This window comes from Microvirga ossetica (genome assembly GCF_002741015.1).
Taxonomy (GTDB): domain Bacteria; phylum Pseudomonadota; class Alphaproteobacteria; order Rhizobiales; family Beijerinckiaceae; genus Microvirga; species Microvirga ossetica.
Genome location: NZ_CP016616.1, coordinates 2970915 through 3085506, shown reverse-complemented (window position 1 = coordinate 3085506; position 114592 = coordinate 2970915). Strand labels below are relative to the sequence as shown.

Annotated in this window: 102 protein-coding genes, 2 tRNA genes and 2 pseudogenes (2 of these 106 only partly in view); 28 read left to right on the top strand and 78 right to left on the bottom strand. The window is 64.2% G+C overall.

Translation table 11 applies throughout. The annotated features are described in order from the left end of the window. Positions 1 to 1022, top strand: partial view of an HlyC/CorC family transporter gene (locus BB934_RS14610; RefSeq protein ID WP_099510274.1) — the 3' portion only. Its footprint begins 277 nt before the window's first position; the window shows 1022 of its 1299 coding nt (coding positions 278–1299); the start codon falls outside the window, past its left edge; its stop codon occupies positions 1020 to 1022. Positions 1023 to 1211: 189 nt separating this feature from the next. Here BB934_RS14610 and BB934_RS14605 read toward each other — a convergent pair whose 3' ends face one another. From BB934_RS14605 to BB934_RS14580, 6 genes are all read right to left on the bottom strand, one after another. Next, complete coding sequence (locus tag BB934_RS14605; RefSeq protein WP_099510273.1) at positions 1212 to 2081, bottom strand: alpha/beta fold hydrolase; 870 nt, start codon at positions 2079 to 2081, stop codon at positions 1212 to 1214. After that, positions 2078 to 3871, bottom strand: coding sequence for a glucan ABC transporter ATP-binding protein/ permease (locus BB934_RS14600; RefSeq protein WP_099510272.1), 1794 nt, complete (start codon positions 3869 to 3871; stop codon positions 2078 to 2080). Before BB934_RS14600 ends, BB934_RS14605 begins: the two co-directional genes overlap by 4 nt. A 107-nt stretch (positions 3872 to 3978) precedes the next feature. Continuing rightward, on the bottom strand, positions 3979 to 5943 hold the full coding sequence (locus BB934_RS14595) for an ABC transporter ATP-binding protein/permease (RefSeq protein ID WP_099510271.1): 1965 nt from the start codon (positions 5941 to 5943) through the stop codon (positions 3979 to 3981). Positions 5944 to 6036: 93 nt separating this feature from the next. Further along, positions 6037 to 6534 carry a CAP domain-containing protein gene (locus BB934_RS14590; RefSeq protein WP_099510270.1) on the bottom strand — a complete coding sequence of 166 codons (498 nt, stop codon included), beginning with the start codon at positions 6532 to 6534 and terminating at the stop codon, positions 6037 to 6039. Beyond that, positions 6531 to 9047 carry a DUF3772 domain-containing protein gene (locus tag BB934_RS14585; RefSeq protein WP_099510269.1) on the bottom strand — a complete coding sequence of 839 codons (2517 nt, stop codon included), beginning with the start codon at positions 9045 to 9047 and terminating at the stop codon, positions 6531 to 6533. The genes BB934_RS14590 and BB934_RS14585 overlap by 4 nt, the downstream gene beginning before the upstream one ends. A gap of 226 nt (positions 9048 to 9273) precedes the next feature. Continuing rightward, positions 9274 to 9561, bottom strand: a complete 288-nt coding sequence (locus tag BB934_RS14580; RefSeq protein WP_099510268.1) for a hypothetical protein — start codon at positions 9559 to 9561, stop codon at positions 9274 to 9276. A 326-nt stretch (positions 9562 to 9887) separates the two neighbouring features. Between BB934_RS14580 and BB934_RS14575 the strand changes: the two genes are divergently transcribed. Next, complete coding sequence (locus tag BB934_RS14575) at positions 9888 to 12638, top strand: glycoside hydrolase family 2 protein (RefSeq protein ID WP_099510267.1); 2751 nt, start codon at positions 9888 to 9890, stop codon at positions 12636 to 12638. An 84-nt stretch (positions 12639 to 12722) separates the two neighbouring features. Here BB934_RS14575 and glf read toward each other — a convergent pair whose 3' ends face one another. From glf to BB934_RS14540, 7 genes are all read right to left on the bottom strand, one after another. Continuing rightward, positions 12723 to 13877 (bottom strand): UDP-galactopyranose mutase, encoded by a 1155-nt coding sequence (glf, locus tag BB934_RS14570; RefSeq protein ID WP_099510266.1) that lies wholly within the window; start codon positions 13875 to 13877, stop codon positions 12723 to 12725. A 5-nt stretch (positions 13878 to 13882) separates the two neighbouring features. Then, entirely contained in the window at positions 13883 to 14995 is a 1113-nt protein-coding gene (locus tag BB934_RS14565; RefSeq protein WP_237049976.1) for a glycosyltransferase, read from the bottom strand. A gap of 301 nt (positions 14996 to 15296) precedes the next feature. Continuing rightward, positions 15297 to 15608, bottom strand: a complete 312-nt coding sequence (locus BB934_RS14560) for a polyhydroxyalkanoic acid system family protein (protein WP_099510264.1) — start codon at positions 15606 to 15608, stop codon at positions 15297 to 15299. A 69-nt stretch (positions 15609 to 15677) separates the two neighbouring features. Next, the gene (locus BB934_RS14555) at positions 15678 to 15983 is read right to left on the bottom strand and encodes a hypothetical protein (RefSeq protein WP_099510263.1); all 306 of its coding nucleotides are present in this window, start codon (positions 15981 to 15983) and stop codon (positions 15678 to 15680) included. An 88-nt stretch (positions 15984 to 16071) separates the two neighbouring features. Next, on the bottom strand, positions 16072 to 16428 hold the full coding sequence (locus BB934_RS14550; protein ID WP_099510262.1) for a hypothetical protein: 357 nt from the start codon (positions 16426 to 16428) through the stop codon (positions 16072 to 16074). A gap of 58 nt (positions 16429 to 16486) precedes the next feature. Next, positions 16487 to 16906, bottom strand: coding sequence for a septal ring lytic transglycosylase RlpA family protein (locus BB934_RS14545; RefSeq protein ID WP_099510261.1), 420 nt, complete (start codon positions 16904 to 16906; stop codon positions 16487 to 16489). 449 nt (positions 16907 to 17355) lie between these two features. Further along, positions 17356 to 18777 (bottom strand): MATE family efflux transporter, encoded by a 1422-nt coding sequence (locus BB934_RS14540; RefSeq protein WP_099510260.1) that lies wholly within the window; start codon positions 18775 to 18777, stop codon positions 17356 to 17358. 253 nt (positions 18778 to 19030) lie between these two features. Here BB934_RS14540 and BB934_RS14535 point away from each other — a divergent pair, with 253 nt between their 5' ends. Continuing rightward, complete coding sequence (locus BB934_RS14535; protein ID WP_157934177.1) at positions 19031 to 20008, top strand: amidoligase family protein; 978 nt, start codon at positions 19031 to 19033, stop codon at positions 20006 to 20008. Beyond that, a complete protein-coding gene (locus tag BB934_RS14530) occupies positions 20005 to 20754 on the top strand; it encodes a gamma-glutamyl-gamma-aminobutyrate hydrolase family protein (RefSeq protein WP_099510258.1) in 750 nt (249 codons plus the stop codon). Before BB934_RS14535 ends, BB934_RS14530 begins: the two co-directional genes overlap by 4 nt. On the opposite strand, the gene BB934_RS14525 is transcribed toward BB934_RS14530, so the two are convergent. Together BB934_RS14525 and BB934_RS14520 are read right to left on the bottom strand one after the other, a co-directional pair. Beyond that, entirely contained in the window at positions 20717 to 21487 is a 771-nt protein-coding gene (locus BB934_RS14525) for an alpha/beta fold hydrolase (RefSeq protein WP_099510257.1), read from the bottom strand. The genes BB934_RS14530 and BB934_RS14525 overlap by 38 nt on opposite strands. A gap of 24 nt (positions 21488 to 21511) precedes the next feature. Continuing rightward, positions 21512 to 23032 carry a response regulator gene (locus BB934_RS14520; RefSeq protein ID WP_099510256.1) on the bottom strand — a complete coding sequence of 507 codons (1521 nt, stop codon included), beginning with the start codon at positions 23030 to 23032 and terminating at the stop codon, positions 21512 to 21514. Between the two features lie 141 nt (positions 23033 to 23173). On the opposite strand from BB934_RS14520, the gene BB934_RS14515 reads away from it, so the two are divergent. The 4 genes and pseudogenes from BB934_RS14515 to BB934_RS14500 all read left to right on the top strand — a co-directional run bounded on the left by BB934_RS14515 (position 23174) and on the right by BB934_RS14500 (position 28336). Beyond that, positions 23174 to 25417: a glycoside hydrolase family 3 N-terminal domain-containing protein gene (locus tag BB934_RS14515; protein ID WP_099510255.1), complete on the top strand. Its 2244-nt coding sequence runs from the start codon at positions 23174 to 23176 to the stop codon at positions 25415 to 25417. Between the two features lie 61 nt (positions 25418 to 25478). Next, positions 25479 to 26270 carry a YoaK family protein gene (locus BB934_RS14510; protein WP_099510254.1) on the top strand — a complete coding sequence of 264 codons (792 nt, stop codon included), beginning with the start codon at positions 25479 to 25481 and terminating at the stop codon, positions 26268 to 26270. 42 nt (positions 26271 to 26312) lie between these two features. Continuing rightward, on the top strand, positions 26313 to 27413 hold the full coding sequence (locus BB934_RS14505; protein WP_099510253.1) for an AI-2E family transporter: 1101 nt from the start codon (positions 26313 to 26315) through the stop codon (positions 27411 to 27413). Positions 27414 to 27496: 83 nt separating this feature from the next. Continuing rightward, a pseudogene (locus BB934_RS14500) lies at positions 27497 to 28336 on the top strand (DUF1206 domain-containing protein). Positions 28337 to 28358: 22 nt separating this feature from the next. Here the strand turns inward: BB934_RS14500 and BB934_RS14495 are convergent. Beyond that, positions 28359 to 28435: transfer RNA gene (locus BB934_RS14495), tRNA-Arg, on the bottom strand. 140 nt (positions 28436 to 28575) lie between these two features. Between BB934_RS14495 and BB934_RS14490 the strand changes: the two genes are divergently transcribed. The 3 genes from BB934_RS14490 to BB934_RS14480 all read left to right on the top strand — a co-directional run bounded on the left by BB934_RS14490 (position 28576) and on the right by BB934_RS14480 (position 31188). Beyond that, a complete protein-coding gene (locus BB934_RS14490) occupies positions 28576 to 28788 on the top strand; it encodes a sugar phosphorylase (RefSeq protein WP_099512869.1) in 213 nt (70 codons plus the stop codon). A 51-nt stretch (positions 28789 to 28839) separates the two neighbouring features. Beyond that, positions 28840 to 29646, top strand: a complete 807-nt coding sequence (locus tag BB934_RS14485) for a thermonuclease family protein (RefSeq protein ID WP_099510252.1) — start codon at positions 28840 to 28842, stop codon at positions 29644 to 29646. A 141-nt stretch (positions 29647 to 29787) separates the two neighbouring features. Next, complete coding sequence (locus BB934_RS14480) at positions 29788 to 31188, top strand: M48 family metalloprotease (protein ID WP_099510251.1); 1401 nt, start codon at positions 29788 to 29790, stop codon at positions 31186 to 31188. A 61-nt stretch (positions 31189 to 31249) separates the two neighbouring features. Here BB934_RS14480 and BB934_RS14475 read toward each other — a convergent pair whose 3' ends face one another. The 6 genes from BB934_RS14475 to BB934_RS14450 all read right to left on the bottom strand — a co-directional run bounded on the left by BB934_RS14475 (position 31250) and on the right by BB934_RS14450 (position 38370). Continuing rightward, positions 31250 to 32122: an RNA polymerase factor sigma-32 gene (locus BB934_RS14475; RefSeq protein ID WP_099510250.1), complete on the bottom strand. Its 873-nt coding sequence runs from the start codon at positions 32120 to 32122 to the stop codon at positions 31250 to 31252. A 165-nt stretch (positions 32123 to 32287) separates the two neighbouring features. Beyond that, entirely contained in the window at positions 32288 to 32872 is a 585-nt protein-coding gene (locus BB934_RS14470) for a CarD family transcriptional regulator (RefSeq protein WP_099510249.1), read from the bottom strand. Between the two features lie 382 nt (positions 32873 to 33254). Further along, complete coding sequence (gene fdxA, locus BB934_RS14465) at positions 33255 to 33593, bottom strand: ferredoxin FdxA (RefSeq protein ID WP_099510248.1); 339 nt, start codon at positions 33591 to 33593, stop codon at positions 33255 to 33257. A 164-nt stretch (positions 33594 to 33757) separates the two neighbouring features. Continuing rightward, complete coding sequence (locus BB934_RS14460) at positions 33758 to 34060, bottom strand: RNA-binding S4 domain-containing protein (protein WP_099510247.1); 303 nt, start codon at positions 34058 to 34060, stop codon at positions 33758 to 33760. 13 nt (positions 34061 to 34073) lie between these two features. After that, on the bottom strand, positions 34074 to 37316 hold the full coding sequence (locus BB934_RS14455; RefSeq protein ID WP_099510246.1) for a helicase-related protein: 3243 nt from the start codon (positions 37314 to 37316) through the stop codon (positions 34074 to 34076). A 193-nt stretch (positions 37317 to 37509) separates the two neighbouring features. Continuing rightward, positions 37510 to 38370 (bottom strand): DUF3108 domain-containing protein, encoded by an 861-nt coding sequence (locus BB934_RS14450; RefSeq protein ID WP_099510245.1) that lies wholly within the window; start codon positions 38368 to 38370, stop codon positions 37510 to 37512. A gap of 236 nt (positions 38371 to 38606) precedes the next feature. Here BB934_RS14450 and rpmB point away from each other — a divergent pair, with 236 nt between their 5' ends. After that, a complete protein-coding gene (gene rpmB, locus BB934_RS14445) occupies positions 38607 to 38897 on the top strand; it encodes a 50S ribosomal protein L28 (protein ID WP_009493402.1) in 291 nt (96 codons plus the stop codon). Positions 38898 to 38992: 95 nt separating this feature from the next. Beyond that, a complete protein-coding gene (locus tag BB934_RS14440; RefSeq protein ID WP_099510244.1) occupies positions 38993 to 39616 on the top strand; it encodes a queuosine precursor transporter in 624 nt (207 codons plus the stop codon). Between the two features lie 9 nt (positions 39617 to 39625). Here BB934_RS14440 and BB934_RS14435 read toward each other — a convergent pair whose 3' ends face one another. From BB934_RS14435 to BB934_RS14395, 9 genes are all read right to left on the bottom strand, one after another. After that, complete coding sequence (locus tag BB934_RS14435; protein WP_099510243.1) at positions 39626 to 40567, bottom strand: D-alanyl-D-alanine carboxypeptidase family protein; 942 nt, start codon at positions 40565 to 40567, stop codon at positions 39626 to 39628. Between the two features lie 137 nt (positions 40568 to 40704). Further along, a complete protein-coding gene (locus tag BB934_RS14430) occupies positions 40705 to 41454 on the bottom strand; it encodes a proteasome-type protease (protein ID WP_099512867.1) in 750 nt (249 codons plus the stop codon). A gap of 53 nt (positions 41455 to 41507) precedes the next feature. Further along, positions 41508 to 42326, bottom strand: a complete 819-nt coding sequence (locus BB934_RS14425) for a transglutaminase family protein (RefSeq protein WP_099510242.1) — start codon at positions 42324 to 42326, stop codon at positions 41508 to 41510. 3 nt (positions 42327 to 42329) lie between these two features. Next, entirely contained in the window at positions 42330 to 43274 is a 945-nt protein-coding gene (locus BB934_RS14420) for an alpha-E domain-containing protein (protein WP_099510241.1), read from the bottom strand. Positions 43275 to 43290: 16 nt separating this feature from the next. Further along, positions 43291 to 44688, bottom strand: a complete 1398-nt coding sequence (locus BB934_RS14415) for a circularly permuted type 2 ATP-grasp protein (protein WP_099512865.1) — start codon at positions 44686 to 44688, stop codon at positions 43291 to 43293. A 204-nt stretch (positions 44689 to 44892) separates the two neighbouring features. Further along, positions 44893 to 45894 carry an esterase-like activity of phytase family protein gene (locus BB934_RS14410; protein ID WP_099510240.1) on the bottom strand — a complete coding sequence of 334 codons (1002 nt, stop codon included), beginning with the start codon at positions 45892 to 45894 and terminating at the stop codon, positions 44893 to 44895. Further along, complete coding sequence (gene cobT, locus BB934_RS14405; protein ID WP_099510239.1) at positions 45891 to 47789, bottom strand: cobaltochelatase subunit CobT; 1899 nt, start codon at positions 47787 to 47789, stop codon at positions 45891 to 45893. The genes BB934_RS14410 and cobT overlap by 4 nt, the downstream gene beginning before the upstream one ends. Positions 47790 to 47950: 161 nt before the next feature. After that, positions 47951 to 48940, bottom strand: coding sequence for a cobaltochelatase subunit CobS (gene cobS, locus BB934_RS14400; protein ID WP_099510238.1), 990 nt, complete (start codon positions 48938 to 48940; stop codon positions 47951 to 47953). A gap of 114 nt (positions 48941 to 49054) precedes the next feature. After that, positions 49055 to 49684, bottom strand: a complete 630-nt coding sequence (locus BB934_RS14395) for a J domain-containing protein (RefSeq protein WP_099510237.1) — start codon at positions 49682 to 49684, stop codon at positions 49055 to 49057. A gap of 90 nt (positions 49685 to 49774) precedes the next feature. On the opposite strand from BB934_RS14395, the gene BB934_RS14390 reads away from it, so the two are divergent. After that, complete coding sequence (locus BB934_RS14390; protein ID WP_099512862.1) at positions 49775 to 50041, top strand: BolA family protein; 267 nt, start codon at positions 49775 to 49777, stop codon at positions 50039 to 50041. A gap of 133 nt (positions 50042 to 50174) precedes the next feature. Here the strand turns inward: BB934_RS14390 and BB934_RS14385 are convergent, their stop codons facing one another. Beyond that, the gene (locus BB934_RS14385; RefSeq protein WP_099510236.1) at positions 50175 to 51341 is read right to left on the bottom strand and encodes an acetyl-CoA acetyltransferase; all 1167 of its coding nucleotides are present in this window, start codon (positions 51339 to 51341) and stop codon (positions 50175 to 50177) included. A 160-nt stretch (positions 51342 to 51501) separates the two neighbouring features. Here BB934_RS14385 and BB934_RS14380 point away from each other — a divergent pair, with 160 nt between their 5' ends. Next, complete coding sequence (locus tag BB934_RS14380) at positions 51502 to 52080, top strand: LOG family protein (RefSeq protein WP_099512860.1); 579 nt, start codon at positions 51502 to 51504, stop codon at positions 52078 to 52080. A 10-nt stretch (positions 52081 to 52090) separates the two neighbouring features. Here BB934_RS14380 and BB934_RS14375 read toward each other — a convergent pair whose 3' ends face one another. The 5 genes from BB934_RS14375 to BB934_RS14360 form a co-directional block, all read right to left on the bottom strand. Further along, positions 52091 to 52510, bottom strand: a complete 420-nt coding sequence (locus tag BB934_RS14375) for a 2OG-Fe(II) oxygenase (RefSeq protein ID WP_237049975.1) — start codon at positions 52508 to 52510, stop codon at positions 52091 to 52093. Positions 52511 to 53004: 494 nt separating this feature from the next. Beyond that, positions 53005 to 55023: a hypothetical protein gene (locus BB934_RS47090; RefSeq protein WP_157934176.1), complete on the bottom strand. Its 2019-nt coding sequence runs from the start codon at positions 55021 to 55023 to the stop codon at positions 53005 to 53007. A gap of 32 nt (positions 55024 to 55055) precedes the next feature. Beyond that, positions 55056 to 56120: a TniB family NTP-binding protein gene (locus BB934_RS14370; RefSeq protein WP_099510235.1), complete on the bottom strand. Its 1065-nt coding sequence runs from the start codon at positions 56118 to 56120 to the stop codon at positions 55056 to 55058. Between the two features lie 9 nt (positions 56121 to 56129). After that, complete coding sequence (locus BB934_RS14365) at positions 56130 to 56894, bottom strand: hypothetical protein (RefSeq protein WP_157934175.1); 765 nt, start codon at positions 56892 to 56894, stop codon at positions 56130 to 56132. A gap of 265 nt (positions 56895 to 57159) precedes the next feature. Next, complete coding sequence (locus BB934_RS14360; protein ID WP_099510233.1) at positions 57160 to 57630, bottom strand: hypothetical protein; 471 nt, start codon at positions 57628 to 57630, stop codon at positions 57160 to 57162. A 14-nt stretch (positions 57631 to 57644) separates the two neighbouring features. Here BB934_RS14360 and BB934_RS14355 point away from each other — a divergent pair. Continuing rightward, a pseudogene (locus tag BB934_RS14355) lies at positions 57645 to 58496 on the top strand (ISNCY family transposase); the annotation flags it as partial. 337 nt (positions 58497 to 58833) lie between these two features. Here the strand turns inward: BB934_RS14355 and BB934_RS14350 are convergent. After that, complete coding sequence (locus BB934_RS14350; RefSeq protein ID WP_099508970.1) at positions 58834 to 60288, bottom strand: IS4 family transposase; 1455 nt, start codon at positions 60286 to 60288, stop codon at positions 58834 to 58836. Positions 60289 to 60501: 213 nt separating this feature from the next. Here BB934_RS14350 and BB934_RS14345 point away from each other — a divergent pair, with 213 nt between their 5' ends. Then, positions 60502 to 61728, top strand: a complete 1227-nt coding sequence (locus BB934_RS14345; RefSeq protein WP_099510232.1) for an IS701 family transposase — start codon at positions 60502 to 60504, stop codon at positions 61726 to 61728. Here BB934_RS14345 and BB934_RS14340 read toward each other — a convergent pair. From BB934_RS14340 to BB934_RS14315, 4 genes are all read right to left on the bottom strand, one after another. Further along, complete coding sequence (locus tag BB934_RS14340; RefSeq protein ID WP_099510231.1) at positions 61678 to 62124, bottom strand: hypothetical protein; 447 nt, start codon at positions 62122 to 62124, stop codon at positions 61678 to 61680. The two genes, BB934_RS14345 and BB934_RS14340, sit on opposite strands and share 51 nt — an antisense overlap. Before the next feature lie 198 nt (positions 62125 to 62322). Continuing rightward, positions 62323 to 63435, bottom strand: a complete 1113-nt coding sequence (locus tag BB934_RS14335) for a DUF805 domain-containing protein (RefSeq protein WP_099510230.1) — start codon at positions 63433 to 63435, stop codon at positions 62323 to 62325. Positions 63436 to 64028: 593 nt separating this feature from the next. Then, positions 64029 to 65312: a group II intron reverse transcriptase/maturase gene (ltrA, locus tag BB934_RS14325; RefSeq protein ID WP_237049974.1), complete on the bottom strand. Its 1284-nt coding sequence runs from the start codon at positions 65310 to 65312 to the stop codon at positions 64029 to 64031. Positions 65313 to 66023: 711 nt separating this feature from the next. Then, complete coding sequence (locus tag BB934_RS14315) at positions 66024 to 66590, bottom strand: TetR/AcrR family transcriptional regulator (protein WP_099510227.1); 567 nt, start codon at positions 66588 to 66590, stop codon at positions 66024 to 66026. 329 nt (positions 66591 to 66919) lie between these two features. Here BB934_RS14315 and BB934_RS50915 point away from each other — a divergent pair, with 329 nt between their 5' ends. Continuing rightward, on the top strand, positions 66920 to 67186 hold the full coding sequence (locus BB934_RS50915; protein WP_418294755.1) for a helix-turn-helix domain-containing protein: 267 nt from the start codon (positions 66920 to 66922) through the stop codon (positions 67184 to 67186). Positions 67187 to 67497: 311 nt separating this feature from the next. Here BB934_RS50915 and BB934_RS47080 read toward each other — a convergent pair whose 3' ends face one another. From BB934_RS47080 to BB934_RS14305, 3 genes are all read right to left on the bottom strand, one after another. Then, positions 67498 to 67662, bottom strand: coding sequence for a hypothetical protein (locus BB934_RS47080; protein ID WP_157934173.1), 165 nt, complete (start codon positions 67660 to 67662; stop codon positions 67498 to 67500). 69 nt (positions 67663 to 67731) lie between these two features. After that, on the bottom strand, positions 67732 to 68229 hold the full coding sequence (locus BB934_RS14310; RefSeq protein WP_157934172.1) for a redoxin domain-containing protein: 498 nt from the start codon (positions 68227 to 68229) through the stop codon (positions 67732 to 67734). A 72-nt stretch (positions 68230 to 68301) separates the two neighbouring features. Next, entirely contained in the window at positions 68302 to 69204 is a 903-nt protein-coding gene (locus BB934_RS14305; RefSeq protein ID WP_099510225.1) for an EamA family transporter, read from the bottom strand. A gap of 188 nt (positions 69205 to 69392) precedes the next feature. On the opposite strand from BB934_RS14305, the gene BB934_RS14300 reads away from it, so the two are divergent. The 3 genes from BB934_RS14300 (at position 69393) to BB934_RS14290 (ending at position 72996) form a co-directional block, all read left to right on the top strand. Continuing rightward, positions 69393 to 70817: a D-alanyl-D-alanine carboxypeptidase family protein gene (locus BB934_RS14300; RefSeq protein ID WP_099510224.1), complete on the top strand. Its 1425-nt coding sequence runs from the start codon at positions 69393 to 69395 to the stop codon at positions 70815 to 70817. Between the two features lie 132 nt (positions 70818 to 70949). Then, complete coding sequence (locus BB934_RS14295; RefSeq protein WP_099510223.1) at positions 70950 to 71855, top strand: DMT family transporter; 906 nt, start codon at positions 70950 to 70952, stop codon at positions 71853 to 71855. Between the two features lie 4 nt (positions 71856 to 71859). Continuing rightward, on the top strand, positions 71860 to 72996 hold the full coding sequence (locus tag BB934_RS14290; protein ID WP_099510222.1) for a CobW family GTP-binding protein: 1137 nt from the start codon (positions 71860 to 71862) through the stop codon (positions 72994 to 72996). 280 nt (positions 72997 to 73276) lie between these two features. Here BB934_RS14290 and BB934_RS14285 read toward each other — a convergent pair whose 3' ends face one another. The 3 genes from BB934_RS14285 to BB934_RS14275 form a co-directional block, all read right to left on the bottom strand. Beyond that, positions 73277 to 74044, bottom strand: coding sequence for an ABC transporter permease (locus tag BB934_RS14285; protein WP_099510221.1), 768 nt, complete (start codon positions 74042 to 74044; stop codon positions 73277 to 73279). 8 nt (positions 74045 to 74052) lie between these two features. Next, complete coding sequence (locus tag BB934_RS14280; protein WP_418294692.1) at positions 74053 to 74844, bottom strand: ABC transporter ATP-binding protein; 792 nt, start codon at positions 74842 to 74844, stop codon at positions 74053 to 74055. Between the two features lie 157 nt (positions 74845 to 75001). Beyond that, positions 75002 to 76039 carry an ABC transporter substrate-binding protein gene (locus BB934_RS14275; protein WP_237049973.1) on the bottom strand — a complete coding sequence of 346 codons (1038 nt, stop codon included), beginning with the start codon at positions 76037 to 76039 and terminating at the stop codon, positions 75002 to 75004. A gap of 302 nt (positions 76040 to 76341) precedes the next feature. On the opposite strand from BB934_RS14275, the gene BB934_RS14270 reads away from it, so the two are divergent. Continuing rightward, positions 76342 to 77352, top strand: coding sequence for a TerC family protein (locus tag BB934_RS14270; RefSeq protein ID WP_099510219.1), 1011 nt, complete (start codon positions 76342 to 76344; stop codon positions 77350 to 77352). A gap of 215 nt (positions 77353 to 77567) precedes the next feature. On the opposite strand, the gene BB934_RS14265 is transcribed toward BB934_RS14270, so the two are convergent. Then, positions 77568 to 78029, bottom strand: coding sequence for an Lrp/AsnC ligand binding domain-containing protein (locus BB934_RS14265; RefSeq protein ID WP_099510218.1), 462 nt, complete (start codon positions 78027 to 78029; stop codon positions 77568 to 77570). Positions 78030 to 78143: 114 nt separating this feature from the next. Here BB934_RS14265 and putA point away from each other — a divergent pair, with 114 nt between their 5' ends. Beyond that, positions 78144 to 81242: a bifunctional proline dehydrogenase/L-glutamate gamma-semialdehyde dehydrogenase PutA gene (gene putA / locus BB934_RS14260; protein ID WP_099510217.1), complete on the top strand. Its 3099-nt coding sequence runs from the start codon at positions 78144 to 78146 to the stop codon at positions 81240 to 81242. A 108-nt stretch (positions 81243 to 81350) separates the two neighbouring features. On the opposite strand, the gene BB934_RS14255 is transcribed toward putA, so the two are convergent. From BB934_RS14255 to BB934_RS14220, 8 genes are all read right to left on the bottom strand, one after another. Next, positions 81351 to 81920 carry a 2'-5' RNA ligase family protein gene (locus tag BB934_RS14255; protein WP_099510216.1) on the bottom strand — a complete coding sequence of 190 codons (570 nt, stop codon included), beginning with the start codon at positions 81918 to 81920 and terminating at the stop codon, positions 81351 to 81353. A 58-nt stretch (positions 81921 to 81978) separates the two neighbouring features. Beyond that, complete coding sequence (locus BB934_RS14250; protein WP_099510215.1) at positions 81979 to 82380, bottom strand: F0F1 ATP synthase subunit epsilon; 402 nt, start codon at positions 82378 to 82380, stop codon at positions 81979 to 81981. A 114-nt stretch (positions 82381 to 82494) separates the two neighbouring features. Further along, positions 82495 to 83937, bottom strand: a complete 1443-nt coding sequence (gene atpD / locus BB934_RS14245) for a F0F1 ATP synthase subunit beta (RefSeq protein ID WP_099510214.1) — start codon at positions 83935 to 83937, stop codon at positions 82495 to 82497. A gap of 22 nt (positions 83938 to 83959) precedes the next feature. Further along, positions 83960 to 84832 (bottom strand): F0F1 ATP synthase subunit gamma, encoded by an 873-nt coding sequence (locus BB934_RS14240; RefSeq protein WP_099510213.1) that lies wholly within the window; start codon positions 84830 to 84832, stop codon positions 83960 to 83962. Positions 84833 to 84887: 55 nt separating this feature from the next. Then, positions 84888 to 86417, bottom strand: a complete 1530-nt coding sequence (gene atpA, locus BB934_RS14235) for a F0F1 ATP synthase subunit alpha (protein WP_099510212.1) — start codon at positions 86415 to 86417, stop codon at positions 84888 to 84890. Further along, positions 86417 to 86989 carry a F0F1 ATP synthase subunit delta gene (locus BB934_RS14230; protein ID WP_099510211.1) on the bottom strand — a complete coding sequence of 191 codons (573 nt, stop codon included), beginning with the start codon at positions 86987 to 86989 and terminating at the stop codon, positions 86417 to 86419. The genes atpA and BB934_RS14230 overlap by 1 nt, the downstream gene beginning before the upstream one ends. Positions 86990 to 87198: 209 nt before the next feature. Then, positions 87199 to 87759, bottom strand: a complete 561-nt coding sequence (locus tag BB934_RS14225) for a histidine phosphatase family protein (RefSeq protein ID WP_099510210.1) — start codon at positions 87757 to 87759, stop codon at positions 87199 to 87201. 31 nt (positions 87760 to 87790) lie between these two features. Continuing rightward, positions 87791 to 89953: a primosomal protein N' gene (locus BB934_RS14220; protein ID WP_099510209.1), complete on the bottom strand. Its 2163-nt coding sequence runs from the start codon at positions 89951 to 89953 to the stop codon at positions 87791 to 87793. Positions 89954 to 90008: 55 nt separating this feature from the next. On the opposite strand from BB934_RS14220, the gene BB934_RS14215 reads away from it, so the two are divergent. After that, positions 90009 to 90983 (top strand): tyrosine recombinase XerC, encoded by a 975-nt coding sequence (locus tag BB934_RS14215; protein ID WP_237049971.1) that lies wholly within the window; start codon positions 90009 to 90011, stop codon positions 90981 to 90983. 28 nt (positions 90984 to 91011) lie between these two features. Here the strand turns inward: BB934_RS14215 and BB934_RS47075 are convergent, their stop codons facing one another. From BB934_RS47075 to zapE, 11 genes are all read right to left on the bottom strand, one after another. Further along, positions 91012 to 91266: a hypothetical protein gene (locus BB934_RS47075; protein ID WP_157934171.1), complete on the bottom strand. Its 255-nt coding sequence runs from the start codon at positions 91264 to 91266 to the stop codon at positions 91012 to 91014. 91 nt (positions 91267 to 91357) lie between these two features. Then, complete coding sequence (locus tag BB934_RS14210) at positions 91358 to 91981, bottom strand: thymidine kinase (protein WP_099510207.1); 624 nt, start codon at positions 91979 to 91981, stop codon at positions 91358 to 91360. Positions 91982 to 91990: 9 nt separating this feature from the next. After that, positions 91991 to 93391, bottom strand: coding sequence for a dihydrolipoyl dehydrogenase (lpdA, locus tag BB934_RS14205; RefSeq protein WP_099510206.1), 1401 nt, complete (start codon positions 93389 to 93391; stop codon positions 91991 to 91993). A gap of 119 nt (positions 93392 to 93510) precedes the next feature. Continuing rightward, on the bottom strand, positions 93511 to 94749 hold the full coding sequence (gene odhB, locus BB934_RS14200; protein ID WP_099510205.1) for a 2-oxoglutarate dehydrogenase complex dihydrolipoyllysine-residue succinyltransferase: 1239 nt from the start codon (positions 94747 to 94749) through the stop codon (positions 93511 to 93513). A gap of 26 nt (positions 94750 to 94775) precedes the next feature. Next, on the bottom strand, positions 94776 to 95096 hold the full coding sequence (locus BB934_RS14195; RefSeq protein WP_099510204.1) for a YciI family protein: 321 nt from the start codon (positions 95094 to 95096) through the stop codon (positions 94776 to 94778). Between the two features lie 13 nt (positions 95097 to 95109). Continuing rightward, positions 95110 to 98070 carry a 2-oxoglutarate dehydrogenase E1 component gene (locus BB934_RS14190; RefSeq protein ID WP_099510203.1) on the bottom strand — a complete coding sequence of 987 codons (2961 nt, stop codon included), beginning with the start codon at positions 98068 to 98070 and terminating at the stop codon, positions 95110 to 95112. 58 nt (positions 98071 to 98128) lie between these two features. Then, positions 98129 to 99016 carry a succinate--CoA ligase subunit alpha gene (gene sucD, locus BB934_RS14185; RefSeq protein ID WP_099510202.1) on the bottom strand — a complete coding sequence of 296 codons (888 nt, stop codon included), beginning with the start codon at positions 99014 to 99016 and terminating at the stop codon, positions 98129 to 98131. A 12-nt stretch (positions 99017 to 99028) separates the two neighbouring features. After that, complete coding sequence (gene sucC, locus BB934_RS14180; RefSeq protein WP_099510201.1) at positions 99029 to 100228, bottom strand: ADP-forming succinate--CoA ligase subunit beta; 1200 nt, start codon at positions 100226 to 100228, stop codon at positions 99029 to 99031. Positions 100229 to 100332: 104 nt separating this feature from the next. Continuing rightward, positions 100333 to 101295, bottom strand: a complete 963-nt coding sequence (mdh, locus tag BB934_RS14175; protein ID WP_099510200.1) for a malate dehydrogenase — start codon at positions 101293 to 101295, stop codon at positions 100333 to 100335. A 221-nt stretch (positions 101296 to 101516) separates the two neighbouring features. After that, positions 101517 to 102146: a TetR/AcrR family transcriptional regulator gene (locus BB934_RS14170; protein ID WP_099510199.1), complete on the bottom strand. Its 630-nt coding sequence runs from the start codon at positions 102144 to 102146 to the stop codon at positions 101517 to 101519. Beyond that, the gene (gene zapE / locus BB934_RS14165) at positions 102143 to 103336 is read right to left on the bottom strand and encodes a cell division protein ZapE (protein ID WP_237049970.1); all 1194 of its coding nucleotides are present in this window, start codon (positions 103334 to 103336) and stop codon (positions 102143 to 102145) included. The genes BB934_RS14170 and zapE overlap by 4 nt, the downstream gene beginning before the upstream one ends. Before the next feature lie 363 nt (positions 103337 to 103699). On the opposite strand from zapE, the gene BB934_RS14160 reads away from it, so the two are divergent. Beyond that, positions 103700 to 105154 carry an IS4 family transposase gene (locus tag BB934_RS14160; protein ID WP_099508970.1) on the top strand — a complete coding sequence of 485 codons (1455 nt, stop codon included), beginning with the start codon at positions 103700 to 103702 and terminating at the stop codon, positions 105152 to 105154. A gap of 130 nt (positions 105155 to 105284) precedes the next feature. Here BB934_RS14160 and BB934_RS14155 read toward each other — a convergent pair whose 3' ends face one another. The 5 genes from BB934_RS14155 to sdhC form a co-directional block, all read right to left on the bottom strand. Then, complete coding sequence (locus BB934_RS14155) at positions 105285 to 105872, bottom strand: AprI/Inh family metalloprotease inhibitor (protein WP_099510198.1); 588 nt, start codon at positions 105870 to 105872, stop codon at positions 105285 to 105287. A gap of 171 nt (positions 105873 to 106043) precedes the next feature. After that, positions 106044 to 106826, bottom strand: a complete 783-nt coding sequence (locus BB934_RS14150; protein WP_099510197.1) for a succinate dehydrogenase iron-sulfur subunit — start codon at positions 106824 to 106826, stop codon at positions 106044 to 106046. Positions 106827 to 106840: 14 nt separating this feature from the next. Then, on the bottom strand, positions 106841 to 108664 hold the full coding sequence (sdhA, locus tag BB934_RS14145) for a succinate dehydrogenase flavoprotein subunit (RefSeq protein WP_099510196.1): 1824 nt from the start codon (positions 108662 to 108664) through the stop codon (positions 106841 to 106843). An 11-nt stretch (positions 108665 to 108675) separates the two neighbouring features. Further along, positions 108676 to 109095 (bottom strand): succinate dehydrogenase, hydrophobic membrane anchor protein, encoded by a 420-nt coding sequence (sdhD, locus tag BB934_RS14140; protein WP_099510195.1) that lies wholly within the window; start codon positions 109093 to 109095, stop codon positions 108676 to 108678. 12 nt (positions 109096 to 109107) lie between these two features. Then, positions 109108 to 109503 carry a succinate dehydrogenase, cytochrome b556 subunit gene (gene sdhC, locus BB934_RS14135; RefSeq protein ID WP_099510194.1) on the bottom strand — a complete coding sequence of 132 codons (396 nt, stop codon included), beginning with the start codon at positions 109501 to 109503 and terminating at the stop codon, positions 109108 to 109110. A gap of 203 nt (positions 109504 to 109706) precedes the next feature. On the opposite strand from sdhC, the gene BB934_RS14130 reads away from it, so the two are divergent. Together BB934_RS14130 and BB934_RS14125 are read left to right on the top strand one after the other, a co-directional pair. Beyond that, positions 109707 to 110594 carry a LysR substrate-binding domain-containing protein gene (locus BB934_RS14130; RefSeq protein ID WP_099510193.1) on the top strand — a complete coding sequence of 296 codons (888 nt, stop codon included), beginning with the start codon at positions 109707 to 109709 and terminating at the stop codon, positions 110592 to 110594. A gap of 128 nt (positions 110595 to 110722) precedes the next feature. After that, positions 110723 to 111397, top strand: coding sequence for a hypothetical protein (locus tag BB934_RS14125; RefSeq protein WP_162299165.1), 675 nt, complete (start codon positions 110723 to 110725; stop codon positions 111395 to 111397). A 274-nt stretch (positions 111398 to 111671) separates the two neighbouring features. On the opposite strand, the gene folD is transcribed toward BB934_RS14125, so the two are convergent. The 3 genes from folD to BB934_RS14110 are packed head-to-tail and all read right to left on the bottom strand — an operon-like array spanning position 111672 to position 113201. Further along, the gene (gene folD / locus BB934_RS14120; RefSeq protein ID WP_099510192.1) at positions 111672 to 112583 is read right to left on the bottom strand and encodes a bifunctional methylenetetrahydrofolate dehydrogenase/methenyltetrahydrofolate cyclohydrolase FolD; all 912 of its coding nucleotides are present in this window, start codon (positions 112581 to 112583) and stop codon (positions 111672 to 111674) included. Beyond that, positions 112580 to 112906 carry a DUF167 family protein gene (locus BB934_RS14115; protein ID WP_099510191.1) on the bottom strand — a complete coding sequence of 109 codons (327 nt, stop codon included), beginning with the start codon at positions 112904 to 112906 and terminating at the stop codon, positions 112580 to 112582. The genes folD and BB934_RS14115 overlap by 4 nt, the downstream gene beginning before the upstream one ends. A 4-nt stretch (positions 112907 to 112910) precedes the next feature. After that, the gene (locus BB934_RS14110; protein ID WP_099510190.1) at positions 112911 to 113201 is read right to left on the bottom strand and encodes a YggT family protein; all 291 of its coding nucleotides are present in this window, start codon (positions 113199 to 113201) and stop codon (positions 112911 to 112913) included. A 182-nt stretch (positions 113202 to 113383) separates the two neighbouring features. On the opposite strand from BB934_RS14110, the gene BB934_RS14105 reads away from it, so the two are divergent. Then, positions 113384 to 113459: transfer RNA gene (locus BB934_RS14105), tRNA-Ala, on the top strand. Positions 113460 to 113736: 277 nt separating this feature from the next. On the opposite strand, the gene BB934_RS14095 is transcribed toward BB934_RS14105, so the two are convergent. Beyond that, positions 113737 to 114555 carry an IS630 family transposase gene (locus BB934_RS14095; protein WP_157934170.1) on the bottom strand — a complete coding sequence of 273 codons (819 nt, stop codon included), beginning with the start codon at positions 114553 to 114555 and terminating at the stop codon, positions 113737 to 113739. After that, positions 114516 to 114592 carry the 3' end of a helix-turn-helix domain-containing protein gene (locus tag BB934_RS50910; protein ID WP_418294754.1) on the bottom strand. 136 nt of this gene lie beyond the right edge of the window, so the window shows 77 of its 213 coding nt (coding positions 137–213); its start codon lies off the right edge, out of view; it ends in the stop codon at positions 114516 to 114518. The genes BB934_RS14095 and BB934_RS50910 overlap by 40 nt, the downstream gene beginning before the upstream one ends.

Sequence of the window (114592 nt, the reverse complement as noted above, 5' to 3'; positions counted from 1 at the left end):
GGCAAGAGGGCGCGATCTACGCCACGGTGATCATGTCGGTCCTAGTGATCGTCTTCGCCGAGGTGCTGCCGAAGACCGTCGCCATTTCCTCCCCTGAGACCGCATCGCTCTTTCTCTCGCGGCCCATGTCGTGGGCCGTGTCGCTCTTGGGTCCGCTTGCCATCGCCATCGAGCGCATCGTGAAGCTCATGCTGCTGCCCTTCGGCATCCGCATCGGCGAGAACACGCCGATCCTCTCGGCCTCCGAAGAAATTCGCGGACAGGTTGCCCTGCTGCACAAGGAGGGCGGCGTCGCGAAGGTGGAGCGTGACATGCTCGGCGGGCTCCTCGATCTCGAGGACCTCACGGTCTCGGAGGTGATGGTCCACCGCACCAAGATGCGCACGATCAACGCGGATCTCTCGTCGGAAGAGATCGTGCGCGAGGTTCTCTCCTCGCCCTATACGCGCCTGCCGCTCTGGCGCGAAAGCCAGGAGAACATCGTCGGCGTTCTTCACGCCAAGGACCTGCTGCGCGCGCTCGATGCGGTTGGCGGCGATGCTGGAAAGCTCAAGGTCGAGGCGATCGCGCTCGAAACCTGGTTCGTGCCCGACACCACGTCGCTCAAGGACCAGCTGAAGGCGTTCCTCGCCAAGAAGACGCACTTCGCCCTCGTCGTCGACGAATACGGCGAGGTGATGGGGCTCGTCACCCTCGAGGACATCCTCGAGGAGATCGTCGGCGACATCAAGGACGAGCACGACCTCTCGGTCCAGGGCGTGCGGCCGCAGCCCAACGGCTCGGTGAACGTGGACGGTTCCGTGCCGATCCGCGACCTCAACCGCGCCATGGACTGGAACCTGCCGGACGACGAGGCCACCACCATCGCGGGCCTCGTGATCCACAAGGCGCAGACCATTCCCGACACGGGCCAGATCTTCACCTTCGACGGCTACCGCTTCCAGGTGCTGCGCAAATCACGCAACCGCATCATGGCGCTCAGGATCACGCCGCTCACGCAGGTGCGCGCCAGGGCGGAGTGAGATTCGTGTCTTCAACGATGCACCATTCGACTCTTCCCTGAGCCCTCATCCTGAGGAGGCCGTCAGGCCGTCTCGAAGGACGAGGGCGCCTCCAGTGCGCGCTGGATCCTCCTTCGAGACGCAGCTTCGCTGCTCCTCAGGATGAGGTGGTGTTTTGTGAGCCAGCCTCTGAAGGCGGAGACTTGTCGACTAGAGATTCAGAAAGCCCACCAGCGCCGCGTTGACCCTATCCGGCTCCTCGTGCTGAACCCAATGGGTGGCGTCGTCGATCCAGACCACATTGCCCGACCGGCATAGCGCGAGGCTCGCCTCCGCGAGGCCCTTCTCCAGGAAGCGGTCGCGGGCGCCCCAGATCACGAGCGTCGGAGGAGAGATTCCGGGATCGTTCATGTCGGGCTTGAACGGCAGGGCGCGATACCAGTTCAGCATCGCCGTGAGCGCTCCGGGCTGAGACCAGGCCTGCTCGTAACCGGCGATATCCTGCTCCGAGAACGTGCCGGGGCGGCTCGTGCGCAGGAGCGCATCCTTGAGGCTGCGATAATTGTCGGCCGAGAGCACGGCCTCGGGCAGGCGCGGGATCTGGAAGAACCCGACATAGAGGCTTTTGACCATCTGGCTCGGATGCAGGCGCATGTAGGTTCCGGCAATGGCCGGATGGGGCGCGTTGAGGATGGCGAGCTTCGCGACGCGCTCCGGATAACGCGAGGCGGTCCACCAGGCCACCAGCCCGCCCCAGTCGTGGCCCACGAGGGAAAAGGCCGTCCGCCCGACGGCATCGGCCAACCCGATCACGTCCTTCGCCAGGATGTCGAGATCGTAGGCGCGCCGGCCCTGCGGTTTGTCGCTGAGATTGTAGCCGCGCTGGTCCGGCGCGATCACGCGGAAGCCGGCGTCGACCAGCGGTGCGATCTGATAGCGCCATCCCCACCAGAATTCCGGAAAGCCGTGCAGCAGGATGACGAGCGGCCCGTCCTCCGGCCCCGCCTCGATCATATGGAGCGTGACCCCTCCAACCCGGCGCCGAACACCCGGCTGCTGCGGATCGAAGGCGAGGCTCATGCGTGTGCCGAGACCCGGACGCGCTTCGGAGGCTCTTCGGCTGCCATGAACTGCGCCTTGGCCAGCTCCGCGAAGCGGCCGCCCCGCGCCACGAGCTCGTCGAAGGTGCCGCTCTCGATCACCCGCCCATGGTCGAAGACGAGGATGCGGTTGGCGTTGCGGATGGTGGCGAGGCGGTGGGCGATGACGAAGGTCGTGCGTCCCTTCATCACCTCGTCGAGCGCCATCTGCAGCTTGCGCTCGGTGGCGGCGTCGAGAGCGCTCGTCGCCTCGTCGAGGATCAGGATCGGCGGGTTCTTCAACAGCGCGCGGGCTATCGACAGGCGCTGGCGCTCGCCCCCGGAGAGCGAGCGGCCGCGTTCGCCGATCACCGTGTCGAGCCCTTCCGCCTGCCGGTTGATGAACTCGATGGCCTGGGCGCGCTCCAGCGCCTCGATCATCTCCGCATCGGTCGCGTCGGGCCGCCCGACCTGCAGGTTCTCGCGGATGGTGCGGGCGAACAGCATCGGCTCCTGGAACACCACCCCGATGTTGCGCCGCAGGGATGCGAGGGTCATGTCGCGGATGTCGAGACCGTCGATGCGGATGGCGCCCGATTGCGGATCGAAGGCCCGGTGCAGAAGGCCCAGGGTGGTCGACTTCCCGGAGCCTGTAGCCCCGACCAGAGCGACATTCTCGCCCGCAAGGACCGTGAAGGAAACGTCCTGCACCGCCGAGCGCTTGCCGTCATAGGAGAAGCTTACGTTGTCGAAGGCCACTTCGCCCGCATAGCGCTCGATGTGCCGCGCATTCGGGCGGTCGTGCACGACCGGCGCGGTGTCCAGGATCTCGAAGAACTCCTGCAGCTTCGGCCCCTGCATGAAAAGCTGGTTGATGAAGCTCACCGCCTGCTCCAGCCGCGCGATCAGCATGGTCGCGATGCTCATGAACATGACGATCTCGCCGATGGTGGCGAGCCCGTTCAAATGCAGCCAGGTGCCGAGCAGGAAGATGGCCGTGACCGTGATCGTGGCCGAGGCGCGGGATGCGACGGAGGCGAGCGCCCACCAGGACAGAACGGGGTTCTGCGCCTGGAGCAGTTGCTGGATGATCATGCGCAGCGAGCGGGTCTCGGCTTCGACGCGGGTGAAGGACTGGATGACCGGCACATTGCCCAGCGCATCGGAGGCGTGCTCGGCCAGGCTCGAGTGGTAGCGCTCGACGGAGCCCTGCAGGGTTTCGGTCTTGCGCAGCACGACGGCCGTAAGAATCGAGAAGATTCCGACGAGCCCGACGAGCAGCAGCCCGAGACGCCAGTTCAGGAAGACAGTGAGCGGAAGCAGGACGACGAGAGCGATGAGCGCCGCGAAATGCTCGCGGAAGAAACCGAGCCAGAGCCAGGACATGGCGCCCGAGCCCTCCAGCATCACCTTCAGCACGCGGCCCGAATGGGTGGAGGTGTGGAAGGCGAGCGGCAGTTCGAGCACGTGCTCGAAGTAATTGGCCACCACGGCAAGGCGCCGGCGATGGGCGAGACGGTCCGCATGCAGCGCGACGAGGGCGCCTGCGCCGATGGAGAACAGGCCGAAGGCGACCCAGGCGACAATGAGGGGCATCAGCACGCCGAAGGTCACGGGCGAAGTACCCGGCACCTGGCCCCGGGTGAGCACGTCGATGATGCGCCCGAACAGGATCGGCTCCGCGAAAGCGGAAATGGCGAGCGCCACATTGGCCAGCGCGAGCACCGCGCCGATGCGCATATCGGACCCGAGCTGTCCGAGAACGCGGATGTAAAGCCCGACTAGCCTCATGCGGATCACCCTGCGGGAGGGCGGGCTCCCCCTCGGAAGCTCCGCTGCCGATGGAGAGTTGCGCCTTTCGCGTCGTTTGAAAAGCCTCGATGGACTGTTTGCACCGATCAGCCCTCCTGCGCACGCGTCTGCAGCTTGCGGCGGAAGCGCCCGATCCACCGCGGCCCCAATTTCGGTTTGGAGCGCGCCCTCTGCGCCGACGGCCGCGCCAGAAGGATCGCGCCCTCCTCGGTCTTGCGGATATGCAGCGTGCGGGTGTGGAACTCCTCGAGGCCGGGCCGATGGCCGATGGACAAGACGCTCGCTCCTTTCAGCTCGTCGTCGAAGAGTGCCAGCATGGAGGTCTGGTTTTCCTCGTCGAGGGCGGAGGTCGCCTCGTCCATGAACACCCATTTCGGCTTGTGCAGCAGCACCCGGGCGAAGGCCACCCGCTGCTGCTGGCCCAGCGACAGGCTCCGGTCCCAGCGCTCGTGCTTGTCGAGCATGGGGACGAATTCGCCGAGGCCGCAGCGTTCAAGCGCCTCCTTGACCTTGCCGTCCTCGAAGGTTTCGGGCGAAGCCGGATAGCTGATCGCGCCGCGCAGGGTTCCGAGCGGCAGGTAGGGACGCTGCGGCAGGAACATCATCTCCTCGGGCTTGGGCACGCGGATCTTGCCGGAGCCCCAGGGCCAGAGGCTGGAGATGGCGCGAAAGAGCGTGCTCTTGCCGGCTCCCGATTCGCCCATGATCAGCACGCGCTCGCCGGGTTTGATCTCCGCCGTCGCATCCTCGATGAGGATGCTGCCGTCGCTGAGCGCGATCGAGACGCCCTCGAAGCTGAGCCAGCCTTGCGGGTGCGGGGCGATATCGATCCGCCGGCTCTCGGCCGCGACCTCGTCGAGGTCGAGGGCGGTCTGCCGGAAGGTGGCGACGCGCAGGACCGCCGAGCGCCAATCGGCGATCTTCGGGAAATTGTCGACGAAATAGCGCAGGGCCGACTGCACCTGATTGAAGGCGCCGACCACCATCATCATCTCGCCGAAGGAAAGACGGCCGGAAAAATAATCCGGCGCCGCCGCCAGGATCGGCACGACGATGGCAAGCCAGCCATAGCCCGACGTGATCCAGGTGAGCCGCGCAAGGCCGCCGGAGAGGCGCCGCGAGGCCTTGAGCACCGCCTCGACGAATTCGTCGAGGTTACGCCGCTCGTCCGGCTCGCCGTTGTAGAGGGCGACGCTCTCGGCGCTCTCATTGACCCGCACCAGCGCGAAGCGAAGCTCGGCCTCGCGCGCATAACGGATGGTGTTGAGGCGGATCAGCGGGCGCCCCACGAGCCAGGTGAGCCCCGAGCCGATGCCGGCATAGCCCACTGCGACCCAGACCATGTAGCCGGGGACCGTGATCTCGCGGCCGCTGAGCGTAAAGCTGACCGGTCCGGACAGGGCCCAGAGGACGCCGATGAAGCTGATGAGCAGCAGGAAGGCCTGGAGCATGCCGACCCCGAGCTCCGTCGAGAGCTCGGAGAAGAGGCGGCAATCCTCCTGCATCCGCTGGTCGGGCTGGGCGCCGTTCTCTCCCATGAAGCCGAGCTGGTAGGCCCGGTTCGGCTTGAGCCAGAGATCGAGCAGCACCTGGGTCAGGCGCTGGCGCAGGCGGATCTTGAGGCGCTCCTGCAGCCAAGTCTGCGCCACCACGAGGGCGAGCAGCACCACGATGATGACGAGAAAGACGATCAGTTGCTGCATGAAAGAGGCGGTGTCGCGCTTCTCGACCGCGTCGAAGAAGGCGCCGTTCCACTCGTTGAGCCGCACCTGGCCGAACATATTGCAGATCAGGATGACCAGGATGGCAGCCCCCAGCCGCAGCATCGGCCATCCCTTGCGGCTCCTGAACATGTCGCGGAAGAGCAGGAACAGCTCCTGCCCGATGCTCGGTCTCACCTCGTGGGGCTGCGGGGCCTCAGCCTGATGGGCGGCGGCCGTGCTGGCCTCTTTCGCCACGGTGCTGTTTTGGCCAGGACCGACCTCCTGGTCACTGCCGATCGCCGGCGGTGGAGGCAACTGCTTGCCCAATTTGGGATCGAAGTCCGGCATGTGTCGAGACGCGCACTGGTTTAGCTTGAGAGTTCCTCAAGCTAAAGCGCGCGACCGCGACTTATGTTCCAGAATGCGCCCGTTCCGGGCCGATCAGCGCCTGTCGGCGGCGACCGCCAGAACCCAGTAGACTTTGTACTTGGAATTCGGCGCATAGGCCGTCGCGATTCCGATCCGGGTGGCCTTGGCATCGAGCAGCACCCGGTTGTGCTGCGGGCTCTCGCGCCAGCCCGAGAACGCCTCGGCGAGGGTGTGATAGCCGGCGGAGATGTTCGCGGCCGGCGCCGAAAAGCCCGTCCTGGCGAGGCGGATCTTGAAGGCATCCGCCGAGCTCGGCTTGTCGGCGCGGGCCATGGCATCGGCCTCGGCCTGCGCGGCGGCCTGGAGGTCGGAATCGAGGGTCAGGCGGCCAAGGCCGTTATTGCCGCGGTAGGCGCCGATCATGTCGCGGGCCATGGCCTCATCCACCTGGGCCGATGGATCGGCCATGGAGACGTAGAAACTCGGTTTCTGGCTGCTTTGCGGGCGGGATTCGTTCTGGCAGGCAGACAGGGCAAGGGCGGAGAGACCGATGACGATGAGACGCTTCATGCGGGTGTCTTATCCTTGAGAAGGGTTAAGGTTTCCTCCTCCTTCTCCTCGGCCTTCGGCGCCTCGTCCGCAGGCTCCTCCGGTTCGGGGGCCGGTGCCGGCGCGGGAGCGCCGATGCCTGCCTTCCGCAGGCCGCGGAAGATCTCGAAATAGATGTCGCTCGAGACCCGGCCCGCCGCGTCGATGTCGTCGACGAAGCAGACGACATCGAAATCGATGGTGTTCTCCGTCACCTTCTTGAACAGGACCCGCGGCGCGGGCTCGCTCATGACTTCGCGATGGGCGAGCGCCGCCTTGCGCATGATCTCAGCCACCTGGTCTGGATCGGAGGCGCGAGGCACCGGGATCGAGACCAGCACGCGCCCGACGCGGTCGTTGCGCACGCGGTTGCGCACGATGCCGGAGATCAGGTTCGAGTTCGGCACGATGATCGTCGAGCGGTCGAAGGCCTGGATCTCCGTCGAACGTACGTTGATGCGGCGCACATAGCCCTCGCCGTCGCCCACGACGACGAGATCGCCGACGCGGATCGGGCGCTCCCAGAGGAGGATGAGGCCCGAGATGAAGTTGTTGACGATGGATTGCAGGCCGAAACCGATACCGACCGACAGGGCACCGGCGACGATGGTCACCCGCTCTAGGCTTAAGCCCAGATAGCTGATGGCGAGCATGCCTGCGGTGATAATGCCGACATAGCCCGCCGCCGTGCTGATCGAATTGCGCAGGCCCGCGTCGAGCTCGGTGGCCGGCAGGAAGGTGTTGGTGAGCCAGCGCTGGATCATCCGCGTCACGGCGAAAGCTGCAGCGAACAGCAGGGCCGCGAAGAGGATCGACGACAGGGAGATGGTGACGTCGCCGACATTGAACCCGAAGAACATGGCCCGCAAGGAGCCTGTGACATCGGTCGATTCGATGCCCCACGGCGCCAGCACCAGCAGGACGCCGACGACGATGAGAGCCAATCTCGCGATGCCGCTGCCCAGAACGCCGATCTGCTCGAGGGAGCGGCGGCGCAGGCCCGTATTGGCCTGGAGCGCCGTCGCAAGCTTGGTCTGGCCACGCAGGGAGCCGCCGATGAACTCGTCGGCAAGTGCAACGCCCAGGACCAGCAGGGCGACGATGATGGAGATCCAGACGGCCTGATCGATCAGGAAGGAGGCCAGCGCCACATAGCCGCCCAGCACGCTGCCGACGATGAGGGCGACGAGGAACCAGCCGAAGCTTCTCAAGGGGCCGCCGATATCCACGTCCTGCGCGACGTAGGGCCCGAGGCAGGCCTCGTCCTGGTTCTCCCGGGCGGCGAAGCGGCGCAGGAGCTCGGCGAAGACGAGGGCGACCGCCAGGGCGAAGATCGCCCGGGTGATCACGGTGATGGGCAGGGCGGCGGCGATGGCCGTGTTGAACGCCTCGATCACCTTGCCGATGACCATGATCGTGGCCAGGGTGACGGAGAAGCTCATGATCCGCGTGGCGGAGGCATCCCTGACCGGGATCAGCCGCCAGGAGGTGTGGTCCGGCGCCAGGATCGCGTCGATCAGGGCGCGCACGAAGGCGATGAAGGCAAGGCCGCTCAGAAGAGCACGGACGACCTGTTCCAGCCGCGGCTGAACGATATCGGCGGAATCGAAGGCTACCCAGACGATCCAGCTGCCGGCGATGGCCGGGCCCGCGCCGAGGGCGAGCACGCCGAGCGCGGCCAGAAGGCGGCTGCGCCGTGCGGGATCGGCAATGGCGGGATCGCGCTTGACGAGGCGCGGCGCGATCGAGCGCCGCCCGACATAAAGGGCGATCGCCACGCCGATGGCGAGACCGAGAAGAAGCAGGACGCCGAGCGAAGTGCTGCGTTGAAGCTGCTCCAGGGCATCGCCCAGGACGATCCCCAGAGCCCGCAACTCCCGCGGAACGGCCGACACCACATTCATCCAGAGACTGGGGCTGAGGATGCCGTCGCTCTGCTCGAACAGGGAGCGCGTGAAACCGGCCCGGCGCAGGTCGCCGATCTGGGTGTTCAGCTGCTCGGCCTGCACGAGCAGGGCGCGTCCGAGCCGCTGGGTCTCGTCGAGTTCCGCGACTGCCGCCTCGCGCTCGGCACGGTCCTTGGCAACGTCGGCGCTTTCCTCGGGCTGGCCTTTCTCCGGCTTCGGTCCGAGCTGGCTCAGGCGCTGCCTGCTGGCCTCGAGCTTGGGAGCCTGCTCATCGATCACGGTGCGGATCTCCGTGAGGATCGGCTCGATCTGCAGGCGGATGTTCTGCAGGTCCGCATCCGGCATCGTGCGTCCCTGGATCGCCGCTTCCTTCTGGTCGAGATCCACCTTGAACCCGTCGAGCTTGGCACGGGCCGCCTTCGTTTCGGCGGAAACCGCGGCCGGAGCGGGCACGGCCGCGGCAGGGGCAGGAGCTTGGGTCTGAGCCTGAGGCTGGGTATTGGGTGCGGACGGAGCCTGCTGGGCATAGGAAACCCCGCCGGCGGCAACGCTCAACAGGATCGCGGCGGCCCGCAAGAGCCGCTTCATGCCAATACTCGTCATCCAACCTACCTTATTGCATTCCCCGGCATCGGAACGATCCGACGCCTCCGTACATAAGCGCATCGCCGAAGCGACATGTCCCCACGATGCGCGAACGCGGCGATTCTTTTGCGAATCAATACGGCGAAAAGTCGCCGCCCGGCGCAAGAAACGCAACAAAAAGCCGGGGGAGGCTTGTGACCTCCCCCGGCTTTACGCATGGGAATTGTCGTTATGGCTTCGGCGCTTCGCCGGCGGAAGGCTGCGCGCCGGGCGCGGGATAGGCCGGGTTCGCCGGGGACGTCCGGTTCGTGGGATTGGCGCTGGAGCCGGAGGTCGAGCCCGTCACATTGGCGCGGGCGGCATCGGTGCCCGGATCGTCGGGCGAGGTCGACCCGACCCAGAACATGTAGCCGGTGATCGCGACACCCGCGAGCAGAAGAGCACCGATCAGGACGCCCAGGACCGGGCGTCCTGGAGGTGCCTGTCGGGCGCGGTCGTCAGGAATCTGTTGAGCCATCTCCAGCCTTTCGAAAAGGGTTTATCGGGCGAGCAACAAGGCTCGGCATTATCGGTGGCAACGCCAGATCGTCGACGCGGTTCCTGACAAGTCCCTCGCACGAACGACGCGAGACGCCCAGGTTGCCCGCCCGGGATCAAATGACGGCGTTTTCCGTTGTCCGAAACAGGCCGCCGATCGCTGTCGGAGACGAGGGGCTGAGGGTTCGCGCAAGCTTTACTGGCACGAGGTGTCGCAGGATGGGAAAGGGATCCCGCTTGCTCGCCTCAAGCCATGTTTTCGCCGTTTTCGGAACCCTTGGGTAATCTCTGATTCAAGGAGAGAGCATGCAGGACAATCGCATCACCCTGGATGGGACCTGGGAGTTCCTGCACGTGGCCGACGACCGTCTGTCGGGGCCGGCGGAGGTTCGCCAGATCACGGTGCCCAGTCCTTGGCAGGCGCAGTTCTCCGACCTGCGCATGCGGGCCGGCATCGGCATCTACCGCAGGACGATCGAGATCGACGAGGCGTGGATGCACGACAGCGTCTGGATCCGCTTCGGCGCCGTCTTTCACAATACGAAGGTTTTCGTCAACGGCGAGCTCGTCGGCCATAACGAGGGCGGCTTCCTGCCCTTCTCGTTCGATGTGACCCCGCACCTGGTGCCTGGCTCGAACGAGATCAAGGTTCGCGTCGACAGCCCCACCGACAACCCGGCCGAATTTCCGGATTCGCCCTTTGCCGAAATCCCCTTCGGCAAGCAGAGCTGGTACGGCCCGCTCTCCGGCATCTGGCAGTCGGTCTATCTCGAGCGCCGCATCCCGGATCACATGAACCGCGTGCGCCTCGTTCCCAACCTGACCACCGGGCGCGTGACCTCGGGCGTGTTCTTCGCGCGGCCGCTGACGGACGCGACGCAGATCCGCATCCAGGTGACCGATCCTTCGGGCGATGCGGTGCTCGACGAGATGCACGAGACGCAGGTCGGCGTCACCTCCATGCCCTTCGAGTTCACCCTCGACGACGTGCGCGCCTGGTCGCCCGATCATCCCAACCTCTACCGCATCCGCCTGGAGCTGATCCGAGGCGGCGAGGTGAAGGATGAGATCGGCGATCATTTCGGCTTCCGCTCCATCGAGACGCGCAACGGCAAGTTCTATCTCAACGGCGAGCCGCTCTACCTGCGCTCGGCCCTCGATCAGGATTACTACCCGGGCACGATCTGCACCGTGCCGTCGGTGGAGTTCTTAGAGGATCAATTCCGCAAGGCGAAGGAGCTCGGCCTCAATTGCCTGCGCTGCCACATCAAGGCGGCCGATCCGCGCTACTACGAGGTGGCGGACAGGCTCGGCATGCTGATCTGGACGGAGCTGCCCAACGGCGGCATGGCGACCGACCGCTCGCGCGGGCGCAAGGAGAAGCTCCTGAAGGGCATCGTCGATCGCGACGCGAACCATCCCTCGATCGTCATCTGGACGATCATCAACGAGAACTGGGGCGTCGACCTCGTTAACGATGCGGATCACCGCGACTGGCTCAAGCGCACCTTCGCGTGGCTGAAGGCCTACGATCCGACACGCCTCGTGGTCGACAACTCGCCGCTGGCGCCGAGCTTCCACGTGGAATCCGACATTGCAGATTATCACTTCTATGCCGCCTATCCCGATCACCGGGCCCAGTGGGACCAGTTCGTGGATGAATTGTCCGACCGCGCCTCGTGGCTCTACTCGCCCTATGGCGATGCGGTGATCACCGGCCGCGAGCCGCTGATGTGCTCGGAATTCGGCAATTGGGGCCTGCCCTATCCGAAGGACCTGCGCGACGAGAAGGGCGAGGAGCCCTGGTGGTTCGAGACCGGCCACGACTGGGGCGAGGGCGTGATGTATGCCCACGGCGTCGAGAACCGCTTCTCGGACTGGAGCCTCGACCGCGTCTTCGGCGATCTGCGCCGCTTCGTCATCGCCGCGCAATGGCAGCAGTTCCGCGCTCTCAAATATGAGATCGAGTCCATGCGCCGCAAGCCGAACCTCGCCGGCTACGTCATCACCGAACTGCACGATTGCCATTGGGAATCGAACGGCCTGCTCGACATGCGCCGCAATCCGCGCGTGTTCCACGAGCTCTTCCATATCGTCAACTCGGACACGGTGATCGTGCCGAAATGGGAGCGCGCCTCCTATTGGTGCGGCGAGACAGCGGCGTTGCAGCTCTCCCTCGCCCACGGCGCAGGACCGGTTCTCGACGACTGCAAGCTCGAAGTCTCGCTCGGCGGCGAGAGCCAGGTTATCGCCCTGCCCCGTCTCGAAGCGCCGGACGTGCTCGATCTCGGCCGCATCGAGTTGCAAATCCCGGAGATGGAGGAACCCTCCCTGCGGCGCATCGGCTTCGATCTGCGCCGCCCGGACGGCACACTGATCGCGCATAACCATCACGACATCGCCATCCACCCGAAGCGCAGCCGGCCCGTTCATGCCCGCGAGCTGATGTGGTCGCCGGACGAGGACATCCGCGAGCGCTTCCGCGCGCTCGGCTACACCATCGCCCGCGCCTTCGAGGAATCGACCCTCATCGTCTCCCGCACGCACAACAAGGCGATTGCCGACCATGTGCGCGCCGGCGCCAAGCTGCTGCTGCTGCCGGAGAGCGACATGAGCCTCTACCCGTTCTTCCCGCATTGGCAGGCGGTGCGGGTGCAGGCACGCAGCGGCACGCTCTGGTCGGGCGATTGGGCCTCCTCCTTCGGCTGGCTGCGGCGCTCGGGCCACTTCGCCCGCTTCCCCTCCGGCCCCCTGCTCGACGAGACCATGGACCGGGTGCTGCCGGAGCAGGTGATCGTGAACTGCAACCTGCTCGACTTCCAGGCTCGCGTCTTCTCCGGTCTCGTGGTCGGCTGGATCCACAAGCCGGTGGCGCTCGGCGTCGAGCGCTCCTATGGACGCGGCCGCATGGTCGCCTCGACCCTGCGGCTGCTGCGGGACGAACCCCTGGCGGATCCGACCGCGACCATGCTCACCGATGCGCTGGTCGAGCTTGCCATCGAGTCGCGCGCCGCGCGCCTGGAAGAAGCGGTGCGGGCTGCGGAGGCGGCAGCTTAAGGTCTTCGCAGGTCATCGAACGAGAAGCGGCGCGGAGATTTCCGCGCCGCTTTTTTCATGCCGATCGCGCGACGAGGATATCCGTCACGAGGTCCGCGCAACCGATGGCGACATGACCTTGACGGCCGACGTATCCGCGTCGACCGGCAGCGACTCGTTGATGCGCCGGAAGGTGGCGAGCGCCTGACCGACGATCTGGTCCATGTTGTAGTAGCGGTAGGTGGCGAGGCGCCCCACGAACCACACATCGGGCGTCGCGAGCGCCAGGCGCTCGTATTTCTTGAACAGCTCCTGATTTTCCGCCTTTGGGATTGGATAATAGGGATCGCCTTCGGCGGAAGGGTATTCGTAGGTGAGCGCCGTCTTGGCGTGTTCCTGACCTGTCAGATACTTGTATTCCGTGATGCGGGTATAGTCCTGCGTCTGCGGGTAGTTGACCACGCCGACCGGCTGATGCCAGGCCTTGTCGAGCGTCACATGCTTGAAGCGCAGCGAGCGGTAGGGCAGCCGGCCGAACTGGAAATTGAAATACTCGTCGATGGGGCCGGTATAGATGACGCGGCGGTGGGGAACGTGTCTCTTCACGTCCTCATAATCCGTCTGCGTCATGATGTGGATGTTCGGATGGCTCACCATCTTCTCGAACATCCGGGTGTAGCCGTGCTTCGGCATGAGCTGGAACTCGTCCGTGAAGTAGCGGTCGTCCCGGTTCGTGCGGGTTGGCACGCGCGAGGTCACCGATTTGTCGAGCTCGGAAGGATCGAGTCCCCATTGCTTGCGGGTATAACCGCGGAAGAATTTTTCGTAGAGCTCGCGGCCGACGACGGACACCACCACGTCCTCCGATGTCCTGATCTCGCCGGTCTTTTCCGCCCGCTCGGCAAACCAATCCTGCAGCTCTTCCGAGGTGAGGTTCAGCCCATAGAGCTTGTTGACCGTGTCGAGATTGATCGGGATCGGCACGAGCATGCCGTCCACCTCCGCCAGCACGCGGTGCTCGTAGGGACGCCAATCGGTGAAGCGCGAGAGATGCTCGACGATCTGTTTTGAGTTGGTGTGGAAGATATGCGGACCGTACTGATGGATCAGCAGCCCGTCGTCGTCATAACGGTCGTAGGCGTTGCCGCCGATATGGTTGCGGCGATCGATGAGAAGAACACGCTCGTTGCGTTCGCTCGCAAGACGCTCCGCCAGAACGCTGCCCGCGAAGCCGGCACCGACAATAAGCCAATCGTACATCCCGGTCACTCCGCAGGCGTCGTGGCATAAACGGGAAGGGAGGGCACTGGACGCTCAGACGCGGACTCGCCGGTCGTTTCGAGCATCAGCCTGTGCATCGATGCCCATGTCTTGTCCCATGAACCCGAGGCGAGATGACGGTCGACCTTGGCGAGCCAGGGCTCCTTCGGTCGTGCGCGAATGGCCTCGACCTTGGCAACGACCTCGGCTGCATCTTTTGCGATCTCGACCAGCCCCTTCTCTCCATAAGGCCGCACCACGTCGGTGATCGGCGTCGAGACGACCGGCACGCCGGCGGCGAGGAATTCGGGCGTCTTCGTCGGGCTGATGAACTTCGTCGACTCGTTCAGGGCGAAGTTCATGAAGCCGACATCCCAGCCGGCCAGGTAATGCGGCAGCTCATTGTAGGATTTTCCGCCGAGCCAATGAATGTTGGACCGCTGCGGCAGGGAGGCGGGATCGATCTTCACCACCGGACCGATCATGACGAAATGCCAGTCGGGGCGCAGGTCGGCGACGCTCGCCAGAAGGTCGATGTCCATGCGCTCGTCGATCACGCCGAAAAAGCCGAGGCGCATATGCGGGATCTTCTCCTGGTCCACGGGATCGGCTTGGATGGAGCGGGCCTGGGAGAAGTGCTGAAAATCGATGGAGGACGGAAAGCCGTGAACGCTGCGGTGACGGTGACGCTTGGCCTCGTACAGGCTCATGCCGCCGGTGAAGACGAGATCGCAGCGTGCGAACAGCGCGTTCTCGAGATCGATCAATTGCTGCGACGCGCCGCGGAACAGCGAAAGCTCATCCATATTGTCGTAGATGCACAGATCGCATTCGAGATCGCTCGTGAACGCCATCGCCATCGGCGTATAATACCAGAACACGCGCGAGCCCGTCGCTTCGCGTCCGATCATGCCTTCGATCAGATCGTGCTGCTCGGCAATGACATCCTCGTGCGCAAGACCTTCCGGCAGAATCGGAACCGCGACTGTCACGCCCTGCGGCCGCTCGCTCGCATCCATATGCGGGCTCACGCCCGGCTTGAATATCGGTTCTTCGACGATCAGAACGTCGTAATGCTTGACGGCCCGGCTGAGGAGATGCTGAGGGCGTTGCCACACGAAATCCCAGCGAAGATGGGAAAAACATACCAGCAGAGGCTTTGCGGAAGTGGTCTTGAAAGGCGAACGAAAGGCATAGGACTGCGTCGTCAAACGCTCATGCATAGCGCCATCCTCAGTATTAAGATGTGTCGTCACGATCGGACGGGGAGACACGGCCGGAGTGAATAAAAGCGATGTCTATACGTGAAGTGCACCGGCAAAACGGTCCCGGTCGCAATCGATATATTAACGCACTCACATTGATTTTGTTCCATGTGCGTTCATCTTCATGAACGAGCGTTCACCGGAACATTCGACATCATTTCTTTTCCAGCAAGAGCGTTCCCTGCTTCTGAATGAAGGTCTTTGCCTTCTCCGCAATCATGGCGAGGATCCATGGCAGCTGCACTTCGACGCGCACGTGATCCTGCATCACTTCGAGATGACCGTTGACGTTCTGGCCCATCGCGCCGACGCGGAAATCCATCCGATTCGCGCTCCAGCTCTCGTCGATGGAAGCGACCTTGTCGCCGAACTGCGATTTCAGGCTCGTCATGCCACCCTGCAGCCGCCGCTGTGCTTCGGCTTGGCCGAGATTATGAGGAATGGAAACGACGAGAGGCTTGGCCATCGAAATTCTCCGCTTTTGACCGACAAGCGAAGCGGGGCCGCTCCGGTTCCGATGTGCTGCCTGCAATCGCTACAGCATCTCCACGCGGATCGCACGGACGACGATGGTTTCCTGATCGAAGCGGCGCTCCAGCTCCGCGCGGTATCGCTCCCACCAGGCATGATCGATCTCGCGCGCCATGACCTCGAACACCACGATATCGTCATGCGTCGTATGGCCGCCTTCCCGCCACATCCCTTCCGCCGGCGCGCGCGTGAAGCTGGTGATGCCGCCGAATCGCTCGGACAGCTCCGTGCGAATCCGTCCATACGACGCGCCGTCGAATCGACGGCCCTTGTTGTCGGCAAGCGGCAGCAGAATCTGAACCAGATGCATCACCATCCCCTGGAAGCGCCATGGGCCGATATGGGGCCGATGCGAGAAGATAGTTCAGACCTCTGGGAAGACGAGCCCCTCCGGCGCGTTACGCCTGCAGGGCGGCGAACAGCTCCCGATCCGTCTCAGGAATGCGGTCTTCGATCCGGTAGCGGCCGGAGGGCTTGGAGATGCGCCAGGGGCGAGCGGTGCAGGCGTGGAACGCCTCGGATGGCCGAAGACGGCGCAAGGTGCCGTCCGCCTGCATCTCGTCGATCACGACGAAGCCGAAGATGGTGAGCCTTGTCGCCATGACCTTGGTTGCGCGGTCGTGCGCCTCGATCGGCAGAAAGCCCGCCGCATAGACCGCGTCCATCAACGAGCGTTGATCGCGGCGAGGATTGGCCGACGAACGCGCGCCCGGAAAGCGGACGACATTCGTCGCCTGAGACGATTTCGATTCCATTTACGCAACCCTTGGTCCCGAATCGGACCAAGAATCGCCGCAAGGAATTAAGAAGCGCCTAATCCAGCCGATGCAGGGAGACGTAGGCCGTGCCCGCGTTCGTCAGGCCAAGCGCCTGGGCCGGACCCTTGGCGAGATCGATGATTCGCCGATGGGCGAAGGGACCGCGGTCGTTCACCCGGACGACTACCGAGCGGCCATTGGTTTCGTTGGTGACCTTGAGCCGCGTGCCGAACGGCAGGGAGCGGTGGGCCGCCGTCATGTCGTAGGAATTGAAGCGCTCGCCGCTGGCGGTCTTGCGCCCGTGGAAGCCGGGTCCGTACCAGGATGCAGTGCCGCGCTGGAACGCGTTGCCCGCCTCGATATTCGGCTGTGAGATCGACCCCGTGATCGAGGGATCGTTGGATGCGGTTGTATTGCAGGCCGCGACAAAAAGTAGTGGCATCATCGCAGATGCCCGGGTGAGGATATTCTTCAAGGACGGTCTCCCCTGCCGTTGTGCTTGTAAGTCAAGCTGAACTTTAAAAAGGCGAGAATAAGGCGCAGGGGATCTTTCTACGCTCACTCATCCTTTGGAGCAGTGGAACTATTGGCTGAACTAGCCTCTAGAAAACTTTGTGCGTTGCGCTATAGCCTGATAATGTTTCCATTCCGCAAGGTAAATTGTTCACATTTCCGTGATCGCGCATCGTCAGGCCTAGCCGAACGGCCAAGCCGGTCTAGTTCAGACCTCCATCCCTTTTCACGGCAGCTTAAGCGTCTTCGCAGGGCGCCATCCTCGGCGCAGACCGGACGGCCGAGCCACGCTCACGGCGCGGCGGAAACGGCGGCTGCCCCCTATCCGAGGATCCGGCTGAGGCGGAGAGGCAGAGTGGTCACCCACGAGGGCGCGCGTGTCGCGCTGGTCGACCCGGCGCGGATCGTGGCTTAAGCGGCAAACGCTTCCTGAACATCCCGCGGCACGGCGGTGACCAGCCCCAGCCGGTCGCGGCGCAGCCAGCGCCACTGCATCAGCGAGGCCACCACCGCCAGGGCGCTGGCGAGGCCGATCCAGATGCCGACGCCGCGCAGGCTCGTGCCGAAGGCGAGGATGGCGCCGAGCGGCAGCCCGATCCCCCAATAGCCGAAGGCCGCATAGAGCATGGGAACGCGGGTATCCTGCAATCCGCGCAGCATTCCGGCCCCGACGGCCTGCGCGCCGTCCGCCAGCTGGAAGATGGCGGCGAGCAACAGGAACGAGCGCGCCAGATCGACGACGAGCGCGTTCTTGGGATCGTTCACGTCGAGGAAGGCGCCGATCAGCAGGTGGGGCGCGAACAGCATGAGCGATGCCGTCACCGCCATGAAGCCGACGCCCAGCGCAAAGGAGGTCCAGCCGGCGCGGGTAACCCCGTCCGGATCCTGCGCGCCATAGGCCCGCCCCACGCGCACCGTCACGGCCTGCCCGATTCCGAGGGGAACGGAGAAGCAGAAGGAGGCGATCTGCAGGGCGATCGCATGGGCCGCCAGCTCGTTCTCGCCAATGCGGCCCATCAGCATGGCGGCCGCATTGAAGATCGTCACCTCGAAGGTCAGCGTCAGGCCGATGGGCAGGCCGATCTGCCACAGGGTGCGATAGCGCGGCCAGTCGGCCCGCCAGAAGCGTCCGAAGATATGATAGCGCTTGAACCTCGGGTGGACGACGATCACCAGGGCGAGCGCTGCGAACATGAAGGTGCTCGAGATCACCGTGCCGAGGCCTGCTCCGATCAGCCCCAAGGCCGGCAGGCCGAAGGAACCGAACATCAGGGCATAGGCCGCCGCGAAATTGACCGGGATGGCGAGCAGGCCGATGAACAGGGCCCAGCCGGGCCGCTCCAGTGCCGCCAGGAAGGAGCGCAGCACCAGGAAGAGCAGGAACGGCAGGATGCTCCACTGGAGCGCACGCACATACTCGCCGGCATTATGGGCAAGCCCGGGTGCCTGCCCGATGGCGAGCAGCAGCTTTTCGCCGTTCCATGTCACGATCCAGATCGGAATGGCGACGGTGACCGAAGCCCAAAGGCCCTGGCGGACGGTGCGGCGGACCTCGCGGACGGAATGGCGCTTGCGGCCCAGCTCCTCGGCGATCATCGGCGAGGTCGCGTTGACGAGGCCGATGCCGAAGATCAGGAAGGCGAAATAGACATTCGTGCCGAGCGCGCCCGCCGCCAGAGCCTCCGACCCCATCCAGCCCATGAGAATGACGTCGGACGTGATCAGGGCGGTCTGCGCAAGGGTTGCGAGCACCAGCGGCCAGCCGAGGGACAAGGTGGCGCGCAGTTCCGCCAGCCAGGCGGCTCTTTGATAGGTCGAATCTCTCGCAATCATGATGGCGCGCTTTTAGCGCATCGTGCGGAAAAGTGGACCCCGGTTTTCCGCCAAACGATGCGCCAGGCAGGAAGAAGCATCGGATGGACCCCAAAAGTGGCTTCCACTTTTGGGTCCGATGCTCCAGCCAACCTGCCGTCGGAAAGCCACACCTTGGCCCGGCGCGGAGGACCGGCGGCGTTCGAAGGAACCTGAGCCGAAGCGCGCCCGTTCCCTATCGCTCGCGTTTCCGTGTGGATTTTTGGAGTTCCCGATGGCGCAGACGGCGCTCTCGACCGACATCGATTTCGACCTGCCCCCGATCCTGCACAACGCGCGGGGCGAAATGCGCACGGTCGGCGTCGAAATCGAGTTCGTCGGCCCTTCTGCCGAGAAGGCTGTGCAGGCCCTGCAGGAAGCCCTCGGCGGCCGGCTGATCGAGGAGGATCCCCATGCCTTCACGCTCAAGGAATCGGTCATCGGCGACCTGACGGTGGAGCTCGACAGCCGGATCCTGCATCCGGGCAAGCAGAGCGGAACCCGAAGCGGGGTCCTGCCCAAGATCGCCGCCCTCTTCGGCTTCGCCGCGCGCTATCTCGTCCCGTGCGAACTCGTCACCGCACCGATTCCGCTCGACCGGCTGCAGGAGATCAACCGCATCCTGACGATCCTGCGCGGGGTCGGCGCCAAGGGGACGCAGGACGCGCTTGTCTACGCCTTCGGCCTGCATTTCAATCCGGAAGCCCCGCGGCTGGATGCAGCCACTGTCACGGCTTTCATGAAGAGCTTCGCGCTGCTCAATTCATGGCTCCGGCGCGAGGCCTCGCCGGATGCAACGCGCAACCTCCTCGGTTTCGCCGATCCCTTTCCCACCGAATACGTGCGCAGGATCGCATCGCCAAATTATTGGCCGGACATAGCTGCCTTCATCGACGACTATCTCGCCTTCAATCCGACCCGGAACCGCGATCTCGATCTTCTGCCGCTGCTGCATTACTTCGACGAGACGCGCGTGCGCGCAGTGCTTCCGAACGAGAAGATCAACGGGCGGCCCACCTTTCACTACCGCCTGCCCGATGCCCGCCTGAGCGATCCCGGCTGGAGCATCGCGCCGGACTGGAATCGGTGGGTCTGCGTGGAGCGCCTCGCCGCCGACCGCGAGCGGCTCGACGCCTTCGGCGCGGCCTTCCTGTCCTTCGAAGGCGAGGACAAGAGCTGGGCCAACGTAGCGGAGCAGGTCCTACGATCATGACGCGCCCCCTCATCGGCGTCACCACGTCCCGGCGCGGCGGTTGGCGCAGCTACCTGATGCACCGGCTGGCGCTCGCCCGCGCCGGCGCGCGCTCGGTCCGTATCATGCCCGGGGATCCGATGCCGTCAGAGCCGCTGCAGGGCCTCGTCATCGGCGGCGGCGACGATATCGGCGCAGAGATCTACGGCGGGCAGGTTCTGCCCGACGTGCGCATCGATCCCGAGCGCGACAAGATGGAGCTGGGCCTGCTCAAGGCGGCCATTCCCGCAAGCCTTCCCGTGCTCGGCATCTGCCGCGGCTCGCAGATGATCAACGTGGCGCTCGGCGGCACGCTTCACACCGATATCTACGAAGTCTATGTGCAGGCGCCGAAGATGCGCACGGTCCTGCCGCGCAAGACGGTGTCCGTCGAATCCGGGTCGCGCCTCGATCGTATCCTGCGCTGCAATCCCTGCTTGGTGAATGCGCTTCATCACCAGTCGGTCGACCGGCTCGGGCGAAACCTGAGGATCGCTGCGCGTGACGAGAGCGGCATCGTGCAGGCGATCGAGAGCGAGACAGCTCCGTTCCTGCTCGGCGTGCAATGGCATCCCGAGCTTCTGGTCTGGAAGAAACCGCATCAGCGGCTGTTCGCGGCGCTTGCCGATGCAGCTCGGAACGCCGTGATTTCACTCTCTGCCGCAGTGCTGGCAGGAGATGTTGAACGCGTTAACGACCTGCCGCCTTCAGGATCAGCGCGGCGATGATCTCAGGCTGCGAGATGAGGGAGAGATGGCTCGCCTTCACCTCGATCGTTTCCGCGCCCATCCGCTTGGCCATGAAGCGCTGCAGGTCGGGATTGATCGTCCGATCCTGGGTGGAGACCGCATAAAAGCTCGGCTTCGACCGCCAGGCCGCCTGCTTCGTCCTGCCGGCCAGCAGCGCCTTGTGAAACGGCTCCTGCACGGCGTAGAGCACCTTCGCTCGCGCCTCCGGCAGGTCGCCCGCGAAATCGCGCAGGAACGCGGCCTCGCTGAGCCGGCCCTCATCGCCGTCATAGACGATGCCTGCCGTCGCAGGCGGCGTCGGATACTGCATGGCGAGAGCCGCGTAATCCTCGCCGGCATCGGGCGCCCGCGCCGCCACATAGACGAGCGCCGATATCTTTGGATCAACGCCCGCTTCCGTGACGATCATGCCTGCGAAGGAATGTCCGACCAGGACGGTCGGCCCTTCCTGCCGTGCCAGCACACGCTGGGTTGCCGCAACGGCCTCATCGAGCGTCGTCAAAGGGTTTTGAATGGATGTGACGTTGAGCCCGACCGCCTGCAGGCGCGGAATAACTTCAGTCCAGCACGATCCATCGGCGAACAGCCCGTGCACGAGCACCACGTTCCTGGCTGCCGGAACAGGATCGGCGGCCAGGGCTTGGCCCCACCGGAGCGGTGCAGCGGCGCCAACAGCCGCGAGCAGGCCGAGGAAGATCCGGCGATCCATCATTGAGGACTCCCGGGTGTGGAAGCTTCAGCGCACACGCCTCGATGCGCGCGGGAACAGGGGGATGACCTTGTTGTCGTCCTCGTTGCGCACGCTCAGATGCCGCTGGATCGCCGCATGCAGATCGCGGCTCAGGATCGGCTTCTGCAGGAGCGGAAATTCGCTGTCCTCGCCGGCGACGACGGGATTGCCCGTGATCAGCAGCACCGGCAGGCTCGGGAAGGTCTGACGCACCTCGCGCGCCAGCATGACGCCGTTCATCGTGCCGGGCATGGCCACATCCGCCAGGACGAGGGAAGGCCTGCGCATGCTCAGGCTTTTTACGGCCTGTGCGGCATCGGTCGCGATGCTGGTCACGTAGCCGAATTCCTCGAGTGTCGATTGCAGGGCGAGCGCCACTTCGAGCTCGTCGTCCACCACCAGGATTTCCGTGTGGTTGGGCACGCTCTCCTCCGCCGGATCGTCCTCGCTCACGGCGCCGGCCGGCAGCAGGGTGGCGGCGTCGGCCCGCGGCAGATAGAGAACGATGGCGGTACCTGCTCCGTCCCGGCGTACTTCCGAGGCGCCGCCCAGGCCCTGCAGGAAATGCAGGCTCTGGCGCAGGGACAACCAAGACGACAGGTCCAGGTCGCGCAGGGCGAAGCTCGGCTCCAGCTCGATCGATGAAGCCGTCTGCCGCTCCTCGTCCGGCCCGGCGCTGCGGATCGTGAGCTGAACGAACTCTCCCTCCCGCGTCAGGTCCGGAAGCGAGCCCTTCTCGACCTGCACGTTGCGGGCCTCGAGCGTGATGGTGCCGCCCTGCGGCAGGGCATCGCGAACATGGGCGCTCAAGGTTACGATGGCGGTCTGGACGTCATCGGGATTGGCCTCGATGGACCAGAGATCGTCTGCGAGCGACAGGCGCAGCTCGACCGTGTCGCGCAGGAGCGACCGGCTCATCAGGTCGGCCACCGAGCCCACCTGTTCCGAGATGTTCACGTATTGCAGCTTGGATTCGCCCTGCCGGGCGAAAGCTGTCGATTGCGCGATGAGCTTGGCAGCCTGATCGGCAGCGACAAGCGCCGACAGCAGCTTGCGCTGCAGGATCGGCTGATCCTTCAGCTGGCGCGCCGCCGCATCGATATTGGCGCCGATCACCATCAGCTTGTTGTTGAGGTCGTGGGTGATGCCGTCGCGCAGGCGATCGACGGCCTGTGCCTTCTGCATGCGGCGCAGGGCCTCGTCCTCGTCCGGCGCGGGCGTTTCCTCGAAAGCGGAAAACTCGCCGAAAGGCGGCAATTCGGCGACAGGCAGGTCGAAGGAGGCGACCGTCACCTCGTCGAACACCGAGAAATCGTCGGACGGGCTGTCGTCACGCTCCCGAAGAGCCTGCCTGATCTGCCGCCCGATCAGCAGCGGAGCCCCGGCGGCGAGCAAAAGGAACAGCCCTGTCGTGGCTGCAACGAGAGCGGAGCTTCTGACATAGGCAGACACCGCCAACCCGAAACCCGACATGATCAGGGCGCAGGACAGGGTCAGGAGGGTCAGCTTCAGCGAGACGGGCAGCAAAGGAATCCGCTTTTCGAAAATATGAATTGACCTGGCGCCCCCCAGACGCCACTTGCAACGCCTATCTTGGCTAACGCAATCCGGACGGCAAGCGAGCACGGCCTCGCAATAAAGTGTTAGTGCCCGATAAAGGAGATAATTGTGCGGCTTTCTGATGTCCCTGGCTTGACGCAACTGACCCTTGCCTTGGCTATGACGGCCACATTTCTCCCGATGGCGGGAGCCCAGGAAGCGATCGAACGCCGTGTGAACGAGCTCCTCGCCCAGATGACCCTGGAGGAGAAGGTCGGCCAGCTGAACCTTGTCTCCCATGGCCCGCCGCTGCGCTGGGAGGACATCTCGGAGGGCAAGGCCGGCGCTCTCCTCAACTTCAACAGCGCGCCGGACGTGGCCCGCGCCCAGGCCCTTGCACGCCAGAGCCGTCTCAAGATCCCGCCGCTCTTCGGGCTCGACGTGCTGCACGGCTTCCGCACGCAGTTCCCGCTTCCCTTGGGAGAGGCCGCCGCCTTCAGCCCGCGCATCTCGCGGTTCGCCTCGGAATGGGCCGCCAAGGAAGCGGCCTATGTGGGCGTGAACTGGACCTTCGCGCCGATGGCGGATCTTTCGCGCGACAGCCGCTGGGGCCGCATCGTCGAAGGTTTCGGCGAGGATCCCACGCTGGGGGCTGCTCTCACCGCGGCCCGCGTCGAAGGTTTCCGCAAGGGAGGCCTGGCTGCTGCGGCGAAGCATTTCGCGGGCTATGGCGCGCCCCAGGGCGGACGCGACTACGACACCACCTACATTCCCCGCGCGGAAATGTACGACACCTATCTGCCGCCCTTCCGCGCCGCCGTGGAGGCCGGCACGGCGAGCTTCATGGCCGCCTTCAACGCGCTCAACGGCGAGCCCTCGACGGCCAATCCCTGGCTTTTGACCGATGTGCTGCGCAAGCAATGGGGCTTCGACGGCTTCGTCACCTCCGACTGGGTCGGCATCGGCGAACTCATCAACCACGGCATTGCGGCGGACGGCGCCGAGGCCGCGCGCAAGGCGATCCTCGCCGGCGTCGACATGGACATGATGGGCCTGCTCTACATCAAGCACCTACCCGACGAGGTGCGCGCCGGCCGGGTGCCGGAAAGCGTGATCGACGAGTCGGTCCGCCGCGTGCTGCGCACCAAGTTCCGCATGGGCCTGTTCGACCGTCCGGACATCGATACGTCCCATCTCGACAGCGCCTTCCCGTCGCCGGAATCGCGCCAAGCCGCCCGCGAGGTGGCGCGCGAGACCTTCGTGCTGCTGCAGAACCGCGGCGACGTGCTGCCGATCCCGTCGAGCGTCCGCTCCGTTGCAGTGGTCGGCCCCCTCGCCGATGCGCCCCACGACCAGATGGGCCCGCACGCGGCGCGCGGGCACAAGGAGGACAGCGTCTCGATCCTCGAAGGCATCCGTCGCCGTGCCGAAGGAGCCGGCATTGCCGTGCATCATGCTCCTGCCTGCGACCTGTTCTGCCGCAACACGGAGGGCCTGCAGGCGGCCGTTGACGCGGCGAAGCGATCGGATTTCGTGATCGCCGTCTTCGGCGAGCCGCAGGAACTCTCCGGCGAGGCTGCGTCCCGCGCCCATATGGAGCTCAACGGCAAGCAGATCGAGGTGCTGGAAGCGCTCGCCGGGACCGGCAAGCCGGTCGCCCTCGTGATCGTGGGCGGCCGTCCGCAGGTGCTGGGGCCGGTGGCCGAGAGCTTCCCGTCGATCCTGATGACCTGGTATCCGGGCACGGAGGCGGGCCCCGCGGTGGCCGACGTGCTGTTCGGCGACGTGAGCCCAAGCGGCAAGCTGCCCGTCACCTGGCCGCGCGCCACGGGCCAGATGCCGATCTACTACAACCGCTTGCCCACCGGCCGGCCGACCCTGCCGAACAACCGCTTCACCCTGCATTACATCGACGAGGCGATCACGCCGCTCTACCCGTTCGGCTGGGGCCTGAGCTACACCCAGTTCGCCTATTCCGACACGGCGATCGCCCAGAAGCAGATCGGCGAAGGTGAGACGCTGGAGGTCTCGGTGACCGTGAAGAACACCGGTGCGCGCGACGGCCAGGAGGTGGTGCAGCTCTATACCCGCGATCCGGTGGCGAGCCGCAGCCGCCCCTTGCGCGAATTGAAGGCCTTCGAGAAGATCGCCCTCAAGCCCGGCGAGGCGAAGCGGGTGACCCTGCAGGTGCCGGTCGAATCGCTCGGCTTCCATCTCGACGACGGCACCTATCTCGTCGAGGCCGGCACGATCCAGGTCTTCGTCGGCGGCAACTCGCTCGCCGAACCCATTGGCGATGCCGAGATCGTCAAGACGTTCCGCATTCCGCCCATGGAGCGGCGCGCTTCTGCCGCGATCGGCATCGTGGAGTAGCCGGAGATCGCGCGGCCCTAGGCCTTGGCTGAGTCGAGGGATCGGCCCTAGACTGGTCGCGATGAACGGGCCGCCGACAATCCGACAGCAGCACAGCCTCACCACCCGCTCCGTCCGGTCGGTGAAGGGCATCGCCGCCTCCGAGCGCTCCGATGCGGCCGACACGCTGCTCGGCCTGGTGCTGACCTTCGTGGCCGGCGCGATCAATGCTGGCGGCTTCCTCGCTGTCGGCCATTACACCTCGCACATGTCCGGGATTCTCTCGTCCATGGCCGACAATCTGGCTCTGGGAGCGCTCGGCGTTGTGGGACTTGGCTTTGCGGCCTTTCTGCCCTTCGTCCTCGGTGCCGCCTGCTCCGCCATCCTGATCAACTGGGGCCGCCGCCACAGCCTGCACAGCCGCTTCGCCATGCCCCTGGCGCTCGAGGCGCTGCTGCTCCTCGGCTTCGGCATCCTCGGCTGGCTCGCCCAGCCCTCGCCGGGCTTCGTCGCGGTCGCGGTGCCACTCCTGTGCTTCATCATGGGTTTGCAGAACGCCACCGTCACCAAGATCTCCGGCGCGCGCATGCGCACCACCCACGTGACCGGCATCGTCACCGATATCGGGATCGAGCTCGGCAAGCTCGCCTATTGGAACCGGGACAAGAGCAAGGCGGATCGCGTCCTCGCGGACCGCGGCAAGCTGCGGCTCCTCGTCCTGCTGCTGTGTTCTTTCTTCATCGGCGGCGTCATCGGCGCCATCGGGTTCGACCGGATCGGCCTGCTCTTCTCGCTGCCTTTCGCGGCGTTGCTGCTTCTGCTCTCGGTGCCTCCGCTCGTGGAGGACCTGCTCTCGCGGTCGCACCCCGGCTGACCGGCATTGGCGGGCGCGATCGCGGGTCTAGATTCCTCGACTATGCAAGAGCGCGTCGAAGCTCCTCCCCCGCCACCATCGGACAGCGCGCCCAACGCGCGAAAGCGCCGGACGACGCGCTTCGTCGGCGCGGCGCTCCTTCTGGCGCTGACGCTGTGGATGATCCAATCCTATCTCATCACCCTCGGCTGGGCGGTGATCATCGCCATCAGCGTCTGGCCGCTCTATCGCCGGGTACAGGCCCGCTTCGGGGGATCGCGCATCGCGGCGCCGCTGCTCGTGACGGCCTGTCTTGCCATCCTCCTCCTCGTTCCCATCGCCCTCGCGCTCACCGAGATCGGCCGCGAGGGTCAGTTCGCGCTGCAATGGCTGACGAACCTTCAGCAGAACGGCCTGCCGGCGCCCGACTGGGTTCATCGTCTGCCGCTCGTCGGCGATCAACTCGCGGCTTGGTGGCAAGCCCATCTGGGACGGCCGCAATCCGCAGGAGAACTCCTGAGCGGCATCGACGGCGAGACCGTGACCGGATGGTCGAAAACCCTGGGCGGGGCGCTGATCTCGCATCTGCTGCACGCCTTCCTGACCTTCCTGACCCTCTTCATCCTGCTGCGCAGCGGCGACGAGATCGGCCATCACGTCCTGGCCGTCATCGACCGCTGGTTCGGGCATCCGGGCGAGCGCTTGGCGGAAAGCATGGCTGCCGCCGTGCGCGGCACGGTGAACGGCACCATCCTCGTGGCCGTCGGCGAGGGCATTCTCATCGGCATCGGCTACCTGGTCGCCGGCGTTCCCAACGCCGCCCTGTTCGCGATCCTCACCGCCGCCTTCGCGATGCTGCCCCTGGGCGCCTGGATCGCCTTCGGCACCGCCGCCGTGGCGCTGGTCCTGACCGGCGGGCCGATCCTCGCGGCCGCCGCCATCGTGGGATGGGGTGCCGCGGTCATGCTGATCGGCGATAATCTCGTGCAGCCGGCTCTGATCGGCGGAGCGGTTCGCCTGCCCTTCCTGTGGACCCTGCTCGGCATTCTCGGCGGCCTTGAGACCTTCGGCCTGATCGGCCTTTTCCTCGGTCCGGTCCTGATGGCGGCCCTGCTCACGATCTGGCGCCAGCAGAGCGCATCCGTTCCAGGCCGACCGCCCTGATCCGTGCCCGGCCGGACCGTTCGGTCAGGGAACATCCGAGAAGGCTTGGCGGTTCACCAGCAACACAAAGGAGCCGCAATCCCATGCCCGATCCCGTCCGCAATCCCGTCGAGACCTTTGCCCGATTGGGCTACGGCGCGCGGGGCGTGGTCTATTGCCTCGTCGGGGCGCTTGCCCTCCTCGCCGCCATCGGATCCGGCGGACGGACGGAGGGCAGCCGCGGCGCGCTCCAGACCGTGCTCGCGCAGCCCTTCGGCCAGTTCTGGCTGATCCTGATCGCGCTCGGCCTGTTCGGCTTCTGCGCCTGGCGGATTCTGGAGGCCCTGACCGATGCCGACCGTCGCGGCTCCGACATGAAGGGCTGGGGCGTGCGTGGCGCGCATCTGATCGGCGGGTTCATCTATGCCGGCCTTGCGCTCTCGGCCCTCAACCTCGCCCTCGGACGCGGCTCGGGCGGCAGCGAGGACCGGGCGGCCCAGGACTGGACGGCCTAGCTCATGAGCCAGCCCTTCGGCCAATGGCTTGTGGGCCTCGTCGGCCTCGCGGTCGCAGGAGCGGGCCTTGCCTTTCTCGTCAAGGCGTGGCGCGGCAACGTGGCGGAACGGCTGTCGCTGCCTGCCGACAAGCGGACATGGATCTGCAGCCTTGGCCGCGCGGGCTTTGCCGCCCGCGGCGTGGTCTTCCTCCTGATCGGCGGCTTCCTGGGCCTTGCCGCCCTTCACGCCTCCTCGTCGGAGGCACACGGCCTTGGCGGCGCGCTTCAGGCGCTGCAGCAGCAGCCCTATGGCTGGGTGCTCCTGGCCCTCACGGCGCTCGGCCTCCTCGCCTTCGGCCTCTTCGGCCTCGTCCAGGCCCGCTACCGCCACATCGACGCCCCCGACCTCGACGACGCCAAGGCTGCCGTCGCGCGGATGGGGAGATAGGCACAGGATATTTGGAAAAGACTGGCGATCCCGGGAAGACTCGAACTTCCGACCTTCGGTTTAGGAAACCGCTGCTCTGTCCTGCTGAGCTACGGGACCGCTTGAGAGGCGGGATTTAGCACGGTCGGGTGGGGCATTCCAGAGGCTTGTCGGCTTACGATCTCGCAGGGGCATCCGAAGGAGCGACCACGGAACCCGCCTTCCTCGGACCGGTTGGTGAAGGCAACCGGAGGCCGATCATGGCGCAGACGCTTCGCGATTTTCTCAGGCAGGTTCAGAATCTTCCTCCCGACACCCTGCTTTGTGTGGCCGAGGTGGACGAGGCCTTCGCCGCGCATGTGGAAGAGGTCGAAATCGTCGAGAACGCGAAGGAGCAGGACCGCAAGGCGCAAGGCACCGAGGCGGTCGAACTCGGCAACGGCAGCCAGACGGTCGTGGTGATCCGCTGGTAGGAAACCTCTGAAGCGTAGCCGTTTTCTCCGGACCGGATATGATTCCGTCTCATGACGGGAACCACCCTGCGCATTGTTCTGGCTGCGAGCCTCTGGGCGATCTCATCTCCGGCCCTGGCGCAGCGCGCGCAGGGCGAACCGGGTTGTCTCGCACTGACGCAGCCCGACCGGCTGCAGGACCTGACGCCCGAGGGCGATCTCAACCTCGCCTCCGGCCGTTTGGCCAAGCTGTCGGGAATCCGCTTGCCGGACGAGCCGCCGCATCGGGATATGGCCCTCTCCTGGCTGCGCGCGCGAATCGACCGGTCGCTTCGCGTGGAGGCGTCATCGGGAACGCCCGATCGGTGGAACCGGGTTTCCGTACGCATCCGGCTGTCGGAGGAGCCGGCGGCACCCGATTGGAGCCGGACGCTGGTCGAAGCGGGCCTCGCCATCGTCGACCCGGGCATCGACGAGGTTTTCTGCCAGCCGGAATTGCTGCCCCTCGAGGCTTTTGCCCGCGAACGACGCCTTGGTGTTTGGGCGGATGACCGCTATAAGCCCCTGGATGTCAGTCAGCCGGAGCGCCTGCGCGACCGGGCCGGTCGTTTCGTGCTGGTCGAAGGTCGCATCAGAAGCATCGGCGAGCGCACGCAACGCACCTATTTGAACTTCGGGGGGCTCTGGGCAGAAGACTTCACGATCATCATTCCTCGGAAGACCTGGAAACGGATGTCGGATCGCGGCATGGGCGCCGAGGCGCTCAAGGGACGGCGGATCAGGGCCCGAGGCATTTTGCAGCCTTGGCAAGGGACGGCTTTCTCCATTGTCATACCGGAAATGATTGAGCGTCTTGAGGGTGACCGCCTGCCACGATGAACGAGCATGAGCACAACACGTCGAACAGCTAGCGCATCGTGCGGAAAAGTGGACCCGGTTTTCCGCGCTCAGCGATGCGCCAGCGTAAAGAGCAAGCATCGGATAGATCCCAAAAGTGGTGTCCACTTTTGGGCCCGATGCATGAGCCCCATCCTCGGCAGCATCGTGCTTGCGGCTTGTCTCGCCGGCTGCACGAGCTTCGGCGGCGATGTCTCGCTCCCCGCCAATGCGCCGCGGGTCCTCGGCCCGGACCGGGACCGCGACCATGTCCGTCTGGTGCGGGCTTTCGGCGGCGAAGGCCGCGCGCCGCAGCTCCAGCAGATGCTGACCGACGTGACGAACCGGCTGGTCATGGCCACCGACCGGCCGGACGAGACCTTCCAGGTGACGATCCTCAACTCGCCGGTGGTCAATGCCTTCGCCCTTCCCAACGGCCGCCTCTACGTGACGCGCGGGCTCCTGGCGCTCGCCAACGATACGTCCGAGGTGGCGGCGGTTCTCTCGCACGAGATCGCCCACGTCACGCTTCGCCATGCCTCGCAGCGCAGCGAGCTGCAGGCCCGCTCCGACCTGATCGAGCGCGTGGCCGAGAACGTGCTGAACGATGCCGAGGAGGCCGCCGTGGCGCAAAGCCAGGCGCGGTCCGCGCTGGCGAGCTTCTCGCGGGCGCAGGAGCTCGAGGCGGACCAGATGGGCGTGAAGGTTCTGGCCCGTGCGGGCTTCGACCCCTACGGCGCCCCCCGCTTCCTGACGGCCCTCGGCCGCTCGGGCACGAGCTCGGACGGCTCGACGACGGAACGGAATGCCTCGCATCCGCGCACCGACGACCGTGTGGCGCGGGCGTTGCAGGCTGCGCGGCGCTCCGGGATACAGGGAACCGGGGAGACGGGGCGCCTCGTCTACATGACGGACCTCGACGGGCTCGCCTATGGCGACGATCCGGCCGACGGCGTGGTGAAGGGCCGCCGCTTCATCCATTCGCGCCTTGGCGTTGCCTTCGAGGCGCCCGAGAGCTTTACCCTGGAGAACACATCCCAGGCCGTGCTCGGAGCCTCCAGCGACGGCGAGCGGCGCCTTCTCTTCGATGCCGCAGACACGCCGGACGGGCAGAGCCTCGAGGATGTGCTGCGCTCGACCTGGACCGACACCATCGAGCCCGGGTCGCTGACCACCACCACCGTGAACGGCCTGCCCATGGTCACGGCCCTGTCCAACGGCAAGGAATGGACCTTCCGCCTCTCTGCCATCCGGATCGGCAACACCACCTATCGCCTGATCATGGCCACCCGCGGCAACAAGTCGGATCTGGAAGGGATCTTCCAGCAGACTCTCAACAGCGTCCGGCAGGTTCAGCCGGACGAAGCGCGGCGGATCCGGCCGCTCAAGCTGCAGATCGTCACCGCCCAGCGCGGCGATACCCCGCAAACCCTCGCCGCCCGGATGCCGGTGGATCGTCCCCTGGAGCGCTTCCTCCTGCTGAACGGGCTCGATCGCAACGCATCCCTGGCCGTGGGCGAGCGCTACAAGATCGTCGTGGAATAAAGCGAAACGGCGGAGCGGTTGACCGCTCCGCCGATGAAACCCGTGTCGGGATACCGAGGTCTCAGACGAAGGCGCCGGATGCCTGGGGGTACCGTTCCACCAGGGCGCGCTTGAGCTTTTCCAAAGCCCGGTTCTCGATCTGACGGACGCGCTCCTTCGAGATCCCGAGCCTGTCGCCCAGGAATTCCAGGGTCACCTGCTCGTCGTCGAGGCGGCGCGCGCGCAGGATGCGCAATTCCCGCTCGTTGAGCACTTCGAGGGCCTGCTGCAGCCAGCGCACGCGGCGTTCGGTGTCGATCACGTCGGTAACGCTCTCGTCCGGCAACGGGCTGTTGTCGACGAGGAACTCGACGCGTTCGGCGGAATTCGACGAATCGGCGTCGAGGACCGGCGCATTGAGGGAGGTGTCGGGCGCGGAGAGGCGGGCATCCATCAGGGCCACATCCGCCTTCGACACGCCGATCGCCTCGGCGATCTTCGCATGCACTTCCGACGAGATGCGCTCCTCGCCGCCACGGGTCAGGCGGGCGCGCAGGCGGCGCAGATTGAAGAAAAGCGCTTTCTGGGCGGAACTCGTTCCACCGCGAACGATTGACCAATTGCGAAGGATGTAATCTTGCACGGAGGCACGGATCCACCAGGTCGCATAGGTCGAGAAGCGCACTTCCCGTTCAGGCTCAAACCGGGCGGCGGCTTCGAGAAGGCCCACATGGCCCTCCTGGACGAGGTCGGCCATGGGAAGGCCGTAATGGCGGAAGCGGGCTGCCAGCGCGATGACGAGGCGCATATGGGCAGCGGTCAGTTGATGAAGCGCCGCCTCGTCGCGGTTGTCCTTCCACCGCACGGCAAGCAGGTGCTCCTCTTCTCTTTCGAGAAAAGGCGCATTCATGGCAGCGCGGACGAACCGGCGGCGAACCCCTGAGATTTCTCCCATTGTGTGCTCTCCCTTGGCAGAGACACAACGAGCGAGGCCGGAAAAAGTTCACCTCTAACAGCCAAGTTCTGCAAAATAGATTTGGGCTGCCGAAAAACAAGGCATCGGACACAAAAAAGCCCGGCTGGCGCCGGGCTTTTGAACGATTGGGAGTGACGCCTGGGATTAGGCGGCCTCTTCCTGAAGGTCGTCACCCTCGCCCTCGGCTTCCGCCTCGGCGCCCTTGGCGCGGCGCGGCGACTTGGCGAGGCTCTGCTCGATCAGCTTCAGGGCCTCCGTATCCGTGATCTTGTTCACCGCAGCGATCTCGCGCACGACGCGGTCGAGAGCGGATTCATAGAGCTGGCGCTCGCTGTAGGACTGCTCGGGCTGGGCCTCGGAGCGGTAGAGGTCGCGCACGACTTCCGTGACGGAGATCAGGTCGCCGGAATTGATCTTGGCCTCGTATTCCTGCGCGCGACGCGACCACATGGTGCGCTTCACGCGGGCACGACCCGTCAGCACGTCCAGAGCCTTTTGAATCAGAGCCGGTTCGGCAAGCTTGCGCATGCCGACGCTGGTCGCCTTGCCGGTGGGCACCCGAAGGACCATCTTGTCCTTGTCGAAGGAGACCACGTAAAGCTCCAGTTTGAACCCCGCGATTTCCTGCTCTTCGATGGCCGTGATGCGGCCGACACCGTGAGCGGGATAAACGATCGCTTCACCGGACTTGAACCCAAGTCTCTGGGCGGACTTCTTAGCGGTTGTCATGCGAGAGAGGCCTCCTTGCATGGTCCTCGCTTGATGCGAGGAAACTGTGGTTCCGCCGGGCAGGGTTCCCGGGAGAACGAGGATACAATTTGAGTGTTACGGAACTTGACTATTCCGCTCTTCTCCCTGATGTAAGCCAGCGCTTAAACACGCTCATGCCCTTGACCCAGGCAGCGACGCTCCCTTAAGTCAAAGGACGCGAATCTTTGCTTCATTATGTGAACCGCCGGTCTGCGAGGACGGTGCACGGCTTGAGCGCAAGCGACGGCATTTGCGGACCCTATCACAGTCCGGCCGAAAAAGCAAAAATATTTCAACGCACAGCGTAAAGGGAGCCCGGTCTCGCCGAAGCCTGGACCTTGGTCTCCCGCGCCCTGAGACCTTAGTCTCCCTCGCCGGGATTGGACGAGAAGTGGGCCTCGAATTTGCCCGCGACGCCGTCGAATTCCTTCGCGTCGGCGGGCGCATCCTTCTTGATGGTGATGTTCGGCCAGCTCTTGGCCATATCGGCATTGAGCTTGAGCCATTGCTCGAGGCCCGGCTCGGCATCGGGCTTGATCGCCTCGGCGGGGCATTCCGGCTCGCAGACACCGCAATCGATGCATTCGTCGGGATGGATGACGAGCATGTTCTCGCCCTCGTAGAAACAGTCGACCGGGCACACCTCGACGCAGTCCATGTATTTGCACTTGATGCAATTTTCAGTGACGACGTAGGTCATGAACGGTCCTTCGCGGGTCTCTTCTCGGTATAGGGTGCTAGCATCGGACCCAAAAGTGGACCCACTTTTGGGGTCATTTCCGATGCTCCTTCTCTTGGCTGGCGCATCGTTCGGCGCGGAAAATCGGATCCCACTTTTCCGCACGATGCGCTAGCGCCGCCGCTCTAGCCGTTGTCGCGGTCGCTGACAAGCGCCGCGTTGTCCCGGTTGAGATCGGCGTAGAGCTGCCTTGCTTCCGTTGCAGGACCCCGGCGCTCGCCGAGGCCCTCGATCCGGACCACGAGGGTCGTCCGGGCCAAGGCGACGGTGACCACGTCGCCGATCGCGACCGCCTTGGCGGCGTTGTCGGTGCGCTGGCCGTTGAGCCGGACGAAGCCGCTCGTGACGAGCTTGGCGGCCAGCGTCCGGGTCTTCGCAAAGCGCGCGAACCACAGCCACTTGTCGAGCCGCTGCCGGTCCTCGCGCATCGGCGTCACAGCCTCACTTCTTGCTGTCCTCGAGCTGGGCCTTGAGGGCCAGCAGCTTGGCGAAGGGCGAATTCGGATCCGGCTGCTTCTCGCGGCGCTCATGCCCGCCGTCACGGCGGTTGTCCGAGCGATTGTCTTGGCGCTTGTCGGGACGCGGGCCGCGACGGTCGTCGCGACGCTCTTCACCGCGACCCGGACCGCGCGGCGGACGGTTCTGCGGACGGCCGCCCTCCCCTTGCGCCTCACGGCGCTCCGGACGCGGACGGCGCTCGCCGGCGGGCTGCTCGCCCTGGTTGCCTTGGTTGGCCCCATGGCGGGGGCGACGGTCTCCACGATCGGGCCGCTCGCCGCGCTCCGCAGATCGCTCGCCGCGCTCATGACGACCACCGCGGGCATCGCGGCCATGGCGGGCCTGCCCGCCCTCGTGATGGCGCCGGCCTTGGCACCAAACCTCGATCGCTTCGGGCTCGGCAGGGGTCTCAGCAGCGGGGGTCTCAGCGACAGCGGTCTCGGCAGCAGGCGTCTCGGTGGCGGATGCCTCGGCGGTCGCCTCGGAGGGAGCCAGAGCCTGACCTTCGGGCGAAGACAGGGCCTCCGAAGCGCTCGTCTCCAGCTCCTGCTCGGACACCGATGCCTCGGGAGCCTCGACGGCCACGGCGCCGACCTCCTCGGTCGCAACGCTGGCCTCCGACGTTTCAGCCGGTGCTTCCTCCGCCGAAGCGGCAGTCTCACCCTCGGCCGGAGCGGCCTGAGGCTCGACCGGCTTCGGTGCCTCCACCAACGGCACGGTGATGGCGGGGCCGGGCCGGCGGTCCATCACGTAACCGAGGGATTTCAAGATGGTGGCGAAATCCTCGCCGGCGCAGCCGACGAGAGAGGTCATGGCGACCGTCGGAACGAAGCCCTCGCCATCGGCGGCACCGGCCGGCGGCTCGCCGGGGGTGATGCCCGGACGATAGGCGATGGCGGGACGGATCAGGTCGGCCAGGCGCTCCAGGATGTCGACGCGCACGGCCCGGCCGCCGAGAACGCGGAAGCCGGCGGCACGGTAGAGCCCGTGGCCGATTTCCGGATCGACCGGAATCGAGGTACGGCCGGATTGGGCAAGATGGGCGATCTCGTCGATGCCCTTCTGCTCGAGGCCGCCGTTCTGCAGCGCCCAGAGCTGGGTCGCCAGCACCCGGGGCGCCGGCTTCAGCAGGGCCGGCAGGTAAAGGTGATAGGCGCCGAAGCGGATTCCGGCCTTGCGCAGGGACGCGCGGGCATCCTGGTCGAGGCTGCGCACGTCGTTGAGCACCTTCGCGCGCTCGAGCACGCCCAGCGCCTCGCCGATCTGGAAGCCGATGCCGCGGGCAAGGCCCGTCAGCTCAACGCTGCTTTCCAGCTGCAGCAGGGGGCCGAGGAGGCGCACGATATAGGCCTTCAGCCAGGCCCGCAGGCGGATGTCGACCTTCTCGCGGGCAGGACCCGTCAGATGCTCGTCCGAGAGGATGCGCACCCGCGGCTCGAACAGCTTGTCGCCCGGCTCCAGCTTCGCCACCGGATCGCCCATCCAGCGCACCGTGCCGTCGTTCGACAGGACGAGCAGGGTATCGGGGGTTTCGGCGAACCTGTCCGCCCGCGCCTCGATCTCGCCGGCCAACGCCTTGCTGGCGGCGTTGCGCAGGGTCTTGGCCTCCGTGGTGTCGGCCTGGGGATCGGGCACGAAATGGAAGCCGTGCAGGTGACCGATGTGCTGACCCTCGACGGTGACGTCGCCGGTGGTCGTAATTTCCGCTTCGAGCATCTTGTTCTCTCTCAAGCGCCGCATGAGAACGCTCGTCCTCCGGTCGATGAACCTTTGGGCGAGACGTTCATGGAGCGCATCCGATAGCTTGTCCTCTACCTGACGCGCAACATCCTGCCAATGCTCTGGATCCTTCAACCAGTCGGGACGATTGGCGACGAAGGACCAGGTCCGGACCTGGGCGATGCGGTTGGAGAGGGTATCGATATCCCCGTCGGTCCGGTCCATGGCGGACAGATGGCGGGAGAACCAATCGGCCGGAATGGCCCCGTCCTTCATCAGGAAACGATAGAGCTGGCCGACCAGATCCGCATGGGTCTGCGGGGAAACCTTCCGATAATCCGGCACTTGGCAGATCTGCCAGAGGCGCTCGACGGCAAATTGCGAGCGGGCCATGGCCTGAATGTCGTCTTCCCGCACCAGGACCTCGAGGGCCGCCACGTCCTCGCCCGTCGGCGCGCGCACGAGACCGTGCTCCCGCGGCTGGGCGCCAAGCGAATCGCGCAGGCGGGCGAGCGAAGAGAATTCGAGATCCGGGTTGCGCCATTGCAGAATGCGCACCGGATCGAAGACGTGATTCTCGAGGGCCTCGACGGTTTCCGCGTCGAAAGGCGGGCAGCGCGCCGTGGAGCCGAAGGTGCCGTCGCGCATGTAGCGCCCGGCCCGGCCGGCGATCTGGGCCAGCTCCGGGTTGTTCAGCTTGCGGAACTGGAACCCGTCGAATTTCTTGTCGGACGCGAAGGCCACATGGTCCACGTCGAGATTGAGACCCATGCCGATGGCGTCGGTGGCGATCAGGTAATCCACATCGCCGTTCTGGAAGAGCTCGACCTGCGCGTTGCGGGTGCGGGGCGAGAGGGCGCCGAGCACCACCGCCGCGCCGCCGCTCTGGCGGCGGATCAGCTCGGCGATGCCGTAGACCTCCTCGGCCGAGAAGGCGACGATGGCCGAGCGGCGCGGCAGGCGCGACACCTTCTTCTCGCCCGCGAAGGACAATTTGGACAGGCGCGGCCGCGTGACCACGTGGATGCCGGGGATCAGGGCTTCGATCAGCGGCCGCATGGTGGCGGAACCGATGAGCAGCGTCTCCTCGCGCCCGCGCTGGTTCAGGAGGCGGTCGGTGAACACGTGGCCGCGGTCGAGGTCGCTGGAGAGCTGGATCTCGTCCACGGCCACGAAGGCGAGATCGAGGTCGCGCGGCATCGCCTCGACGGTGGAGATCCAGTAGCGCGGCCGGTCCGGCTTGATCTTCTCCTCGCCCGTGATCAGGGCGACGTTGTGATACCCGGCCTTCTCGACCACGCGATTGTAGACCTCGCGGGCGAGCAGGCGCAGGGGCAGGCCGATCATACCGCTGTCATGGCCGAGCATGCGTTCGATGGCGAGATGGGTCTTGCCGGTATTGGTGGGGCCGAGCACGGCGGTCACGCCGCGCGAGCGCGCCTGCGGGGGAAGGGAACGACGGGCCATGCCTGGATGACGGGTAATGCTTAAAAGGTCCCGGATAGAGGGCCGAGAGGCTGCAGGACCGAAACCGGTGCGGCAGACTTCTCTTCAAAGCAGCTCGAAGCCTCATCGACCGGCTGCGGTCAGCCCTTTATATGGTGCGAGCGGCCGCTTTCGCTACCGGAAACGGCACGAATCTCCCAGGGTTTTCCAGGATCTACTGAACGGCTCCGGCCTGGATCGCCTCGTCGGCCCTGACGGCCTTGCGGGTCGGCACGGCGGCCTTGCCATCGCCTTCGAGCGACCAGGCCGAGGCCTGCATCTCGCCTACCCCGATCATCGTGCGCACCGAGACCTTGAGCGGGAAGAGCAGGCGCGGGCCTTCGACGGGCGCAAGCCACACGGACATGTCCCGGTTCTCCTGCATGAACTTGGTGGCCGGTCGCTCGCTCCGGTGGCCGGAGATCGGCACGTAGCGGGCGTTGCAGACGAGAACGGGTCCGGAATAGCCTGGCACCTCGACCTTCTTCGTCTCCCCGTAGGAAAGGACCACGTTCAGGCGCGAGGCGCCGTCGAAGACGGGAATGGTCCGGTCGCAATTGGCCGGATCGGTCAGGCTTTTTGCGTCGAGCGCCGGCATCAGGAGCGCGCTCATGGGATCGACGACGCCGCGCTTGTCGGCGGCCTTGACCGGGACCCGGTCCGGCTTCGGCTCGAGGGGCGGGTCGATTTCGACCTTGGCCACGCGACCCGATCTCAGGCCCATGCGGACGCTGCGCTGGTTGTCGGAGGTCTTCGACAGGACCGCGAAAGCGATCGATTGAGGCGTCGAACCGGCGAGAGTCCCGGAGGCACTGGCCTCGCCTTTTCCGCCCGTGAGGATCATGGCGAGCCCGGTCAGCTTCGCCTTTCCTTCCATCTCGTATTTCGAGCCGGCGAAGGAGGAGGACAGATCCGCCTTTCCCAGCGGCAGGCCGGCTAGGGAAATGTCATAGCTCACCCTCAGGGTCTCGGCTTGCGCAAGCGAGCCGATCCCGGCAAAGGCCAAGGTCACGAAAGCTGAGGCGATGAGGCGCATAGGGCTTTTCCGATAGTCTATTCCGTTGCATCGCACGAGATTCAGAATAAATCATGACCGCGCTTCTGCAAAAAAACGTGATGCAGGGTCGCACTATTCTTGACGGGCGCCCCGTTTCTGGCCTATAGGCTCGCACCTTCCAAGGACTTCTGGTGTCCGGCCCCCGCGGGATCTGCGATCGAGCAAACCCGCGAAATTTCAGGTCGCGACCCTCTTAGACGAATAGGATTGAACCCATGTCGCGCCGTTGCGAACTGACCGGCAAGGCCGTGCTGAGTGGCCATCTTGTAAGCCACTCCAACCGCAAGACGAAGCGGAAGTTCCTGCCGAACCTCTGCAATGTCACGCTCCAGTCTGATACCCTGCAGCGCTCCGTGCGCCTGCGGGTCTCCGCCAATGCGCTCCGCTCGGTCGAGCACCGCGGCGGCCTCGACGCCTTCCTGGCCAAGGCCAAGGCCGGCGAGCTCTCCACCACCGCCCTGGCGGTGAAGCGCGAGATCGAGAAGAAGCTCGCCGCTGCGAGCTGATCTCGGATCGCCACGAATTTGCATTACGGGCGGCCCTGGTGCCGCCCGTTTTGCTTTGTGTTAAGGCTTGAGCATTGGCCTGGAAGAGACTGCACATGACCCAACTCGACCGCCGCGACTTCCTCATTGCGCTGACCGCAATGACCCTTGTCGTCCTCTCGTCGAATATCCTGGTCCAGTATCCCTTCCAGCATCTGGGCTTGGGCGATTACCTGACCTGGGGCGCCTTCAGCTATCCCTTCTCCTTCCTGGTGACCGACCTGTCGAACCGCCGATTCGGCACGCAAGGCGCACGCCGGGTGGTCTATGTCGGCTTCGTGCTCGCCGTCGCGCTCTCCGTGATCCTGGCGACGCCGCGCATCGCCATCGCCTCGGGCGCGGCCTTCCTCGTGGCCCAGCTTCTCGACATCAGCATCTTCGCCCGCCTGCGCGACCGCGCCTGGTGGATGCCGCCCTTCATCTCCTCAGTGATCTCGTCGGGCCTCGATACGGCGATCTTCTTCTCGTTCGCCTTCTATTGCGGCGCCCTGCCCGGCCTCGGCCTCACGATCAGCGACGTGCTGGGACAGGCCGGCATCGCGGATGAATGCATCGCCCTGCCTTGGGTCAACCTCGCCGTCGCGGATTACCTGGTGAAGCTCGCCCTCGCCGCCATCTCCATCGCCCCCTACGGAGCGATCCTGACGCTCATGCGTCCGCGGTTGCAACGGACCGCCTGAAGACGACCCTCAGTCGCGCGGCTGCGGAACCTCCGCACGCTTGGCGTCACCGCCGGCGACGGTCGCTCTCGCGATGGCCGGGCCCTGTCGGCCGCACTTGAGGCGGCGCAGGTCGGCACCCGGCAGAGGCGCATCGGCCTTCAAAATGCGGAGATTGCCGATCGGAGCCGCAGTTCCGGAAAGACCGGCATCGAGAAGCTCGCGGGTGGTCCGGGTCCGCGCCGCCGCGTTGGGAGATCCGAGAACCACGGCGATGACACGCCGGCCTCCCTGGACGGCCGAGGTGGCCGCGTTGAAGCCGGATGCACACACATATCCGGTCTTGGTCGCCTCGAGGGCGGCATAATCCTCGATGAGCTTGTTGGTATTCTTCAGTGTCCGGCCATTGATCGTGATCGACGGCGTCCTGAAGAGATCGCCATAGCCAGAGTGATAGCCCAGCACGGCCAGCATGAGGACGGCCATGTCCCTGGCGTTGGTCACCTGGCGCTCGTCGTGCAGGCCGTTGGCGTTGACGAAGCGCGTCCCGCTCATCCCGAGGCGCCTGGCCTCCGCGTTCATGGCCGCGACGAACGACGCCTCGCTGCCGCCGACGGCTTCCGCGATCGCGACCGCCACATCGTTGGCGCTCTTGACCATCATCACGGTCAAGGCGTCCTCCAGCCGGAGAGAGGTGCCCTGCGGCACGCCCAGCTTGGTCGGCGCCTGCGCCACCGCCCGCGCGCTCATGACGACGGACGTGTCCATGGAAAGCCTGCCGGCCTCGACTGCCAGGAGGGTGAGATGCGCCGTCATCAGCTTGGTGAGCGAGGCCGGGTGCCAGGACCGGGTGGCCTCCTGGGCCTCAAGGATATTGCCGGAGGACGCATCCACCAGCAGCATGGGCGAGGCACCGGCGGAGGTGCCCGTCAGGAAAAGGCCGGCGGCCAGCAGGATCGGGGGCGCCTTCATGAGCCGATGCTTGACCGAACCGCGGCCTTTCGCAAGCGGCCTATAGCGAACTACTCCGAAATTTCCGGAATGGGGCTCGGCAGCGTCGAACAGTGCTCTAGCATCGGATTGGATTCCAAGTGGAATCCAATCCGATGCTAGAGAGCATCCTCCACATAAGGTGGGTGCGGAATGGCCTGGTGCGCCGCGCGCAGGGCCGCCGACCAGCGTTCGCGCAGGTCGCGAAAGTAAGGCTCGTCCTCCTGGATCCGGTACGTGACCCCGGCCTTCAGGGCATCGCGCTTGGCCACGACGATGTCGATCGGTAGGCCGACGCCGAGATTGGATTTCAGGGTCGAATCCATGGAAATCAGCCCGAGCTTCAGGGCTTCCACGAGGCTGGTGCCGTGGGAGATCGCCCGGTCGAGGATCGGCTTGCCGTATTTCGGCTCCCCGATCTGCAGGAAGGGGGTGTCGAGGGTCGCCTCGATGGCGTTGCCGGCGGAATAGATCTGATAGAGCCGCATCGGCGCCGGCCCGATCTGCCCGCCGAGCAGCATGGTGACCTCGAAGGACATCTGGCGCTTTTCCATCTCGACCCCGTCGGTGGCATAGACGTGGCGGATGGCGCGGCCGACGAGCTGGGCCGCCTTGAACATGCTGGTGACCGTGAGAAGCGTCTCGAGCTCGCCGGTTTCCGGATTCTCGATTCCCTCGGCCAGCAGCGACAGGACGGACTGGCTACAAGAAAGGTTACCGGCGGTGGCCAAGGTGACGATGCGCTCGCCCGGCGTCTCGAACAGGTGCAGCTTGCGGAAGGTCGCGATGTTGTCGACGCCCGCATTGGTGCGCGTGTCGGCGACCATGACCAGACCGTCGCGCACAAGGATGCCGACACAATACGTCATGGGAGTTCCTCCAGGGGCCTTCTGGTCGAGTTGCTGCGTTGTCGAGGCCATTCTCACGCCTGTGCTTGACGGGCGCCTTCGATCCTCAAACGAACGTCGAGCGCTTCACGGGTGATTCCGTAATAGCTTCCTCGAACCGGGGCCGCATCAAGATAATCGAGCCCGATGGCCAATCTGACGTAGTGTTCCGTGGCGGAAACAGCATTGGTGGGGTCGAAGCTGACCCAGCCGAGATCCGGGATATAGGCCTCGACCCAGGCGTGCCCCGCCTCCTGCTCGACCTCTCCCGGCTTGTGCAGATAGCCCGACACGTAGCGGGCGGGGATTTTCAGGAAGCGGGCTGCGCCCAGGAAGATATGGGTGAAGTCCTGGCAGACCCCGTGGCCCGCCGCAAAGGCATCCGCTCCCACGGTCGTGGAGCTTGTCGCTTGGGTATCGAAGCGCAAGCGCTCCGGGATCGCGTTCAGAAGCGCGTGAACTTGATCGAGGGAATTGGTGAAGCGGCCTGCCGTTGCCTCGGCGAATTCGCGGATGGCGGCGTCCGGCCGGGTCAGGGGCGTTTCCCGCAGATAGAAGATGTCCGGGAAGCGCTCGACCCCGCCCCGGACGAGCCCGGCCGTGTCTGTGGTCTCGATCTCGCCCGCGACCTGCAGGGTGATCTGGCTTACGGGTCCCGAGACCGATAGGCTGTGGATAATGTTGCCGTACCAGTCCTCCCGGCGCATCAGCCGGGCGTCGCCGTCCATATCGATGTTCCAGGACAGGACCGTCTGGCCGTCATGGCCCCGCGGCGTGAGCCGCAGGAGCTGGATCGCGGACTTGGCCGGTTCGCTGTAGTGATAGACCGTCTCGTGGGTGATGCGGATGCGCATGGGTCAGCACAGATACTGGTTCGTGATGGCCTGCCCGAGCCGGTTGTTCTCAGCGAGGAACTCCTGCAGGAATTCGTGCAGTCCGTCCTGGAAGATATCTTCGATATTCCGGTTCGTCAGGCGGGCATGGGTTGCTCTCGCCTGGCGCTGGGCTCCGCCCGATGTGCCATAGCGATGGGAGATGTCGTCGAGGTGGCGCGAGAGCGCCGCGTAGCACGCAGCAAGCGAGCGCGGCATCTCCTCGCGCAGGATCAAGAGATCCGCCACGAGCCAGGGCCTCAGGTTCTGGTGATAGACCCACTGATAGCTCACCAGCGCCGAGACGGAGCGGAGAATGGCGGCCCATTGATAATAATCGATGCCGCCGCCCACCGCCGCGTCCTGCGGCAGGAGCACGTGGTATTTCACATCGAGCACACGCGCCGTGTTGTCGGCGCGCTCGATATAGAGGCCGAGACGCGAGAACCAGTAGGCGTCGTTGCGCAGCATGGTGCGCAGGGCCGAGCCGTCGTAGCGGAGCGAGGCCTCCTTCACGAGGTTCAGGAAGCGCGGAAGATCCTCCACCTTGATCGATCTTGCCTTGTAGCGGCGCAGATCGAGCCAGGCGGAGTTGATGGCCTCCCACATCTCGGAGGTCAGCGCAGATCGCACGGAACGGGCATTGTGGCGGGCGGTATCGAAGCAGTTCTGAATGCTCGAAGGATTCGCCTCCGAGAAGGCCAGGAACTCGATCACGCTCTCAGGGGTGGATTCCCCATAAACGGCGCGGAACTGATCGACGCCGCCTGCGGTGATGAGGGCCGATTCCCACTCGTTGGTCTCGACGCCATTGTAGGAAATCGGCATCGACGCCATGCGGTAGGCGACATCGAGAATGCGCGCCGTATTCTCGGCCCGTTCCACATAGCGGGAGAGCCAGTAGAGACTGTCCGCATCACGACTCAGCACGAAAAAACGCTCCTGCTCATTCGCTCAACACCCAGGTATCCTTGGTCCCGCCGCCCTGGCTCGAATTCACCACAAGCGAGCCTTCCGTCAGCGCCACGCGGGTGAGCCCGCCCGGCACGAGCCGGACCCCATCGCGTCCGGTCAGGACGAAGGGACGCAGATCCACATGCCGGGGCGCGAGCCCCTTCTTCGTGAAGATCGGGCTCGTCGACAGGGCGAGCGTCGGCTGCGCGATGTAATTGTCCGGCGCCGCCAGGATTCGGGCCTTGAAATGCTCGCATGCCTCTGTCGTCGCATGCGGGCCCACGAGCATGCCGTAGCCGCCCGAGCCATTGACCTCCTTCACGACGAGCTCGTGCAGATTGTCGACGACATAGGAGAGAGATTCCCGCTCGCGGCAGCGCCAGGTCGGCACGTTCTTCAGGATCGGCTCCTCGCCCATGTAGAAGCGCACGATATCCGGCACGTAAGAGTACATGGCCTTGTCGTCGGCAACGCCGGTGCCCGGCGCATTGGCGATGGCGACGTTGCCGGCGCGATAGGCCGCGATCAGCCCCGGCACGCCGAGCGCGGAATCGGGTCGGAAGACCAAGGGATCGAGAAAGTCGTCGTCGATGCGGCTGTAGATCACATCCACGCGCTTCGGCCCCTCGGTCGTGCGCATATAGACCATGTCGTCGCGCACGAAGAGATCGCGCCCTTCGACCAGTTCCACACCCATGCGGTCGGCAAGGAAGCTGTGCTCGTAATAGGCGGAGTTCAGGGAGCCGGGCGTGAGCAGAACGACGGTCGGATCCCAGGGGCTGCTCGCCGGCGCAACGGATTTGAGAGTGCCGAGCAATTCGTCGACATAGTTCTCGATCGGCCGGATGCGCTGCATGCCCACAAGCTCGGGGAAGAGGCGCATCATCACCTCCCGATTCTCCAGCATGTAGGAGACCCCGGAGGGCGTGCGCAGGTTGTCCTCGAGCACGTAGAAATCTTCGTCGTCGACCCGGACGATGTCGATGCCCGCCACCTGCACATAGATATCGCTGTTCAAGGACAGCCCGTGCATCTGCGGGCGGTAATAGGGATTGAGATAAACGAGTTCCGGCGGAATGATCCCGGCGCGCAGGATGTCCCGCGCCCCATAGATGTCCTTGAGGAACATGTTGAGCGCCTTGACGCGCTGCTCGAGACCGCGCGACAGGCGGGCCCATTCCTGGCCGGACAGAATGCGCGGGATGATGTCGAAGGGGATCAGCCGCTCTTCGGCCTCCGTATTGCCGTAGACTGCAAAGGTGATGCCGACCCGGCGGAAGAAGAGTTCCGCCTCCTCGCGGCGATGTTCCAGCAATTGCGGCGGAGCCGATTTCAGCCAGTCCTGCAGGATGCGGTACGCGTCCCTGCTGTGGCCGTCATGGCCGCTCATCTCGTCGAAGATCGCCTGTTCCGCCACCGGGTCTCCTCAATCCCTCGATGCGAACACCCGGTGCAACGATTGGCATCGGGCCCGCATGACAAGAGCTTAGTTGCCTAAAACCTAGGGCTTCAAGCGAGACGAAGGAATAGCGGCAGGCAAAGAATGATGAGAAAAGGGGCACTTGCCCACCGGGCAGGCAGCGCTCCTCACGACTCAGCCCAGGAGCGAGAATTCGAGCAACAGGGTTCTCTGCAGCGAGCTGAAATTGTCGTCCGAAATCAGGGAGAGGACGATTTCACCACCCTCGCGGTGGATTGCGAGCCCTTCCATGTTGTCGACCTGATGCGAGGATTCGCTCTCGTACAGGATGTCGCCGTCGACCCGGGCGCCCGGCCTGAACGCTGCAGCCTCGACCCGGCGGAGGCGGCAACCTAAGCCGAAGAGGGAGAAGCGCCGCTCCAGGAGCACGGCATCGCCGTCGGGCAGGAACGCCAGGTCGGTGACGTCATAGCCGCCGGATGTGGCGACCTGGAAAGCGCCCTGCCGCGGCCCCGTGAGAATGAAGCCCGTCCCGCCCTCGGCAATCCCGACGAGCGCGCCGCCCAGGAGCGAGCGCTGCGGCGCGATGCCGAGCGCTTCGAGGCCGCCATTGCTCGGAAGATCCCTGACCTCCTGCGGAACGGGAATCGGCGTGCCGCGCACGATGCTGCCGGTGGCCGTGCGCTCGAACCGGATCACCGCATGGTTGCGCTCGGCGCCGACGAAGGCGGCGTTGCCGGCGAGCGCGAAGCTCTCCGTATCGTAATAGCGCGAGCGCCGCATCGGGACGCCGTTGGCCAGGATGAGTGGAGAAAGCACCGATCCCGACAGGCCCGAGAGCCGGCCGTCCGAGGTCTCGACCCGCGCCTTCAGCACCTGCGCATTGTCGGCGAGTGCGATGATCTCCGCCCCGTTCGCCGACCGCCAGAGGCCAGAAAACCCGCCGAAGGCCGAGACCGTCGAGCGCAGGTCGATCCCGGAACGGAACATCAGGGCGCCGAAACGGGAGCGGTCCGGATCGGCAGTGGACAGGCGGGCGATGGGCCGGGCCTCCACGTCGATCGCCGTCGCGCCCCGGAAGGCCTGCGGGCGCTGCGCCAGGGCAACACCCGTGCAGGCCATTGTCGCGGCGGCAGCACCGCCGCCGATCAGGAATCTGCGCCGGGAAAGCCTCAAGCGACGGCCCTGCGGCGGGGTGCGCCGCGGGAAGGCGGCGCCGCGTTCTCCTCGAAGAGTTCGGCAAGCTTCTCGGTCATGACGCCGCCAAGTTCCTCCGCATCGACGATGGTGACGGCGCGGCGGTAATAGCGCGTCACGTCATGGCCGATGCCGATGGCGATGAGCTCGACCGGCGAGCGGGTCTCGATCTCTTCGATGATGTAGCGCAGGTGCCTCTCGAGGTAGTTGCCGGGATTGACCGACAGGGTCGAATCGTCCACCGGCGCGCCATCGGAGATCACCATCAGGATGCGCCGCTGCTCGGGCCGGCCGAGCAGGCGCTTGTGCGCCCAGTCGAGGGCCTCGCCGTCGATGTTCTCCTTGAGCAGGCCCTCGCGCATCATCAGGCCCAGGTTCTTGCGCGCGCGCCGCCACGGCGCGTCCGCCGACTTGTAGATGATATGGCGCAGGTCGTTGAGGCGGCCGGGATTGGCGGGCTTGCCGTTCTGCAGCCACATCTCGCGCGCCTGCCCGCCCTTCCAGGCGCGGGTGGTGAAACCGAGGATCTCGACCTTGACGCCGCAGCGCTCGAGCGTGCGGGCAAGGATATCGGCGCAGGTGGCCGCCACCGTGATCGGACGGCCGCGCATGGAGCCGGAATTGTCGAGGAGCAGCGTCACCACCGTATCGCGGAAATTGGTGTCCTGCTCCTGCTTGAAGCTGAGAGGCTGGAACGGGTCCATGACGATGCGCGGCAGGCGCGCGGGATCGAGGGTGCCCTCTTCGAGGTCGAACTCCCAGGACCGGTTCTGCTGCGCCATCAGCCGGCGCTGCAGGCGGTTGGCGAGGCGGCCGACCACACCCTGGAGATGGGCGAGCTGCTTGTCGAGATAGGCGCGAAGCCGCGTCAGCTCGTCCGCATCGCAGAGATCCTCCGCATGGATGGTCTCGTCGAATTTCTGGGTATAGGGCTTGTAATCGGGACCGCGATGCTCGTTGGAGCGCGACGGCGGGCGCCAGGATTCGCCGGCATCCTCCGAATCCGCTTCCTCGGATTCCTCGGGCATCTCGCCGGACGGGCCGTCGGCCTCTTCCGTCGCGCCGTCCTGCATCTCGTCGCTGGAATCTTCGCTGATCTCGACCTCGGCGCGGTCGCCCTGCGATTCCTGCTCCGATTCGCCCTCCCCCTGCTGCTCCTGCTCCTCGGATTCGTTCTCGTCCTCGTCCTCCTCGTCCTCGGAATCGAGGGCGGCCTCGTCGGCCATGTCGAGGGAGGAGAGGAGCTCGCGGATGTTGCGGGCGAAGCTGCGCTGGTTCTCGATGTTCTTGAGCAGGCCGTCGAGATCGCGGCCCGCACGGTCCTCGATGAAACCGCGCCAGAGATCGACGATCTTGGCCGCCGATGCGGGCGGCTTCGCGCCGGTCAGGCGCTCGCGCACCATGAGGGCGAGCGCGTCCTCGAGAGGCGCATCCGCCCGGTCGGTGATCTCCTCGTATTTGCCGCCGCGATGATAGCGGTCCTCCAGCATGGCCGAGATGTTGGAGGAGATGCCGGCCATGCGCCGGGAACCGATCGATTCGACGCGCGACTGCTCGACCGCATCGAACACGGCGCGGGCCGCCTGGCCCTCGGGGGCGAGCTTGCGATGAAGCGCCGTATCGTGGCAGGCGAGGCGAAGTGCCATGGAATCGGCATTGCCGCGCAGCACCGCCACGTCCTGCGGGGTCAGCCGCCGCGGCGGCTCCGGCAGGCGGGCCTTGTCCTGGCCCATGAGCACCGGACGGTCGGAGGCGAAGGCGACCTCGAGATCGGGCTTGCGCGCGATCGCCTTCATGGTGCCGGCGATAGAGCGCTTCAGCGGCTCCGCCGGCGCTTCCTTCTTGTCACCTGGCTTGCGGTTCGAGATGGACATCTCGCCTCTCCTGTCATTCCCACTTTGTCATCCCCGCGAAGGCGGGGATCCATAACCAAGACAGAATGAGGATGGTTGCTGCGTACCCACCTGATCCTGAAACGTTGGCGGTTATGGATTCCGGGCCCGGCTTTCGCCGCCCCGGAATGACAGGGTTAATTTTACGACAGCACCATGTTCACGGCGCTCTCCGGCAGTTCCTTGCCGAAGGAGCGCTGGTAGAACTCGGCCACGAGGGCGCGCTCCAGCTCGTCGCACTTGTTGAGGAAGGTGACGCGGAAGGCGAAGCCCGTATCGCCGAAGATCTCGGCGTTCTCGGCCCAGGTGATCACCGTGCGCGGGCTCATGACGGTCGAGAGGTCACCGTTCATGAAGGCGGAGCGGGTGAGATCGGCCACGCGCACCATCTTGTTGACGATGTCGCGCCCTTCCGAATTCTCCTGGTAGTGCTTGGCCTTGGAGAGGACGATGTCCACCTCCTTGTCGTGCGGCAGGTAGTTCAGGGTAGTGACGATGGACCAGCGATCCATCTGGCCCTGGTTGATCTGCTGCGTACCGTGATAGAGGCCCGAGGTGTCGCCCAAGCCCACCGTGTTGGCGGTGGCGAACAGGCGGAAGGCCGGGTGAGGCCGGATCACGCGCTTCTGGTCGAGCAGGGTGAGCTTGCCCGATTGCTCCAGCACGCGCTGGATCACGAACATCACGTCAGGACGGCCGGCATCGTATTCGTCGAACACCAGGGCGACATTGTTCTGCAGGGCCCAGGGCAGAATGCCGTCCTGGAAGGCGGTGACCTGCTTGCCCTCCTGGAGCACGATGGCGTCCTTGCCGACGAGGTCGATGCGGGAGACGTGGCTGTCCAGGTTCACGCGCACGCAGGGCCAGTTCAGGCGGGCAGCCACCTGCTCGATATGGGTCGACTTGCCGGTGCCGTGATAGCCGGTGATCATCACGCGGCGGTTGCGGGCGAAGCCTGCGAGGATGGCGAGCGTCGTATCCCGGTCGAAGAGATAATCGGGGTCGAGATCGGGCACATGCCCCTCGGCCTGCGAGAAGGCGGGAACGTCCAGATCCGAGTCGATGCCGAAGACCTGTCGCACGGACACCTTCATGTCAGGCAGAAGGGTCGCTGTCTCGGTATGTGCCGTCATAGGGGCCTCTCGGTCTCTTCGTGTGTCGTGAAGGTGTCACGGGCTTCTTAACCCCCATGACGGAATGGCGCAATTTCCTAATGAGCGTATCGGCTCTGCCTTATCGGTATCGCTTCAGCAGAGCCCGGCGCTTTTAAGGGTGTCGTGCGCCTTGATGATGTCGCGCAGGCGCTCCTCGAAGGAGCGGTCGCCGCCATTGGCGTCCGGGTGGAACCGTTTCACCAGGGACTTGTACTGGGCCTTGATGGCCGGCCCGTCGGCCATCTCGTCGAGGCCGAGGATGTCGAGGGCCCGGCGCACGGCGCCCGTATAGCGGGGCCGCTTCGGCTCGGGCTTGGCCCGGCTCGTCCGGGCCTGGGTGAAATCCTCGCCGCGCAGGACCCCGAGAGGGTCGAAATAACCCCAGTCCCGAGGCTCCGCTTTGGCGCTCGGCCCCTCGCTCTGCCCGGAGGCGTTCATGCCCATGGTCCAGGTCGGGCGATGGCCGACGACGGAATCTTTCTGGAAGGCCGCAACGGCGGAATCCGACATGCCGGCGAAGTAGTTGTAGGAGGCGTTGTATTCGCGCACGTGCTGGAGACAGAACTGCCAGTACTGCCCTTCCCGATCCCGCCCTTTCGGCGCACGATATTCTCCCGCAGCCTTGCAGGTGGGATGCTCGCACACGGGACCCTTGGCCTCCTGCGGTTCGTCGCAGGTGGGCTTGATCCGGATGCGGTCGAAAAGAGGCGAGTTGAGATCCATGATTCAGCGATTATGAGTGGCTTGAGGCCCTGAGCCAAGGCCCGAGCGCTTTTGGCCGCACATCCGTTCAAAAAGGTTTTACAAATCAGCATGACCCTTCAGCATTGGATCACACAGGTTTTGCAGGAGAGCCTGCAACCGACCGAACTGACCGTCACCGACGAATCGGAGCAGCATCACGGCCATGCTGGATGGCGGGAGGGCGGTGAAACGCACTTCCGTCTTTATATCGTATCCGAAGCCTTCTCAGGCAAGAGCCGCGTCGAGCGTCACCGACTCGTGAACGCAACCCTGAAAGGCGCCTTCGACCGAGGGCTGCACGCCTTGGCGATTCAGGCCAAGGCGCCGGGGGAGTAACCAAGGGATTTAGGAGGCGAGCCGGTTATGGCGTCATGGCCGGGCTCGTCCCGGCCATCCCGATTATGAAAAGCGCGGCGCTCCACCTTATAGAGATCACCGGCACAAGGCCGGTGATGACGTGGGGGGTTCCTCACTTGATCCGCTCGAGCACGCTCACATAGTTCGCCACCGCCGCGCCGCCCATGTTGAAGATGCCGCCGAGAACCGGGTTCCTGACCTGGATGCCGCCGGCCTCCTCGCAGAGCTGCATCGCGGAAAGCGCATGCATGGAGACGCCGGTGGCGCCGATGGGATGGCCCTTCGCCTTGAGGCCGCCGGAGGGGTTCACCGGCAGCCTGCCGTCGCGATTCGTCCAACCTTCCTTGACCGCCGTCGCGCCCTGCCCGCGCGGGGTCAGGCCCATGGCTTCGTATTCGATGAGCTCAGCGATGGTGAAGCAGTCGTGGGTCTCGATGAAGGAGAGATCCGTCAGCTGAATGCCGGCCTGCGAGAGGGCGCGCTGCCAGGCTTCCGCGCAGCCTTCGAACTGGACGATGTCGCGCTTCGACATCGGCAGGAAATCCTGCGCATGGGCCGTTGCGCGGAAGGCTACCGCCCGCTTCATGCGCAAAGCCGTCTCGGTGTCCGCCAGAACCAGCGCCGCGGCGCCGTCGGAGACGAGCGAGCAATCGGTACGCTTGAGCGGACCGGCCACATAGGGATTCTTCTCGCTCTCGGCGCGGCAGAAATCGAAGCCGAGATCCTTGCGCATCTGAGCGTAAGGGTTGTCGACGCCGTTCTTGTGGTTCTTCGCGGCGATCATGGCGAGCGCGTCGGACTGGTCGCCATAGCGCTGGAAATAGGTGCCCGCGATCTTGCCGAACACGCCGGCAAAGCCGCCCGGCGTATCGCCGTCCTCCGGCAGATAGGAGGCCTTGAGCAGGATGTTGCCGATCTCAGGTCCCGGCGTCCTCGTCATCTGCTCGACGCCGACCACGAGAACGGTCTTGGCGCGCTTCGCCTCGATGGTCTTGATCGCCTGATGCACGGCGGCCGAGCCGGTCGCGCAGGCATTCTCGACCCGGGTCGCCGGCTTGAAGCGGAACTTGTCGCTCGCCTGGAACACGAGGGAAGCGGTGAAATCCTGGGCGGAGAAGCCGCCGTTGAAATGGCCGAGGACCACCTCGTCCACATCCTCAGGTCCGATTCCGGCATGCTCCAGCGCCTCGTTGGCGACGCGGACGATCAGGCTCTCGACGCTCTCGGCATCGAGCTTGCCGAAGGGGGTGTGGGCCCAGCCGACGATGCAGGCAGTCATGGGAGTCTCCTCGGGAATTGTGCTGTTGAGAGACAAGGTGGCCCTCTTTGCGCCGTTCATCAAGCCGGGGGAATGTGGCTCAGCTATGCTTCCGGAGCTTGAGCCGGGCTTCATCCTGTCGTTCATCGTTGGATGCGGCGAATCACTAAAGAGCAAAACCATGCGACTGTGCGTCTTCTGCGGCTCCAGTGCCGGTCAGGGTCCCATCTATCTCGCCACGGCCCGTGCGCTTGGAGAAACCTTGGCGGCACAGGGGATCGACCTGGTCTATGGCGGCGCCTCCGTCGGCCTCATGGGCGCGGTGGCCGATGCGGCCCTGGCGAAGGGTGGCCACGTGATCGGGGTGATGCCGCAGGCGCTGGTCGACAAGGAAATCGCCCATCGGGACTTGAGCGATCTGCGGGTGGTGGGATCGATGCACGAGCGCAAGGCGCTGATGGCGGAACTGGCCGACGGCTTCATTGCCCTGCCCGGCGGCTTGGGCACCTTCGAAGAGCTGTTCGAGGTCTGGACCTGGGCCCAACTCGGCTATCACCGCAAACCCTGCGCCCTGCTCAATGCCGACGGCTTCTACGACAAGCTCACGGATTTCCTCGATGACGTGGTCGAGCGCGGCTTCATGAAGCCGATCCACCGCGCCATGCTGATCGTCGAGAACGAGCCCGCGGCGCTGATCGACGCGATTCGGGCTTACGAGCCGCCCAAGGTCGACAAATGGATCAAGGCGGGCGAGCGGTGAGCCGCGAGGCTCAAGCCCTGTATGCGCCCACGCCCTCGCCGAGATTGGAATTGTTCGCCTCGCGCACCTTCGCCGCCTCCTCGTCATAGAGGAAGGGCAGGAAGGCGAAGCGGCGCCCCTCCGTGACCTTGGACACCGCGTGGAGAAGCGGGCAGGAGAACACCACGGCCCCACCGGCCGGAGCCTTGTAGCTGCGGGGGCCGTATTCCGGGAAGCTGACCTCGCCGCCCGCGAATTCGCTGTTGAGGTTGATCGATACCGCGAAGCGGCGATGGGCCGTGCCGCTCGTCGTGTTGTCGCGATGGGCGCGGAAATGCCCGCCGTCTTCCGCTGCGTAACAGGAGACGATGTAGCGCTCCATGCGCGAGGGCTTGAAGAAATGCACCCGCTCGATTTCCGGATTGATGCGGCGGATGATGCGGTGCTGCACCTGCCTGATCAGGCTTGCATCGGTGATCGTATAATGCTTGCGCCTCTTGTTGTGGGCTTGCGGAATAATTGCGTCGCCTTTCCTAAAAACCTCTTTGCTTTACAGAGACTTATTTTCTTGCAAGTTGCGCAATTGTGAGTCTCGCTTGCTTAAAAGTTGCGTCGTTTATGTAGGTAAGGCGCAATAGCTGCACCGATTGCCCCCGAGTGACATAGGTTTCTTCCACAGCTTATCAAGCTTTGGTTGAGAGTTGCAGATACACTAACTTATAGTTGGGTTGATGTTCGTTTGGCGTTACAGGCCGGCTACCTGATATCCATTAGGTATGGCTCATCGACCCAGCCGGAATATTGCCGAGCTAAACTCAGCTGCGTCGACTGTCGTACGAGGGATCGCTCAACATAACCGCACATTGGCTGGATTCCGGCTACACTTCGTGGGTTATCGAAATGAATAGTCTCAATTTCCGCTTAGAGAGTTCGATAGCGAATCCGCTATTGGCCCTTTTGGGACCGTTTAATGATCCTCAGACGACACACTAAATCGCGCATTTCACTATATTTTGCTTCGAATTCGCTCCGACACATCAAATATGTTCTGTGACGTGGGAGAGTGACAGCGGCGCTCAGTCCTACCAACCGTATGTACTTCCAGACATCCCTAGCCCCCAAACCGAACCGCGCACGTATTTCTGCTGCAGTAATATATTTCTTTGATATGTATTCGAAATCTTCGAGGCGAATCTCCGCATATGTTCGCGGCAAAACAATCTCTACATTCAATTTTGTTAAAAGTTCCCGGAGCGCAGAATCTTTCATCCGCATGCATGTTGCGGCATATCTAACGAGAATATGAGCCTCGTTCGTAGCATGTGCTTTCAAGAGAAAATTCCGCGCCTCGGCCATATCGATGCGGAATCGGCGATGGATACTATTCCGCGATCGATCTACACCTAGGACCGATATTTTCCCCTCTGCCATTGCTGTCAATATAATGAAAAGTCGATTGTCGACACGACAACCACGTGTCGCGTAAGCTAGGCAAACTCCAGTATTGCCAGTGCTTTGTGACTGGCAAGCTTCGATCCGAGCTAAAAATTCGTCGATGCTGCTCTTACTAAGATATGGACAGGCGTGGAACACGCTCCGAGGACCTTCTACATAAGATAAGAAACCGGCCCCAACTAATTGTTTTAGACATTGAGCTGTAATACCGTAAGTCGTTCGTGCGTCTTCTATTGATATCATGTCGTACTGTTGCTTTATGATCTCCTCAAGTGGTCTCTCATTATATAAAACTGGAAGACCTGGACGGCCTTCTCGCGCTATCAAGTCCGGATATTCTCGAAGCCTGTTCAATGCTGGCTTGCTTACGTTGTACCGCATCGAAGCCGTCCGGCAGGTAATTGTGCCTGGCGCTGAGACCCGAATCTGTCGCTTATTATTTCTGCTGAGAGGTAAATCAGGCCGTAGGTCGAAATAGTGTCGCAACTCACAATGGAAGATTTTCCGTACTCTCTTGGTGAAACCCTTTCCAGGTCGGTGGCGTAGAAGCGGTCCAAGATGCTTTTTGAATCCATGCTCCCCAGGGCGCATGGACGCAAACGAACCACAATGATCTGCGAGGTCATAAAACGACCTCGGCCATCCGAGTAGCACATCCAATCCGCTTGCCAGTTCTCGCGCCGTCCACGAGTCGAAGTTGCCGAGAACAATCGAGGTGTACCTTTTTCTAATCTGATCACTGTGCGGATCTGAAGAAATAAGGCCGAAGAAGACGGACAGGTCTAGAAGCTCCGCACCTGAAAGATTGGCCAACTCAGACGGGAGCCTAGCTTTTGCAGCTGCCCAAGTACTCTCACTCGGCGAATAGATCTCCGCGAAAAACTGTAGCTTACAAACATCCTCAGCATCCACATGCGTTGACGCAGCGTCACGCATGTCGAAACAGCAACTTGGGTTGCCACACCTCGTAAGCGATGTCACATCCCACTTGAGTGGTCGTCCGCACGGGCAGTAATCAACATAGAGCTCGCCGGTTTCCAAGCAGCACGGTATCGCTTGAATATCCCAAATTGCTCGATGATAGGGCTTGATATTCCATGCGGCAGGAGCGAAGCGCCGGGCGCGTCCAGCGGAGACAAAGCGCCTCGGCACACAGTCATGGAAGAACTTGACCCAATTGACCTTGTCACCCTTTCTACTAACGGGCAGATGCAGCCTGTGCTCAATATCCGTCGTTGTGACTCCAAGCAGCGTGGCGAGCGGTGCGGGATCGAACTTGACGAATGGGACCTTAGAAAATCTTCTGGTCTGGGTTGGTAGTCCTGCCATTCCCAACACCAACCCTATCCTTCCTCGACCATTATCAAGGCCAGCTCGCGCAATCCCGCCAAGAAAGCTTTCGTCGGATTCGAAGTCTGCCCTTACCGCAAAGTTTCGCGGCGGCAACTCTGACAGAACATCGAACTCTTCGTCACCACCGATTGTGTCAAACAAATCGTCCTCTTCCATCTGGCAGACCCTCGTTAAACCAAATCCACTCATCAAATCCGTGCTGAGCGAGACGTTAGATTAAGTTTACTACGCCGCTCCTCCTCATAACGTTCAAGAACAATCTCGAATGACTCGTCATCAAGCCAAATTTCGGTACTCCTTGGGATATTTCCCCGGAACGGATTTGTTCCTGCACGTTTCATCAACAACGATAGCCGATCAAACACACGCTCGAAGTGATGGAGGTGTATTCTTGAATCACCATTCAATATCGCTAACTTTGAGGTCGCGTGAATTAGCTTCGCCTCGAAACCTGGCCAGCCCTGACTGGCAAGTAGGATGCGAGTAGCGAACTCCTTATTTGCGAGATTGCTGCACTCGCGGAGTGCACCACAGGCCACAATCTCCTTATCCCAATTCGCAAGATAGCCACGGTTGTCTTCAAAATCCTTTGGGTCATCGGCATGAAATGACCGCATTTCAAAAACCGGATCATCCAACCGCCCGGGCAGCTGATCATTTAAAACGAACAGGCGCATGACTCGCTCTGTTCCCGCGAGCACAAAAGCGCAGCCGAGATCATTGATTTGCTGCTTTATCCAGTCCCCCGACTCATGATTAACTTTATCATTCTCTCGATTGATCAGGTGCTGCAATTCGTCGAATATAATGACCCTAATTTTCTGCCTAGCAACGAGTTCATAAATGCGACGAAGCCTCTCTTTCTCGGTGCCTTGCGTCGGATCAGGATCCCCAAGCGCTGTGAGCATCGCGGCAGCAAGATCATTTACTAGAGGTTTCGCAGGGGTTGGAACAAATAGCACTGGGCGAATAATGCTTCGACCTTCTCTGATTGGCGGGTTCAAGGCGACGAAGAGCTTTAGAATTGTCGTCTTTCCAGCTCGTGTAGGTGCGGCCAAAAGAAGAGCGGTCTGTTCTGCTGAGCCACCGCTGGACGCCATCAAAAACTCCAACTGGTCAAGCACTTCGTCAACGCGCGTGTTCATTATAATTAGCGCCTTGATCCGTCTGTGCTTCTCAGCCTGATCAATGATGACCTTACTTCGCTCAGCGCGATGCGCCCGTAGTGCATCTACATTCAACCCGGCCAACATCCCGATCTCCTATGTTCGTGACAGATGCGGTGCACTATATTTCGATAAAAGGAGGTCAATATCGTCATCAGGCTGCTCGGCTTGTGACACCGATGACGTGTCGTGTCTCACTATGTCGTCTGTTGGTGTGGCAACCTTCTTCTTGCGAGGTAACTTCGGTGGATGCCGGCCAAACCCATTCATCGTCTTGGTCGGCTCATCGACGATTGGCTGCAGCTCGTCTGCGTTCGAGTCCGGCAAGCGACCTTCATGCGAGTTCTTGTAGAGTGCGTCAGGATCAGTATCCTCCGCATTTACAAAATCTAACTTCAACCAATCAGCCTCCGTGTCGACAACGCGGTTTAGAGCAACCAATCCCACATTGCCTTTGCCGCCAATATTCAATCTACGGGCGATCGTCGAATTGGTTGATACCTTGTTTTTTCGATTGAGAAGGCTTGCCATTAACGTGTCGCGAATCTCCTTCTTCGCGATTAGCCAACGCTCTCGATCAGCAAGATCGTAATTGCAGCAGCGCATATACTTGACGAGGTTTTGATGCTCCCAAAGCGAAAGACCTTCGATCAACTCGGGGGCAAGGCACGGCAACTGAACTCTCCGCCCCTCTGGGGTGTCTATGATCACCGACTTCAGGTTAGACGGATCGACTGTGATGATCACTTTGATTTTAGTCTTTCCGACGCCGTCAAGGACATCAAAGACTCTCTGCCCGTGGGAGAATCGCAAATACTGGAAATGCACCCCTGCGCTCGTCAGTGTGCGACTGAATTTCATCCCGAGGACGCTAAGATCGCTCGCCTTTCGCGGCATACTAGGGTGGTTTTGTCGAATCCCGCTCTCGTAGATTTCTCCGGGCCTCCCTGTGATGCCTTTGTGCGTCTTGCGTGGATAAACTTCGATGGCCCATTTGTGGAATAGGAAGTTAAATTGACTGTGCGATATTTCAGCCTCAGCGACGGGATTGCGGTCTTGCTTTGTAAGCTTCCTTGCATCGCCTTTAGTTGCACCGGGGAGCAGCTCTAAGCTCGACTTTGGCCAATCAGGCGGCTTGGCAGAGCGCGTAAACCAAGCCTCGTTGAAGGGCGTGTGAGGGTTTCGACATTTTGTGTCGGTAGCGTGATGTGAATAAACCCATCTCGCTCCAGATCTGACGCCGCACGGCCGCCAGGGCATCCGCGAAAGTCGGATGAGACTTGCGATACCAGCTGTCGATCCAAACAGCGGTTCGGGAGCGCTGACCGAGTTGCGCGGCCAGCAGAGTCACGATTGAGAACAGTCCGAGCAAGCAGGGCGTGGTGCGGGCGACGGCCTGATCCGACCATTGCCGCTGGGTCTCTACGCCCAGATGTGCACGCGCCTCCTGGAAGGTGACCTCGATCTGCCAGCGCAGGATGAACCAGCGGATGATCTGCAGCGGATCGCGCGTGGGATCGGTGCACAGCAGGGCTTGGGGCGAGAACCGACCGAGAGGATCACGCAGCACGACCCAGCGGATCGGCACGATGGGCATTCCGCCATGGCGCCACCGAGCACTACTGGTTCGAGGATCGCGGCCCACCCTGCACGCTTCTGGTCTACATTGACGATGCCACCAGCCGGCTGATGCACCTGAAGTTCGTCGAGACCGAGTCGACCTTTGATTATTTCCGATCGACCCGGGAGTACCTGGAGGCCTACGGCAAGCCGGTGGCGTTCTACTCCGACAAGCATGCCGTCTTCCGCGTCAACGGCAAAGGAGCGGTGGGCGGTGACGGCATGACCCAGTTCGGGCGAGCCCTGCATCAGCTCAACATCGACATCATCTGCGCCAATGCTCCGCAAGCCAAAGGCCGCGTCGAGCGCGCCAACGGCACCTTGCAGGACCGCCTGGTCAAGGAGATGCGCCTGGCTGGGATCTCGACCCTTGAGGCGGGCAATGCCTTCCTGCCGGCATTCATGGCGGACTTCAACCGCCGCTTTGCCAAGGCGCCCTACAGCGACAAGGACCTGCATCGCCCGCTCAGCGAGGACGATGAGCTGGATGACGTGTTCGCCTGGCGGGAGGAGCGGACGGTCTCGCGCAATCTGACCCTGCAGTACGACCAGGTGCTGTTCATTCTCGAGCCGAACGCGATCACGCTGTCCCTCGCCCGCCAGCGGGTGACCGTCTACGACTATCCGGATGGGCGCTTTGCCATCAAGCACAAGGGCCTGGAGCTGCCCTACAGGCCCTTTGACCGCCGTCAGCAGGTGGATCAGGCGGCGGTCGTCGAGAACAAGCGGCTGGGCCCGGTTCTGGCCTATATCGCCGAGCGGCAGAAGGAGCTCGACATGAGCCGGAGCAACAGCGCCCCGCGGCGGCGCGGCCAAGGCAAGAGCCTGTTCAAGGTGGGTTGAGCTCTCAGCAGTCACTCCCCGGAGGTGACATCTCTAATGAGGACAATCAGAGACTTGTCTAACGAGTTCTGACATTGTGTGAGCCGCCGCTCACACCTTAGCTCGACTTTGGCCATTTCTGGCGGGTGATGTGGGAGCGCAGGGCGGCGAAGCGAACGATGCGGTAGACTGGCAGCGTTTCCGCCAAGAGACACCACCATGCCGGACCTGCCCGCCCGCTTCGCCGCGATCATTGTAGCGTTTGCCCCGCTCTTTCGCCACCGAACCTGGCGTCATGCCGAGGTCCTGCTCGTCGGAGCCATCCTGGCACCCGGTAAGCGCACCGTGACCCTTTCAATTACCCATAGATTTGCGCCCCAATCCTAGCGCCGAGTTCGATATCCATCAGGCGGGATAGTCCTCTCCACATGACGGTGTTTCCTGGCGGAGGATCATGGCCACGGGCAAGGTAGCCGCCCATGCGGGCGATCTTAGTTAAATAGTAGGCGAGCGTCTTGCTCCGCAGCAGCACCTGGCCCTTGTCTCGCACCAGCTCGTCGAGCAGGTCCATTTCCAAGTCCGTCAAGGCCAGCCGCGGCGGCACGTCCGGAACAACACGATTGAGCATCGTCATCCAGAAGATCCGCCAGCTCAGGATGCAGTAGATGCTGAGCAGGTTCACCAGGCGCTCGGCCGTTCTCAGCTTGGTCTCCTCCGCTCGGCACCCGGACTTGAGGATCTTGTGGAACAGCTCGACCTTCCAGCGCATGGCGTACCAGTCGAGCATCTGGATCGCGTCCGCGCGGGATCGTACCGGCAGATCCGTGATCAGCTTCCAGTCGATCCGCGCCCGGTCTTTGGGTGGATGACGCTCCTGTGCGTGGATCACCGTCAGGCTCAGGGCTGGATAGCGCTTCTGCTTGCCGATCGGAGGCAGGATGTGGATCCGGCGGTATTTGAGCTCTACGGTGGCAAGGCTCACATCGCCTTTCGGGCTGCGAACTTCGACCTGATGCCGTCCTTTGACCTTCACCTCTGCCATCTCGTCCGCGATGGTGTGCTGGCCATCGCCCGCCAACCGATCCACGCAGGTTCGGACCAGGAAGTGCGTGCTCAGAGCCTGAGCCGTGCAGAAGAACTCGTCGATGTCGTTCTCCCGGTCGCCGATATGGATGCAGCGCTCAGGAGCACCGAACAGCGCCACGGACTGCCTCATGCACTCCAGCCAGCGGATACTCTCCTTCTGATCGATGGGCACCCGGGTCGGGTTGATCTTGCGTTTGAGCGTCCGGGCGCCCTTGAACTGAGGCCTCGTCCAAAACTTGATCGCCGAAAGCCCCAGCGGCAGCCCATCCGCGGTCACAGCCAGGCAAGAGTGCATGAGCAGCCCGCAGACCGTGTGCATCCTGGAGCGACCTTCCTTGTCCCGGCCGCTGTTGACCCGGCGGGTCGCACCAATCCGTTCAGGCTGTGCTCTTTCGTAGGACAGTTCGGTTGTGTCCTGAATGACCAAGATAGGGCCACCGAAGGCGGCAAAGCGGGTTCGGGTGGCTTGGAAATGGCCCTGAAGGATCTCATGGTCGGAAACTTTGGGATTGGACAGGAAGCGGTAGGCCGCTTTGGTGTTAGCCCAATCCTGGCAGGCCAGCGGAAGGCTGCCGCCAATGGCACCGGCCATGTGGGTCAGGAGCTTGCGCAGGCGCTGGCCGAGACGATTGTCCCGAAAGCGGCACCCAGCGAGTTCCTGATCGACCCAGGAAATAACATTGGCTGCCTCTCCCAGAGGATGCGTCGGAAGAGACGTCTTTGTCATGGCCCAGCTCCCGCGCCGCCTCGTGGGAGCGAATAGGAGGCCGTCCGGCGTATGCCCGGCGCGCAGAGATCAGCGAGATCACGGGAAAGCCGAGACAGAGCCCTGTCCATGGGACACCTCTCACAGATGAGGAGATGCTCACCAAGGAATCACGCTTGGTGCTGGTCAGGCAAGCACTGCTGCTAAGTCAGAAATGTGGGTAATTGAAAGACCGTGACCAGCATCTTGCGTATCACCGGCCTCAGTCGCGAGCGCCACTTCGTCAACTATCATCGCGTGCTCAGTCGGGCTCGCTGGAGCACACGCGAGGCGGCCCGGCTGTTGCTGGGCCTGCTGATCCAGGCCTTTGCCCCAACCGGTCCGGTGATCCTCGGCCTGGATGACACCATTGAGCGCCGCCGCGGCAAGCGCATCAAAGCCAAGGGCATCTACCGCGATCCGGTGCGCTCCTCCGATGCTCATTTCGTCAAGGCCTCGGGCCTGCGGTGGATCAACCTCATGCTCCTGGCTCCCATTCCATGGGCAGCTCGCACCTGGGCCCTGCCGTTCCTCACTGCCCTGGCACCCTCCGAGCGGTATTGCCGTGAGCGGGGGCAGCGGCACAAAAAGCTGACCGACTGGGCGCGTCAGATGATGCTGCAGGTCAGGCGGTGGTTGCCTGAGCGCGAATTGGTGCTGGTGGCCGATATGGGCTTTGCCGCCCTGGAACTGCTGGCAGCGCTGTCTCGCCGCGGCGTGATCTGTATTACCCGGCTTCGCCTGGATGCCGCCCTCTACGAGCCGGCTTCACGGCGCCGGCCGGGGACGAAGGGCCGTCCGCGCACCAAAGGAGCTCGGTTGCCGAACCTTTCCGATGTGTTGCTCCGGACGAGCACGCGCTGGCGCCGCGTCACGGTGCCTGGCTGGTATGGCGAAGGAGATCGCGTGGTCGAGTTCTGCTCGGCCACGGCCGTGTGGCGCCATGGCGGAATGCCCATCGTGCCGATCCGCTGGGTCGTGCTGCGTGATCCTCTCGGTCGGTTCTCGCCCCAAGCCCTGCTGTGCACCGATCCCACGCGCGATCCGCTGCAGATCATCCGCTGGTTCATCCTGCGCTGGCAGATCGAGGTCACCTTCCAGGAGGCGCGTGCACATCTGGGCGTAGAGACCCAGCGGCAATGGTCGGATCAGGCCGTCGCCCGCACCACGCCCTGCTTGCTCGGACTGTTCTCAATCGTGACTCTGCTGGCCGCGCAACTCGGTCAGCGCTCCCGAACCGCTGTTTGGATCGACAGCTGGTATCGCAAGTCTCATCCGACTTTCGCGGATGCCCTGGCGGCCGTGCGGCGTCAGATCTGGAGCGAGATGGGTTTATTCACATCACGCTACCGACACAAAATGTCGAAACCCTCACACGCCCTTCAACGAGGCTTGGTTTACGCGCTCTGCCAAGCCGCCTGATTGGCCAAAGTCGAGCTTAGGGACAGTGATAATTAAGCCCCGAACGATTTCTTTCCCTTCAACCGTGATCTTGCAGACCGCGTCGAGCCTCTGGCCGGGCCAGTCTCGTTTTGCCATGAATTGGGCGGTTCGGGCGCTTTCTTCCTTCGTAGGCGGGTAGCACCATGACCATGCATCTTCGAGATAGAAGGGAACTTCCATAGGCGCCCCAAGATAGCGGCGTGTCTCTTTCTCTTCGGGCACATTAACCAAGATGCCGCGAAGCCCGTTTTTGTAAGAAAGGGAAAAGGCACCTTCTGGCATTTCCGGCCGGGTGAGATAGCCCGCCATGTAGGAGTCATAGGCAGTATATCCCCCGAATGCGAGGATCACGATCAACACTATCCATTTCAACATGCTTTGTCTCGGCCCCTTGCCAGATGCGCTTTATAATCAATAACGGGTCTCAGATTGAAGGTCGGATGGGCGCATTAATTGCAGCCGCCGCGCTCCTAGAGGCTCAGAGCAGTTCCCTGAAACATCTTTGCCACTCGAGCCCGATCAGCAGCGGTCTAACAATGGCCCGCTGTTCTTCCTCTTCGGGCGTCATCTCATCTATCCTCGGATCGTGATCTCGACCTTGTCCACTAGAACGCCAAAGGTAGAGGCCAATTCCTCCTTAGCCCGTTGGATCGTCATTGGCTTGGGCTGGGGCTGGGCGTTTTCCACGGCCATGATCATTAGTTGCGGCGGACGCTCGGGCGGAGGGTTCTCCACAGCCATGGTCATTGATGGAGGCTGAGGCGGCTCGTTCTCTACGACGATGGACATTGGTTGAGGTTGGGCCTGGGGCTGAGGGTTATCGCGAGCCATGGTCATTGGTTGGAGCTGAGCGTTCTCTCCCGCCGTGGTCACAGTTGGCGTGATCTGTGGGTTTGAATACGGCGTCGCACGAGCAGCCTGTGCGTCAGCCCCTGGGATGAAAAAGAGGGCAATCGTGGGAGCCACAGTTACATAAAAGCCGATCACCCAAAGGGTAAGGTAAGGCCAGCCGATGTCCCGAAAGCGCTTGATGGTGGCAGCTAACATTACCCACGCAGTAAATGTGCCGGAAATCAGCACAATGGTAAGCGCCACTTCCCATCTCAGACTACTGAAGATGACCGCCCAAGTCACGAAACTCTGCCAAATCGAGGCGATGAGCCACACGGCCGCGTATTCGACACGGACGAACTTGCCGTATGGCGACAGCATGAACGACATTGTTGACGGGCGTTTCGCTGTGCTGTCAGAGAGCCGGCGCGGAGGGCTGTCTCCGGCCGTGGTCACAGATTGAGGGCTCTCGAAGGCCATGGTGAGCACAGGCGGGGCATTCCGCTGTTTCAAATACGCCGCGAGAGGTGTGACTTTGGCGTCAGCCCCCGGAATGAAGAAAAGAACGATGTTGGACACGGGCATCGTAATGATCGCGATGATGGCCCAGAGGATGAGCTCAGGCGAGGCGATGTCTCGGATCCGTTTGATGGTGGCGGCCGCGATTACCCACCATCCAATAAGGGCGATAATCCCCGCCAAGAGCCACGACACGTCAATGCCGATATTCCCGGAGCCGAGCGACAATATTAGAGGGAGCGGACTTACGAAAGTCACACAGAGACAGGCGATGATGCACACGCCCGCGTATTCGACACGTTCGAGCTTGCCGTAGGGCGATAGGAGGAACGGCATCGTTGAGGGGGCCTTTCGCTGCGGGTTGGGCGAGCGTCCACGCAGGATTGATTAGGACTTCCGTCCCGTCAGTTCTTGCTCGCCGACGCCAAAAAGTTGTTTTCCGCGCGGTCAAGGGATAGCTGCCCGCCCGCGCTGCCCCTCTGTCGCTGCCCCACGCGCGACGTGCGAGGCTCGGCAGTAAAGCGTGAGTATTCGCGGGTGCGGTCGCGGGTACCGCGGTCGCCCCAGTACTGCATAGGTTGCGCAGCGTTCCATAAGGCGCGGCGAAGACTTTCCGAAACCTTCAAATCGCTTTCCATACTGGGCCTTCTGCGAAATTTCGCCTCCTGTACCCAGAACGTCCCCAATTGGCACTTCTCGGAAGAACGCCGAACGTCCGCTCAAGCGTGGAGCAGCAGATTTTCCCAGGGCGCCCGCAATTTCCTGGGATGGTAGAGTCGAGGTGTGGCGCGGTGGCTGTGGGAGCGGCCTATCTGTTTCCGCCGCTTTCGCCTGGCGGTGCCTCATTAGCCGAGCCGTTGCTCCGTTTCCACACCCCGCTCATCGAACCGGACATGCAGATCTCCCGCATCCGGCTCTCGGACAAGACCTCACGCCTTCACCCACGGCACGTCGTGCCCAAGCCGGCTCAGGCGGACGAGCCCGAAGTGCCCGTAAAGATGCGAGAGGGGATAAGCCCCGCCCTTGCGTCGCCTGACCTTATGCTTGGAGCGCAACCACCGGCGCAACCGCACCGCTGTATAGGTGTCGAGCGCCCGGTACGCCGGGTTGACGGTGCCTACTGAGAAGTAGTTCGCCCATCCGCGCAGCGTGCGGTTCAACTTGCCCACCAGCACTGTGGTCTCTTGCCATGTTCCCGCTCGGGCGGTCAGCGCATGGATCTTCTCGACCGCGCGCCGGATGCTCTTCTTCGAGGGCCGTTGCGCCAGGCGGGCCTGGCCGGTTCTCGCCGAATACATCCGTCCGAACGTGTACCCCAGGAAGTCGAACTCGCCTTCCGGCACCTTGCAGATGCGTGTCTTCTCCTCGTTCACCGTCAGCTTCAGCTTGCCCATGATCTCGCGCAGCCGGTGCAAGGCCTCTTCGGCTTTGCCCTTCCTGCACAGGATCACGAGGTCGTCCGCATAGGTCACGATGCGACTGCCGAGGCTGTGCTCCAGCCCGAGCTTCTTCCATCCCAGCACAAACCGGCGCATGTACAGATTGGCCAGCAAGGGTGAGAGGGGTGAGCCCTGCGGGATGCCGCGCCGTTGATCGCGCGCCTCCGTTGTCCGTGTCGTCCGTCCTCGTGTGTCGGTCTCTTCCACGGGGCAGTCCAGCCACCCTCTGATCAAGTGCAGCACGCGCCGATCCACGATCCGGCGCGCCACTGACGTTATCAGCTCGGCATGGGGAATGCTCCCGAAGTAGTCCGCGAGGTCGGCGTCCACGACGTCCGGATGGCCTCGAAACAGCAGCTCTTCCACCTCGATCACCGCCTGCTGGGCATTACGCCCGGTCCGATAGGCATAGAGTTCCGGTGGAAGGTCGGCCTCGAAGATCGGGTCCAGCACCAGCATCGCTGCCGTCATGCAGACTCGATCCCGCACGGTCGAGATGCCCAGCGGCCTGAGTTTGCCGTTGGCCTTCGGAATGAACACGCGTCTGATCGGGTCCGGTCGGTAAGTCTCCTGCCTGAGCGCAAGCGCCAGTTCACCCAGCCACCGCTCGACCCCATATGCCTCGATGTCCGCAAAGTCCTGACCGTCGCCACCCGGTGCGCCCTTGTTCGAGCGGCACTGGGCATAGGCATGCGCCAGGATGTCCTCGCGGCTGATCTTGTCGTACAGGGCGTAAAAGCGATAACCGGCCTCTGCCTTCGCTTTCGCGTGCAACGCCGTCTGCAGTTTCTGAACACTCTTCGGAGTTGATAGGTTGCCCAATCTCCAGGTCCCTCACCACGTCGTGCGTCTGTCTTGAACTGAGGCCCCTTTCCTCCACCGGCATTACCCGGCTTCCAAGGTCCTACGAGCCTCTCCGCCACCCCAGGGCGCCCGGTCTGTCCCTCGCGGGCCTCCGGTTGGTCATCCCTGACCACGTCCTGGGGCTTCCCGTGTTGCGTGCGCTTTCCTTGTGTCCATGCTGCCGCCACTACCCCGGTGCAGCGCCTGGGCGTACTCTTTGCTCATTCACCCAGCCGTATCAGCCTTCCCCGAAAGGGTTGTCGGGTCGGCCTGCACATCGTCCTTTTCGAGGCTTGCTCAGCGTTCACTCACGTTGCGGCCTGCACACTCGCGCGGTCACCAATTCGTGACCCGCTATCCGAAGGCTTCAGCCATTTCGTTACCTCCATGACTGCTCCGGTTGCTTCCGGCTGGAGCTTTTGCCGGGTGGGACTTGCACCCACTGGAAAGCGCCGCCTTGTCACGGCGCACACCCGGTCCAGACCTTCCGAGCGAAAGCTCATGAATGGGCCACCTCAAGCAACTCGCAGGCCGGGTGCGCGCCTCGTCCACCTTGCCTGACGTGCCTAAGCCGGTCCAACAACCCGCGGCGGATGCTGTCTCCATCACGACAGATTCCCCCGGGTGTTGCGCCTAAGGGCTCTACTCAGCGATGCCCTGGCGTAAGAGGCGGTTGACTGCTTCGACGACCCGCTGGTGCTCCTCCTCCGAGAAGGGATTGAGGTCGTGCATTTCCAGGCTGTTCAGGCCCTCAATGGCCAGCCAACCCAACAGCGCCGCGTCGAGATCATCCGACGTGGCTTTCAGGTTCTCCAGGGTCGCCTTGATGACCTCGCGCACGGGATCGAGCAGGCGCGGGTTCTCGGCCGAAGCGGCCAGCATGCCACTGGCAACCTCCCTCGTCTTGCCCTTGCGCAGTTTGAGCAGCGCCGCCGTGCACAGACGTGCTTCCAGGTTCCGCCCGGGCTCGGCTTCGGCTCGGAGCGCCTCTCGCTCCGCCGAAACCTCGTCGACGAGGCGCTGGACCATGGCCTGAAGCAGCGCCTCCTTGGTGGAAAAGTTGTAGAGTAGCCCACCCTTGCTGAGACCTGACCGTTCGGCGACGGCATCCAGTGTCAGCCGTCCCGAACCGATCCCGCTCACAAGCTCCGCAGCCGCATCGAGAATCCTTTCGCGGGAACTCTTTCGGCCTTGACCACGTCCCAACATTCACCACTCTTGTCCGGGGATGATCGCTCTTATCCGGAACATGTGCGGGAATGGGCTCTCAATTTTCCAACGCATTGTGCACTGGGATAAACTCACGCTTTGCCTCTGCCACCTCGCCCATTAACACCAAGTCAGATGATTTTTGCGGTTAGGAGAGCTGCTTTTTGCGGGCCTCCATCGCGACTAAAATGGCGTAAAGTGAAACAATCGCGTTTAATTCCGACTTACAGATTGTGCCTGGAGCGGCAAAAAATTAGACTGTTTTGAAGACTTTGAGATTTTCCCGACATAGAAGCGTCTTTGTGATTTACGACCTTCCGCCAGGCCAAATGATTGATGGTGTCGCATGTCGGGGTGCGAGGGCTATGCTCGGTCTGTCGCAAAATGAGCTCTGTGAAATTGCAGGTTGCGCCCGGAAACTCCTGAACGATTTTGAGAATGATATCCGTATGCCGAGCGAAGATAAGCGTATAGAAATCAGACGCGCCCTTGAGGATGCTGGTGCAAGGTTCTTTTTTTCCGGGAACGGGATCGCGGTCGGAGTTCGGCCGGGTGCTGCCTCGGGTAAATCGCCACGGGCAAAGGCTTTTGCATAGGAACCAGATGGTCGGATCGCATTCAGGCGCAGTCGGCTCACGCTCTGTCACTGCTAGGGGCGCACTCGATATGTGAGTGAAAGTGAAGCTTCTACTGAATATTAGATTCATATTTTAACTATAAAATTAGCAATAAGCTTTCTTCAGTAATCAGATGTCTATAGTCGCTGCGTATAACGCATCTGCAATACTCTTAAATAAATGCTTGTAAACTCATTTCATATTGTATGATCTCACAATCGAGGTGACGCTGCCCACCGGAGCGATATTGAGATTGCATGTCATCACTTTCTTCTTAACCAAAGACAGACTCAGTTAATCCGCTTTCGGCGCAAATTTTCTGCAATTTCACACTTGTGGTTCGGATCGTGCGCAGCGACGGTCTTGCCGTTGATCTCGCGCATGAAGCCGGATTCTTCGCCGCCATGCTGCTCGTAGAGACCGATCAGGTGGCGGCAGAACTCGGGCTCGAACACATCCGGAATGACGAGGACCGGAGCCGGGATCTCGAAGCCGGCGAACTGGGCGACGGGCGGCAGTTCCCGTCAATAGGCCATCACCTTGTCGCGGTCGCTGCCGTCCTCCTCGAAGGGGAAGATGGCGCGAACGCGCAAGGTCGGGTTGAGCACCATCCAGAAGCGGCGGATCGGAACCGGGCCGCCGCCCGGCAGGACATTGCGCGGCAGAGCGCCGTAGAGACGCCCGACCGTACCGTCGAAATCCCAGAAATGGCGGATGCCCGGCACGATCTGCTTCGCACGCATCTCGGACTGGTCCGACGGATCGACGCTTACGCCGAAAAGAGCGAGCTTGTCGTCGTCGAAGAGGGAACGGTGCTCCTCCTGGAAGGACGCCAGGGTCGCGCGGCCGACCTCATCCGATCCCATGCCGTAGAAGCACAGGACGATGTAGCGCCCGGCGATCGTATCGAAGCTGAAATTCGGATTGCTGGTCGAATTCTGCTTGAACCAGGGAACCGGGTCGCCGACCTGGAGGACGCGGTAGGCGGGCTGGACATCGGCGGCGGTGCTGGCATCGGTCATGAAAACGGTTCCGTCGGGCATACGCTGAATATGTAACGTTGTTCGTTACCATGCGCGTGCCGCAGCGACAAGCTAACGTTGCGCCAGAAGCAGCAATGCAACGCCTCCGAGGATCAGCAACATCCCGGCCAGCTCGCGCCGGGTCGTCGCCTGCGCAAGAAACCGATGGGACACCGCCTGTGCCATCAGCACCTCGACCAGAGCCAGAGTGCGCACATTGGCCGCGGTCGTCAGGGCGAAGCCGATGAACCAGAACTGCGAGGCCAGCGCCCCGAGAAATCCGGCCCCCAGCGAGGGGCGCCAGGCTGCAAAGCTCGCCAATAGGGCTTTCCGGTCGAAGGCGCCGAGCCAGACCAGGAGGATCGCAGCCTGCAGGCCCAGGGCCCAGACGAGGGTCGTGGAGGCCCTCATCACCGAGGAGCCCTCGTCGAGGGACAGGATCGCCCCGCGGAACCCAATCGCCGCGACGGCAAAGAAGGCGCCGGAAGCGAGACCGAAAAGAACCGGTCTCGTGCCGGAGGCCGTCAGGCTCGTGCCCGGCTTCACGGACATGACCAGCACGCCCGAGGTCGCGACCGCGATCGCCAGCGCCATGGCTGGCGTCAGGTGGTCGCCCAGAAGCAGCAGCCCGAACAGCGCCACCTGCACCGGCTCGGTCTTGGTATAGGCCGTCACCACCGAGAAGGCGCGCTCGCGCATGGCCGAGAGCATCAGCGCGGTCGCCATGATCTGCGTGACGGCGCCGGTCAGGACATAGGCCAGGAAGGTCGCATTGGGAGCAGGAACTCGCTCGCCGGTGGCAAGGGCCATCCCGGCGAGAGCGAGCAGCGCGAAGGGAAAGCCGTAGAGGAACCGGACCTGGGTCGCGCCGACAGTGCCGATGGTTTCGGTCAGCCGACGCTGCGTGGCGTTGCGGCCCGTCTGCGCCGCCGCCGCGGCCAAGGTCACCGGGATCCAGATTAGGGATGTTGTCATGTCGATCTTCAAACCGCGCGGCTCTTGCCACTCTCTTGCCATGGATTTTGTTAAGAAGGGCGGTACAAACAAGCAAGAACCCGCCCAACCTAGCCAAGGCCAGGGTTTGGGACTAGAAATAGCCCAGCTGACAGGCCGGGCCTTCGAGATCTCTCCGCCCGTCGAACGAAGCCAAGGAGTCGTTCCGCATGAACGTTAGCCGAGCCCTCCGCGTGACAGCCTTTGCCCTTGCCGCCCTGACGGGCGGCTCGGCGCTGGCCGCCGGCGGCCCCGCTCTTGTCGTCGAACTCGAGTCCGGCCGCGTCCTGCATGCGGAGCGGGCGACCGACCCCTGGTTTCCGGCCTCGATCACCAAGCTGATGACGGCCTATGTCGCCCTCGACAAGGTGCGCTCGGGCCAGCTGTCGATGGAGTCTCTCCTGACGGTGACCGACAGCGCAGCGGCCCTGCCGCCCTCCAAGATGGGCTTCAAGCCTGGAACGGAGATCCGGCTCGACAACGCGCTCAAGATCATGATGGTCAAGTCGGCCAATGACGTGGCCGCGACCATCGCCGAGAATATCGGCGGCTCGATCGACGGCTTCGCGGAGCTGATGAACGCCCATGCCAGCCGCCTCGGCATGGTCAGCAGCCGCTTCGCCAACCCGCACGGCCTGCCCGACGACCGCAACCAGACCTCGGCCCGCGACATGGCCGTTCTCGCCCGCGCTCTGCTGCGGGAATTCCCCCAATACAGCGACCTGTTCGACATCGGCGCGGTGCAGTTCGGCCGCCGCATCATGCGCAACACCAACGGGCTCATCGGGCGCTATCCCGGCGCCGACGGAATGAAGACCGGCTTCATCTGCTCCTCCGGCTTCAATGTGGTGGCGAGCGCCACCCGCAATGGCCGCCACCTCATCACGGTGGTGCTCGGCGCGCCCTCCGCCAACGAGCGCACCATCAAGGCGGCGGAGCTGTTCGATCGCGGCTTCGGCAGCAAGGTGAACTTCACCAATCCGGAACTCGCGGCCCTGCCGGCCTCGGCCAATGCCACTCCTCCGGACATGCGCCCCGTCATCTGCGACCGGCGCGGACCGATGCCGCAGGAAGAGGATGCCCCGGCCGTTGCCGAAACCGACAGCAACATCCCGAACCTCTTCTCCTCCGAGGTCATGGCCTTTGCCGGCGCTTCCGCCGAAAAGCCCCTGCGCACCGTGCTCGGCCCCCGGGCAGCAGTTCAGCCGGAGCGCGTCTGGATCGGCCTGAACCCGCCCTCCGAGGCCGAGATCGCCGCCCAGGCGGCGGCCGAGGCTGCCGCCGAGCAGGCCCGCAAGGCCAAGACCAAGAAGGCGACCGCATCGAAGAAGGACAAGGCACCTGACAAGGACACCGAGGCGAAGGCCTCGGACGATGAAACGGCGGACGACAAGAAGCCTGCGAAGACCGCTGCCAAGACCAAGGACCAGCCCCGCGCCAGCGTCGCGGTCAAGCCGGTGACGGGCAGCGCCAAGCCTGCTGCCAAGCCTGCCTCGAAGCCTGCGGCGGAGACGAAATCCAAGGCGCCGGCCGACAAGCCCAAGCCTCCGCAGAAGGCCGATGCCTCGACCAAGCCGAAATCGGTCGCCAACTAAGCCTGCAAGTCGTCGTTTCTCCAAAACGCCCGGTCATCGACCGGGCGTTTTGCTTGAACCCGTTTTGCTTGAACCCTTGCAATTCACCTCCATCCGGGCGAACGGTTCGACCCCCACCACGCCGATCCCATCATGCCCCAAAGCACCCCCGCCAACGGTCTCCTCTTCGCCCTCGTCTCGGCCAGCCTCTACGGCATGAACATCGTCTATGCCCGCATGGCCTCCTTTGCGGGAGCCAGCGGCTCGGCCATCGTGGTCTACCGGGTCTTTCTGATGCTCGTGCTCGTCGGCATCGTCGTCGCCGTCACCCGAAGCTCCCTGAAGGCGGCACGGGACGAGCGCGGCACCCTCCTTCTGCTCGGGATCTCCACCACCTTCGTCAGCGTCTGCTATCTCTCGTCGGTCGCCTATATCCCGGTGACCGTGGCCGCCGTGGTCTTCTACACGTTTCCGATCCTGATCGTGCTGGCGAGCCCGTTCGTGGAAGGCACGAAGCTCACCCGTGCCCTGCTCGGCGTCGTGGCGCTTGCCTCTCTCGGCGTCGTCCTTGTAGTCGGGCCGGCTTTTGGCGATCTCGACTGGCGAGGCCTGGCGCTCGCCTTCGGCGCAAGCATCGCGACGGCGACCCAGTTCTTTGCCGCCGCGCGCTGCCGCAAGACCGGCGTGATGGCCAAGATCTTCTGGATCCACGTGCTCGTCCTGCCGACCGCCGCGCTGATCGGATGGGCGGCAGGGGAGCTCGCACCGCCCTCGGTTCTTCTCGCCGCACCCTTCGCCGTCGCCGTGACCATCGGCGGCTACGTCCTCGGCTTCCTGCTGCAGTTCCTGGCGCTCGGGCGCATCACGGCGGTCGCGGCCGGGATCGTCTACTGCACCGAGCCCGTGGTGGCCGCGATCTCGTCGGCCCTGATCCTGGAAGAAACCCTGTCTCCGCTGCAGATCGCAGGCGGAACCCTTGTGCTGGCGGCCATCGTGGCCAACGTTCTCTTGGAACAGCGTCGCCTGAAGGATGCACCCCTGGTGCCGATTGCGGATTGAACCCATGACTGCCATGACACCTCCCGCCCCCATCCCGCTCACCATTCTCACCGGCTTTCTGGGAGCGGGCAAAACCACCCTACTGAACCGGCTCCTGAAGGATCCCGCGCTGCAGGACACGGTGGTGATCGTCAACGAATTCGGCGAGATCGGCCTCGATCACCTGCTGATGGAAAAAGTCGACGAGGGCATGGTCCTGCTCTCGGCCGGCTGTCTGTGCTGCACGGTGCGCGGCGATCTGATCGCGACGCTCGAGGACTTGCTGCGCAAGCGCGACAACGACCGCATCCTGCCGTTCAGGCGCGTGATCATCGAGACCACCGGTCTCGCCGATCCGGCGCCGATCCTGCATGCGGTGCTCTACCATCCGTATCTGTCGATGCGTTACGCGGTCGAAGGCGTGGTGACGGTGATCGATGCGGTCAACGGCGCCGCCACGCTCGATGCACATCGCGAAGCAGTGAAGCAGGCGGCCGTCGCCGAGCGGATCGTCGTCGCCAAGACCGATCTCGTCGCGGACCAAGCAAGCCTTGCGCTCCTGCGCGAGAGATTGCACCGGCTCAACCCCGGTGCAGAGTTGCTGGAAGCGGATGCACCGGCTGACTCCATCATCGCGGGCGGTCTCTTCGGCCTCGACGGCAAGATCGCCGATGTCGCCGCATGGCTGAAGACCGAGGCCGTCGAGGAAGCGGAGCGCGAAAGCCACGCCCATCAGGACGGACACCATCATCACCATCACGGCCACGATCATCACCATCACGACGTGAACCGGCACGACGACAAGATCCGCGCCTTCTGCCTCACGAGCGAAACCCCGATCCGTCAGGGCACGCTCGACATGTTCCTGGATCTCCTGCGCTCGTCGCAGGGCGCGAAGCTCTTGCGCGTGAAGGGCCTCGTCGCCCTGGCGGAAGATCCGGAGCATCCGGTCGTGATCCACGGCGTCCAGCACGTGATCCACGTGCCCGCGGTGCTGGCACGCTGGCCGAGCGAGGATCGCCGCAGCCGCATCGTATTCATCGTCGACGATCTCGAGCGCGACATTGTGGAAAAGCTCTGGAACGCCTTCCTCGGCAAGCCCGCCATCGATCAGCCCGACGCGGCGGCGCTGTCGGATAACCCGCTGTCGCTGCGGCGGTAAGTGGGCCCTTCTTCCCTCCCCCTTGCGGGGAGGTATCGAGGGTGGGGGTCGGAAAGTAGAAATGCTGCACTGGGATGAGTACCAGCGATGCTCCCCCTACCACGTCATCACCGGCCTTGTGCCGGTGGTCTCGATTGGAAAAGCATAGCGCTTCATAGAGTCGGGATGGCCGAGACAAACCCGGCCATGACGGGATGCTCTCACCCGGTCGCACCCCCCCGCCCCCGCCCCTCCCCGCAAGGGGGAGGGGAAAAGGTAGCGCCTGCTATAACCCGATGCTCTAAGCCGCCATCTGCGAGCGCTGCGCCCATCCCGTCATGGAGCGCTCCACATAGGCCGTGATCGCGTACATGAAGACGCCGAGCACGGCGAGCACCACGAGGGCGGCCCAGACGAGCGGCACCTCGAAAGCCGCGGAGGCGCGGGTGAGGAGGTTGCCTATGCCCACGTTCGACGCGTTCTGCTCGCCGATGACGGAGCCCACATAGGCGAGCGTGATCGCCACTTTCAGCGAGCCGAAGAAATACGGCATCGCGCGCGGCACGCCGACCTTGAACACGATGTCGCGCTTCGAGGCGCCCAGCGCCCGCAGCACGTCCTCCATCTCCGGCTCGACGGTGGCGATGCCGGTCGCGACATTGACGACGATGGGGAAGAACGAGATCAGGAAGGCGGTCATCACCGGCGGCACCCAGCCGACGCCGAACCAGAACACGAGGATCGGCACCACGGCCACTTTCGGGATCGAGTTGAAGCCCACGAGCAGCGGATAGGTGCCGGCATTGATCAGCCGCGACGAGCCGAGCACCATGCCGAGCAAAAGGCCGAAACCGACCGCGAGGCCGAAGCCTGCCAGGGTCATCCAGAGCGTGAAGAATGCGTGGTAGGCGAGCTGGGTGCGGTATTCCCACACGGCGAGCATGATCGTGGAGGGCGCCGGCAGGATAAAGCTCGAGACGTTGAGCCCTCGGCAGATCGCTTCCCAGAGCAAGAAGAATCCGATGGTGAAGACCCAGGGTGCGAGGGCGAGCTGATTCTTGGTTTTCATCGGGTCTCTCAAGCCGCCTTGCGCGCCTGCGCGATGTGGCCGCGCAATTCATGGACGAGAGCCGAGAATTCCGGCGTGTAGGTGATCTCGAGATCGCGCGGCCGCGGGAACTCCACCTCCCGCTTCGCGACGATCCGGCCGGGACGCGCGCTCATGCAGAAGATGCGGTCCGACAGGAAGGCTGCTTCGCGCAGGTCATGGGTGACGAGGATGATCGTGACCTTCTGCGCGGCGTGCAGGTCGCGCATCACGCACCACAGTTCCTCGCGGGTGAAGCTGTCGAGCGCGCCGAAGGGCTCGTCGAGCATCAGGAGCTTGGGTTCGTGGATGAGCGCGCGGCAGAGCGAGGCGCGCTGCTGCATGCCGCCCGAGAGCTGCCAGGGAAACTTGTCGCCCTGCTCCTTCAGGCCCACTTGCGCCAGCAGGCTCTCGGCCTTGGCCACATACTCGGCCTTGTGCCGGCGCAGGCGGGAGCGGTGCGGCTCGACGATCTCGAGCGGCAGGAGGATGTTGTCGAGGGTGGTGCGCCAGGGCAGCATGGTCGGGTTCTGGAACGCCATTCCGGCGAGCTTGACGGGCGCTCCCACCTGCTTGCCGTCGACGATCACGGTGCCTTCGCGGGGAAACTGCAGGCCGGTGGCAAGCTTCATCAGGGTGGACTTGCCGCAGCCCGAGGGCCCGACGATGGCGGCGAACTCGCCCTCGTTCACCTTCAGGTTCAGGTTCCGGACGGCGGGCAGGCCATCCTCGGCCCGTGCATAGACATGGGTGACGTCGTGAATGTCGACGAAAGCAGACAACGGGCGCTCCGTAGTGTCATCCTCCCCTTGAGGGGGAGGATCGGCTCGAAGAGCCGAGGTGAGGTGGCAGCGCGACATTCTTCAATGTTGGCGCCTCTCACCCCACCCCGCTCGCGATGCTCGCGACCCTCCCCCTCAAGGGGAGGGTGAAGAACAATCAGTTCACCTTGCGCTGGTCGGCGGCAGGGAGGAACTGCTCCGTGAACACGGCGTCCACCTCGGGTTTCGCCTTGTAGGTGAAGGTCAGGCCGATCTGGTCGAGGGCCTTGGCAAAGCGGGTCTTGTCGATGCCGCCGAAACCGTTCTCCTTCACCCACGGCGTGATCATGTTCTGCTCCAGCACCATCTTGAGGCGCTCGAGCTCCACGTCCTTCTTGGCGACGTCATTGCGCTTGATCACCGAATCGACCGCGCTCGACGGGTCCTTCACCGTGTCCTGCACGCCCTTCATGATCGCGCGCAAAAGGCCCTTCACGGCCTCCGGCTTCTCCTGCGCGAATTTCTGCGAGACGATGATGGTGTTGCCGTAGAGATCGACGCCGTAATCGCTCATCAGCATCACGACGATGTCGTCCGCCGGTACGCCACGGGATTTCAGGTTGATGTAGGAGGACATGGAGAAGCCGAAGACCCCATCGACCTCTCCCTGCGCCAGCATCGGCTCGCGCACGGGGAAGCCCACGTTCTCGAATTTCATCGTCGAATCGTCGATCTTGTTCACGGCCTTGAAGATCGGCCATTGCGCATAGGCGCCGTCGGCGGCCGGGGCGCCGAACTTCTTGCCCTGCAGGCTCGATATCTCCTTGGAGATGCCCCGGCTCTTGCGGCCGATGAGCGCGAAGGGCGGACGGTCATAGATCACCATCACCGCCTTGATGTCCGTGCCCGGGTTCTCGTCACGGAAGCGCACGAGGGAGTTCACGTCGCCGAAGCCGACATCGTAGGTGCCGGACGCGACGCGCGAGATCGGCTCGCGGGAGCCCGCCGCCGGATCGATCGTCACGTCCAGTCCCTCGGCCTTGAAGTAGCCCTTGTCGATGGCGACAGCGAAGGGGGCTGCCGGCCCCTCCCAGCGCCAGTCGAGCGAAAACCGCACCGGGGTCTGGGCCTGGGCAGCGGCGGAGCCGAGGAATACGGCAGCACCTGCCAGCATCCCCGTGATCCACGTCGCCTTCGTCGAACGATGCGCAAACATAACCGTCACCTCTGATCTTTTATCGTCGCGGGTTTGGTGACGCTCATTTCGGCCACCTGCCCTGTTCTTGACCATGCAATCAGATAGGCGCCCGGGGTCAAGTCTCTTGCCCGGGCAACCCTGCCTCCAGAACCGGCAGATGACGTAAAATTGAGCAAGAATCCGCTGCGGGGGTTCCCTTGATCTTTGAAGGGAGGGTTCCCACGTTGGACCCATCGGCGCCCGGGCCCCTCTGGCAGGATGCAGCATGCGACTGTGATGTCGGAGCCGATGCTTGAACAGAAGCAAACAAAGGTCCGGTTATGCCAGAATTCCTGCTCATGGAATGGCTGGGTAAGCCCGTCTGGATGTGGACGGCTTTCCTCAGCCTTGTCGTTTTTCTCCTCGCCTTCGATCTCGGTGTCCTGAACAGAAAGGACAAAGAGCTCGGCGTGAAGGAGAGTCTCCTGTTATCCGCCTTCTACATCGGCATCGCGACGATCTTCGGCGCCTATATCTGGTGGTCGTTCGAGACCGGCCTCCTGGTGACCGAGGACGGTACCCATGCGGGCATCTCGTACTTCACGGGCTTCTTCATCGAGAAGTCCCTGTCGATCGACAACGTCTTCGTGATCTCGCTGATCTTCAGCTATTTCGCCATCCCGCGGAAATACCAGTACCGCGCCCTCGTCTGGGGCATCGTCGGCGTTATCATCCTGCGCGGCATCATGATCGCGGTGGGCGCTGCGCTGGTGCAGGAATACGCCTGGATGCTCTATCTCTTCGGCGCCTTCCTCATCGCGACCGGCATCAAGATGCTGCTCGTGCCCGAGAGCGAACCGAATATCGACAAGAACGCGATGGTCCGCTTCCTGCGCAAGCATATGCGGGTGACGAACAGCCTTCACGATCAGCGCTTCTTCGTGCGCGAGCCCGATGCGAAAACGGGCAGGATCGTCACCTGGGCGACGCCGCTTTTCCTCGCCCTCGTGGTGATCAACGTCGCTGATTTGATCTTCGCGGTCGACTCGGTGCCGGCGATCTTCGCCATCACCACGGACACCTTCGTGGTCTACACGGCGAACATCATGGCGATCCTCGGCCTGCGCGCGCTCTACTTCGCGCTCGCCGCCATGGTGCACCGGTTCCACTACCTGAAATACGCGCTCGCGCTGGTGCTCGCCTTCATCGGCGGCAAGATCTTCTGGAACCAGCTCGTGGGCAAGCTCGACCCCACCATCTCGCTCGGCGTGACCTTCGCACTGATCGCAGGCGGCGTCGTCTACTCGCTCTGGAAGACGAAGGACGAGGAAGAAGAGACGGTCGCCGGGTAAAAACACAGTGGGAGAGCCACGCCCTCCCGCTCTACTCGCCTCTCACTGTCATTCCGGGGCCGCGTAGCAGAGCCCGGAATCCATAAACACGACGTCTTCAGAAAGAATGCTGTCCCTTCGCTGGGACCTCTCCGGTAGCGTCAGCGGTTATGGATTCCGGGCGCGCCTGCGGCGCCCCGGAATGACACGGTGATGGGTCTATCTCATCGCTTGTCTCACACCGGCAGCATCCCGTCGCTCTTCACCTCCTCCATCACCGCATAGGTGCGTGTCTCCTTCACGCCCGGGAGCGCGAGGAGGATCTCGCCGAGGAAGCGGCGATAGGCGGCCATGTCGGCGACGCGGGTCTTGACCAGATAATCGAAGCCGCCTGCCACCATGTGGCATTCGAGAACCTCCGGCGCGCGCTTCACGGCGGCGGCGAATTTCTCGAACACGTCCGGCGTCGTCTTGTCGAGGGAGACCTCCACGAAGACCAGAAGCTCGAGGCCGAGCCGGTGCGGATCGAGCCTCGCCCCGTAGCCGGCGATCACCCCCTCCCGCTGCAGGCGCTTGACCCGCTCGCCGGTGGAGGTGGGCGACAGACCCACCTTTTCTGCCAGCTCCACAGTGGCGATGCGGCCATCGGCCTGGAGCGCCTTGAGGATCTTGCGATCGATCCGGTCCAAATCCGTCATTTTCACGGCCTTATGGCTTATTCACCGCTCTTCCTAAGGCAAAGCAGCTAATTTTGCCATCGAAGCACGGCCCGCTCCTTCCTATATTTCCGGAAACATCCAGAGGATTTTCCGATGCGCCCTGCCCCTAGCACCGCTCTGCCCTTCAACCCGCCCTATGCCGAGGACGACAAGGCCCTTGCGGCCCGGCTCCTCGCCGGCGCGCGGCTCTCGCCGGAGCGGGAAAAGCGCGTGGACGCGCAGGCCACCCGCCTGATCGAGGCGATCCGTGCCAAGGGCGGCGGACTCGGCGGCGTCGAGGAAATGCTGCGGGAATACGCGCTCTCCACCAAGGAAGGCCTCGCCCTCATGGTGCTGGCCGAAGCCCTGCTGCGGGTGCCGGATGCCGCCACCTCCGACCGCCTGATCGAGGACAAGCTCGGCCAGGCCGATTTCGCCGGCCATGAAGCCAAGTCCGACGCCTTCCTGGTCTCGGCCTCGGCCTGGGCCCTCGGCATCACGGCGCGCATCATCCAGCCCGGCGAAACGCCGGAGAGCATTCTGGGCCAGCTCACCAAGCGCCTCGGCCTTCCCGCCGTGCGCACGGCGACCCGCCAGGCCATGCGGGTGATGGGCAATCACTTCGTGCTCGGCCAGACCATCGAGGAGGCCCTGAAGCGCGCTGGCTCGTCCAAGGGCCGCGTCTATCGCTATTCCTTCGACATGCTCGGCGAAGGCGCCCGCACCGCCGAGGATGCGCGCCGCTATTTCGAGTCCTACGCCTCCGCCATCGACGCCATCGGCCGCTCCGCCGGCAACGAGCCGCTGCCGAATCGCCCCGGCATCTCGGTGAAGCTCTCGGCGCTGCATCCGCGCTACGAGGCCACGAGCCGCGAGCGGGTGATGCGCGAACTCGTGCCGCTGACGATCGCGCTGGCGCGACAGGCGAAATCCTACGACCTCAATTTCACAATCGATGCGGAGGAGGCCGACCGGCTCGAACTGTCGCTCGAGGTGATCGAGGCGGTGCTCGCCGATCCGTCGCTCGCCGACTGGAAAGGTTTCGGGCTTGCCATCCAATCCTATCAGAAGCGCGCCGGCTCTGTGATCGATGCCGTCGCCGCCATGGCGGAGCGCTATGACCGCCAGCTCATGGTGCGCCTCGTGAAGGGCGCCTATTGGGACACCGAGGTGAAGCGCGCCCAGGAGCGCGGCCTCGACGATTATCCGGTCTTCACCCGCAAGGCGATGACGGACCTGCATTACATGGCCTGCGCCGAGAAGATGCTGTCCCTGCGCCCGCGCATCTACCCGCAATTCGCCACGCACAACGCGCTCACCGTCGCTTCCATCATCGAGCGCGCGGGCGGCACGGAAGGCTACGAGTTCCAGCGCCTGCACGGCATGGGCGAGGCGCTCTATGCGCGGCTTCTGGAGGACAATCCGGGTCTCGCCTGCCGCGCCTATGCGCCGGTCGGCGGCCACCGCGATCTTCTGGCCTATCTCGTGCGCCGCCTTTTGGAAAACGGCGCCAACTCCTCCTTCGTCTCGGTGGCGGCGGATACCAACGTGCCGGTCGAGGCCCTGCTGAAGCGCCCGGCCGACATCATCGTGTCGGCCGACAAGGCACGTCATTCCAAGGTGCCGCTGCCGCGCGATCTCTATGGGCCTGAGCGCCCGAACTCGAAAGGCGTCGAGTTCGGCCACCAGGCCTCGCTCGAGGCGCTGCTGGCCGAAATCAAGAAGAGTGCGCAGCAAAGCTACAAGGCCGAGCCGCTGATTGACGGCAAGGCGGGCTCCGGCACGTCGCGCCCGCTCGTCAGCCCCATCGACAACAGCACCATCGCGGGTCAGGTGACGGAGGCTTCGCCCGAGGTCGCCGACCGTGCGATGACTGCGGCACAGGCCGGCTTCGCCAAGTGGAGCCGCACGGATGCAAACGCCCGCGCCAAGGCGCTGCAGCGGGCTGCCGACTTGCTGGAGGAGCGGCGCGGCGCCTTGCTTCACCTGCTGCAGGTCGAAGCCGGCAAGACCCTCGACGATGCACTCTCCGAGGTGCGCGAGGCGGTCGATTTCCTGCGCTACTACGCCGTTCAGGGCCGCAGCCTATTCGGCGCAGGTGAGGCCATGCCGGGGCCGACCGGCGAGAGCAACGTGCTGCGCCTGCGCGGACGCGGCGTGTTCGTCGCGATCTCACCCTGGAACTTCCCGCTCGCCATCTTCCTCGGGCAGGTCAGCGCGGCATTGATGGCCGGCAATGCGGTCGTCGCCAAGCCCGCCGAGCAGACGCCGCTGATCGCCGATCTTGCCGTGCGCATCCTGCACGAGGCCGGCGTGCCGAAGACGGCGCTTCACCTCGTGCCCGGCGATGGACGCGTGGGCGCGCGCCTCGTCGAGCACAAGGATGTGGCCGGCGTGGTCTTCACCGGCTCGACGGAGGTTGCGCGCATCATTAACCGCACGCTTGCCAACAAGGATGCCGCTATCGTCCCGCTGATCGCGGAGACCGGCGGCATCAACGCGATGATCGTCGATGCGACCGCTCTCCCTGAGCAGGTGGCCGACGACGTCGTGATGTCCGCCTTCCGCTCCGCCGGCCAGCGCTGCTCCGCCCTGCGCCTGCTCTGCGTACAGGACGATGTGGCCGACCGCATGATCGAGATGATTGCCGGCAATGCGCGCGAGCTGAAGATCGCCGATCCGCGTGAAATCTCGACCCAGATCGGTCCGGTGATCGACCGCGAGGCGAAGGACAAGCTCGACGCGCATATCGCGGCGATGACGCGCCAGGCGAAGGTGCATTATGCCGGCGAGGCGCCGGCCGATGGCACTTATGTGGCGCCGCATATCTTCGAGCTGAAGAAGCCGCATGATCTCGCGCAGGAGGTGTTCGGCCCGGTGCTGCACGTGGTGCGCTACAAGGCCGGTCGCCTGGGCGACGTGCTGCAGGCCATCGAGGGCACCGGCTACGGCCTGACGCTCGGCGTTCATTCGCGCATCGATGCCACGGTGGAGCGCGTGGTCGAGGCTCTCTCGGTCGGCAACGTCTACGTCAACCGCAACATGATCGGCGCGGTCGTCGGCGTGCAGCCCTTCGGCGGTCACGGACTTTCAGGCACCGGCCCCAAGGCCGGCGGCCCGCATTACCTCCTGCGCTTTGCCACCGAACAGACGGTGACGATCAACACGGCGGCCGCCGGCGGCAATGCGAACCTGATCGCGATGGGGGAATGAGGCAGCGGCAACTCCCTCTCCCGTGTGGGAGAGGGTTGGGGTGAGGGAAGGCCGTTACCGGACATGGTTCTGCAGATGTCGCCTTCGAAGGCGGAGAGGGATGGCGCCTTATTCTGGAATCGCCCGCCCTCGCCCCTGCCCCTCTCCCACACGGGAGAGGGGAGAAGACGCGCCTAGTGTAAAGGTCTGCACCTTCTCCCACGGTCCGCCGCGATACCACCACAGCTCGAGCCCGACAGCCTCAACCTGAAACGGCTCGAAGCCGTCGCCCAGCTCGTCCAGCAGCGCCCGCGCCGCCGCTGGATCGACCTTGTTCTGCACTGTCACATGCGGCCGATAATTCTGGCGGTCCTGAGGTTTGAGCCAGTCGTTCCATTGCCGCGCGAGCTTCCGACGCATCTCTGTCAGCTCGGTGGATTCGAGCGTATAGGCCACGCCGCGTCCGAGCGAGCGCAGTCCCGTCACGTCGAGGGTAAAAGATTGCCGACGTGAGGCGCAGGCCCCAATGTCATGCTCGATGGATGCGAGATGCTCGCCCGGCAGGGCGTGAAACAGCGTGAGATGAGCCGGAATGAAGTTCCGCTCGGGCGGAAAATAGCGCCGTCTCTGCGCGCCGAAGAAGGCGAAGGAGCGTTCGTCCAGTTCAAGCGTGAGGATGAGCGGCGCGGGCTTGTCCATGAAACGAAAAACCCGGCTCAGGGCCGGGTTGTTTCAGGTCGCGAGCTGTAAAAATGTTCTAGAAGTTCAGCGCCGCCTTGGCTTCGCGCAGCTGCGCGATGGCCGATTCCGCGGCATGCTTGGCCGCCGGTTCGTTGGTGGCGTCGTAATGCATCTCGGCGGTCAGGATCTCCTGGTCGAGGATGTCCTGGGTCAGCTCTTCCTCAGGGAGGGCGCGCTCGGCCAGCACCGTGAGGCCGTTCGGGTTCACGTCGGCGAAGCCGCCGCGCACGAGAACGCGGCGTCCGTTGCCGGGAGTGCTGGTGACGACGAGGAACCCGGTCTTGAGGGTGGTCATCACCGGCGAATGGCCGGCCAGAACCGTCATGTCGCCTTCGGTGGCCGGCAGGACGACCGCGTCGACCTCTCCGGAAAACAGCACACGCTCGGGAGAGACGAGTTCGAAAGTGAAGGTAGCCATCTGAGCTCCTCGTCATCCCATCCACTGGTGCGGCTGGGAATCGTTTGGGAGATACGCTTGGACAAGATCATCCCGGAGCGTGCAGGCACGGCTCCGGGATGTTGCTTAACGTGATTAAGCCGCTTCGGCCGCGAGACGCTGGGCCTTCTCGACCGCCTCGTCGATGCTGCCGACCATGTAGAAGGCAGCCTCAGGCAGGTGATCGTACTGGCCGTCCACGAGACCCTTGAAGCCCTTGATGGTGTCTTCGAGAGCGACGAGCTTGCCCGGCGAGCCGGTGAAGACTTCGGCCACGAAGAAGGGCTGCGACAGGAAACGCTCGATCTTGCGGGCGCGGGCCACGGTGAGCTTGTCCTCTTCGGAGAGCTCGTCCATGCCCAGGATCGCGATGATGTCCTGAAGCGACTTGTAGCGCTGCAGGATCTGCTGCACGGAGCGCGCCACGTTGTAATGCTCCTCGCCGAGGATCGCGGCGGAGAGCATGCGCGAGGTCGAGTCGAGCGGATCCACCGCCGGGTAGATGCCCTTCTCGGCGATCGAACGCGACAGCACGGTCGTGGCGTCGAGGTGGGCGAAGGAGGTGGCCGGAGCCGGATCGGTCAAGTCGTCGGCGGGCACGTAGATCGCCTGCACCGAGGTGATCGAGCCCTTGTTGGTGGTGGTGATGCGCTCCTGCAGCATGCCCATGTCGGTCGCGAGCGTCGGCTGATAGCCCACTGCCGAAGGAATACGGCCGAGAAGCGCCGACACTTCGGAGCCGGCCTGCGTGAAGCGGAAGATGTTGTCCACGAAGAACAGCACGTCCTGGCCCTGATCGCGGAAGTTTTCGGCGACGGTGAGGCCGGTGAGCGCGACGCGGGCGCGGGCACCCGGGGGTTCGTTCATCTGGCCGTAGACGAGCGCGCACTTGGAGCCTTCGCCGCCGCCATGCTTGTTCACGCCCGACTCGATCATCTCGTGATAGAGGTCGTTGCCCTCGCGGGTGCGCTCGCCGACGCCGGCGAACACGGAATAGCCGCCGTGGGCCTTCGCGACGTTGTTGATGAGCTCCATGATGAGCACGGTCTTTCCGACGCCCGCGCCGCCGAAGAGGCCGATCTTGCCGCCCTTGGCGTAGGGAGCGAGCAGGTCGACGACCTTGATGCCGGTGACGAGGATCTGGGCCTCGGTGGCCTGCTCGGCATAGGACGGAGCAGGCTGGTGGATGGCGCGGAAGCCTTCCGACGGGATGGGACCGGCTTCGTCCACCGGCTCGCCGATGACGTTCATGATGCGGCCGAGCGTTCCGGCGCCGACCGGCACCGAGATCGGAGCACCGGTGTCGGTGACCGGCTGGCCGCGCACGAGGCCCTCGGAGGTGTCCATGGCAATGCAGCGCACGGTGCTTTCGCCGAGCTGCTGGGCCACTTCGAGCACGAGGCGGTTGCCGCCGTTCGTGGTCTCGAGAGCGTTCAGGATCTCCGGCAGGTGACCCTCGAACTGCACGTCGACGACGGCGCCGATGACCTGGGTGATGCGTCCGGTCGCAATGCCGGGGGTAGTGGCAGTATTGGCCATAGGTGGCTCCTCTCGGATGTCGTCAGAGCGCCTCGGCGCCCGAGATGATTTCGATCAGTTCCTTGGTGATCATCGCCTGACGCGACCGGTTATAGGTCATCGTCTGCTTCTTGATCATTTCGCCCGCATTGCGGGTCGCATTGTCCATGGCGCTCATGCGGGCGCCCTGTTCGGAGGCAGCGTTCTCGAGCAGCGCCCGGAAGATCTGCATGGTCAGGCTCCGCGGCAGGAGCGTCGTCAGGATTTCGCCTTCATCGGGCTCGTACTCGTAGACCGCGTCGGGGGCGCCGGCGCTGGCCTCGATCTGGGCCGGGATGATCTGCTGCGCCGTCGGGATCTGGGCGATCACCGAGCGGAAGCGCGAGTAGAACAGCGTCGCCACGTCGAACTCGCCCGCCTCGAAACGGGCAAGGATCTTCTGAGCGATCATGTCGCCCTGCTCGAATCCGAGCTGGCGCACGGAACGCAGGTCGATGAGCTCGATGATCTGCTCGGCAAACTGGCGACGCAGGATGTCGTAGCCCTTCTTGCCGACGCAGATGATCTTGATGGTCTTGCCCTCGGCGAGCAGCCGGTTGGCATGGTCGCGGGCGAGACGCGAGATCGACGAGTTGAACGCGCCGCACAGGCCGCGCTCCGCGGTGCAGACGATCAGCAGGTGAACGCGGTCGGAACCGGTGCCGGCCAGAAGACGCGGCGTTTCGGGCCCGACGGTGATGCCGGAAGCGAGGTTGCCGAGCACCACGGCCATGCGTTCCGCATAGGGACGCGCGGCTTCCGCCGCGCTCTGCGCGCGGCGCAGCTTCGCGGCGGCCACCATCTGCATGGCCTTGGTGATCTTCTGCGTCGCCTTGACCGAGGCGATGCGGTTACGAAGGTCTTTTAAGCTCGGCATCGAGCGTCCCTACCCTCTCCGGAAATCCGGCTGGATCTAACGAGAACGGAAGTCCTTACGAGAAAGACTTGGCGTAGTTCTGGACGACGTCCTTGAGCTTCGCTTCCGAGTCGCTCGACAGGTCCTTCGAAGCGCGGATGGCATCGAGGAGATCGGCGTGCTTGCCGCGCAGCAGCGAGAGCAGACCGTCCTCGAACGAGCGCACCCGGTTGAGCGGAAGCGCATCGAGGTAGCCGTTCACGCCGGCATAGATCACGGCGACCTGCTCTTCCATCTTCAGCGGCGAGAATTGCGGCTGCTTCAGGAGCTCGGTCAGGCGCGAACCGCGGTTCAGCAGGCGCTGCGTGGTGGCGTCGAGGTCGGAGCCGAACTGCGCGAAGGCCGCCATCTCGCGGTACTGCGCCAGCTCGCCCTTGATCTTGCCCGCGACCTTCTTCATCGCCTTCGTCTGGGCCGAGGAGCCCACGCGCGACACCGACAGGCCGACGTTCACCGCCGGGCGGATGCCCTGGTAGAACAGGTCCGTCTCGAGGAAGATCTGGCCGTCGGTGATCGAGATCACGTTGGTCGGGATGTAGGCCGACACGTCGTTGGCCTGCGTCTCGATGACCGGCAGAGCGGTGAGCGAGCCCGCGCCGTTGTCCTCATTGAGCTTCGCGGCGCGCTCGAGCAGGCGGGAGTGCAGGTAGAACACGTCGCCCGGATAGGCCTCGCGGCCCGGAGGACGGCGGAGCAGGAGCGACATCTGACGGTAGGCGACGGCCTGCTTGGACAGATCGTCATAGGTGATCACGGCATGCATGCCGTTGTCGCGGAAGAACTCGCCCATGGCGCAGCCGGAGAAGGGCGCCAGGAACTGCATCGGCGCCGGATCGGACGCGGTGGCCGCGACGATGATGGAATATTCCAGCGCGCCGTTCTCTTCGAGAACCTTCACGAACTGGGCCACCGTGGAGCGCTTCTGGCCGATGGCGACATAGACGCAATAGAGCTTCTGGCTCTCGTCGTCGCCCTGGTTCAGCGGCTTCTGGTTGAGGATCGTGTCGAGGGCGATCGCGGTCTTGCCGGTCTGGCGGTCGCCGATGATCAGCTCGCGCTGGCCGCGGCCGACCGGGATGAGGGCGTCGATGGACTTGAGGCCCGTCGCCATCGGCTCGTGCACCGACTTGCGCGGAATGATGCCGGGAGCCTTCACGTCGACGCGGCGGCGCTCGGTGGCCACGATCGGGCCCTTGCCGTCGATGGGATTGCCGAGCGCGTCGACGACGCGGCCGAGCAGGCCCTTGCCAACCGGCACGTCCACGATGGCGCCCGTGCGCTTCACGGTCTGGCCTTCCGCGATCTCGCGGTCGGAGCCGAACACCACGACGCCGACGTTGTCGGTCTCGAGGTTGAGGGCCATGCCGCGCACGCCGCTCTCGAATTCGACCATCTCGCCGGCCTGGACCTTGTCGAGGCCGTAGCACCGGGCAATGCCGTCACCGACGGACAGGACCTGCCCGACTTCGGTGACTTCAGCTTCGGTACCGAAGTTCTTGATCTGCTCTTTGAGGATCGCGGAGATCTCAGCGGCTCGAATGTCCATCAGCGGACCTCTTTCATCGCTAGACGAATGGAATTGAGTTTGGTGCGCACCGAGGCATCCACCATGCGGGAACCCATCTTCACGATGAGGCCGCCGATGAGGCTCGGGTCGATTTTGACGTCGACAGCGACGTCAGCCTTGGCGACGTCGCGCAGCGCCGCCTTGATCTCGTTCAATACTGTGTCGGACGGCGCTTCCGCCAGGGTGACCTGCGCCTGGACGATGCCCTTGGCATCGGACACCAGGTTCCGGAAGGCGCGGATCATGTCGGGCAGCACGAAGAGCCGGCGCTTGGACGCGACGAGGCGGATGAAGTTGCCCGCAAGGCCCGAAATGCCGACCTTGTCGAGAATCGCTCCGACCGCGTTCGACTGCTCTTCAGCCGAAAAAATGGGGTTCTGGATCAGGCGCCGCAGGTCTTCGCTGCCGCGGATCAGTTCGTCGAAGCGGTCGAGGTCGCCGGCAACGGCATCCACGGCATTCGCTTCCCGAGCGACTTCGAACAGCGCCGAAGCATAGCGCAATGCTACGCCCGACAGGAGGGGTCCTTCTTGCGAACCGCTTTGCGCCACGTAACCATCTCTCTCGTGTCTTAACGGGCCTCGACCGGGACAGCCTGCAATGGAGGCTCTCGGGAGACCCGTCAGGTGTGGAAATGAGCCCGAGGCGGAAGCCGTCTCCACCCGTCGGGCGAGGGTGCACTAGCATGGGTTTTTCGCAGGCGCAAGGCGAGCCGGGCCCTGTCTGGCCTGGAAAAACCGGGTGCGCGTTTATGGTAAAGCTAGAGTTCGAGGGCCGCGACTTCGCAGTTGGCCAGGAACCGGCCGGTCAGCTTGCTGAAGAAGGTACCGTGGCCCACCACGGCGATCAGCTTTTCCGGCCGCTCGGCCAGCCAGCCCCGGAACCGCTCGACCCTGTCCTCGAACACGTGGGCCGGCTCGACGATGAAGCCCCTCTCGTTCGCCTGGCCCTCGTTGTGCCACCAGACCTCCTCGAGATGCCCGAAGGACAGGTGGGGGAACTCCTGCGACAGATGGGAGACGGCCCGACCGACGTCGCAGCTGCTCTCCAGGTGCTCCCGGTGGAGGCATTCCACCAGGATCGCCGGAGAGGCCGGGTGATTGCCGAACAGGCCCATGGTGGTCTGGATCGCCCGGGTCAGGGGCGAGGTCACGACGAGTTCGTAAGGATTCGAACGCAGCTCCGGCGCGCGCTCGGCCACCTGGCGCTGGCCGAGCTCCGTCAGAGGCGCATCGAAATGCAGCGGATCTTCGCCGGTTTCGGCGAAATGGGCGTTGAAGGTCGATTGACCGTGGCGGATGCAGTGGACGATCTTGGTCATGGTGCCTGTCTTGATGCGGGATCCTGCTTAATCACAAGAAGCTTTGCGGGTCCACATCGATGGAGACGCGGGTGTTGCCGCGGATCTTCGGGCAGCGGGCCATCCAGCCCCGCAGGTAGGCCTGAAGGTCCACCTCCCGCTCGGTCTTGACCAAGAGCCGGAAGCGGTAGCGGCCCCGGATCAAGGCGAGCGGCGCCTCGGCCGGGCCGAGCACCGTGACGCCGGGCGAGGGCTCCGCCACGAGCGCCATGCCTCGGGCATGGGCCTCCGCCACCTCGCGCTCGACCGCCGAGACGATCAGGGAGGCAAGGCGCCCGAAGGGCGGCAGGCCCGCCATTTCGCGGACGCGGGTCTCCTCCTCGTAGAAGCGCTCGGCATCGCCGGAGACGAGGGCCGCGATGACCGGATGGTCCGGCTGCCAAGTCTGGACCAGGGCCCGCCCCGGCTTCTCGCCGCGCCCGGCGCGGCCGGTCACCTGCTGCAGCATCTGGAAGGTGCGCTCGGCCGCCCGCGGATCGCCCGAGGTGAGGCCGATATCCGCATCGAGCACCCCCACCAGGGTCATGAGCGGGAAATTGTGCCCTTTGGCCACGAGCTGGGTGCCGATGACGATGTCGAACTCGCCTGCCGCAATGGCGGCGAGCTCCGCCCGCAGCCGCTCCGTTCCGCCGGGAAAATCACTCGAGAGCACGATGCAGCTCTTGTCCGGGAACAGCTCGGCCGCTTCTTCCGCGATGCGCTCCACGCCGGGACCGCAGGGCACCAGCGAATCGATGCTGCCGCATTCGACACAAGCATGGGGCGTGCGCTCCACATGCCCGCAATGATGGCAGACCAGGGAGCGGCGGAAGCGGTGCTCCACCAGCCAGGACGAGCAGTTCGGGCATTCGTAGCGATGGGCGCAGGCCCGGCAGAGGGTCAGGGGTGCATAGCCGCGCCGGTTGAGGAAGAGCAGCGCCTGTTCGCCGTTTGCGACCGTCTGCTCCACGGCGGAGACGAGAGTCGGCGAGAGCCAGCGTCCCTTGGGGATCTGCTCCTTGCGCAGGTCCACCGCCCGGATCTGCGGCATCGAGCGGCCGCCGAATCGCTCCGGCAGCTTCACCTGCCGGTAGCGCCCGCGCTCCACATTGACCCGGCTCTCGATGGAGGGCGTGGCCGAGGCCAGGACCACCGGGGCATTCTCGATCTTGCCGCGCACCACCGCCATGTCGCGGGCGTGGTAATGCACCCCGTCATCCTGCTTGTAGGCGGTCTCGTGCTCCTCATCGACGATGATCAGGCCGAGATCCGCGTAAGGCAGGAACAGGGCCGAGCGGGCGCCGGCCACCACCTTCACCTCGCCGGATGCGATCGCCGTATAGAGCCGCTCGCGCCTGCGGCCCGTGACGCCGGAATGCCAGGTGGCGGGCTTGACCCCGAAGCGGGCGGCGAATCGGTCGAGGAACTGGGCGGTGAGCGCGATCTCGGGCATGAGGATCAGGGCCTGCCGGCCGGAGCGCAGGACTTGAGCCACCGCCTCGAAATAAACCTCCGTCTTGCCGGACCCGGTGACGCCTTCGAGCAGGATCACCGGCGGATGCGGCTCGTCCATGGCAGCGACGATCTCATCCGCGGCCGCCTGCTGGCCGTCCGAGAGCGCGGTGTGGCCGAAGGCGGGGTCGGGCAACTCGGCGACGGGCTCGGCCAAGAGGGCGACCGTCTCCAGGGCTCCTTCGTCGATGAGCCCGTTCACGACCCCGGCGCTGACCCCGGCTGCATGCGCCAGCTCGCTCTTGAGCCGCACGACACCGTCCTGAGCGATGTCGATCACCTTCTGCCGGGCGGGCGTCATGCGCTTCGGCAAGGCGCCGGCGAGCTTCACGCCGACCCGGGCGACCTCCTGCCGGTCGGGGTCCGGGATCTTGAGCCCCATGGCGAGGGCCGAGCCCTTGGGCGCCAGGGTGTACCAGGCGATCCAGTCCAGGAACTTGCGCATCGTCGCCGGAAGGTTCGGCGCCTCGATGACCCCCGTCACCTTCTTGAGGTTGCCCCCCTGGCCTTCGCGCATGCTCCAGACGACGCCCGCCACCTCGCGGTTGGCGAGCGGCACCTGCACCACATCGCCCTCCTCGAGGGGCAAGCCGTCCGGCACGGCGTAGGAATAGGCCGTGTCCAGCGCCAGCGGGATGAGGACATCGGCGATGCGGCTTGTCATTCGAAAGGGGTTAACCTGTGACTGTTAGGGTTCTGCCCTTGCATAAATGGGACTCATGTCAAGCACCGCCACGCAAAATGCCCTCGATCTCGTCCTGCCCGGCGCGGACGACACGCGCCGGGAGGCGATGGCGTGGCTTGCCTCGCTCGCCAAGGAGCGGCGGCTCTCGGCCAAGACGGTCGAGGCCTATGCGCGCGACTTGCGGCAGTTCCTGACGTTCCTGACGAACCATCTCGGCGAGAAGCCGAGCGTGAAAGGCATCCTCGGCCTGAAGCCCATGGACATCCGTGCCTTCCTCGCGGCGCGGCGTATGGGCTCGGTCGGCAGCCGCTCGCTCATGCGCCAGCTCGCGGCTTTGCGTTCCTTTGCGCGCCATCTCGAACGGGAGGGGCACGGCACCGCTTCGGCCTTCGCGGCGATTCGCTCGCCGAAGGTGGAGAAGAACCTGCCGCGCCCCCTCTCCGCCTCGTCGGCCGTTGCAGTCACGGATGCGGAGACGCGGGCGTCGGAGAACCGCAAGCCCTGGATCCTGGCGCGGGATGCGGCCGTGCTGTCGCTGCTCTACGGTGCGGGCCTGCGCATTTCCGAAGCGCTCGGCCTGCAGCGGCGGGACGCGCCGGTCAACGGGATCAACTCGATCACGGTGACGGGCAAGGGCGGCAAGATGCGCAGCGTGCCGGTGATCCCACCGATCCAGCGCGCGGTGGGGGAATACCTCGCGCTCTGCCCCTACGCGATCCCGCCGGAGGGAGCGCTCTTCGTCGGTGCGCGCGGCGGACCGCTTTCGCCGCGCATCATCCAGCTCGCCGTCGAGGAGCTGCGCGGCGCCTTGGGGCTTCCCGACAGCGCCACGCCGCACGCCCTGCGCCATTCCTTCGCCACCCATCTCCTCGCCAAGGGCGGCGATCTGCGCGGCATCCAGGAATTGCTGGGCCACGCCTCACTCTCGACGACGCAGCTCTACACGAAGGTCGACGCAGCGCGATTGATGGACGCTTTCAACGCGGCGCATCCGCGGGCGCGCCGCTGAGTCGGGATTCCTGCGAACCCGGTACGGTTCAAATCAGGGGATCGTGCCCGGGCGCCCTGCCACGCCTGCTGGCCGGTGGGTCCATGAAGGGGACAGGAGTGGGTGGGGTGGGAACCAAGGGACGGGTCGAGCCCATGTTAGGCGAAGGCTGACCGCCACCCGGCAGGGTGCAGCCACCGGCGCCACGAATCCAATCGATCAGCGGACCGATGATCGGAATTGCACTGGCGCCTCCCGCAGCAAGGCTCAACTCCCGATCCGTCAGAACGTGCAGCTTTGTCATGACACATCCCCGATAAGCAACTATGTTGCGATTTCGACGGTACGCGGAGTCATGCTCAGCTGACAAGAGGAATCTTTTCGTGCCTCCGGCACTACTCCGCCGCTAGGGGCTGGGCGAGAAGATGCCGGGCGGCCGGGCCGATATCGCCTGCCGTCCAATGGGGCCGGCAGACGGAGACGTAGCGGCCCTCGCCACCGATCTCGACCACCTCGCCGGAGCGGACGGCCTCGCCGTTGCGGTCGTATTTGAGGATCATCGTCGCCTTGCGGCCGCAATGGCAGAGCTGCTTGATCTCCTGGAAGTCGTCGGCAAGGGCCATCATGGCGACGATCGAGTCGCTGAACAGCGTGCCGTAGACGTTGTTCTTCAAGCCATAGGCCATGACGGGGATTTTCAGCTCGTCGACGATCCAGGCGAGCTGCCTCACCTGGTCCGCCGTCATGAACTGGACCTCGTCGATGAGCACCGCCGTCACCGGGCGCTTCGCATGCTCGGCCGCCACGATGGCGCCGATGGCGTCGTCCTTCCTCAACGGCGTTGCATCGGCCTCGAGACCGAGGCGCGACCTGACCTTGCCGATTCCGAAGCGGTCGTCGATCAGGCTCGTGAACAGCAGCACGTGGCCGCCGTTCTCGATGTAGTTGTAGCGAACCTGCAGGAGATGGGTGGTCTTGCCTGCATTCATCACCGAATAGAGGAAGTGGAGCTTGGCCATCCGCCGATCTTACATATGGATCGCGCGTTTTTCGACGGCCATCGCCGCTTCCTTCACAGCTTCCGCGAGCGTCGGATGCGCGTGGCAGGTGCGGGCCATGTCCTCGGAGGATCCGCCGAACTCCATGGTGATCCCCGCCTCGTGGATGAGGTTGCCGGCTTCCGGACCGATGATGTGGACGCCGAGCACCTTGTCGGTCTTCGCATCGGCCAGGATCTTCACGAAGCCGTCCGTGGTGCGGTTGACCTTGGCACGGCCGTTGGCGGTGAAGGGGAACTTGCCGACATTGTAGGCGATGCCCGCGGCCTTCAGTTCCTCCTCGGTCTTGCCGACGGAAGCTACCTCCGGGAAGGTGTAGACCACGCTCGGGATCACGTCGTAGTTCACGTGGCCCGCCTTGCCGGCGATGATTTCCGCAACGGCAACGCCCTCGTCCTCGGCCTTGTGCGCGAGCATCGGGCCGGCGATCACGTCGCCGATGGCGTAGATGCCGGTGACGTTGGTGGAGAAATGCGCGTCGGTCTGGATGCGGCCGCGGCTGTCGAGCTGGACGCCCGCATGCTCGAGGCCGAGTCCCTCCGTGTAAGGCACGCGCCCGATGGCGACGAGCACCACATCGGCCTCGATGGTCTCAGGATTGCCGCCGGCGGCGGGCTCGAAGGTGAGCGTCGCGCCCTTGCCGGTGTTTTCCACCTTCGTGACCTTGGAGCCGAGCTTGAACTGGAAGCCCTGCTTCCCGAGGATGCGCTGGAAGTTCTTGGCGACCTCCCCGTCCATGCCGGGCAGGATGCGGTCGAGATATTCCACCACGGTGACCTCGGAGCCGAGGCGGCGCCAGACGGAGCCAAGTTCCAGGCCGATCACGCCGGCGCCGATGACCACGAGGCGCTTCGGCACGCTCTCGAGCTCGAGAGCGCCGGTGGAGGACAACACCACCTTCTCGTCTATCTCGACGCCCGGCAGGCGGGTCACGTCGGACCCCGTGGCGATGACGATGTTCTTCGTCTCGAGCACCTGGTTCGAACCGTCCTCAGCCATAACCTCCACCTGACCGACGGCGGCGATGCGCGCGGTGCCGAAGAAGGCATCGATCTTGTTCTTCTTGAGCAGGAACTCGACGCCCTTCACGTTGCCGTCGACGCCCTCCTGCTTGAAGGACTGCATCGTCTTGAGATCGAGGGTCGGCGCGCTGACGCCGATGCCGAGGCCGGCGAAATGATCGCGCGCCTCCTCGAACATGTGCGAGGAATGCAGCAGGGCCTTCGACGGAATGCAGCCCACATTGAGGCAGGTGCCGCCATGGGTCTTGCGCTTCTCGACGACAGCGGTCTTGAGGCCGAGCTGGGCTGCCCGGATGGCGCAGACATAGCCGCCGGGACCGGTGCCGATGACGATGAGATCGTAGGACATTGGTTGTCTCCACTTAAACGTCATGCCCGGACTTGATCCGGGCATCCACGTCTTTGCTTTGCGTTGGAAGGCGTGGATGGCCGGAGCGGCCCGGCCACGACGCTAAATGGGCATTGTTCTTACAGGTCGAGCACGAGGCGGGCCGGATCCTCGAGGGCCTCCTTGACCCGCACGAGGAAGGTCACGGCTTCCTTGCCGTCGACGATGCGGTGGTCGTAGGAGAGCGCGAGATACATCATCGGGCGCACCACGACCTGGCCGTTGCGGACCACGGGGCGGTCCTCGATGCGATGCATGCCGAGAATGCCCGATTGCGGGGCGTTGAGGATCGGCGTCGACATGAGCGAGCCGTAGATGCCGCCATTGGTGATGGTGAAGGTGCCGCCCTGCATCTCGTCGATGGAGAGCTTGCCGTCCCGCGCCCGCTTGCCGAAATCGGCGATGGTCTTCTCGATACCGGCGACCGAGAGCAGGTCCGCGTCGCGCACCACCGGCACCACGAGGCCCTTCTCGGTGCCGACCGCGATGCCGATGTGGTAGTAGTTCTTGTAGACGAGGTCCTGCCCGTCGATCTCGGCATTCACCGCCGGCACGTCCTTGAGCGCCTGGATCACCGCCTTGGTGAAGAAGCCCATGAATCCGAGCTTGGTGCCGTGCTTCTTCTCGAACACGTCCTTGTACTGGCTGCGCAGGTTCATCACCGCGCTCATGTCCACGTCGTTGAACGTGGTGAGCATGGCGGCACTGTTCTGGGCATCCTTCAGGCGGCGCGCGATGGTCTGGCGCAGCTTCGTCATCTTCACGCGCTCTTCGCGCTCCGCATCGACCGGAGCGGAGGGGGCACGGACCTGAACGGGAGCTGCGGGCGCAGGAGCCGAAGCGCCGCCCGTGGCGATGGCGGCGAGCATGTCGCCCTTGGTCACGCGACCGTCCTTGCCGGAGCCGGCGACGCCCGCGGGGCTGACACCGCTCTCGGCGGCAAGGCGTGTCACAGCTGGACCGTTGTCACGGGAGGCGGCAGCCGGTGCCGGAGCGGGCGCAGCGGCGGGAGCCGGCGCAGGAGCAGCCGCCTTGGAAGCCTCGGCCTTCGGCGCGGGAGCCGGCACTGCTGCGGCTGCGCCGCCCTCGATGACCGAGCCGAGCACCGCGCCGGGGCTCACGGTTTCGCCGTCCTTGGCGACGATGTCGCCGAGCGTGCCGCTTGCGGGAGCGGGGACCTCGAGGGTCACCTTGTCGGTCTCGAGCTCCAGCACGGGCTCGTCGGCCTTCACGGGGTCGCCCGGCTTCTTGAACCAGCGGCCGATGGTGGCCTCTGAAACGGATTCACCGAGAGTGGGTACGCGGATTTCGGTTGCCATGAGTTACGCCTTAGGGACGGCCCCTCTTAGTGAGGGCTGGGTTGGTGGGTCGTCCGCAGGATCGCCTGCGGAATCGGATGAATTTCGTAGAGGAAGCCGCGGCCCGAGAGGATCAGCGGATCCTGTTCGGTCAGGTCCGAGGCCTCCGCCGCATCGCTCACGTCGACGATGGCCAGCCCCCAGATTCCTGCGGGATCGAAGACCGGACCGACGATCACGGCCGCTCCCCTGTGGGCTGCCCGTTGCCAGTAGGCCACATGCTCCTGCATCAGGCCGGCTTCCTCCGCCGTCATGTCGGTGGGGAAGGTCGGCCTTGGCGGCAGAAGCTTGCAGAGGTGGAACGGCATGCCTTTACTCCGATCAGCCGGCGAAGGCCTCGTCGAGGAAGGCCTGCAGCTGGATCTGATGCTTGGACATCAGGCCGGTGGCCGTGGCGGCGGAGGCGGGGCGTCCCACATAGCGCGGGCGGTCGACCTTGGCGCCGGCCGTCTTGAGCGCCCATTCGAGATAGGGCTCGACGAAGGTCCAGGAGCCCATGTTCTTGGGCTCTTCCTGGCACCACATCACATCGGCCTTCTTGAAGCGGGCGAGCTCGGCGGCCAGCGACTTCGCCGGGAACGGATAGAGCTGCTCGACGCGCAGCAGGTAGACATCGTCGATGCCCCGCTTCTCGCGCTCCTCGAGGAGGTCGAAGTAAACCTTGCCCGTGCAGATCACCACGCGCCGGATCTTGTCGTCCTTGACCAGCTTGAAGCCCTCGCGCCCCGCTTGAGCATCGTCCTGCAGCACGCGGTGGAAATGCGTGCCTTCCGAGATGTCGGCGATGGTGGAGGTGCAGCGCTTGTGGCGCAGCAGGGACTTCGGCGTCATCAGGATCAGCGGCTTGCGGAAGTCGCGCTTCAGCTGACGGCGCAGGATGTGGAAGTAGTTCGACGGCGTCGAGCAGTATCCGACCTGCATGTTGTCCTCGGCGCACATCTGCAGCCAGCGCTCGAGGCGGGCGGAGGAATGCTCCGGACCCTGGCCCTCATAGCCGTGCGGCAGCAGGCAGACGAGGCCGGACATGCGCAGCCACTTGCGCTCGCCTGACGAGATGAACTGGTCGAACACGACCTGCGCGCCGTTGGCGAAATCGCCGAACTGCGCCTCCCACAGGGTCAGCGCGTTAGGCTCCGAGAGGGTGTAGCCGTACTCGAAGCCGAGCACCGCCTCTTCCGACAGCATCGAGTTAATGACCTCGTAGCGGGCCTGGTTCTCGCTGATGTGGTTGAGGTTGGTATAGCGCTCCTCGTTCTCCTGATCGGTGAGAACGCTGTGGCGCTGCGAGAAGGTGCCGCGCTCCACGTCCTGACCGGAGAGGCGCACGCGATGGCCCTCGACCAGCAACGAGCCGAAGGCGAGCGCCTCGGCCATGGCCCAATCGATCCCCTCGCCGGTCTCCAGCATCTTCTTGCGGTTGTCGAGGAAGCGCTGGATCGTGCGATGGAGGTGGAAGCCCTCTGGTATCGTGGTGAGCGCCTTGCCGATCTGCTGGATGGCCTCGACCGAGATGCCGGTCTGGCCGCGGCGCGGATCGTCCTGATCCTCGCGCACGGCCTTGAGGCCCGACCAGCGTCCGTCGAGCCAGTCGGCCTTGTTCGGCTTGTAGTTGGATGCGATGTCGAACTCGGCATCGAGCTTCGAGCGCCAGCTCGACTTCATCTCCTCGACCTCGGCCTCGGTGAGGACGCCCTCGGCCACGAGCTTCTTGGAGTAGAGCTCGACGATGGCCGGATGCGAGCGGATCTTGCGGTACATGAGCGGCTGGGTGAAGGCCGGCTCGTCGCCCTCGTTGTGGCCGAAGCGGCGGTAGCAGAACATGTCGATGACGACAGGCTTCTGGAAGCGCTGGCGGTACTCGGCAGCGACCTTCGCGGCGAAGGTGACGGCTTCCGGATCGTCGCCGTTCACGTGGAAGATCGGCGCCTCGACCATCTTCGCCACGTCGGACGGATAGGGCGAGGAGCGCGAGAAGCGCGGATCGGTGGTGAAGCCGATCTGGTTGTTGATGATGAAGTGGATCGAGCCGCCGGTGCGGTGACCCCGGAGCCCTGAGAGCCCCAGGCATTCCGCCACCACGCCCTGGCCGGCGAAGGCCGCATCGCCGTGAATGAGGAGCGGCATCACCGCCGTGCGGTTGTCGGGCGAGCAGCCGTGCTGGTCCTGCTTGGCTCGCACCTTGCCGAGCACCACCGGATCGACGATCTCGAGATGCGAGGGATTGGCGGTGAGCGACAGGTGGACGTTGTTGCCGTCGAAGATGCGGTCGGAGGATGCGCCGAGGTGGTACTTCACGTCGCCGGAACCTTCCACGTCGTCGGGGGCGTAGGAGCCGCCCTTGAACTCGTGGAACAGCGCCCGGTGCGGCTTGCCCATCACCTGGGTCAGCACGTTGAGGCGGCCGCGATGGGCCATGCCGAACACGATCTCCTTCACGCCGAGATTGCCGCCGCGCTTGATGATCTGCTCGAGCGCCGGAATGAGGGATTCACCGCCGTCGAGGCCGAAGCGCTTGGTGCCGGTGTAGCGCACGTCCAGGAACTTCTCGAAGCCTTCCGCCTCGATGAGCTTGTTGAGGATGGCGCGCTTGCCTTCGTTGGTGAAGGAGATCTCCTTGTCCGGTCCCTCGATGCGCTCCTGGATCCAGGCCTTCTCGACCGGATCGGAGATGTGCATGAACTCGACGCCGAGCGTCTGGCAATAGGTGCGCTCCAGGATGCCGACGATCTGGCGGATCGTGCCGAACTCGAGCCCGAGCACGTTGTCGAGGAAGATCTTGCGATCCCAGTCCGCTTCCGTGAAGCCGTAATGGGAGGGGTGCAGCTCCTGGTCGTTCGGGCGCGGGTTGATGTCGAGCGGATCGAGCTTGGCATGCAGGTGGCCGCGCACGCGATAGGCGCGGATCAGCATGATGGCGCGGATGGAATCGCGGGTTGCCTGCAGCACGTCCACCTGGCTGATCTCGGCGCCCTTGGTTTCAGCCTTCGCCTTGATCTTGTCGCCGACCACCTTCTCGATCTGGGCCCAGTTGCCGTCGAGCGCGGAAACCAGATCGCCGTTGGCGTGGATCGGCCAGTTCGGCTTTTCCCAGGACGGGCCCTCGGCCGCCTTCTCGACAGCCTGCTTGTCGTCCTTCAACGCGCCGAAGAAAGCCTGCCACTCGGCATCGACCGAGGCGGGATCCTTCTCGTAGCGGGCCTGAAGATCCTCGATATAGGACGCGTTCGCCCCATAGAGGAAAGCGGTGTTCAGGAAGTTCTGGTTGGCGTCTTGGCGTGCCATGGCAAATATCTATCCAAAAGCTGGTTGGCCGCCCCGGGACCGGGGCGGCCTTTGTCCGTTATTGGCCCTTGAGAACCTCGACCAGGGTCTTGCCGAGGCGCGCCGGCGACGGCGACACGCGGATGCCCGCGGCCTCCATGGCGCCTATCTTGTCCTCGGCTCCGCCCTTGCCGCCGGAGATGATGGCGCCGGCATGGCCCATGCGGCGTCCCGGAGGCGCCGTGCGGCCGGCAATGAAGCCGACCATCGGCTTCTTGCGGCCCTTCTTGGCCTCGCGGGCGATGAACTCGGCCGCCTCTTCCTCGGCCGAGCCGCCGATCTCGCCGATCATGACGATCGACTGGGTCTTCGGGTCGGAGAGGAACATGTCGAGCATCTCGATGAACTCGGTGCCCTTCACCGGATCGCCGCCGATGCCCACCGCCGTCGTCTGGCCGAGGCCTTCATTGGTGGTCTGGAACACGGCCTCGTAGGTGAGCGTGCCGGAGCGCGACACGATGCCGACCGAGCCGGGCTTGAAGATGTTGGCCGGCATGATGCCGATCTTCGACTCGCCCGCCGTGACGATGCCGGGGCAGTTCGGGCCGACGAGGCGCGACTTGGAGCCTTCGAGCGCGCGCTTCACGCGCACCATGTCGAGCACCGGGATGCCCTCGGTGATGCAGACGATGAGCGGGATCTCGGCCTGGATCGCCTCGCAGATGGCGTCCGCAGCACCCGGCGGCGGAACGTAGACCACCGAGGCATCGGCGCCGGTCTTCTCGCGCGCTTCCATGACCGTGTCGAACACGGGCAGGTTCAGGTGCGTCGAGCCGCCTTTGCCGGGCGAGGTGCCGCCGACCATCTTGGTGCCGTAGGCGATGGCCTGCTCGGAATGGAAGGTCCCGTTCTTGCCGGTGAAGCCCTGGCAGATGACCTTGGTGTCTTTATTGATGAGGATGGACATCGGGTCGAAACCTTACTTTCCGCCGCGCACGGCGTTCACGATCTTCTGGGCGGCGTCGTCGAGGTCGTCCGCTGGGATCACGTTGAGGCCGGATTGGCGGATGATCTGCTTGCCCTCTTCCACGTTGGTACCCTCGAGGCGCACCACCAGCGGAACCTGCAGGCCGACGGTCTTCACCGCCGCGATCACGCCGCGGGCGATCACGTCGCACTTCATGATGCCGCCGAAGATGTTGACGAGGATGCCCTTCACGTTCGGGTCGGCGGTGATGATCTTGAACGCCGCCGTCACCTTTTCCTCGGACGCTCCGCCGCCGACATCCAGAAAGTTCGCCGGCTCCTCGCCGTAGAGCTTGATGATGTCGAGCGTCGCCATGGCGAGGCCGGCGCCGTTGACCATGCAGCCGATGGTGCCGTCGAGCGCGATATAGGCGAGGTCATACTTGGAGGCCTCGATTTCCTTCTCGTCCTCCTCCGTGATGTCGCGCAGCGCGACCACGTCGGGGTGACGGTAGAGTGCGTTGCCGTCGAAGGAGATCTTGGCGTCGAGGCACTTGAGGTGCTGATCCTTGGTGACGATCAGCGGGTTGATCTCGAGCATCTCCATGTCCTTCGCGATGAAGGCCGTGTAGAGCTTGGTCACCAGATCCTCGGCTTCCTTGGCGAGCGAGCCCTTCAGGCCGAGCGCCTTGGCGACCGTGCGGCCGTGATGGGGCATGACGCCGGTCGCCGGATCGACGGAGAAGGTGAGGATCTTCTCAGGGGTGTCGTGCGCGACCTGCTCGATGTCCATGCCGCCTTCCGTCGAGACGACGAAAGCGACCTGACCGGTGGCGCGGTCGACGAGCATGGAGAGATAGAGCTCAGTGTCGATGTCGGAGCCGTCCTCGATATAGAGACGGTTGACCTGCTTGCCGGCCTCGCCGGTCTGGATCGTCACAAGCGTGTTGCCAAGCATCTGGCGCGCGAATTCCTTGACCTCATCCACGGACTTGGCGAGGCGCACGCCGCCCTTCTCGCCGGCGGCAGATTCCTTGAACTTGCCCTTGCCGCGGCCGCCCGCATGGATCTGGGATTTCACGACCCAGAGCGGGCCGCCGAGTTCCCTGGCAGCAGCCTCCGCCTCGTCGGCGGAGAAGATGGCGACGCCGCGGGAGACGGGCAGGCCGAATTCCTTCAGGACCGCCTTGCCTTGATATTCATGGATGTTCATGTGCTCTTCTCTTTCGTCATCCCGGACGCCGCTGGCGGCGATCCGGGATCGTTGACCGTGTCGAACTCGTCATGCGATCCCGGCTCCTTGGCCGGGATGACGCTTTACTTCAGAGCCGGGTTGATCTGCTTGCAGGCGTCGACGAGGCCCTGCACGGAAGCCACCGACTTCTCGAACATGGTCTTCTCGTCGGCCGAGAACGAAACCTCGACGATGCGCTCGACGCCGTTCTCGCCGATCACGATCGGCACGCCAACGAACATGTCCTTCACGCCGTACTGGCCGTTGAGATACGCCGCGCAAGGCAGGACGCGCTTCTTGTCCTTGAGATAGCTCTCGGCCATCGCGATCGCGGAGGCAGCCGGTGCATAGAAGGCGGAGCCGGTCTTGAGCAGGTTGACGATCTCGCCGCCGCCTTTGCGGGTGCGCTCGACCATGGCGTCGAGCTTCTCCTGAGTGGTCCAGCCCATCTTCACGAGGTCGGGCAGCGGGACGCCGGCGACCGTGGAATAGCGCACCAGCGGCACCATGTCGTCGCCGTGGCCGCCGAGCACGAAGGCGGTCACGTCCTCGACCGACACCTTGAACTCTTCCGCGAGGAAGTGGCGGAAGCGGGCCGAATCCAGCACGCCGGCCATGCCGACGATCTTTTCCGGCTTCAAACCGGAGAACTTCTGCAGCGCCCAGACCATGGCGTCGAGCGGGTTGGTGATGCAGATGACGAAGGCGTCCGGAGCATATTGCTTGATGCCGCCTCCGACCGCTTCCATGACCTTCAGGTTGATGCCGATCAGGTCGTCGCGGCTCATGCCGGGCTTGCGCGGCACGCCGGCGGTGACGATGATCACGTCGGCGCCTGCGATATCGGCATAGTCGTTCGCGCCCTTGTACCTGGCATCGAACCCATCGACCGGCGCGGATTCCGCGATATCGAGACCTTTGCCCTGGGGAATGCCTTCCGCGATGTCGAAGAGCACGACGTCGCCGAGTTCCTTCAAGCCGACGAGATGGGCGAGCGTTCCGCCGATCTGGCCTGCACCGATGAGCGCGATCTTTTTCCGGGCCATAATCTGTCCTTGGGTTTTGGCACGAGCCTTTGAGGTGGCGCTGTTTGACACAACAAATGGGCGGCCATCAAGCGAGCAAAAGATTAACGGACAAGGCTTTGCGCCTTTAAAAAAGGCAGACCAAGCTTAACGGTTTCAAATTGCCTTTACAGTTCAATGCCTTGGGTCGCATCAAAGTGAGACAATTTTCTCGTTACAAATTTTGAAAATTGTAACTGATGTTACACGCTTCCGTTCGCCAGGGCCCGCAGGACCACCCGGATCACGGTTGCCAGACGCGGATTGAGAATGTCCTGCGGCACCTCCGCGTCAAGGCGGACAGTCAGGGGATTGATGAAGCGATAGACCGCATCGGTGATGAAGGCATGGGCCTTCTCCCGGTCGCGGGGGTCGAATTTGCCCGTGACGATGCCCTCGTCCAGCACCCGCTCGATCAGCTGGCGCATCCGCGCCCGATGTTTGCGCACGAGGGGGCGCGAGGTTTCGGTCGCGGTGCAATAGACATCGAAGAGATGCCGGTCTTCCGTCAAAAGCTCCCGGTGGACCCGGGCCCAGGCTTGGATCAGGCGCTCGAGCTTGTCGTCGGCCGGATCGGGGGAATCCGCGATCTCGGCGATGGTGGCCTCCATTCCGCGCAGCCACTGGCCGGCCACCGCATCGATGAGAGCGGCCTTGTTGGCGAAGTAGCGGTAGACATTGGCATGGGTCATGCCGGCGGCATCGGCGATGCCGACCACCGTGATGTGCCTGGGCCCGAATTCCTTGAGCTGATCCGCAGCGATGGCGAGAAGCCGGGAATCGGCCGGAGCGAGATCCGCATGCCGCGACGGGCCGCCGACGGACCGCTTCATGTCTCGGCAAGCCCGGTCGTGCTGCCCGACGCTTCCGAATCCGAACGGCCATGGGGCAAGGACAGGTATTCCTCGGAGCGCATCTCGATCAGGCGGGACACGGTGCGGTCGAACTCGAAAGCCTCGCGCCCGCTATCGGCATGATAAAGCTCGTGCACCTCGGCCTCGGCGGAGGCAAGCAGCTTCACATGGGCATCGTAGAGGGCATCGATGAGCAGGATGAAGCGCTTCGCCTCGTTGCGGCGCTCGAAGGACATCGTCGGGATGTTCTCCAGGATAATCGTATGAAAGTCCTCGGCGACGGTGAGGTAGTCGGCTGCGCCCAAGGGCTTCGAGCACAGATCCGCGAAGGAAAAGCGCGCGACGCCGCCGGCCGCCTGCGGCACCTCGACCGGATGGCCCTTGACCGTCAGAACCATCGGCTTGCCGTGCTCGCGGCCGGTGAGGCTCTTGAAGGCGCGGGTCAGAGCCGCCTGCGAGCGCTCGTCGGCCGGCGTGTAGAAGACCGGGCTGCCGGCGAGCTTCTCGAGCCGAAAATCGGTGCGGGCTTCGAGCTTCACCACTGTCATCCGCTCCTGCAGCAGGGCGATGAAGGGCAGGAAAAGCGAGCGGTTGAGGCCGCCTTCGTAGAGCCGGTCGGGCTCGACGTTGGAGGTCGCCACCACCACCACGCCGTGGGCGAAGAGGGCCGTGAACAGGCGTCCGAGGATCATGGCGTCGGCGATGTCCGTGACGGTGAACTCGTCGAAGCAGAGCACCCAGGCCTCGTCGGCGAGCGCCTCTGCGACGGGAGCGATGGGATCGTCGCCCGAAACCTCGCCGGCCTTCAGCTTCTGCCGGTAGGCGTGGATGCGCTCGTGCACATCCGCCATGAAGGCGTGGAAATGCACCCGCCGCTTGCGCCGTACGGTGAGCGCCTCGAAGAACAGGTCCATCAGCATGGTCTTGCCGCGACCGACCGAGCCCCAGACATAGAGGCCTTTCGGGGGAGCAGCGCTCTTCTTGCCGAAGAGCCAGCCGAGCGCGCTGGGCTTGCGGGCGAGGCGATGATTGGCCAGGCTCCCGGCGAGCGCCTCGAGCCGCTTGAGCAGCGCCACCTGCGCCGGATCGCGCTCGATGGCACCCGCCGCGACGAGCGCATTGTACCGGGCCGTAATGGAGTGAGGCGAGGAAAAGGAGGTGTCGTTCACGGGATGATCGATAACTCTCCCCGCCTTGGAGCGCAAACGTCTTCAGGCCGGATTGCGTTGAGACCAGGCCCTTTCTCGGAGCCCGGTTCATGGTAAGGCGCTGGAACCCTCCTCCCCCTTGTGGGGAGGAGTTGGAGGTGGGGGTGTAAGCGACTTTCAATTACCCACATTTCTGACTTAGCAGCAGTGCTTGCCTGACCAGCACCAAGCGTGATTCCTTGGTGAGCATCTCCTCATCTGTGAGAGGTGTCCCATGGACAGGGCTCTGTCTCGGCTTTCCCGTGATCTCGCTGATCTCTGCGCGCCGGGCATACGCCGGACGGCCTCCTATTCGCTCCCACGAGGCGGCGCGGGAGCTGGGCCATGACAAAGACGTCTCTTCCGACGCATCCTCTGGGAGAGGCAGCCAATGTTATTTCCTGGGTCGATCAGGAACTCGCTGGGTGCCGCTTTCGGGACAATCGTCTCGGCCAGCGCCTGCGCAAGCTCCTGACCCACATGGCCGGTGCCATTGGCGGCAGCCTTCCGCTGGCCTGCCAGGATTGGGCTAACACCAAAGCGGCCTACCGCTTCCTGTCCAATCCCAAAGTTTCCGACCATGAGATCCTTCAGGGCCATTTCCAAGCCACCCGAACCCGCTTTGCCGCCTTCGGTGGCCCTATCTTGGTCATTCAGGACACAACCGAACTGTCCTACGAAAGAGCACAGCCTGAACGGATTGGTGCGACCCGCCGGGTCAACAGCGGCCGGGACAAGGAAGGTCGCTCCAGGATGCACACGGTCTGCGGGCTGCTCATGCACTCTTGCCTGGCTGTGACCGCGGATGGGCTGCCGCTGGGGCTTTCGGCGATCAAGTTTTGGACGAGGCCTCAGTTCAAGGGCGCCCGGACGCTCAAACGCAAGATCAACCCGACCCGGGTGCCCATCGATCAGAAGGAGAGTATCCGCTGGCTGGAGTGCATGAGGCAGTCCGTGGCGCTGTTCGGTGCTCCTGAGCGCTGCATCCATATCGGCGACCGGGAGAACGACATCGACGAGTTCTTCTGCACGGCTCAGGCTCTGAGCACGCACTTCCTGGTCCGAACCTGCGTGGATCGGTTGGCGGGCGATGGCCAGCACACCATCGCGGACGAGATGGCAGAGGTGAAGGTCAAAGGACGGCATCAGGTCGAAGTTCGCAGCCCGAAAGGCGATGTGAGCCTTGCCACCGTAGAGCTCAAATACCGCCGGATCCACATCCTGCCTCCGATCGGCAAGCAGAAGCGCTATCCAGCCCTGAGCCTGACGGTGATCCACGCACAGGAGCGTCATCCACCCAAAGACCGGGCGCGGATCGACTGGAAGCTGATCACGGATCTGCCGGTACGATCCCGCGCGGACGCGATCCAGATGCTCGACTGGTACGCCATGCGCTGGAAGGTCGAGCTGTTCCACAAGATCCTCAAGTCCGGGTGCCGAGCGGAGGAGACCAAGCTGAGAACGGCCGAGCGCCTGGTGAACCTGCTCAGCATCTACTGCATCCTGAGCTGGCGGATCTTCTGGATGACGATGCTCAATCGTGTTGTTCCGGACGTGCCGCCGCGGCTGGCCTTGACGGACTTGGAAATGGACCTGCTCGACGAGCTGGTGCGAGACAAGGGCCAGGTGCTGCTGCGGAGCAAGACGCTCGCCTACTATTTAACTAAGATCGCCCGCATGGGCGGCTACCTTGCCCGTGGCCATGATCCTCCGCCAGGAAACACCGTCATGTGGAGAGGACTATCCCGCCTGATGGATATCGAACTCGGCGCTAGGATTGGGGCGCAAATCTATGGGTAATTGAAAGTGTAAGCGATGGCCTACCAAGGTAAGGCGCCAGCACCCCCACCCTGGCCCTCCCCACAAGGGGGAGGGAAAGGAGCCTACCCTTTAGACCGCTCTGTTCAACAACAGAACAGCGTTTCGAACTCTAGCGCGCCAGCGACAGAGGCGCGCCGGACTTGGCGAGGACGCCGCTCAGCGAGGACGAGGAACCGCGCAGGCGCGCGGCGACCGCTCCGCCGGTCTGGTAGAGATAGACCTCGCCGTCGCGATAATCCCAGGCATTGACCTTGGACAGGTCCTGGTTCGAGCAGCCGGAGGCCGAGGCGCGGTAGAGATCCAGCGACGGAGAGCTCGAAAGCTGGATGCGGCAGCTTCCGCCGGAGGTCTGGGCGCTCCAGTTGCCGACCATGGCGGTGCGGCTCGAGGGGGCCGGAGCGGGTGCAGGGGCCGGTCCTCCGATGGTCGGAGGCGGCGGAGCGGGCGGCAGGCCGGCGATGTCGGTTCCGCCTGCGGGCGGCGCCATCGGGTCCGTGGCCAGAGGCGCACCGGCGAGGGGCGGCAGCGGGGCGGCCTCGACGGGGCCGGAAGGAACGGCCTCGACCGGCGGCGCCTCGACGATGGGCGCGGCGTTGGCTCCGCGCATCGGGGGACCGCCGAGGCGGGTCGAGGAACAGGCGCCAAGCGCCAGGGCGGAGCAGAGCACCGCGCCCGTCAACCGGAGAGATCTCGTCATCGTCGTCCTCGAATTCATGCCGCCCCTTGAGGACGGTCGCTCGCATCTGCCTGAGGTTACCGGGAGGAATATGAACCCAGGCCGATCATGTTCCGGTTTCGACATATGGGATCGCCGTTCACAAAAAAAGGCGCCAGAGGCGCCTTTTGATAAAAGTGTTGCGAGGACGCCTCAGACGGCCCGCGCAATCATCATCTTCTTGATCTCGGCGATGGCCTTGGCCGGGTTCAGCCCCTTGGGGCAGGTGTTGGCGCAGTTCATGATCGTGTGGCAGCGATAGAGCCGGAACGGATCGTGCAGGTAGTCGAGGCGCTCGCCGGTGGCCTCGTCACGGCTGTCGATGAGCCAGCGATAGGCCTGGAGCAGCGCCGCGGGGCCCAGGAACCGGTCGCCGTTCCACCAATAGCTCGGGCAGGAGGTGGTGCAGCAGGCGCAGAGAATGCACTCGTAGAGCCCGTCGAGCTTGGAGCGCTCCTCCGGCGTCTGGCGCCACTCGGTCTCGGGCGCCGGCGTCTCGGTCTGGAGCCAGGGCTCGACGGAGGCGTGCTGGGCGAAGAAGCTCGTCAGGTCCGGCACCAGATCCTTCAGCACCGGCATGTGCGGCAGCGGATAGATCTTGATCGAGCCCGAGCCGCAATCGTCGATGCCGAGCGTGCACGCCAGAGTGTTGCCGCCCATGATGTTCATGGCGCAGGAGCCGCAGATGCCCTCGCGGCAGGAGCGGCGGAAGACCAGCGTCGCGTCGACGTTGTTCTTGATCCAGAGCAGCGCGTCGAGAACCATCGGGCCGCAATCGTCCCGGTCGACATAATAGGTGTCGATGCGCGGGTTCTGCCCGTCATCCGGGTTCCAGCGATAGATGCGGAACTCCTGGACATTGGAGGCGCCCGCCGGCTTCGGCCAGGCCTTGCCTTCGGTGTAGCGGGAATTCTTGGGAAGTTGAAATTGAGCCATCGTTTTCGTCTTCCTTAGTACACGCGAGCCTTCGGCTCGATGTACTGGATGTCGTTCGACATGGTGTAGGTGTGCACCGGGCGGTAATCGAGGGTCACCTTGTGCGAGGTGTCGTCGAGCCAGGCGAGGGTGTGCTTCATCCAGTTCTTGTCGTCGCGCTCGGAAAAATCCTCGCGGGCATGGGCGCCGCGGGATTCCTGACGGTTCGCGGCACCTTCCATGGTGACGACGGCCTGTCCGATCAGGTTGTCGAATTCAAGCGTCTCGAGAAGGTCGGTGTTCCAGATCAGCGAGCGGTCCGTGACCTTGATGTCGGCGGCCGCGCTCCAGACGTCGTGGATGAGCCTCTTGCCCTCGTCCAGAACCTCGCCGGTGCGGAACACCGCGCAGTTGTTCTGCATGGTCTTCTGCATCTGCAGGCGCAGATCGGCGGTCGTGGTCGAGCCGTTGGCATAGCGGAACTTGTCGAGGCGCGAGAGCGCGAGCTCGTCGGCGCTCTTCGACAGGTCAGCATGGCGCGCATTCGGCTCCAGGATCTCGGCGCAGCGAAGACCCGCCGCGCGGCCGAACACCACGAGATCGATGAGCGAGTTCGAGCCGAGGCGGTTCGCGCCGTGCACGGAGACGCAGGCGGCCTCTCCGAGCGCCATCAGGCCCGGCACCACCGTGTCCGGGTTGCCGTTCTTCAGGGTCAGCACTTCGCCGTGATAGTTCGTCGGGATGCCGCCCATGTTGTAGTGGACGGTCGGCAGGACCGGGATCGGCTCCTTCGTCACGTCGACGCCCGCAAAGATCTTCGCGCTCTCCGAGATGCCGGGCAGGCGCTCGTGCAGTATCTTCGGGTCGAGGTGGTCGAGGTGGAGATAGATGTGATCCTTGTTCTTGCCGACGCCGCGACCGGCGCGGATCTCCATGGTCATGGCGCGCGAGACCACGTCGCGGGAGGCGAGGTCCTTGGCCGAAGGAGCATAGCGCTCCATGAAGCGCTCGCCTTCCGAGTTGGTCAGATAGCCGCCCTCGCCGCGCGCGCCCTCGGTGATGAGGCAGCCCGAACCGTAGATGCCGGTGGGGTGGAACTGCACGAACTCCATGTCCTGCAGGGGGAGGCCTGCGCGCAGCACCATGGCGTTGCCGTCGCCTGTGCAGGTATGGGCCGAGGTGGCGGAGAAATAGGCGCGTCCGTAGCCGCCGGTGGCGAGGATCGTCATATGGGCGCGGAAGCGGTGGATCTCGCCGGTCGACTGGTTCAATGCCACGACGCCGATGCAGCGGCCATCCGAGTCCATCATCAGGTCGAGGGCGAAATACTCGATGAAGAAATTGGTCTGGTTGCGAACCGCCTGACCGTACAGCGTGTGCAGGATCGCATGGCCCGTGCGGTCGGCGGCGGCGCAGGTGCGCTGCGCGGTGCCCTTGCCGAAATCGGTGGTCATGCCGCCGAAGGGACGCTGGTAGATCTTGCCCTCTTCCGTGCGCGAGAAGGGAACGCCCCAGTGCTCGAGCTCGTAGACGGCGGCGGGCGCATTGCGCACGAGATACTCGATGGCGTCCTGGTCGCCGAGCCAGTCCGAACCCTTCACGGTGTCGTACATGTGCCAGCGCCAATCGTCCGGACCCATATTGCCGAGCGAGGCGGAGATGCCGCCCTGCGCGGCCACCGTGTGCGAGCGGGTCGGGAACACCTTGGTAATGCAGGCGGTGCGAAGGCCGGCCTGGCTACAGCCGACGGTGGCGCGAAGACCCGCGCCGCCCGCGCCCACGATCACCACGTCGAAGGTGTGGTCGACGATGGTGTAGGCCTTGCCGTTGACGACGGCGCCATTCGTTGCTTGAGCCATGAGTGAATTCCTTAAACCAGGATGCGGCCGAGGCTGACCTTGAGAATGGCGTAGAGGCAGGCCACTCCAATGATCACGGCATAGAAATTGTTCGCGATGACGGCAGCGATCTTGTAGCCCTTGTCGTGCACGTAGTCCTCGATGACGATCTGCATGCCCAGCCGCATGTGGTTCGTGACCGAGATGACTGCGAGGAGCAGGATGATCGCGACGAGCGGATGCGAGATGATGGCGACGGCCTCCTGATAGGAGGGAGAGCTGGCGAGCGCCGCGACGATGATCACGAAAGCGATGATGAGGGGGACGTTCGACACCGCCGTCATGCGGTGGATCCACCAATGTTCGACACCGTGCCCGGCGGCGCCGAGGCCCTTCACGCGGGCGAGCGGGGTGCGCATGGAAACGCGGGTGTCAGCCCTGTTGTCGGCCATGTCCGGTCTCCTTTAGAAAGCGATGAAGGCGACGACCCAGATCGCCAGCGTGAGAGCGACCGAGCCGATGAGGGTGAAGCGGGCCATGTTGATGCGCTGATCCGGCTCCATGCCATAGCCGAAATCCCAAACCAAGTGACGCACGCCGCCGAGCATGTGGTGCATCAGGATCCAAGTGTAGCCGAACAGGATCAGGTAGCCGATGGGCGAGCCGAAGAACCATTGCACGGCATCAAAAGCCGAAGGCCCGGAGGCGAGAGCCACGAGCCAGATGGCGAAAAGCGCGATGCCGCCATACAGCGCGATGCCCGTGAGACGGTGGACGACGGACATCGCCATCGTCCAGCTCCACTTGTAGACCTGAAGATGCGGGGACAGGGGCCTCGGGGCCACTTTCGCCTCAGCCATGATGTTCACTCCTGGTCGGCGACGAAGGGTCGCCCGTAGTTTGGAACGGTTCGTATCGGATGCGCGCCGACACCGCAATGCGCCTTCTGCCCAAGGTGGTAACAACAGGACACACTTCGTCAGCCGCGAAGATACCTCTGGGCTCGCTTACCGCGCAATTTTTAATTATTCTTATCTACCTTCGCGAACGACGAAGGAAGCCTATGCAATTCGATCTGACCGACTTAAGCCTCTTCCGGCATGTGGTGGAGGCCGGAAGCATCACCCACGGCGCCGAGCGGGCCCATCTGGCGCTCGCCGCCGCGAGCACCCGCATCCGCAACATGGAGAAGTCGCTCGGTGCGCCCCTCCTCCTGCGCAACCGCCAGGGCGTGACGCCGACACCGGCCGGCCGCACCCTGCTGCAGCATGCCCGCGCCATGCTGGCCCAAGCCGAGCGTCTGCGCGAGGATCTCGGCTCCTATACGGGCGGGCTGACCGGCCAGATCCGGATTCTGTCCAACACCAATGCGCTGACCGAGTTCCTGCCCGAGGCGCTGGGCTCGTTTCTCGCCGGCCACCCGCAGGTCTCGATCGATCTGGAGGAGCGCCTCAGCGACGAGATCGTCGGCCTGATCGCGGAGGGCGTCGGCGATCTCGGCATCGTGGCGGGCACGGTCGATACAGGGCGGCTCGAGACCTATCCGTTCCGCAGCGACCGCTTCGTCCTCGTGGTCCCGCAAGGCCATCCCCTCGCCGCCAAAGCGAGCATTGCCTTCGCCGAGGTGCTAGAGCACGATTTCGTCGGCCTCGACCGGGCGAGCGCTCTCCAGCGCTTTCTCGCCGGCAAGGCGACGCGCATCGGCAAGCCGATCCGCCTGAGAGTGCAGCTGCGCAGCTTCGATGCCGTCTGCCGCATGGTGGAGGCCGGCGTGGGCCTCGGCATCGTGCCGGAAACCACCGCCCGCCGTACTGCCCGCACGGCCGCCATCGCCGCAGTCGATCTGGAGGATCCCTGGGCCGCCCGCGACCTGACCCTGTGCATCCGGTCCTTGAAGGACCTCCCGCCTTCCGCGCGGCAACTGGTGGAGCACCTGCGCAAGGAGGTGTGAGGCCCCTAGGAATTCACGCCTGCACGCCTTCAAAACGCCGTGAGGATGGAATGATCGTCCTTGCGGAACCGTCTGTAGAACCGTCCGTCTCGAACAAGGACGGTCATGACGTCACCAAGGAGGAAACAATGCGTGGAACCGACAGCCTATCGCTTATCGCCGCCATCGGCCTGATGACGCTCGCTCCCATGGGTGCCGCTCGAGCCCAGAGCGCCCAGGACATGACGTTCTTCGTCACCAGCGCCGGCTCCGGCAAAGGCGCGGATCTCGGCGGCCTCGAGGGCGCGGACCGGCATTGTCAGACCCTGGCCGAAGCCGCCGGCATTCGCGGCAAGATGTGGCGCGCCTATCTCTCCACGCAAGCTGCGGGCGGCGCGACGGCCGTCAACGCCAAGGACCGCATCGGGCGCGGGCCGTGGCAGAACGCCAAGGGCATGGTCGTCGCGAAGGATGTCGCGGATCTGCATGGGCCTAACAACAACCTCACCAAGCAGACGGCGATCACCGAGAAGGGCGAGATGGTGAAGGGCCGCGGCGACCAGCCCAACCAGCACGACATCCTCACCGGCTCGCAACCCGACGGCACGACCTTTGCCGGCAACCAGGACATGACCTGCGGCAACTGGACGAAGAGCGGCACGGAGGGAGCGGCCATGACGGGCCACCACGACCGCATGGGCACGGACGACTCGGCGCCGGCCAAGTCCTGGAACTCGTCGCACGCGACCCGCGGCGGATGCAGCCAGGATGCCCTGCGCGGCACCGGCGGCGCCGGCCTGTTCTACTGCTTCGCGGCGAATTGATCAGGCTGTGAAAGCGCATCTCCCCTCCCCCTTGTGAGGAGGGGTCAAGGGTGGGGCTGTGAGCGATCACCTGTCAAAGTGTGGCGCTGACCCACCTCTCCTTGTGGGAGAGGTCGCGCCGGAGGCGCGGGTGAGGGGTTACAGGTCTATCCGGATAACGCGTACCCCCTCACCGTCGCAGCTTCACCTCTCCCCACTGGGGAGAGGTGAAGCTGCGGCAGCGCTGCGCCTGTTCTTCATGACATCTTGCTACCTTTGAGGCTAAGAGCTGGATTCATCCCGCTGATGCCGCAAAATCCACCGCCGGCATCGTGAGCCCGCGCCGGAGGCAAGCCGCCTCGAGCGTGTTGCGCAAAAGGCAGGCGATGGTCATCGGGCCGACACCGCCTGGCACCGGCGTGATGGCGGAAGCGACCCTGGCCGCTTCCGCATAAGCCACGTCGCCGACCACCTTGGTCTTGCCCTCGCCGGCGGCCGGGTTCGGCACGCGGTTGATGCCCACGTCGATCACGATGGCGCCGGGCTTGACCCAGTCGCCGCGCACCATCTCGGGCCGCCCCACGGCGGCGACGAGAAGATCGGCGCTGCGGCAGACATCGGCCAGATCCTTCGTCCTGGAATGGGCCACCGTCACCGTGCAGCTCTGGGCGATGAGGAGGTGCGCCATCGGCTTGCCGACGATGTTGGAGCGCCCGACCACCACGGCGTTGAGCCCAGCAAGATCGCGCCGCACAGACTGCGCCAGCAGCAGGCAGCCTAACGGCGTGCAGGAGACGAGCCCCGGCACGCCGGTCATGAGCCGCCCGGCATTGATCGGGTGGAAGCCGTCCACGTCCTTCGCCGGATCGATGGCCTCGATCACCTTCTGTGCATCGATCTGCTTCGGCAGCGGCAATTGCACGAGAATGCCGTCGACCGCCGGATCGGCATTGAGCCGAGCGACGAGATCCAAAAGCTCCGCCTCGCCTGTGGAGGCCGGCAGCGTGTGCTCGAAGGAGCGCATGCCGATTTCGACGGTCTGGCGCGCCTTGTTCTTCACGTAGAGCTGGCTCGCCGGATCTTCGCCAACGATGACGACGGCGAGGCCCGGCGTCACGCCCTGCCCCGCCAGCGCTTGGACCGCCCCGGCGATGCGGGAGCGCAGGCCTGCGGCATAGGCTTTTCCATCGATGATCGTGGCGCTCATGGGCTCTCTCGTCCTGTCAATTTGGCGAGGGCGGCGGCCAGCATGCCGCCTTCGCCCGAAATCGAAAATATCTTCAGCCGAGCCGTGGCGCCCGCCTCCAGGCTCACCGCCGAGGCCGGAACCTTCAACGCCTTGGCCAGGAGCCGCCGCACGCCCTCGTTCGCCGCCCCGTCCTCCGGCACGGCCCTGACGCGGACCTTCAAGACCGGCCTGCCGTCAGAGAGGGTCTCGACCCCGTCGATGGCATCCCGCCCGCCGCGCGGCGTCACGCGCACCCGGACCTCGAGCCCATCGGGGCGGACGCGCCAGGCCGAAGTCTCCATCCGCTTAGAAGGCGATCGGCATCAGGTAGTCTACGATCAGATTCTGGATGAAGATGATGAGCAAAATCAGGATGATGGGCGAGATGTCGACCCCGCCGAGATTGGGCAGGATGCTGCGGATCGGCCGCAAGGCCGGCTCCGTCACCGCATCCAGGAAATTCCAGATCGAGCGGACGAAATTGTTGCGGGTGTTGACCACGTTGAAGGCGACCAGCCAGCTCAGGATCGCCGAGGCGACGATGAGGTAGGTATAGAGCTGCAGGGCCAGCAGGATGACATTGAGGAGCGCGCGCATAGGGAACCTGTCAGGGATCGGCTTTGCTCATGTAACGATTGAAGCGGGACTGAACAACCCTGGCCTTACCGGTGACGCCCGCTCTCCCGAACCCACCGCCTCCCGATTGCCTTCCACCGCCGATTGACAGACCAAAGCCGGGAAGCCTAAAACTTCCGCCGCTTGGTTCGATGGAATCGACCGGGGCTGTAGCTCAGATGGGAGAGCGCTGCAATCGCACTGCAGAGGTCAGGGGTTCGATTCCCCTCAGCTCCACCAAGCGCTAAGATGCTGAACAACCTCACGTTTCAGCTCTGACGCCAAGGTGCTCCCAACAGCCAGATTAGCCAGTCCGTCACAGCGTTGTCACAACGAGACGGAAATGAATATGGCGACCATCCGCAAGCGCGGCTCTTCCTGGCAAGCCCAAGTGCGCCGTGAAGGCTACCCTCCTCTATCAAAGTCATTTGCCTCCAAAGCTGATGCTGCAGCTTGGGCGAGGGATCAGGAACGGGCTATCGACCGTGCTGAGTTACCGATCACAGTTAAACCGCGTCTATTTTGGGAACCGTAGTTCTTCCTCCTTGGGGTCGAGCTGATCCTTGACCCAGAGGCGATCGGCCAGGGCGCATGGATCCGTGTTGATGCGGGTTTCGAAAGCGGCGACGCGTCGGGTGAGATCTTCAGGGCTGCTGTGGCAGTGGTGATAGGTGACGTCCTCGCGCAGCCAGCGCCAGAGCGCCTCCACGGGCATCAGGTCAGGGCTGTAGCTGGGTAAGGGCACAAGCGCGATGTTCAGATCGGAGGCCTCCGCCCGGACCGCCTGGGCGCGATGGTAGGGCGCTCCATCCCACAGCAGAATGATCTTGCGGTCGGACACCTCGGCCCGCAGCCGACGCAGCACCTCGATCGTGTGCTCTCCGTTGGCGCGGGCATAGGGCCACAGCCGGACCTCGCCCTCGTTGTAGAGATAGAGACCATAGAACGACACCTTGGCCGAGAGCCCGGGCGAGCAGGAGGCCACCCACAGCCGCTGGCCGCGGGCGCACCAGCCATAACCAAGATCGGTGTCTTGGTGAAGGTGAGCCTCATCAAGATAGACTAGGAGGTGGCGGTCGCGTTGGGCGCCGGCCAGCAGGTCCGGGAGGCGATCGATGAAAGCCCGTCGTTGCTCCGGATCCGCGCGGCCGAGCAGCTTTTTGGCCTTCTTCCACGACAGCGCGAGGCGGTGCAGGGCCGCCCGGATGGTCTCGCGACAGACGCTGAGACCAAAGCGCTCGCGCACGAACGCCACCAGGCGCTTGAGGGTGAAGCGAGGCGGCGGATCGGCGCCGTCTACGGGCGGCGCGGCCGCCGCACCCTGGGCCGCGCGCACGACCTCGCCGAGACTGGCGGCGGTTCGGGCACAAAGG

Bases quoted from the DNA above. Each gene is read 5' to 3' on its own strand.
- folD (WP_099510192.1), bottom strand. From the start codon at position 112,583: ATGAGCGCCACGATCATCGATGGAAAAGCCTATGCCGCAGGCCTGCGC.
- BB934_RS50915 (WP_418294755.1), top strand. From the start codon at position 66,920: ATGATTGATGGTGTCGCATGTCGGGGTGCGAGGGCTATGCTCGGTCTG.
- BB934_RS14370 (WP_099510235.1), bottom strand. From the start codon at position 56,120: ATGTTGGCCGGGTTGAATGTAGATGCACTACGGGCGCATCGCGCTGAG.
- BB934_RS14350 (WP_099508970.1), bottom strand. From the start codon at position 60,288: ATGACAAAGACGTCTCTTCCGACGCATCCTCTGGGAGAGGCAGCCAAT.
- BB934_RS14525 (WP_099510257.1), bottom strand. From the start codon at position 21,487: ATGATGGATCGCCGGATCTTCCTCGGCCTGCTCGCGGCTGTTGGCGCC.
- BB934_RS14390 (WP_099512862.1), top strand. From the start codon at position 49,775: ATGACCCTTCAGCATTGGATCACACAGGTTTTGCAGGAGAGCCTGCAA.
- BB934_RS14605 (WP_099510273.1), bottom strand. From the start codon at position 2,081: ATGAGCCTCGCCTTCGATCCGCAGCAGCCGGGTGTTCGGCGCCGGGTT.
- BB934_RS14590 (WP_099510270.1), bottom strand. From the start codon at position 6,534: ATGAAGCGTCTCATCGTCATCGGTCTCTCCGCCCTTGCCCTGTCTGCC.
- BB934_RS14385 (WP_099510236.1), bottom strand. From the start codon at position 51,341: ATGACTGCCTGCATCGTCGGCTGGGCCCACACCCCCTTCGGCAAGCTC.
- BB934_RS14285 (WP_099510221.1), bottom strand. From the start codon at position 74,044: ATGAAAACCAAGAATCAGCTCGCCCTCGCACCCTGGGTCTTCACCATC.
- BB934_RS14510 (WP_099510254.1), top strand. From the start codon at position 25,479: ATGAACGGGCCGCCGACAATCCGACAGCAGCACAGCCTCACCACCCGC.
- BB934_RS14380 (WP_099512860.1), top strand. From the start codon at position 51,502: ATGCGACTGTGCGTCTTCTGCGGCTCCAGTGCCGGTCAGGGTCCCATC.
- BB934_RS14270 (WP_099510219.1), top strand. From the start codon at position 76,342: ATGCCAGAATTCCTGCTCATGGAATGGCTGGGTAAGCCCGTCTGGATG.
- BB934_RS14535 (WP_157934177.1), top strand. From the start codon at position 19,031: ATGGCGCAGACGGCGCTCTCGACCGACATCGATTTCGACCTGCCCCCG.
- fdxA (WP_099510248.1), bottom strand. From the start codon at position 33,593: ATGACCTACGTCGTCACTGAAAATTGCATCAAGTGCAAATACATGGAC.
- cobS (WP_099510238.1), bottom strand. From the start codon at position 48,940: ATGACGGCACATACCGAGACAGCGACCCTTCTGCCTGACATGAAGGTG.
- BB934_RS14240 (WP_099510213.1), bottom strand. From the start codon at position 84,832: ATGCCGAGCTTAAAAGACCTTCGTAACCGCATCGCCTCGGTCAAGGCG.
- odhB (WP_099510205.1), bottom strand. From the start codon at position 94,749: ATGGCAACCGAAATCCGCGTACCCACTCTCGGTGAATCCGTTTCAGAG.
- lpdA (WP_099510206.1), bottom strand. From the start codon at position 93,391: ATGTCCTACGATCTCATCGTCATCGGCACCGGTCCCGGCGGCTATGTC.
- BB934_RS14505 (WP_099510253.1), top strand. From the start codon at position 26,313: ATGCAAGAGCGCGTCGAAGCTCCTCCCCCGCCACCATCGGACAGCGCG.
- mdh (WP_099510200.1), bottom strand. From the start codon at position 101,295: ATGGCCCGGAAAAAGATCGCGCTCATCGGTGCAGGCCAGATCGGCGGA.
- BB934_RS14530 (WP_099510258.1), top strand. From the start codon at position 20,005: ATGACGCGCCCCCTCATCGGCGTCACCACGTCCCGGCGCGGCGGTTGG.
- BB934_RS14115 (WP_099510191.1), bottom strand. From the start codon at position 112,906: ATGGAGACTTCGGCCTGGCGCGTCCGCCCCGATGGGCTCGAGGTCCGG.
- BB934_RS14340 (WP_099510231.1), bottom strand. From the start codon at position 62,124: ATGTTGAAATGGATAGTGTTGATCGTGATCCTCGCATTCGGGGGATAT.
- BB934_RS14210 (WP_099510207.1), bottom strand. From the start codon at position 91,981: ATGGCCAAGCTCCACTTCCTCTATTCGGTGATGAATGCAGGCAAGACC.
- BB934_RS14475 (WP_099510250.1), bottom strand. From the start codon at position 32,122: ATGGGAGAAATCTCAGGGGTTCGCCGCCGGTTCGTCCGCGCTGCCATG.
- BB934_RS14470 (WP_099510249.1), bottom strand. From the start codon at position 32,872: ATGACAACCGCTAAGAAGTCCGCCCAGAGACTTGGGTTCAAGTCCGGT.
- BB934_RS14250 (WP_099510215.1), bottom strand. From the start codon at position 82,380: ATGGCTACCTTCACTTTCGAACTCGTCTCTCCCGAGCGTGTGCTGTTT.
- BB934_RS14215 (WP_237049971.1), top strand. From the start codon at position 90,009: ATGTCAAGCACCGCCACGCAAAATGCCCTCGATCTCGTCCTGCCCGGC.
- cobT (WP_099510239.1), bottom strand. From the start codon at position 47,789: ATGTCCATCTCGAACCGCAAGCCAGGTGACAAGAAGGAAGCGCCGGCG.
- BB934_RS14220 (WP_099510209.1), bottom strand. From the start codon at position 89,953: ATGACAAGCCGCATCGCCGATGTCCTCATCCCGCTGGCGCTGGACACG.
- BB934_RS14575 (WP_099510267.1), top strand. From the start codon at position 9,888: ATGCAGGACAATCGCATCACCCTGGATGGGACCTGGGAGTTCCTGCAC.
- BB934_RS14130 (WP_099510193.1), top strand. From the start codon at position 109,707: ATGCAATTCGATCTGACCGACTTAAGCCTCTTCCGGCATGTGGTGGAG.
- sdhD (WP_099510195.1), bottom strand. From the start codon at position 109,095: ATGGCCGACAACAGGGCTGACACCCGCGTTTCCATGCGCACCCCGCTC.
- BB934_RS14275 (WP_237049973.1), bottom strand. From the start codon at position 76,039: ATGTTTGCGCATCGTTCGACGAAGGCGACGTGGATCACGGGGATGCTG.
- BB934_RS14255 (WP_099510216.1), bottom strand. From the start codon at position 81,920: ATGGACAAGCCCGCGCCGCTCATCCTCACGCTTGAACTGGACGAACGC.
- BB934_RS14360 (WP_099510233.1), bottom strand. From the start codon at position 57,630: ATGCCCATCGTGCCGATCCGCTGGGTCGTGCTGCGTGATCCTCTCGGT.
- BB934_RS14335 (WP_099510230.1), bottom strand. From the start codon at position 63,435: ATGCCGTTCCTCCTATCGCCCTACGGCAAGCTCGAACGTGTCGAATAC.
- BB934_RS14155 (WP_099510198.1), bottom strand. From the start codon at position 105,872: ATGACGAGATCTCTCCGGTTGACGGGCGCGGTGCTCTGCTCCGCCCTG.
- BB934_RS14460 (WP_099510247.1), bottom strand. From the start codon at position 34,060: ATGCGCGAGGACCGGCAGCGGCTCGACAAGTGGCTGTGGTTCGCGCGC.
- BB934_RS14440 (WP_099510244.1), top strand. From the start codon at position 38,993: ATGACCCAACTCGACCGCCGCGACTTCCTCATTGCGCTGACCGCAATG.
- BB934_RS14560 (WP_099510264.1), bottom strand. From the start codon at position 15,608: ATGGCCAAGCCTCTCGTCGTTTCCATTCCTCATAATCTCGGCCAAGCC.
- BB934_RS14315 (WP_099510227.1), bottom strand. From the start codon at position 66,590: ATGTTGGGACGTGGTCAAGGCCGAAAGAGTTCCCGCGAAAGGATTCTC.
- BB934_RS47090 (WP_157934176.1), bottom strand. From the start codon at position 55,023: ATGGAAGAGGACGATTTGTTTGACACAATCGGTGGTGACGAAGAGTTC.
- BB934_RS14150 (WP_099510197.1), bottom strand. From the start codon at position 106,826: ATGGCTCAATTTCAACTTCCCAAGAATTCCCGCTACACCGAAGGCAAG.
- BB934_RS14110 (WP_099510190.1), bottom strand. From the start codon at position 113,201: ATGCGCGCGCTCCTCAATGTCATCCTGCTGGCCCTGCAGCTCTATACC.
- BB934_RS14555 (WP_099510263.1), bottom strand. From the start codon at position 15,983: ATGCATCTGGTTCAGATTCTGCTGCCGCTTGCCGACAACAAGGGCCGT.
- BB934_RS14450 (WP_099510245.1), bottom strand. From the start codon at position 38,370: ATGCGCCTCATCGCCTCAGCTTTCGTGACCTTGGCCTTTGCCGGGATC.
- BB934_RS14480 (WP_099510251.1), top strand. From the start codon at position 29,788: ATGAGCCCCATCCTCGGCAGCATCGTGCTTGCGGCTTGTCTCGCCGGC.
- BB934_RS14435 (WP_099510243.1), bottom strand. From the start codon at position 40,567: ATGAAGGCGCCCCCGATCCTGCTGGCCGCCGGCCTTTTCCTGACGGGC.
- BB934_RS14300 (WP_099510224.1), top strand. From the start codon at position 69,393: ATGAACGTTAGCCGAGCCCTCCGCGTGACAGCCTTTGCCCTTGCCGCC.
- BB934_RS14225 (WP_099510210.1), bottom strand. From the start codon at position 87,759: ATGACCAAGATCGTCCACTGCATCCGCCACGGTCAATCGACCTTCAAC.
- BB934_RS14265 (WP_099510218.1), bottom strand. From the start codon at position 78,029: ATGACGGATTTGGACCGGATCGATCGCAAGATCCTCAAGGCGCTCCAG.
- BB934_RS14485 (WP_099510252.1), top strand. From the start codon at position 28,840: ATGACGGGAACCACCCTGCGCATTGTTCTGGCTGCGAGCCTCTGGGCG.
- glf (WP_099510266.1), bottom strand. From the start codon at position 13,877: ATGTACGATTGGCTTATTGTCGGTGCCGGCTTCGCGGGCAGCGTTCTG.
- BB934_RS14595 (WP_099510271.1), bottom strand. From the start codon at position 5,943: ATGCCGGACTTCGATCCCAAATTGGGCAAGCAGTTGCCTCCACCGCCG.
- BB934_RS14490 (WP_099512869.1), top strand. From the start codon at position 28,576: ATGGCGCAGACGCTTCGCGATTTTCTCAGGCAGGTTCAGAATCTTCCT.
- BB934_RS14170 (WP_099510199.1), bottom strand. From the start codon at position 102,146: ATGAAGCGGTCCGTCGGCGGCCCGTCGCGGCATGCGGATCTCGCTCCG.
- BB934_RS14195 (WP_099510204.1), bottom strand. From the start codon at position 95,096: ATGCCGTTCCACCTCTGCAAGCTTCTGCCGCCAAGGCCGACCTTCCCC.
- BB934_RS14430 (WP_099512867.1), bottom strand. From the start codon at position 41,454: ATGACGTATTGTGTCGGCATCCTTGTGCGCGACGGTCTGGTCATGGTC.
- sdhC (WP_099510194.1), bottom strand. From the start codon at position 109,503: ATGGCTGAGGCGAAAGTGGCCCCGAGGCCCCTGTCCCCGCATCTTCAG.
- BB934_RS14585 (WP_099510269.1), bottom strand. From the start codon at position 9,047: ATGAAGCGGCTCTTGCGGGCCGCCGCGATCCTGTTGAGCGTTGCCGCC.
- BB934_RS14395 (WP_099510237.1), bottom strand. From the start codon at position 49,684: ATGGATCTCAACTCGCCTCTTTTCGACCGCATCCGGATCAAGCCCACC.
- BB934_RS14455 (WP_099510246.1), bottom strand. From the start codon at position 37,316: ATGGCCCGTCGTTCCCTTCCCCCGCAGGCGCGCTCGCGCGGCGTGACC.
- BB934_RS14160 (WP_099508970.1), top strand. From the start codon at position 103,700: ATGACAAAGACGTCTCTTCCGACGCATCCTCTGGGAGAGGCAGCCAAT.
- BB934_RS14425 (WP_099510242.1), bottom strand. From the start codon at position 42,326: ATGCGCATCCGCATCACCCACGAGACGGTCTATCACTACAGCGAACCG.
- BB934_RS14290 (WP_099510222.1), top strand. From the start codon at position 71,860: ATGACTGCCATGACACCTCCCGCCCCCATCCCGCTCACCATTCTCACC.
- putA (WP_099510217.1), top strand. From the start codon at position 78,144: ATGCGCCCTGCCCCTAGCACCGCTCTGCCCTTCAACCCGCCCTATGCC.
- BB934_RS14190 (WP_099510203.1), bottom strand. From the start codon at position 98,070: ATGGCACGCCAAGACGCCAACCAGAACTTCCTGAACACCGCTTTCCTC.
- BB934_RS14305 (WP_099510225.1), bottom strand. From the start codon at position 69,204: ATGACAACATCCCTAATCTGGATCCCGGTGACCTTGGCCGCGGCGGCG.
- BB934_RS14550 (WP_099510262.1), bottom strand. From the start codon at position 16,428: ATGGAATCGAAATCGTCTCAGGCGACGAATGTCGTCCGCTTTCCGGGC.
- sdhA (WP_099510196.1), bottom strand. From the start codon at position 108,664: ATGGCTCAAGCAACGAATGGCGCCGTCGTCAACGGCAAGGCCTACACC.
- rpmB (WP_009493402.1), top strand. From the start codon at position 38,607: ATGTCGCGCCGTTGCGAACTGACCGGCAAGGCCGTGCTGAGTGGCCAT.
- BB934_RS14125 (WP_162299165.1), top strand. From the start codon at position 110,723: ATGCGTGGAACCGACAGCCTATCGCTTATCGCCGCCATCGGCCTGATG.
- sucD (WP_099510202.1), bottom strand. From the start codon at position 99,016: ATGTCCATCCTCATCAATAAAGACACCAAGGTCATCTGCCAGGGCTTC.
- sucC (WP_099510201.1), bottom strand. From the start codon at position 100,228: ATGAACATCCATGAATATCAAGGCAAGGCGGTCCTGAAGGAATTCGGC.
- atpD (WP_099510214.1), bottom strand. From the start codon at position 83,937: ATGGCCAATACTGCCACTACCCCCGGCATTGCGACCGGACGCATCACC.
- BB934_RS14310 (WP_157934172.1), bottom strand. From the start codon at position 68,229: ATGACCGATGCCAGCACCGCCGCCGATGTCCAGCCCGCCTACCGCGTC.
- BB934_RS14415 (WP_099512865.1), bottom strand. From the start codon at position 44,688: ATGAGCGGCCATGACGGCCACAGCAGGGACGCGTACCGCATCCTGCAG.
- BB934_RS14365 (WP_157934175.1), bottom strand. From the start codon at position 56,894: ATGAAATTCAGTCGCACACTGACGAGCGCAGGGGTGCATTTCCAGTAT.
- atpA (WP_099510212.1), bottom strand. From the start codon at position 86,417: ATGGACATTCGAGCCGCTGAGATCTCCGCGATCCTCAAAGAGCAGATC.
- BB934_RS14600 (WP_099510272.1), bottom strand. From the start codon at position 3,871: ATGAGGCTAGTCGGGCTTTACATCCGCGTTCTCGGACAGCTCGGGTCC.
- BB934_RS14295 (WP_099510223.1), top strand. From the start codon at position 70,950: ATGCCCCAAAGCACCCCCGCCAACGGTCTCCTCTTCGCCCTCGTCTCG.
- BB934_RS14540 (WP_099510260.1), bottom strand. From the start codon at position 18,777: ATGATTGCGAGAGATTCGACCTATCAAAGAGCCGCCTGGCTGGCGGAA.
- BB934_RS47075 (WP_157934171.1), bottom strand. From the start codon at position 91,266: ATGACAAAGCTGCACGTTCTGACGGATCGGGAGTTGAGCCTTGCTGCG.
- BB934_RS14580 (WP_099510268.1), bottom strand. From the start codon at position 9,561: ATGGCTCAACAGATTCCTGACGACCGCGCCCGACAGGCACCTCCAGGA.